Raw genomic sequence first — 106,600 nt, forward strand, 5'->3', positions numbered from 1 at the left:
GCTTTTCATCTACTGGCGGCGCGTGAGCACACGCCATCTGCCGACGAGCGGCGCGCGCTGAATCGCTTGCGTCCGATGCGATGAATTGTCGAAAAAAGTCATCGGAACGCGCATCGCCGGAAAGAATGACGTAGGGCTCCAGTAAAATTTCGCGTCGAGTCGATCTCGGAGCGCCTGGATGAGCCGCGTTATCACGTCACAAAAAAAATGGACCCTGGCCACCGCTACGCTGATCGCCGCGCTCGGGTTGAGCGCAGCGATTCATCGGGCCGATGCCGCGCGCATCGCAAGCGTGTCGCCGCAAGGCAAGGTCGCGCAGGTGCGCCAGGTCGTCGCCAAGTTCGACGAGCCGATGATCCCCTTCGGCAACGCGGCCGCCGCCGCGCCCGGCAAGATCGCCTGCAGCGGCGCGAGCGCCCCGGCCACGGCCGGCTCGGGCCGCTGGATCGACGCCAAAACCTGGGCCTTCGATTTCGAGCACGATCTGCCGCCCGGCGTGCGCTGCGCGCTCGATCTCGCGGACGGCCTCAAGTCCGTCGCGGGCAATGCGCTCACCGGCCCGCGTCACTTCGCGTTCCAGACGGGCGGACCGTTCGTCACGCGCATCATGCCGAGGTATGGCGACATCGAAGAGAATCAGGCCTTCGTGCTGCGCCTGAACGGTCCGGCGACGCAGGCGTCCGTGCTGCAAAACGTCTGGTGTGAATCGAACGCGCTCGGCAACCGCATCCCGGTGCGCGCGGTCGATGACGCGACGCGCGCCGCCCTGCTCAAACACTTCCGGCTGGAGAAGGAAAGCGACCGCGTGCTCACGCTCGCGTGCCAGCAAACGTTGCCGTCGGCAACGAAGATGCAGCTCGTCTACGGCGCGGGCGTGACGGGGCCGGGCGGCATCGCCAACGATGTCGAGAAACGCTTCGACTTCACGGTGCGCGAGCCCTTCACGGCGAGCTTCTCGTGCGAGCGCGAGAACGCGAAAGCGCCGTGCACGCCGTTGCGCCCGCTGCGTTTGAACTTCAGCGCGCCGATCAGCCGCGCCGATGCGCAGAAGTTCGTGCTGCGCGGACCGAAAGGCACCGTATCGCCCCATTTCGACGCGAACGACAAGAACGCGGAAGTCAGCAACATCGAGTTCGCCGCGCCGCTGCCGGAACGCGCCGACCTCGCCATCGACGCACCCGCGAACCTGAAGGACGTGAGCGGCCGCGGCCTCGCCAACGCCGATCTCTTTCCGCTCAAGACCGCGACCGCGCCGATGCCGCCGCTCGCGAAGTTCTCGTCGGGCACGTTCGGCATCATCGAGCGATTCGCGGAACCCGGCATGCCCGCGATGCTGCCGGTCACGCTGCGCCACGTCGAAGCGGATCTGCATGTGCAAGGGCTGAATTCGGGCACGTCGCAGATCACGCAGCTCAAGCTCGATGCCGATACGGACATCCGCCGGTGGATGCGCAACGTCGACCAGTTCGACGGCATCGCGATGGCGCGCTCGACGATTCAGGAACGCATGCCCGAGATGCTGAGCAACGGCATCGCGCCGGTCGTCATCCCCAATAGCGACGGCTCGGTTTCGAAAGATCCGCAGATCGACATTCGCTCGCTGTCGATGCTCGCGAAACGACGCGGCGTCGAAACGCTCACCCTCCCCGCCGCCGATCCGAAAGCATTGCGCCCGTTCGAAGTCGTCGGCATTCCGCTGACGAAGCCGGGCTTCTATGTCGTCGAGCTGAGCTCGCCCGCGCTCGGCGCGTCGCTGCTCGGCAAAAATCAGGCAATGTACGTGCGCACGTCGGTGCTCGTCACCAATCTCGGCGTGCATCTGAAGCAGGGGCGCGAGAACAGCCTCGTGTGGGTCACGACGCTCGACAAGGGCAAGCCCGTCGCGAACGCGCAAGTGCGCGTGACCGACTGCAACGGCGACGAAATCGCCACCGCGAAGACGGATGCGCAAGGTCTCGCAAAGATCGGCAAGCCGCTCGCGGCGGCACGCGAATGCAACGAGCATAGCCTCGCGTGGGGCGGCTTTTTCGTGTCGGCGCGCGTGAACGATCCCGGCACCGGCCCGGACATGGCGTTCGTGATGTCGGACTGGAATCGCGGCATCGAATCGTGGCGCTTCAACGTGCCGACCGACATGAGCGCGACGCGCACGACGCGCGCCCATACCGTGTTCGACCGCACGCTGCTGCGCGCCGGCGAAACCGTGTCGATGAAGCATCTGCTGCGCGTCGAGACGTTGAACGGCTTCGCGTTCCCGTCGAGTTATCCGAGCCGCGTGACGATCCGCCATGTCGGCAGCGGACAGAGCTGGCATCTGCCGCTCAAATGGGCTGCCGATCACAGCGCCGATTCGACGTTCACCGTGCCCGTCGCGGCGAAGCTCGGCGAATACAGCGTGACGCTCGACAACGGCGCGGCTGCGCCGAACGATCAGGAAGGCAACGATGGCGACAACGACAACGCCGTCACGCAGTCGTACGAATCGGGGAGCTTTCGCGTCGAGGAATTCCGCCTGCCGGTGTTCAAAGGCTCGATCACGGCGGGCGACGGCAAATCGCCTGCGAATTCGGCCGGACTCGTCGCCGCGCAGGAAGCAGCCGTGTCGGTGCGACTGGAATACGTGCAGGGCGGACCGGCATCGAATCTTCCGGTTCAGGTGTCGGCGCTCGTACGCGATGTATCGCCGCCCTTCGCTTCGCAGTACGAGGGGTTCAGCTTCGCGCCGTATCGCAAGCCCGCGAACGACGGCGCGAGCGCGCCCGCCGAGGACGAAGACCGCGAGGAACAGGACAATGCCACGACGAAGCTCATCGCCGACAAGCTGCGCGTGACGCTCGATCGCGACGGCGCTGGCAAGGTCGCGGTGAAGCCGCTGCCGGCGGTCGAATCGCCGAAGCGTCTCGCGCTCGAAGCCAGCTTCGCCGATCCGAACGGCGAGATTCAGACCATCAGCGGCGGCACGACGCTCTGGCCCGCCGCGGTGGCCGTGGGCGTGAAGGCGGGACATTGGGTATCGGTCGGCGGCGCGCTGCCGGTGCGGGCGCTTGCGCTCGATTTGCAGGGCAAGCCGCGCGCGGGCGTGTCGGTGGAGATCAAGGCGGTCGCGCGCGTGATGTCGAGCTCGCGCAAGCGCATGGTCGGCGGGTTCTACGCCTACGACAACCACACCGAAATCAAGGATCTCGGCACGCTTTGCAGCGGCAAGAGCGACGATCACGGCATCGTCTCGTGCGATGCCAATCTCAAAGAGCCGGGCAATGTCGATCTGATCGCGGTCGCGAAAGACGGCGACGGTCACGCGGCCAACGCGAGCACGTCCGTCTGGGTCACGCGCGAGGACGAACTGTGGTTCGGCGGCGAGAACACCGACCGCATCGACATCCTGCCCGAGAAAACCAGCTACGAGCCGGGCGAGACCGCGCGCTTTCAGGTGCGCATGCCCTTCCGCTCGGCGACGGCGCTCGTCGCGGTCGAGCGGGAAGGCATCGTCGAGACGCGGGTCGTCGAACTGAACGGCAAGGATCCGACCGTCGAGCTGAAGGTCGAGGACGCGTGGGGGCCGAACGTCTATGTGTCGGTGCTCGCGTTGCGCGGGCGCATCCGCGACGTGCCGTGGTACTCGTTCTTCACGTGGGGCTGGAAGGCGCCCGTCGAATGGGCGCGTGCGTTCTGGTACGAAGGCCGTCAGTATCAGGCGCCGACGCCGCTCGTCGATCTGTCGAAGCCCGCGTTCCGTTACGGGCTCGCGTCGATCAAGGTCGGCACGACGTCGCACAGGCTCGCGGTGAGCGTGAGCCCGGATGCGAAGTCGTACACGGTGCGCGGCAAGGCGCACGTGAAGGTGAAAGTCGCGCTGCCCGACGGCAAGCCCGCACCCGCGGGCACGCAGATCGCGGTCGCGGCGGTCGATGAAGCGCTGCTCGAACTCATGCCCAACCGGAGCTGGGACGTGCTCGACGCGATGCTGCAGCAGCGCGCGTACGGCGTCGACACGGCGACCGCGCAGATGGAGATCGTCGGGCGGCGTCACTTCGGGCGCAAGGCGGTGCCGGCGGGCGGCGGCGGCGGACACAGCGCGACGCGCGAACTCTTCGACACGCTCCTGTTGTGGAACCCGCGCGTCACGCTCGATGCAAAGGGCGAAGCCAGCATCGACGTTCCGCTCAACGACGCGCTCACGCGCTTTCGCATCGTCGCGGTCGCGGCGGTCGGCGCGAGTCAGTTCGGCACCGGCAGCGCGTCGATCCAGAGCACGCAGGACTTGCAGCTGATTTCGGGATTGCCGCCGCTCGTGCGCGTCGGCGATGCGTTCCGCGCGCAGTTCACGCTGCGCAACACCACGGCGCGGACGATGCGCGTCGTCGTCACGCCGCGCGCCGGCACGCTCGCGCTCGATGCGCGCACGGTGGAACTCGCGCCGGAATCGTCGCAGGAAGTGGCGTGGGACGTGACGACGCCCGATGTGCTCGGCGCAGGATCGACGGCAAGTCTCGACTGGAACGTGAGCGCGTCCGAACAAGGCGGACCCAAGGCCAGCGATGCCGTGAAGCTCACGCAGAAAGTCGTCGCGGCGATTCCGGTGAACGTGCAGCAGGCGACGATCACGCAAGTCGACGGCACGCTCACGCTGCCCGTCGCGCCGCCCGCCGATGCGAGCACATCGAGCGACGGCGCCGTGCGCGGCGGCATCGCGGTGTCCTTGCAGCCGAAGCTCGCGGACGGCCTGCCCGGCGTGCGACGCTGGTTCGAGCGCTATCCGTACAGTTGCCTGGAGCAGCAAACCTCGCGCGCGCTAGGCCTGATGGACGCGGCGCAATGGCAAGCCGTGCTCGCGAAGCTGCCGTCCTATCTCGACCGCGACGGCCTCGCGAACTACTTCCCGCCCGCCGACGACGCGCGTCCGACCGGCAGCCCCGCCCTCACCGCGTACCTGCTCGCCGTCACCGACGAAGCCGCAAAGCAGGACCGCCGCTTCGCCCTGCCCGACGATCTGCGCAATCAGATGGCGGCTGGCCTCGCGAATTTCATCGACGGGAAGATCGAGCGCAAGTTCTGGACGCCGCGCAACGATCGCGACATCGAGAAGCTCGCGGCGATCGAAGCGTTGTCGCGCTTCGGTCTCGCACAGCCGCGCATGCTCGGCTCGATAACGGTCGCGCCGGATCAGTGGCCGACATCGGCGGTGCTCGACTATTACGCGATCCTCTCGCGCGTCGACGGCATTCCGAATCGCGACGAGAACCGCGCGCAGGCCGAGCAGATCATCCGCGCGCGCCTGACGTATCAGGGCACGCGGCTCACCTTCTCGACCGAACGCGACGACGACCTCTGGTGGCTCATGACCGGCACCGAGACGAACGCCGCGCGCACCGCGCTCCTGTTTGCCGATGCGCCCGGCTGGAAGGACGAGATGCCGCGTCTCGTCGCGGGCCTGCTTGCGTTGCAGAAGAACGGCGCGTGGCAGACGACGACGGCGAACCTGTGGGGCACGCTCGCGGTCGGCCGCTTCTCGCGGTTGTTCGAGAGCACGCCTGTCACGGGTCATACGACGATTCAGCTGGGAACGGCCGCGCAATCCGTGAACTGGGGCGCAGCGCCTTCGAGCGCGCCCGCCTCCGCCACGCCCGCGACGAAGACCGCGAACGCGCGCAGCGTGATGCTGCCGTGGACGAGCGGCTCGCTCACGCTGACGCAGGACGGCACCGGCAAGCCGTGGGCGACGATCGAAAGTCTCGCGGCCGTCGCGCTGAAGGCGCCGTTCGCGGCGGGCTATCGCATCGCGAAGACGGTCACGCCCGTCGATCCGGCCGTGAAAGGCGTGCTCTCGCGCGGCGATATCGTGCGCGTGCATCTCGATATCGACGCGCAAAGCGACATGACCTGGGTCGTCGTGAACGATCCGATTCCCGCGGGCGCGACGATTCTCGGCTCCGGCCTCGGCCGCGATTCCGAAGCGGCGGCTCTGGGCGAGAAGCGGGATCGCGATGCGTGGCCGGCGTTCGTCGAGCGCGGCTTCGAGGGTTATCGCGCGTATTACGACTATCTGCCGAAGGGCAAGCTGCAAGTCGAATACACGATGCGCCTGAACAACCCGGGCACTTTCGGCCTGCCGCCGACGCGCGTCGAAGCGTTGTACGCGCCTTCGTCGTTCGGCGCGCTGCCGAATGCGCCGGTGGTCGTGAAACCGCTCGCCGCGAAGTGATGCCATGAAGCGCCGCGCCGCCTGCTTCGTCATCGCGTGCATGTTGTCGGCGGCAGCGTATGCGTCGCCGAGCTTCGACGACGTGCGCGCGAAGTGGCGCAGCTCCGACTGGGTGCTGCTTTCACGCGACGATGAACCGCTTGCGCGCACGCGCATCGACAAGCACGCGCGGCGCGGCGACTGGATCGCGCTCGCGGACGTGTCGCCGGCGTTGCGCGAGGCGATCGTCGTATCGGAAGACAAGCGCTTTTATGAGCACGCGGGCGTCGACTGGCGCGGCGCGGCCGCCGCCGCGTGGGGCAATCTGTGGAACACGCGCACGCGCGGCGCGTCCACGGTGACGATGCAGCTCACCAGTCTCATCGATCAGGATGACAAACCAAATGGACGCCGCTCGATCGGCGAAAAGGCGCAGCAGACGGTCGGCGCGCTGTGGCTCGAACGCAGCTGGCGCAAGGACCAGATTCTCGAGGCGTATCTGAATCTCGTGCCGTTTCGCGGCGAGATCGTCGGGTTGTCGGCGCTCTCGCAGACGCTCTTCGGCAAGGCGCCTTCCGGGCTCGACGAACGGGAAGCCGCGCTCGCCGCGGCGCTCGTGCGCGCGCCCAACGCGGCCTATCCGAAGGTGGCCGCGCGCGCCTGCGTCATCCTGCGCGACATGCAGACCTTGCATGGCATCGCGCGCGGCGTCGATCCCTGCATCAATCTCGATAGCTACGTCCAGCTCACGCTCACCCGCACCGCATCCGCGCCCGCCCTCGCGCAGGTCGACGACGCGCTCGCGCCGCATCTCGCGCGGCGCGTCGCGAGCGAAGTGCATCCGCAAGCGGGCGCGCGCGTGCGCTCGACGCTCGATGCACGCCTGCAGCGCTTCGCCCGCGACACCCTCGCGCGCACGCTCGCCGAACTGAACGCGCGCGCGCATCCGCGCAACGTGCACGACGCGGCGGCGATTGTGATCGACAACCGTTCCGGCGACGTGCTCGCGTGGGTCGGATCGGCGGGCGGGCTGTCGAACGCGCCCGAGGTCGATGCCGTGCTCGCCGCGCGTCAGGCCGGCTCGACGCTCAAGCCCTTCCTCTACGCGCAGGCGATCGACGAAAAGCGCGTGACCGCCGCGACCCTGCTCGACGACGCGCCACTCGATCTCGCGACCGGCGGCGGTCTCTATATCCCGCAGAACTACGATCACGACTTCAAGGGCTGGGTGAGCGTGCGCACGGCGCTCGGCTCGTCGCTGAACGTGCCGGCGGTGCGCACGCTCGTGATGGTCACGCCGCATCGGTTCGCGAAGACGCTCGTCGCGCTCGGCCTGCCGTTGTCGCAGGCGGGCGATTACTACGGCTTCAGCCTCGCGCTCGGCAGCGCCGACGTCACGCTGGCGACGCTCGCGAATGCGTATCGCGCGCTCGCGAACGGCGGTGTCGCGCGGCCCATTTTCGATCTCGCCGAACATCGCGCGGCGCCGGCCGGCACGCGCGTGTTCAGCCCGGAGGCGAGCTTCATCGTGACCGACATCCTCGCGGACAACAACGCGCGCACGCGCACCTTCGGCTTCGACAGCGTGCTCGCGACGCGCGCCTTCAGCGCCGTGAAGACGGGCACCAGCAAGGACATGCGCGACAACTGGGCGGTCGGTTTCACGTCGCGCTACACCGTGGGCGTGTGGGTCGGCAATGCCGACGGCGCGCCGATGTGGGACGTTTCCGGCGTGTCGGGCGCGGCGCCGGCATGGAATGCGATCGTCAGCTATCTGAACCGGCGCGCGGATAGCCGCCCTCCCCGAGCGCCCGCCGACGCGGTGACGACGCGGATCACCTATCAGAACGATATCGAGCCGGCGCGCAGCGAATGGTTCGTGCGCGGCACGCAGATGAGCACCATTGGCCTCACGGCCTACGCGGCGCAGGCGGCACGCGGCGCGCAAACCGACGCGCAATCGGCACGCATCGCCACGCCGACCGACGGCACGATCTTCGCGCTCGATCCGGATATCCCGCCCGCGCGGCAGCGCGTGTGGTTCGAGCGCGCAACGAGCGATGCGCGCCTCGCATGGCGGCTCGACGACAAGCCCTACGGGCACGACGCCCGCGCGGCGTGGCTGCCCTGGCCGGGCCGTCACGTGCTCGAACTCGTGGATGCGCGCGGCGAAGTCGTCGATAAAGTCGGCTTCGAGGTGCGCGGCGCGTTCGCGAAAACCGCCGCACCGCCATCGAAATGATCTGTCTGAATTACGTGGAAGTTTGCAGCGCGAAGCATTCCGCGGCATTTGTATGCGTGAACGCAGATAAAAAACTGCAACGTCATCCAATCGGCGTTTCGCAACGTTAAAGATTGTGCGGAAAGCGCAGTGCGCGCGGTGGGGTCGTGCACAATGCGAGCCGTTATCGTTCGGGACGATCCATGCCTTGCGGTTTTTTGCCCTATGCTTAACGGCATCTTCCCGATTGGCCTGAACTTATCGATCCGTCATTTCTTTCTCAAAGCCTGGAGTGCCGTCATGCTGAAAAAGCTGCTGATGCTGTGCTTAGCGTTCATGATGTCGATCGGTGCGGCATTCGCCGCGGTCGACGTCAATACCGCCGATCAAGCCGCGCTGGAATCCGTCAAGGGTCTGGGGCCGGTGAAGTCGAAGGCGATCATCGACGAGCGCACGAAGAACGGTCCGTACAAGGATGCCGACGATCTCGCGACCCGCGTCAAGGGTCTGGGCACGAAGTCGGTGGCGACCCTGGAGCAGAACGGCCTGACGATCGGCGGTTCTTCGCTGCCGCCGACGGGCAAGCCTGCGAAGCCCACGACGACGCAAGGCGGCAGCGCCGCGCCGAACTCGACCGTCAAGTCCTCGACGGCGGCCACCGCCGCGACGTCGCCCGCGGCCACGACGGCGCAGACGCCGGCCGCGACACCTGCCTCGGGCGCGAAGGCTTCGAAGAAGTCGAAGAAGGAAAGCGCGGCGGCAACGACAGAAAGCGCATCGGGCCCGTCTGCGGCGAGCGATGCGAAAGCCGCCAAATCGAAGAGCAGCAAGAAAGATAAGGCCGCCAGCGCCCCGGCCGCCAGCCAGTGATTCATCGGGGAACCTTGACGCAGGAAAATTGCCTTCGCGTATGACCATCGCTGAACGGCCGCTCGCGGCCGATGCCCGCGCCGCCACGTTCCGGTTTCGTCCGGATGCGGCGGCGCGAGCGAACCCACCCCGCAACCTCTCGTAGTGAGACCGCCATGAGCCTACTCGATATCCTCGCCTCCACCCTCGGCAACTCGTCGCAACAAAACGGCCAGCCGGCCCAGTCGGGACAGGCCGCGCTGATCGCGGCTGCGCTCCAGTTCATCAACAGCCAGCCCGGCGGCATCATGGGCCTGATCCAGCGCTTCCAGCAGCACGGCGCGGGCGATGTCGTCCAGTCGTGGATCGGCACCGGCGAGAACAAGCCCATCAGCCCCGATACGCTTACGAACGTGCTCGGCCACGACAATGTCGGCGCGCTCGCCCAGAAGGCAGGCGTTTCGGGCGATCAGCTCTCGGGCATGCTGGCGGCCGTGCTGCCGCATATCGTCGATCGCGCGACGCCGAACGGCGAAGTGCCGGCCGAAGGCCAGCTCGATCTGACCGGCGTGCTCGGCTCGCTCGGCGGACTGGCCGGTCTGTTCGGCAAGAGCGAAGAGCCGAAGCAGGGTTGAGCGCGGTTCGCGCAGCGTTCGTCTGATCGAAGAAAGCCCCGCAGGGAATGCACCCTGCGGGGCTTTTGCATTGCCGGGACGCATACGGATACAAGAAAAAAGGGGCAGCGGAAAAACCGCTGCCCCTTCGTCATTCGAGTCTCGTCAGCGGACGCCGACGAGATTCGCTTCCCGCCTCAATGCACCACACGATCGAACATGAACTTCCCTTCCCGCACATCGACCGGAATGACGTCCTTCGGTCCGAAGCGCCCGGCGAGAATCAGCTTGGCGACCGGATTCTCGATCTCCTGCTGAATCGCGCGCTTCAGCGGCCGCGCGCCGAACAGCGGATCGTAGCCGACCTTGCCGATTTGCTCGAGCGCCGCTTCCGACACGTCGAGTTGCATGTCGAGCTTCGCGAGACGCTCCTGCAGACGCTGCAGCTGAATCTTCGCGATCGACTCGATATTCGTGCGATCGAGCGCATGGAACACGACGACATCGTCGATCCGGTTCAGGAATTCCGGCCGGAAGTGCAGTTTCACTTCCTCCCAGACGGCGTCCTTCACCCTTTCCTGCGGCTCGCCGACCATGCCCTGGATGACTTGCGAACCGAGGTTCGACGTCATCACGATCACCGTGTTCTTGAAGTCGACGGTGCGGCCCTGGCCATCGGTCATGCGGCCGTCGTCGAGCACTTGCAGCAGCACATTGAAGACGTCCGGATGCGCCTTCTCGATTTCATCGAGCAGGATCACGCTGTACGGCTTGCGACGCACGGCTTCGGTCAGATAACCGCCTTCCTCGTAGCCGACGTATCCCGGCGGCGCGCCGATCAGACGCGCGACGCTGTGCTTCTCCATGAACTCGCTCATGTCGATGCGGATGAGATGATCTTCCGCATCGAACAGGAACGCGGCGAGCGCCTTGCACAGCTCCGTCTTGCCGACGCCCGTCGGCCCGAGGAACAGGAACGAGCCATACGGACGATTCGGATCCGACAGACCCGCGCGCGAGCGGCGAATGGCGTCCGCCACCGCGCCGATCGCCTCGTCCTGGCCGACCACGCGCTCATGCAGCTTGCTCTCGATCTGCAGCAGCTTCTCGCGCTCGCCCTGCATCATCCGCGACACGGGAATGCCGGTGGAACGCGACACCACTTCCGCGATTTCCTCCGCGCCGACCTGCGTGCGCAGAAGACGCGGACGCGTCGGGTTGTTCTGCTCCTGCGATTCGGCCTGCGTCACCTGCTTCAGACGCGCTTCGAGTTCGGGCAGCTTGCCGTACTGCAATTCGGCGACCTTTTCGAGCTTGCCTTCGCGCTGCAGACGCGTGATGTCCGCGCGCACCTTCTCGATCTCTTCCTTCAACTGCGCGCTGCCCTGCACCGCGGCCTTCTCGGCGGTCCAGATTTCTTCGAGGTCCGAGTACTCGCGGTTCAGGCGCTCGATTTCCTCTTCGATCAGCTGCAGACGCTTTTGCGATGCCTCGTCCTTCTCCTTCTTCACGGCTTCGCGCTCGATCTTCAGCTGAATGAGACGGCGGTCCAGCTTGTCCATCTCTTCAGGCTTCGAATCGATTTCCATCTTGATGCGCGACGCGGCTTCGTCGATCAGATCGATGGCCTTGTCCGGCAGGAAACGGTCCGTGATATAGCGATGCGACAGTTCCGCCGCCGCGACGATCGCCGGATCGGTGATTTCGACGCCGTGATGCAGCTCGTACTTCTCCTGCAGGCCGCGCAGGATCGCGATCGTCGCTTCCACCGACGGTTCATCGACGAGCACTTTCTGGAAGCGCCGCTCGAGCGCCGCGTCCTTCTCGATGTACTTGCGGTATTCATCCAGCGTGGTCGCGCCGATGCAATGCAGCTCGCCGCGCGAGAGCGCCGGCTTCAGCATGTTGCCCGCGTCCATCGCGCCTTCGGCCTTGCCCGCGCCGACCATCGTGTGAATTTCATCGATGAAGACGATGGTTTGCCCTTCGTCCTTCGCGATGTCGTGAAGCACGGCCTTCAGGCGCTCCTCGAACTCGCCGCGATACTTCGCGCCCGCGAGCAGCGCCGCCATGTCGAGGGACAGCACGCGCTTGCCCTTGAGCGTTTCCGGCACTTCGCCGTTGACGATGCGCTGCGCCAGCCCTTCGACGATCGCCGTCTTGCCGACGCCCGGCTCGCCGATCAGCACCGGATTGTTCTTCGTGCGGCGCTGGAGGATCTGAATGGAACGGCGGATTTCGTCGTCGCGGCCGATCACCGGATCGAGCTTGCCCGCGCGGGCGCGCTCGGTCAGATCGACGGTGTATTTCTTGAGCGCTTCGCGCTGGCTTTCCGCGTCCTGGCTGTTCACCTGCGCGCCGCCGCGCACGGCGTTGATCGCCGCTTCGAGCGCCTTTCGCGTCAAGCCGTGCTGCTTCGCGATGCGGCCCGCTTCGCCGCGGTCGTCGGCGACGGCGATCAGGAACATCTCGCTCGCGATGTAGGTGTCGTTGAGCTTTTGCGCTTCTTTGTCGGCGGCATTGAGCAGGCCCGCGAGCTCGCGGCTCACTTGAACATTGCCGTCCGTGCCCTGAACTTGCGGCAGGCGGTTGATCGCGTCGTTCAGCGATGTCTGCAGCGCCTGAACCTGCACGCCGGCGTGCGACAGCAGCGAGCGCGCGGAGCCGTCCTGCTGCGCGACGAGCGCCGCGAGCAGGTGAACCGGCTCGATGTACTGGTTGTCGCGTCCAACTGCCAGGCTTTGCGCGTCGGAGAGCGCTTCCTGGAATTTGGTGGTGAGTTTGTCGATTCTCATTTTTTGAAGCTCCAATTCTGAATACGATCAAAATGAGGCGCTTTCTGTCACTTTCAAGCGTTGTTTCGCTCGATAAGTGCACAAATTTGCTCTTCGACAATGACGGGCGCGAGCGCCCCGACTCAGGATGGACTTCCGGCCTTCACCTTTCGTTCGATGGGTTCGTCAAGAAATCGGCCCGATGCGCTCAGGAAGGCGCGCGGCTCGGTTCGAAAGTGCCCGCCGGAACCGGCGGCGCGATGGTGACGACGCCCAGCAGCCGCGCGAGCTCGTTCGCCGGCTGCGCGAGCTCGCCGACCGTGTGTTTGTCGAGTTCGGCGAGAAAGGCATCGCGCGCGGCCGCGAGCACGCCGCGCAGGCGGCAATGCGGCTGGATCACGCAGCGCTGCTGCGAGGCGGCGTTGTCACCGGCGGGTTGATCCGCGAAGCAGCCGACGATCGCAAAATCGTTCTCGGTCTTGCGCACGATGTCGCCGATCGTGAGCTCGCTCGAGCGCGCCGAAAGCCGCAGCCCGCCGTTGCGGCCGCGCACGGTTTCGACCCAGCCGAGTTCGCCGAGCTGCTGCACGATCTTCATCAGATGGTTCTTCGAGATGCCGTAGGCGTCCGAGATTTCCTGGATCGTCGAGAGCCCGGAAGGTCGAACGGAGAGGTAAAGCAGAACGCGCAGCGCGTAATCGGTATAGTCGGTCAGTCGCATGATGTCGCGCGAATGGGTTTAAGCGCCTCGGCGCATCCTCGGCGCTTTCGCAGGCAGAGGAGAACACGAGCAAGGCCCTGAAGGGACGCGGCGTCGGGTCGCACCGATGGGCAAAATCCGCGCGACGGCAAGGGAGATGACTTTCGCCCCGCCCCGCGAGGGCTAATATCCGCACGCGGGCAGCCGGAAGTGAAACCGGCACGGCGCGTCGGGCGGCCGTCGCCACGGCAACGCCCACCCGAGTATCCGATATTTTGCTTCATATTGTTGCGTTTCGTCATCAAAATCGGCCAGCGGTCAGACCGCCGGCTTCTTGCACCCCAGCATTGCCATGAATTCAGACCATCAGCCCGCGACGACCGGGCGCGACAGCGAACCCAACGAGACCAACGTGCGTGCGCTGGTCGAAGCCTTTTATCGCCGCGTCGATGACGATCCGCTCCTCGGTCCGATCTTTTCCCGCGCGCTCACGGGCCGCTGGGACGAGCATCTCGCCAAGATGACGACCTTCTGGTCGAGCCTCGTGCTCGGCTCGAAGCAATATCGCGGCAATGTGCAGGAGGCGCATCGGCCGTTCGACGATATCGAGCCGCGCCACTTCGCGCGCTGGCTGTCGCTGTTTCTGAACACCGTCGAGTCGCGCTACGAACCGGCCGCCGCCGTGCAGTTCATGGAACCCGCGCTGCGCATCGCGCAAAGCCTGCAACTCAGCAAATTCGGCTGGGATTATCAGATTCCCGTCGAGCAGCAGGAATTGCTCGCGGCGCTCAAGCGCCAGCGCACGGGCGGCGCGCCCGAGCCGCGCTTTCCCGAGCGGCCCGACGCGGAGCCGTTTCCGGCGAAGTTCGTCGGCAAATCCGTCGACGGGAAATAACGGCGCTCAGGTTCTCGTGCCTTGCCAGCGCGCAAGCGCCGCATCGTCGGATTCGCGCGCATCGACCCAGCGCTCGCCCGCCTCGGTCTTTTCCTTCTTCCAGAACGGCGCCTGCGTCTTCAGGTAATCCATCACGAAGGCGCACGATTCGAACGCCTCCCCGCGATGCATCGCCGTCGTCGCGACGAGCACGATCTGATCGAGCGGCTTGAGTTTGCCCACGCGATGCACGATCAGCACGTCCGAGCCGCGCCAGCGCTCGCGCGCCTGATCGGCGATCGCTTCCAGCGACTTTTCCGTCATACCGGGATAGTGCTCGAGCTCCATCGTCTCGACGGCGCTGCCTTCGTTCAGATCGCGCACCGTGCCGACGAAGCACGCGACCGCGCCGACTTTCGGATTGTCGGCGCGCAACGCGGCCACTTCGGCGCTGATGTCGAAATCGGCTTCCTGAACGCGGATTTTCGAACGCGTGGCCATGTCAGCCGCCCGTGACCGGCGGAAAAAACGCGACCTCGCAGCCCTCGGTGATGCGCTGCGATGGATTCGTCATCACGTGATTGCAGGCCATGCGCAGTGCGCGGCCCTCGGCGAGCGTCTCCGCCCACGCGCCGCCGCGCATGCGCAGCCACGCGCGCACGTCGCCGACGTTGACCACGGTGTCCGGCACGCTGACCGTTTCGTTCGCGACGCCCAGCGCCTCGCGCACACTCGCAAAAAATCTCAGTTCGACTTTCATGTCCAGCTCGTCCTTACCGCATCAGTTCTGAAAATGGGATGAAGCGCACGATCTCGCCCTCGCTGATCGCATGATTCGGCGGATTGTCGATGAGACCATCGCCCCAGACCGTCGATGTCAGCACGGCCGAGCTCTGGTTCCCGAAGAGATCGAGCCCGCCCGCCTCGTTCACGCGCGCGCGCAGGAATTCGTTGCGGCGGTCGCCTTTCTTCTGGCTGAAGTCGGCGCGCATCGAATAGACGCGCGGCGTGACGTTCTTCACGCCCGCGAGCCGCAGCAGGAACGGCCGCACGAACAGCAGGAACGTGCAGAAGCTCGACACAGGGTTGCCCGGCAGACCGATGAAAAACGCCTCCTCGCCCGCCGATTCGCCGCGCCGCACCGCGCCGAACGCGAGCGGCTTGCCCGGTTTCATCGCGATCTGCCACATCGAAATGCGCCCTTCGGCCTCGACCGCCGGCTTCACGTGATCCTCCTCGCCGACCGACACGCCGCCGCACGTCAGGATGAGATCGTGGTCGGCCGCCGCGCGCCGCAGCGTCTCGCGCGTCGCGTCCAGCCGGTCCGGCACGATGCCGAGATCCGTGACCTCGCAGCCGAGCTTCGCGAGCAGCGCGCGCAGCGTGAAGCGGTTGGAGTTATAGATCGCGCCGGGTTCGAGCGGCTCGCCGGGCATGCGCAATTCGTCTCCGGTGAAGAAGATCGCGACGCGCACCGGGCGCACGACGTCGAGCTCTGCGCAGCCGACCGATGCCGCGAGCCCGAGCGCCTGCGGCGTGAGGCGCGTACCCGCCGGCAGGATGACCGAATCGCGCGTGATATCCGCGCCCTGCCGCGTGATCCATTCGCCCGGCGCGGGCGCCTGCGCGAACGCGACGCGTCCGTCGTCGGACACTTGCGCCATTTCCTGCATCACGACCGCGTCCGCGCCTGGCGGCACCGTCGCGCCGGTGAAGATGCGCGCCGCCGTGCCTGCCGCGAGCGGCTCGGCCGCGTGGCCCGCCGGAATGCGCTGCGACACCGGCAAGGCAACGCTCGCGCCTTCGCCCGCGCCGGCGAGATCGGCGGCGCGGACCGCGTAGCCGTCCATCGAGCTGGTGTGCATCGGCGGGACGTCGAGCGGCGAGGTCACGTCGGCGGCGAGCACGCGATGCAGCGCATCGAGCGTGTCGACGCGCGCGCGGCCGTCCACCTGACGCGCGGCATCGAGCAGACGGCTGAGCGCCTCGGCGGTGGCGAGCATCGGGGGACGGCTGGAAGCGGCGGGCGTGGATGACATGGAGTTCGCTTCGGGCGCGCGATGCGCCCTGATTTTGAAAATGGAGACGGTAATCCGGTCAACTATTGTAACGAGAAGGCAGGCGTCGCACGCTTTGTCCCGAGGAAGCCGTCCATGCGAGAAAACCGATGCCCGCGTCGCGCCGAAGCGCCTCAAAGCCGCCGCGGGGCGGTGATACACTCGCACCACACTTCCCACGTCCATCTCCATGAAATTCTGTTCCGTCTGCGGCCACGAGGTCGGCCTGGCCATTCCGCCCGGCGACAATCGCGAGCGCTTCGTCTGCAACAACTGCGGCACCGTTCACTATCAGAATCCGCGCAACGTCGTGGGCACCGTGCCGGTGTGGGACGACAAGGTGCTGCTGTGCCGCCGCGCGATCGAACCGCGCTACGGTTACTGGACGCTGCCCGCGGGCTTCATGGAAATGCAGGAGACGACGAGCGAAGGCGCCGCGCGCGAAACGCTCGAGGAAGCGGGCGCTCGCGTGGAGATCCAGAGCCTCTTCACGCTGCTCAACGTGCCGCACGTGCATCAGGTGCATCTCTTCTATCTCGCGCGGCTGCTCGACATCGAAGTCGATCCCGGCGAGGAGAGCCTGGAAGTGAAGCTCTTCGACGAGAGCGAGATTCCGTGGGACGAGATCGCCTTCCCGACCGTCGGCCAGACCTTGCGCTTTTTCTTCGCCGACCGCGCCGCGGGCAACTTCACGCTGCATACGGGCGACATCTTCCGCACGCTGCGCGACGGCTGATCGCACGATCCCACGCGGTCTCAAGTTTCAAGCACGAAACCTGCTTTCCCGAGAACATGGTTCCCTGGCTCGCCGACGAAGATCCCTTTCCGCCCATCGAGCGCGCGCTCGGCGCATCGAGCGGCGCGCCGGGTTTGCTCGCCGCGAGCGCGGATCTTTTGCCGTCACGTCTCATCGACGCTTACGGACGCGGCATCTTCCCGTGGTACTCGGACGGCCAGCCCGTGCTCTGGTGGAGTCCCGATCCGCGCATGGTGCTCTATCCGGCCGAGTTCAAGGTGTCCGATTCGCTGCGCAAGACGCTGAAGCGCGTGGTGCGCGATTCCGTCTGGGAGATCCGCGTCGACCACGACTTTCCGGGCGTGATGCGCGCCTGCGCCGACACGCCCCGCGAGGGCCAGCGCGGCACGTGGATCACCTCGGACATCGTGGATGCCTACACGACGCTGCATCGCGCGGGCAACGCGCACAGCGTCGAAACGTGGCACGACGGCGTACGCGTGGGCGGGCTGTACGGCGTGTCGTTCGGGCGCATGTTCTTCGGCGAATCGATGTTCGCGCACCGGACCGATGCATCGAAAATCGCGCTCGCGGCGCTCGTCGGACACTTGCGCCGCAACAAAATAGAGATGATAGACTGCCAGCAGAACACGTCGCATCTGGCGTCGCTGGGAGGCCGCGAGATTCCCCGCCGCGCGTTCGTCACGCATCTCAGACGGGCCACGGCGCAACCCGCGATCGGCTGGCGCTTCAATAAATCCGTCCTTCTCGACGTGCTGGCACGCTGATCGCTCATAGCGTCACGCCTTTTTAGCGACACACGAATGCAGCCGCCAGGCGCGCCCGAACGCGCGCGCCGGCCGCCAACGACGAGACGACGCCTGCGAGAGCCGCCAACGTGACACACCCGAACGAGCTGCCGCTGTCACCGCTTTCCGCGCTGCAATTCTATGCAACAGCGCCCTATCCTTGCAGCTATCTGGAAGGGCGCGTCGCACGCTCGCAGGTCGCCACGCCGAGCCATCTGATCAACTCCGACGTCTACACCGAACTCGTGAAAGCCGGCTTCCGGCGCTCGGGCGTGTTCACGTATCGCCCGTATTGCGATGGCTGCCGCGCCTGCGTGCCGGTGCGCGTGCCGGTCGCGCGCTTCGTGCCGAACCGCGCGCAGCGCCGCGTGTGGAAGCAGCACGGCGATCTGGTGGCGAGCGTCGCGCCGCTGCATTACGACGAAGAACATTACGCGCTGTATATGCGCTATCAGTCGGCGCGGCACGCGGGCGGCGGCATGGACCGCGACAGCCGCGATCAGTACGAGCAGTTTCTGCTGCAAAGCCGGATCAACTCGCGCCTCGTCGAGTTCCGCGAGCCGGGCGATCCGGCGCATCCCGACGAGCCGGGCGAGCTGCGCATGATCAGCATGATCGACATCCTCGGCGACGGGCTTTCGTCGGTGTACACGTTCTTCGAGCCGGACATGCCGAAGACGAGCTACGGCACGTTCAACATCCTCTGGCAGATCGAGCAGGCGAAGAGCCTCGATCTGCCGCACGTCTACCTCGGCTACTGGATCCGCGAAAGCGAGAAGATGGCGTACAAGGCCAATTTCCGGCCGCTGGAAGGGCTGATCGACGGCCGCTGGACGCTGCTCGATCCGGTGAACACGCAATCCGCCGGCACGCTGCCGATGCCCGGGCGCATCCACTCGCCCGACCAGCCGAAATAACCCGTCGCGCGGCCCGGACCGGCGCCGCGGACAAAGCCGCTAAAATAGCGGTCTTAAAAAAATTCGCCCTCGCCGGCTTTCATTTCGTGTTCAGTTCCCTCTATCCGCTCGCGCGTTCGCATCTCTTCAAGATGGACGCGGAAGACGCGCATCACCTGACGCTGCGCATGCTGGGCGCGGCCGGCCGCACCGGTCTCGCCGGCATGCTCGCCACGCACGGCCCCGATTCGCCGCGCACCGTCATGGGCCTCACGTTCCGCAATCCGGTCGGGCTCGCGGCCGGTCTCGACAAGGACGGCGCGTGCATCGACGGGCTCGCCGCGCTCGGCTTCGGCTTCATCGAAGTGGGCACCGTCACGCCGCGCGCGCAGCCAGGCAATCCGCGCCCGCGCATCTTCCGGCTGCCGGAGGCGAACGCGCTCATCAACCGGATGGGCTTCAACAATCGCGGCGTCGATCAGTTCGTCGCGAACGTGAAGGCCGCGCGCTATCGCGGCGTGCTGGGGCTGAACATCGGCAAGAATGCCGATACGCCGATCGAGCGCGCCGCCGACGACTATCTCTACTGCCTCGAGCGCGTCTATCCGTTCGCGAGCTATGTGACGATCAACATTTCGTCGCCGAACACGAAGAATCTGCGGCAATTGCAGGGCGCGGGCGAGCTGGATTCATTGCTCGGCGCGCTCAAGGAGAAGCAGCAGCGCCTGTCCGACCTGCACGGCAAGCTCGTGCCGCTCGCGCTCAAGATCGCGCCCGATCTCGACGACGAGCAGATCAAGTCCATCGCGGGCACGCTGCTGGCTCATAGAATCGACGGCGTGATCGCGACGAACACCACGCTTTCGCGCACCGCCGTGACCGGCATGAAGCACGGCGACGAAGCCGGCGGGCTGTCCGGCCGCCCGGTCTTCGATGCGTCGAACGAAGTGATCCGCAAGCTGCGCGCGGAAGTCGGCGCGGACGTGCCGATCATCGGCGTGGGCGGCATCTTCTCGGGCGAGGACGCGCGCGCGAAGCTGGCGGCGGGCGCATCGCTCGTGCAGATTTACACGGGGCTGATCTATCGCGGTCCCGCGCTCGTGAAGGAGTGCGTCGAAGCGCTCGCGTGATACCGCCGAACGCGCATATAGACATAAGCAAACGGTATGACGCGGCGATTGTGCTTTCACTATGATCGCCGCATATAACAAGGACGCTGTGCCCATCAAGAGGAAAACAACACAATGAAACTGTCCACGCTCAAGAAGCTCGTCGCCGCCAGCCTGATCGGCGCATCATTCACCGCCGTCACCACCGCCGCCCACGCGGAAGACCTGCTCGATCAGGTCAAGCAGCGCGGCACGCTGCGCGTCGGTCTCGAAGGCACCTTCCCGCCGTTCAACTCGAAATCGCCGAGCGGTGAGCTGGTCGGCTTCGATGTCGATATCGCCAAGGCCGTCGCCGCCAAGCTCGGCGTGAAGCCCGAGTTCATCACGACCGAATGGAGCGGCATCATCGCCGGTCTGCAGGCGGGCAAGTTCGATGTGATCGTGAACCAGGTGGGCATCACCGATGCGCGCAAGCAGACGCTCGATTTCTCTCCCGCGTACACGTACTCGAACGCGCAGCTGATCCAGCGCAAGGACGACACGCGCGAGTTCAAGTCGCTCGAAGAGCTGAAGGGCAAGAAGCTGGGCGTTGCGCTGGGCACGAACTACATGGACATGGCGAAGGCGGTTCCCGGCATCGACGTGAAGACGTACCCGGGTGCGCCGGAATATCTGCGCGATCTCGCCGCGGGCCGCCTGGATGCCGCGCTCAACGACCGTCTGATGCTCGCGTATCTGACGAAGAATTCGAACCTGCCGCTGCGTCCGGGCTCGAACGTCGGCGCGGGCAATCCGTCGGGCATTCCGTTCAAGAAGGATAATCCGAAGTTCGCGAAGGCGATCGCCGACGCGATGACCCAGCTCGAAGCCGACGGCACCTTCACGAAGATCTCGGACAAGTGGTTCGGCATCGACGTGACGAAGCCGGCGAAGTAATTCGCGGCCTCTGAAGGCCGACGGGGCGGCATCGTCTGTCGATGCCGCCCTTCGTTTTTTCTTCACCGGTTTATGATGTGCCGGATTTTCCCATTCGGCCCGTTCCGTTCTTTCATCGCTTTCGGTTCATGTCCACGACATCCCTGCTCGTTCAATCGGCGCCCGTGCTGGCGCAAGGCGCGCTACTGACGATCAAGTTCGCGCTCTATTCGATGTTCTTCGGCCTCATCGCGGCCGTCGTGCTGGCGTTGATGGGCATCAGCCAGAATCGCGCGCTCGTCGCGATCGGGCGTGCCTATGTGAGCGTGATGCGCGGCACGCCGCTGCTCGTGCAGATCTTCGTGATCTATTACGGCCTGCCGAGCGTCGGCATCTCGCTCGAGCCGACGCCGGCCGGTGTGATCGCGCTGTCGGCGAATGTCGCCGCGTATCTGTCGGAGAGCATGCGCGGCGCGATTCTCGGCATCCACACCGGGCAATGGCTCGCCGCGTACAGCCTCGGGCTGTCGCGCGCGCAGACGCTGCGTTATGTGATCGGGCCGCAGGCGCTGCGCATCGCGGTGCCGAGCCTGTCGAACAGTCTTATCAGTCTGATCAAGGACACGTCGCTCGTGTCGGTGATCACCGTGACCGAGCTTTTGCGCAGCGCGCAGGAAGTGATCGCGGCGACCTATCAGCCGTTGCCGCTCTATCTCGCGGCAGCGTTCGTCTACTGGATCCTGTGCAGCGTGCTCGAATTCGTGCAACGGAAATTCGAGCGGCGTCTCGCGCTGCCCGGACGTCACTGAGAAACGAAAAAGCCGCTGTAAAAAGCGGCTTTTTCGTATCAGTCGGTCTCGAAGGGAAAGCGCAGCTTCAAATCGCGCCGCGCCGCATCGATGATCGCGATCATGCGCATCGACATCGCGTGCGGCATGATCGGGCTCTCCGTTTCTCCGGCGCGCAGCAGCTCGCAGAAATGCGCGGTTTCGTAGTTCAGGCCGCCGCCCGTGAAAGGCTCGTCGAGCTCGATCTTGCGGCCGTCCGTGTACGCGATCGTCGCGCGCACCGGATTCCACCAGTTCTCGTGGATCGCCACCGTGCCGAGCGTGCCGCCGATCAGCGCGTCGCCGCGGCCTTGCAGGTCGAGCCCGCAGAACAATTGCGCGATGCCGCGTTCGTGGCGCACGTTAAGGCTCGCAAATACGTCGACGCCGGTTGCGCCCAGGCGCCCGATGGTCTGCACGTCCAGCGCCTCGCCCAGCCAGTCGACCGCGAGAAACGCCTCGTAGATGCCGATGTCGAGCAGCGCGCCGCCGCCCGCTTCCAGCGAGAACGACGGATGATCGAGCGGCACATTCGCGATCGAGCAGCCCGCGCGCACGAGCCCGATCTCGCCGATCGGATCGTTCTTCAGATGTTCGCGCAGCCGCCGGTAGAGCGGATAGAACGGCGGCTTCATCGCCTCCATGAAGAGCAGTTTCGCCGCACGCGCCGCATCGATCATGCGTTGCAGGTCGCGCGCATTGACGGCGGCGGGCTTCTCGCACAGCACGGGCTTGCCCGCCGCGAAGGCGCGCAACGCGTACTCCGCGTGACTGTCCTGCAAGGTGGCGATGTAAAGCGCGTCGATGTGCCCGAGCATCGCATCGAAGGCGTCGAAAGCGCGCGCATCGAATGCGCCGGCCAGCGCGTGCGCGGGCTCCGCGCGCCGCGACCAGACGCCCGCGAGCCGCGCGCCTTCGACATGGGCGAGGCCGTCGGCGAAGCGCCGCGCGATGCGTCCCGCGCCGACGATGCCCCAGCGTATCGTCGCTCCGTTGATGTTCGTATCGGTCAAATCCTGCCTCCGTGCGCAATGTTCGTCGTGCGACGCATTGTGCCTCATTGCATCGTATGACGAAGCCGCGCGGCGCCATGAACGGCAAAAAGCCGGGACAGGTCCCGGCTTTCTGCTCGCGGCGTTCCAGTCGACCGACGCTTAAGACCGCCTCATGCGCCCGCGGATGCGTTCACGTTCGGCGAGGCGGGCTGGCTGCTCACGCGCTCCAGCGAGAACGCGCGGCCCACTTCCTCCGCGGCCAGATCGACGAGCGCGCGCGTCGCGGCTTCGGCAGCCGCGGGGTCCTTCGACTCGATCGCCTCGACGACGCTCTTCTGCGCCGCGAGCGTCGCCTCGCGCACGGACTCGATGCCGTCGACGATCGGATTCACCGTCACGAGCGCACCGCGCACGATCGCCGTCATCTGACGAAAGAACTGGTTGCCGCTCGCCGCGACGATGCGCGTGTGCAGCACCTCGTCGGCGGCCTGATACTCCGGCTCGCCTACCTGCAGGCGCGAGAGCGTGTCGAACGCGTCGCGGATGCCGGCGATCTCGTCGGGCGTCGCGCGCGCGGCGGCGAGGGCTGCCGCGCGCGGCTCGATCAGCATGCGGAATTCGATTACATCGCGCAAAAATGTCTGATCCGGCTTCGCGCGAAATCGCCAGCTCACCACATCTTCGTCGATGAGACGCCAGTCGCTCATCGGACGAATACGCGTGCCGGTTTTCGGCCGCACGTCCAGCATGTGCCGCGCGAGCAGCATCGAGAGCGCCTCTCGCATGACGGTGCGGCTCACGTCGAACTCCTTCGAGAGGATGTCCTGCGGTGGCAGTATCGCGCCATATTTCTGCTCGACGATCCCCGAGACGAGTCCATCCATGACCTTCGCCACCAGCGATCGCTCTTTGTTGTCATCCATCTCGCTTCTCCCCTCTTCGCCTGTTCCGTAGCCGTGTGTATGAGCGCATCGCTTTCGCTTCCCCGGACTGCGAAAGGCACGACGGGTTCCCGACAGGTCATTCGTCGTGCTCGATACGTTGCGTCTTCGCTGCGCCGAATGCCAGTTAGGAATTTCCTTAAAGGGTAATCCCTCTGACCTCTGCGTCGATGTTTCGTTTTCTTCTTCTTACCGCTGCACGTGCATCCGCTGCGCTCGCGCCGCGCGCGCGCCGGCATTCATCAGGGAAACTGAAGAATGGCGGCAGCGCTGCGCGGCGCAAGCGTTTTTTGTGGCCCCTTTCGATGTCGTCGGACCGATCATGTACTCATTTGAGCAAGCATCTCGTATGCGTTCTGTGCGAACGCGAACGGAAGCTTGATGCGATATGGCTTTTGTATGATCCGACGGTTGGAACGAAAGTACCGTGGAGCGGCGCGGCGCGGGGATTCGTCAGGCCTATGCTTAAACCGCGCCATCTGGTGCGCGCGTGCGTCGCGCGTCGATTGTCATTTGCTCGCGGCGCACCGATTCCCGCTCCGCCAGCGTGTGTTGATAGACCGCCATGTACTCGCTGCACACTCTCTCGACGGAAAGTTGCTGCAGATTCTGCCGCGCGCGCGACGCGAACTGTCCGCGCGCCTGTCCGTCGAGCAGCAGCCAGTGCAGTTTCGCCGCCGCCTGAGCGACATCGCCCTCGGGCACGAGCACGCCCGCTGCGCCGTCGTCGAGCATTTCGGGAATACCGCCCACGCGTGTCGCGACGATCGCACAACCCGCCTCGCGCGCCTCGGCGATCACGAGCGGGCCGGGATCCTGTCGCGACAGCAGCGCGAAGACATCGGCGCTCGCGAAATACGGCCGCGCATCGGCGATGAATCCGGTGAAGTGCGTCGCCGCCGCGATGCCGAGCTCGTCCGCGAGCGCTTCGAGCGAGCCGCGATCGGGGCCGTCGCCGACGAGATAGAGATGCGGCTCGGCCAGGAAGTCGCGCTCCTGCGCGGACTGCTCGCGCACGAGCGCGAACGCATGCAGCAGATCCGCGATGCCTTTCCGGCGATACATGCCCGCCACGCAGACGATGTTCGGATGCCTGAGGCGCACCGGCTTCGCGGCGGGCCGGCACACGAGCCGCGGCGCGCCCACCGCGCCGTTGAGCACGACCGACATGCGCTCGGGCCCGATGCCGCGCGCCTCGAGATCCATCGCGACCGCGCGGCTCACGGCCACCATGCGATCGCCCGTGCGCACCAGCGACGCGCTTTTCTGCAGTTCGTGATGAACGGTCGTGACGAGCGCGAAGCGGCGCCGCATGCTGCCGAAGCGCGAAATGAGCGCGCCGGTCATCATGTGCGCGTGCACGATGTCGGGATCGAAACGATCGATGAGACGATTGAAGCCCGCGATCATCGACGGCACGCGCCACGGCTGCCGCGACTGCTGCAGCGGAATATGCGTGATGCCGTGACGTCGCAACAGCGGCTCGAAGCCGCCGCCGGACGACGCGACGATCACGTCCTGGCCCATGCGCGCCTGCACGCAGGCGAGATCCACCATCAGGTTGACGGTGCCGTTGCCGATCGTCTGCGCGTGATTGGCGAGATGGACTATTCGCATGAGAAGAGCTTTTTTCGTGCGCGCGCCGGCGCATGCCGGCGGCGTTGATTCTTATTGTGTCGAGGCCGCGTTCCGAGGCGGCGTGCGCCGCGCTCTTTCGTCGTTATTGCCTCGATGCCCGATGGTCCACGCCTGAAACTGCTGCTGACCGCTGTCCTGCGCTTTTTTCCGATGCGCGCGCCGCCATGTGACGCCCGCAGCGGATCTCCCGTGGCGCTTAAAGCAACTCGTACGTGGTCGCGTTTTCGCGCGAAGCGAACTGCACGGCGCCCGCGCCGAGCGCTTCACGCGGCTGCCTGCTCTTTCTCGTCAGACCGATGTACGGCATGCCGTGCTCGAGAAACGGACCTTCGGTCTTGCGGAACCCGAATGCTTCATAAAAACCGCGCAGGCTCACCGGCGCGGTCAGGCGCACGCCACGGCCAGGCCAGCGTTCGGCGGCCACCGCGAGCACGCGCTCGATCAGCGCGTGCGCCGTGCCGTCGCCGCGGCGCAGCGGGCTCGTCAAGATCTTGTCGACCACCACTTCGGGATCTTCTGCATCGCCGCCGTGAATGCGCGCATAGGCGAGCACGGGCATCGAACGGCTCATATCTTCTGCTGCGAATACATGCGTGCCTGTTTCATCGCGGCCATCCGGATCGAGATGGACATGCGACTGTTCGACGACGAACACCGCACTGCGCGCGCGCAATATCAAATAAAGCTCCCGCGCAGTGAGCTGTTCGAAATCCAGGGTTTTCCAGTTCATCGATTATCTCCATGCTTTGCCGGTAATTGCCGGCGTTACGACGATTGAACGTTACTTTCCGACCGGCTGAAAATCAGTGCGCCATCGCACCGACCCACGCCGCACCGGCCTTTCAAATAAGTGGGACCACACGCAAAAAGGCGTCCCGGGGAAAAAGACGCCTGCCCGACGATCAGAAACGAACCACGCGACAGCCCTTGCTACGGGCCGCCGCGTGCGCTCGCACGCGTCGATAGCGCTCGCGTAATACGGCACCTTCATGGGAAAATCACAATGCATACCGCCATCGAACGCGACAGAGACGCACAACAAGCACATTCGCTCCGACGCGCATGCGGTATCGGATGCCGGCGTTCCCGGCCCGAGGTCACGGCATGAGCGCGTTCCACACGAGCGGTGTGACGAATTCCGGCGCGAGTCGTTCCCGCGTCGTGTCACTCGATCCTCTGCGCATGCGTGCGCGGCGGCATCATGCGCACGCGCTGCATCGCGGCGAGCGCATCTGGCGCGAAGGCGTCGCGCCCATCGATCTGTGGATAGAACTCCTGCACGGCAACGGCCTCGAACCGCGCGCGGCGCTCGCATGCACCGTTGCGCAGGACTTCGAAGACGATCAGTTCACGCTCGGCAAGCTGCCGCCGGAAGACATCGAAAAGCTTTACGGCCTGCAGGTGCAGGAGCTTTCGGTATTCGATTCGCTCGAGGAGCGCGCGCTCGTGCAGACGCGCCGCTCGAACACCGTGCTCATCGAAGTCGATGCGTTCTTTCTGCCCGACATGCGCGCGGGTTCATATCATCGCGAACATGCGAAGACGACCATCGGCATCGATGTGATCGATCCCGACGCGCGGCGTCTCGGCTACTTTCATCACACGGGTTACCACCTGCTCGATGGCGACGATTACGACGGTGTACTGCGCGTCGATGCGGCGCATGACGCCGATGCGACGGCGCAGCAGGCGCTCTTTCCGCACGTCGAATTCGTCAAGCGCGTAAGAGATGCGCTTTCGGGCACGCCGCTCGCCGAAGTTTCGGCGGATCTTTTGTGCGCCCATTTGCTGCGGCGCCCGCTGCAGAGTCCCATCGCCCGCTGGCGCGCGGCCTTTCCCGAGCATGTCGATACGATGCTTTCGCGCGGCGAATCTTATGCGCGTCTCTATGCGTTCAACATGATGCAGCAGCTCGGCGCGAACTTCGAACTGCTCGCGCATTATCTCCAATGGATGCGTGAACAAGGGTTCGACATTCCCGTTCAGACGCATGCGGGCGCGCGCAAGATCGCGAGCGAAACGATGGTCATGCAATGCCGTCTTGCGCGTGCGCTTTCGCATGGACGTCGTGAGATGTGCGATGCATCCTTCGACGTGATCGCAGAAGCATACGATCGCGTCATTCCTCCTCTCGCCGATATCATCTGCTGACCGATTCGGACGCGTGTCCGAATGGCGCGCCTTTGCGCTTTCCAGCAAACGCTTGCAGATAAAAAACATATTCGATGCCCTATTTCAAGGGCTTTTTCATTCGCTTACGTTGCCGAGGCATATTCGGTGGTTATGTCCTCGCGATGTCTTCACCGCGATTCGCTCATCATCATTTCGCGCTCCTTAATCGGTTCCGCATGAAATTGTCCCCGATGAAACATTTCGCGGCGCTTTTCCGGAAGCCGAATAGCGGTGCTGCATTCATCGGTCCGACAATACGCGCGCAAACGTTTTACGGCCGGACGCCTTCCGGCGGCGGCTCGTCCGATTCGCTGCAAGCCCCGTGTAGAGGACCTCACGGGCGCTCACGTGCTTCCTACGCGCGAACGGACGTGGTTTCGCCTGCGGATTTTTCAGAACGTGCAATGGGCGCTCCGTATTCAGCTCATGCAACGCCTCGCGGCCGATTTTTTGCGTTCCTCGCAAAGCCCCGTCCAGCAAGGCTTCGCGCGAAATCAAGTGCGGTCGAATATCACGCGCGTTCGTTAGCCCACCGAGCGCATGGAACACAGATGAATCATTTTTCATTGTCCCTACGAAAGGAGGTCGACTGTCGAAGGGATGTCGACCTGTGAGGCTTGTCGCACGGTGGTCAGAAAAGCCCGAACCTCCAATCGGGGGGATTGCGCTGATGAAACTCATCGGGGCATGCGCGCATTCCTAAGACCACCACCGTTCAAGACTGAAACAAAAACGCTGCGCTGCGCTGCATCACGAAAAGTACATCGGCAATGAGGCCTTGCCAGCATTGAGATTGCACGCACTGGCATAGTCCTCGCTATTAGAGACGCGCAACCCGAAGCGACGCTGACTACTAAATCAAATTCAGGCGCGGGACGGGCTGCTACGGGGCTGGCGTGAAAGCTTGTTCATGCCAGTAAATAAAAATTGAAGCGCCACGCGCGAAGTTACGAGAGAGAACGAATCATGCTGACCCTCCAGTCCGACCTGCACGGCAATCACCTGCTCGGCGCACTGCCGGCGAACGAATGGCAAGCACTCACGCCGCATCTCGAACTCGTACAACTGCGCACTGAACAATTGCTCTGCGATTCCGGTCAACGCATTCACCACGTCTATTTCCCGACGACGGCCATCATCTCCCTGCTGCACACGATGGAAGACGGCGGCTCGGTCGAAATTGCCGCGGTGGGCCGCGAAGGCATGACGGGCGTGCCCGTCCTGACCGGCGGCGAAACGATGCCGACGCGCGTGCAGGTGCAGTGCCCGGGCTTCGCGTATCGCATGAGCGCGCAAGCCCTGCGCGAGCAGTTCGGCCGCTCGGACTTCCTGCGCCGCCTGATGCTGCTCTACATGCAGGCGCTTCTGACGCAGGTCGCGCAGACGGCGGCGTGCAACCGGCATCACTCGCTAAACAAGCAACTTTGCCGCTGGCTGCTGATCGAAATCGATCGTACCGCGTCGAACGAGCTGCAGGTCACGCAGCAACTCATCGCCGACATGCTGGGCGTGCGGCGCGAAGGCGTCACCGAAGCGGCGGGCAAGCTTCACGACGCCGGTCTCATTCATCACAGCCGCGGCTGCATCAAGGTCGTGGATCGCGAGGGCCTCGAAGCACGCGCATGCGAGTGCTACGGGCTCGTCAAGCGGGAGTTCGACCGACTACTCCCGCGTCTTCGTGCAACCGAGGCGGCATCGGCCTCGAGCGTTTAATGGTCTGGATTAATGCAAGAAAAAAATCACGATTTGTTTGCTTGGCTGGCACGTTGTCTGGATGTAAGTCTCATCATTGCGGGCGGATTGATCGCGCATGACGTACGCTTCTCGTCGCTGGATGTCAGCGATATCGAAAGGCTGCTGATCGCGTTCAACTCCGCGCTCGCCCTCCTCCTCTTCCCCGCATTCGGCGTGTATGAAACCTGGCGCGGCAAGCCGTTCGCCATGATGCTCGCGCGCGTCACGCTCGCGTGGATGGCGGTGGTCGCGGCAGGCCTTCTGCTCGCGTTCACGCTGCATCGGATGGATGCGGTGTCGCGCCTCTGGTTCGCGTATTCGACGATCATCTCCGGCGCGCTCGTCATCGCGGCGAAACTCGTGGTGTATTCGGCATTGCGCCTGATGCGCGGGCGCGGCCTGAACCAGCGCACCGTGGCGATCGTCGGCGCGCAAGGCTTTTCGCGCACCCTGCTCGCGCATCTGAGCAGCACGCCGGAGCAAGGTTTCACGCCCGTGTGCGTTCTCGATACGACCGGCGACGAAGAACTGCACGCGGCCGGCGTCGACGCCGGCGACGTCCCGACGACCGCAATCGGCGTGCGAGGCAATCGTTTGCCTGTGCTGAACGACTTCGACGAGCTCGTCGACAAGGTGCGCGACGAGGAGATCAACGAAGTGTGGCTCGCGCTGCCGCTGTCGCAGGAGCACACGATTTACCGCTTCGTGCATGCGCTGCGCCACGATTTCGTGAATCTGCGGCTGATTCCGGATACGCGCAGCATCTCGCTCTTCAATCATTCGATGACCGATGTCGCCGGCCTCGCCACCATCAACCTGACGACATCGCCCGTCAGCACCTTGCAGATGTGGCCGAAGATGATCTTCGACCGTCTGTTCGCGGCGACGGCGCTGCTCGCGCTCTCCCCGCTCCTGATTGCGATCGCGATCGCGGTGAAGGGGACGTCGAAGGGCCCGGTGTTCTTTACGCAGCACCGCAAGGGCGCGGACGGGCGGCCGTTCCGCATCTACAAGTTCCGCTCGATGGCGGTGCACCAGGAAAACACGGGCAGCGTCACGCAGGCGACGCGCAACGATCCGCGCGTGACGAAGGTCGGCGCGTTTCTGCGGCGCACGAGCCTCGACGAGCTGCCGCAGTTTCTGAATGTGCTGTTCGGGCACATGTCGGTGGTGGGTCCCCGTCCGCATGCACTGGAGCACGACGATCTCTACAAGGATCTCGTCTACGGCTACATGTTCCGCTACCGCATCAAGCCGGGCATCACGGGTTGGGCGCAGGTGAACGGCTATCGCGGTGCGACGGAGAAAGTCGAGAAGATGCAGAGCCGCGTGAAGTTCGACCTTTTCTACATCGACAACTGGTCGTTCTGGTTCGACATCAAGATCGTCGCGATGACGATGTTCAAGGGATTCATCGGACGCAACGCGTATTGATCCTGTCCTGGACGTAAAAAAGCCCGGCGATGCGAGTCGCCGGGCTTATTGCTTTGCCTTGCCGCGTGTCCGACTTACTTGTAGTCGATCCGCTCGACGCCCGTTTCGGTGCCGAGCAGACAGATATTCGCGCCGCGCGCCGCGAACAGCCCGACGGTCACGACGCCCGGCCACGCGTTGATCTGCGCTTCGAGCGCGCGCGGATCGGTGATCGACAGCGCCTTCACGTCGATGATTTCGTTGCCGTTATCGGTGATGTAGGGCGAGCCGTCCTTCGTCACGCGCAGCACAGGCACGCCGCCGAGCGCGGCGAGCTTGCGGCCGATCGCGGTGCGCGCCATCGGCACGACTTCGACGGGCAGCGGGAACGCGCCCATCACCGGCACGCGCTTGCTCGCATCGGCGATGCACACGAACACGTCCGCCACCGACGCGACGATTTTCTCGCGCGTGAGCGCGCCGCCGCCGCCCTTGATCATCGCGCCGCTGGCGTCGATTTCGTCGGCGCCGTCGACATAGATGGAGAGCGACTCGATGTCGTTCAGGTCGAACACCTTGAAGCCGTGCGATTCGAGGCGCGCGGTGGTCGCGACCGAGCTGGACACCGCGCCGCGATAACGCGCCTTCGATTTCGCGATGGCGTCGATGAAGCAATTGGCCGTCGATCCGGTGCCGACGCCGATGATCGCGCCCTCCGGCACGTTCGCGTTCACGTAGTCGGCGGCGGCCTGGCCGACCAGTTGCTTGAGTTCGTCTTGAGTCATGGGAGCGGTGCTGCTTATCGGAGAAAACTGAGATTTTATCGGAGCGCGGGAGACGTCCGTGCGGATCATGCAATCGCGCGCAGGAAACCGAGCGGATCGTGCGTGCGCGCGACCGACGCGATGAACGCGAACACGAGGATCGCCAGCACGCCATAGACGGCGCGCGCGCCCTTCGTGCGGCCGCGCTTCAACGCGAGCGTGCCGAGCACGATATAGACGACGAGGCACGCGATTTTCGCGCCGAGCCACGCGGCGTTCGCGGAAAAGCCGATGATCGCGACCAGCGCGATGGCGCTCGCGAGCAGCAGCGTGTCGATGATGTGAGGCAGGATTTTCGTCGCGCGCGCGGCGAGCAGGCGCGAATCCGTCAGCATCCAGATCCAGCGCAGCACGAATCCGGCGATGGAAAGGCCGGCGCACGTCATGTGGATCGCGCGCAGCGGCAGGAAGTAGTCGCCCATCGTGGGTTCCCTTTTAGTTGGCGAAGTACTTGTCGAGCAAGGCCTGGGCGATGGCGTCGCTTTCCGCGTCGGCGTTGCCGGCGTAGTCCGACGGGCGGAAGTGCATCTGGAATGCGCTGAAGACGCGGCGCGTTTTGTCGTCGAGCACGCCGTCGGTGGCGACGTCGTAGCCGTAGCGCTTCAGCTTGTCCTGCAACGCGCGCACGTCGGACGGCGCTTTCGGATCGCGGCCCGCGAGATGCGCGGCGACGGTGGCGTCGTCGGGCCACGCGCCCACGCCGGCATCGTACAGCGCGCGCCACGGAAACAGCGGGCCCGGGTCGATCTTGCGCTGCGGCGCGATGTCGCTATGGCCGACGACGCGCGTCGGCGGAATGCGCTGGCGCGCGACGATATCGCGCGAAAGTTTGATGAGGGCGTCGATCTGAGCGGGCGGATAGGGTTGCCATTCGCGAACGCCGCCATTTTCGCCGACGGGACCGAGGTTCACGTTCTCGATGCCGATCGAGGACGCGTTGAGCTCCGTCGCGCCTTGCCAGGAACTGATGCCCGCGTGCCAGGCGCGCTTGTCTTCGGGCACGAGCTGGTAGACGACCGGTTCGCCACGCTCGATGCGCGGGGCGTCGGGGACGACGTAGTGCACGCTGACCTCGTCGCCGGTCAGGACTTCGATCGAACGGGCTTCGTCGATTTCGGTGTAGTGCATCACGAGGAAGCGGATGCGGGAGTCGGCGTTTTTGGCGTGGTGCTGCGTGTCGGCGATGTAGGTGCCGCGGTTGAGTTGGGTGGTGGTGCAGGCGGTGAGCGTGAGCAGCAGCGAGGCTAAGAGGAGCGTTTTCTCCATAGCGGTCAGCAATATTCGCGTGTGTTGCATTCGACTCTTGCTCTCATTGACCGCTTTCTGCATCCCAACGGGACAACACCCATCTTTTATGCTCAAGCAGCACGTCATGGCCCGGGCGCTCATTGATCTTGCTCGGCAGGCGAATCTTTTGCCCCTTCAAGTCCCCATACGCTGTGCCATAGAGCTTCGGCGATACAAGCAGTTCGAAGTTACTCGGTTCGATAGCGATCAGTGCGCGATCGTAGAGCGTATGCAGGTCTGCACGAAGTAACAAGCCGTTTGAGACCAGATTGGTCTTCACTCCGAAATAGCGGTGAATGTGCGCCGCCTCTAGAACCGGCACGACGTTACAGTCAGAAATCGCGCAACGGTGATCGTAAGCTGCCAGAATTGAATCTCGAAAGGCGCCCTGTCCTTCGCGTAACACGATCGACGCTTCAATCCATCGACGTTCATCTTCGAAAGTCGCACGCGTGAACTGCGCTGCGGACTCGACGGCGGTTTCCAGTTGCTCAAGTGGAGAAACTGCGGTTGCTGCCAAGTCATCCCGAACTTCGTTCAGAACGAAATACCCTTCGCGCCATTCAGTCACAAACGCCAAACCGAGAACCTTATAACGAGGATTCGGCTTGCCTTTAGTTTGGCGCAAGACGCCGACTGGAACACCGTCTTCCATGCAGGCCACCAGAGCGCGATTTGTGAACTGACTATCGCGCTTGCTTGGATCGAGTTGCTCTTGGAAATACCGATAGACCCAAGCCCCGTCAGCGTTCACTTCTGGTTCGTGATCCGCGTATGTTCCGTTGAGCGACTGGCGCACACTGACCGCATAAGCAATGCCAGCGGGCTTATGAATTCCTTTGGCTTTATTGACGATGAACGTTCCATCATCCAATGGTTTCGGCCACGAAACTTCCCTGTCCTTATTTTCATGAAACCACTGGAGTGCCGCGCGATGGGCTGGCGCCAATCTTTCGTATATCTCTTGTAGCGATGTCATGAACGAAATGCGCGAAGTGTGTTCCGTAGCCTGAACCTCTTACTTCTTCACCGCCCTCTGCCGCACCGCCTCAAACAAACATACCCCCGACGCCACCGACACATTCAAACTCTCGACAGCCCCCGCCATCGGAATATTCATGATCTCGTCGCACGTCTCGCGCGTCAGCCGGCGCATTCCCTCGCCTTCCGCCCCCACGACGATCGCCACCGGGCCATCGAGCTTGGTCTCGTAAAGCGAAGCCGTCGCCTCGCCCGCCGTCCCGATCACCCAGACCCCCGCGTCCTTCAACTCGCGCAGCGCGCGCGCCAGATTCGTCACGGTGATGTACGGCACGCTCTCCGCCGCGCCGCTCGCCACCTTCGCCGCGGTCGCATTCAGCCCCGCCGACCGGTCGCGCGGCGCGATCACCGCATGCGCGCCCGCCGCATCCGCGACACGCAGACACGCGCCCAGGTTATGCGGATCGGTGACGCCATCGAGCACCAGCAAGAGAGGCGTGCCCGAAATGCCGTCGAGCAGCTCGGCCAGATTCTGCGCAAGCGGCAGATCATGCGCGCGTGCGACCACGCCCTGATGCTGGATATTGCCCGCAAGGCCCCACAGGCGCGACTCGTCCGCCGCGATCAGCCGCACGCCCGCTTCCTTCGCGGTACGCAGAAAGTCCTGCATGCGCCGATCCTTGCGCGTGGGGTCGTACAGCACCTCCTCGATCGACGATGCATCCGCGCGCAAACGCGCGGTCACTGCGTGAAATCCGTATAGAACCTTGAGACGTGACATGACTGATCCGAACCTTCGGTGAAAACATGAAAAGCATGACGCGGTCCGTGCCACCCGGCATCGGACCGCGCACATTCGATGGCAGCAGCGTAGACGCGCCGCCCTAACGTTTCTTGCGCGCCGGCCGCCCCTGCGAGGCCGGCTTCGACGACTTCGACGCCGCCCCGCGTTTCTTCGCCGCGCCGCCGCGCGCGCCCGCCGTGAGCGCCGCGCCCTTCTTCGTGCCGCCGCGGGCGCGCGTGCTCGGCATATCGTCGTCGCTCATCGATCCCATCAGCGGACGGATGCGCGGACCGGCCGCGCCGTTGCCGACGCTCGCAACATCGCCCACACTCGACGATGAACGCGGCACCGGCGGCTTCACCGGCGTATCGCGCACGAGACGAAAATCGATCTTGCGCGCATCGAGATCGACGCGGCTCACCTGCACCCGCACACGATCCGACATGCGATAGCGGATGCCCGTGCGCTCGCCGCGCAGCTCGTTCTTGATCTCGTCGTACTGGAAGTAATCGGAGCCGAGCTCGGTCACATGCACGAGACCTTCGATGAACAACGAATCCAGCTGCACGAAGATGCCGAACGTCGTCACGCCGTTCACCATGCCGCCGTATTCCTCGCCGAGCTTGTCGCGCATGAAGTAGCACTTGAGCCAGGCTTCGACGTCGCGCGAGGCTTCGTCGGCGCGGCGCTCGTTCGATGAGCAATGCAGCCCGAGCTCTTCCCAGATCGCGACGCTGTTGCGCGCGCGGCCACGCGCGGTGTCGTCGGCTTTCTGCATCTCGCGCGCGGCTTTTGTGAGGCCCGTGCTGAGCGAGACATCGTGACCGATGTCCGGCAGATACTTCTTGCCCTGCAGGATCGCGTAGATCGCGCGATGCGTGAGCAGGTCGGGATAGCGGCGGATCGGGCTCGTGAAGTGCGCGTACGCCTCATACGCGAGACCGAAGTGACCGATGTTGTCCGGGCTGTAGACGGCCTGCTGCATCGAGCGCAGGACCATCGACTGCAGCATCTGCGCGTCGGGCCGGTCGCGGATCTGCGCGATCAGCGCGGCGTAATCGCTCGCATGCGGCTTGTCGCCGCCGGTCAGCGTCAGCCCGACCCCGCGCAGAAACGCGCGCAGGTTCTCGAGCTTCTCTTCCGTCGGCCCCGCGTGCACGCGATACAAACCCGGATGCTTGTTGCGCTTCAAAAAGTCCGCCGCGCAGACGTTCGCGGCGAGCATGCATTCCTCGATCAGCCGATGCGCGTCGTTGCGATGACGCGGCACGATCTGCTCGATCTTGCCCTGCGAGTTCACGACGATATACGTCTCGGTCGTGTCGAAATCGATCGCGCCGCGTTTCTGGCGCGCGGCATGCAGCGCCTTGTAGACGCCATAAAGATTCTGCAGATGCGGCAGGATATCGGCGCGCTTCGTCGCTTCCGGGCCCTTCGTGTTCGTGAGCACGGCCGCGACTTCGGTGTACGTCAGGCGCGCCGCCGAATGCATCACGCCCGGATAGAACTGGTACGCCTTGATCTCGCCGCGCGCCGTGATGACCATGTCGCACACGAGCACGCAGCGGTCGACATCGGGATTCAGCGAGCAGAGCCCGTTCGACAGCTTCTCCGGCAGCATCGGAATCACGCGGCGCGGGAAGTACACCGACGTGCTGCGATCGAGCGCATCGATATCGAGCGCTTCGTTCGGGCGCACGTAATGCGACACGTCCGCGATCGCGACCAGCAGACGAAAGCCCTGCCCGCGCCCGACGGAAACCGGCTCGCAGTACACGGCATCATCGAAATCGCGCGCGTCCTCGCCGTCGATGGTGACGAGCGGCACATCCCGCAGATCCACGCGATGGCGGATATCCACCGGGCGCACTTCGTCGGGCAGCTTCGCGGCGGATGCGAGCGCGGCGTCGCTGAACTCATGCGGCACGCCGTATTTGCGCACGGCGATCTCGATCTCCATGCCGGGATCGTCGATGTCACCGATCACTTCCACCACGCGCCCGAGCGGCTGCGAATGACGGCTCGGGAAATCCGTCAGATCGACGGACACCACCTGGCCGACCTTCGCCTTCTTCGGATTCTGCGTGATGAGGATGTCGTGACCGATGCGCTTGTCTTCCGGCACGAGAATCAGCGCGCCGTTCTCGTTGACGAGCCGTCCGATCACGCGCTTGTTCGCGCGATCCGTCACCTCGACGATATGCCCTTCCGGACGTCCGCGCCGGTCATAGCCGACGATGCGCGCGAGCACGCGATCGTTGTGCATGACCTTCTGCATTTCGCCATTGGGGAGGAAGAGATCGTCCTGGCCGTCGTCGCGGATCAGGAAGCCGAAGCCGTCGCGATGTCCCTGCACGCGGCCCGCCACGAAGTTCGACGGATGCGTGAGCTGATAGTGGCCGCGCTTGTCGAGGCGGATTTGCCCGTCGCGTTCCATCGCCGCCAGTCGCTTGAAAAACCCTTCGCGCTCCTGGCGCTTGATCGACAGCGCCTCGGCAATGTCGTTCGCGGCATGCGGTGTCTCGCTCGTGCGCAGCACGCCGAGAATCTCTTCGCGGCTTGGAATCGGATACGGATATTTGCTCAAGGGCGTAGTCGTGTTTTTTCTCGTTGGACGGGACTTTTGCGGTGCTTTGCAACCAATAATGCGGTCATCGTTGCGGGCCATTCTAACACCCGTCTTTTAAGCGCCACGGGGCCCGGAGGCCGATCCGGCGCGGCTCGCGCCTCGTCACGCGTATTGCATCGAAACGCTTGACAGGCGCGTTGCGCTCGCTATAATGGCGTTCTTTGCTGCTGACGCGAAAGCGAAGCAAACCCGCAGCAAATCGCACCCTTGCCCAGGTGGCGGAATTGGTAGACGCACTAGGTTCAGGTCCTAGCGGTGGCAACACCGTGGAGGTTCGAGTCCTCTCTTGGGCACCAAGATGTTCGGAAAAGCCACCTTCGGGTGGCTTTTCCTTTTTGTGCGGAGACCGTGTTTTCGATTCAACGAGTCGTATGACTTTTCGATTGACACGGCGCCCGTTCCCGCTAAAATAGCGGGCTCGCTGTACCCCTTGGCCCAGGTGGCGGAATTGGTAGACGCACTAGGTTCAGGTCCTAGCGGTGGCAACACCGTGGAGGTTCGAGTCCTCTCTTGGGCACCAAGATGTTCGGAAAAGCCACCTTCGGGTGGCTTTTCCTTTTTGTGCGGAGACCGTGTTTTCGATTCAACGAGTCGTATGACTTTTCGATTGACACGGCGCCCGTTCCCGCTAAAATAGCGGGCTCGCTGTACCCCTTGGCCCAGGTGGCGGAATTGGTAGACGCACTAGGTTCAGGTCCTAGCGGTGGCAACACCGTGGAGGTTCGAGTCCTCTCCTGGGCACCAAGGTCCCTCTTTCGCGAAACGCTGCTTTCAGCGCATCGCATGCAAAAACCCCACGCATCGTCGTGGGGTTTTTTGTTTTCCGCCTTCATTTTTTATTCGCCTGTCTTTCGTTTTCGGTTCGGTTATTCAATCGATGAATCGAGAATGAATTGAAACCGTATCCTCCAATTCATTTACAGCCCGCACACTGGCCGGATTAACCAGCTGGTTTAAGCAGTCGATTAATCGACGGCGTACACTCGCCCGTGTGAAGCCAGCACGCCCGGCCCGAGCGCCTGCGGCCGGTTTGCGAATTGCTGACCTGCATTGCAATACGTCAAACGCTTGATCGAACGGAGACACCGGCAATGAGCTGGACGCGCGAACAAAGAAACGTGACGATTGCCGCCTATTTAGGCTGGACACTCGACGCATTCGATTTCTTTCTGATGGTCTTCGTATTGAAGGATATCGCCGCCGAATTCAATACGAAAATCCCGGACGTGGCATTTGCAATCACGCTCACACTGGCCATGCGTCCATTGGGCGCCTTGATCTTCGGCCGGCTCGCGGACAAGTTCGGCCGCCGTCCCACGCTGATGATCAACATCGCGTTCTATTCGCTGCTCGAACTGCTCTCCGGCCTGTCGCCGAACCTCGCGACGCTGCTGATTCTGCGCGCCCTTTTCGGCATCGCGATGGGCGGGGAATGGGGCGTCGGCTCCGCGCTCACGATGGAAACCGTGCCGCCCTCGTCGCGCGGCTTCGTCTCGGGGCTGCTGCAGGCGGGATATCCGAGCGGCTATCTGCTCGCATCGATCGTCTTCGGCGTGCTGTACCAGCATATCGGCTGGCGCGGGATGTTTTTCGTCGGCGTCGCGCCCGCCTTGCTCGTGATGTACGTGCGCGCGCACGTGCCCGAATCGCCCGCCTGGCGCGCAATGGAAAAGCGCGAGCGCCCCGGCCTCATCGCGACGCTCAGGCAGAACTGGACGCTCTCGCTCTACGCGATCGTCCTCATGACCGCGTTCAACTTTTTCTCGCACGGCACGCAGGATCTCTATCCGACCTTCCTGCGCGAGCAGCATCACTTCGATCCGCATACCGTGTCGCTGATCACGATCGTGTTGAATATCGGCGCGATCGTCGGGGGGCTGTTCTTCGGGGCGTTGTCGGAGAGGATCGGGCGGCGCGTGGCGATTTTCATCGCCGCATTGATCGCGCTGCCGGTGCTGTATCTGTGGGCGTTCTCGAGCGGTCCCGTCGCGCTCGCGACAGGCGCGTTCCTCATGCAGATCTCCGTGCAGGGCGCGTGGGGCGTGATTCCCGTTCACCTGAACGAGATCTCGCCCGACGACATTCGCGCGACGTTCCCGGGCCTCGTGTACCAGCTCGGCAATCTGCTCGCGGCGGTCAACGCGACGATGCAGGCATCGCTCGCGACGTCGCACGGCAATAACTACGGCATGGCAATGGCGATCGTCGCGGGTGTCGTCGCTGTCGCGATCGCGGCGCTGATCTTCTTCAGCCGCGAGCGGCGGGGTATCGATATGACGCGCGCGGCGCGGGAAATGGGCTCGGCCACGTAGTGCGAATGGCCGACGAAGGTCGATGAAGTTCGATGAAAAGCCCCGCGGACTTCGCGGGGCCGCTTTCTCGTCAGATTCCGCCTGGAACGCGACGCGACCCGCCGCCTCCTTCGAAGGCGAGCCTTTCGAGCAGTTCCAGCAACGCGTCCCGGTGCGCAATATCGCCTGCCTGCTTTCGCTTGCGGCGCAATCGATGCACCGTACTGTGGGACACGCCGATGTACCGGCTAAGCGCTCCGACAGGAACGCCCTGTTCCAGGCAGAACAACATCACAAATCGTGCGACCGGCGTAATACGTTCCGCTGCATCCCAATACAGCGATAACGCGCGGTGTGTGTAGTTTTCGCGAATGCTCGCGATCAATCTCAGGTTCAACGGTACGCGTATGATTTTCATGCCTCCTTTGGCTAGATTCAGCGATAACAACAGGTCTCCTGAAATGCATGCCCAGTCCGGAAATGATGCTTCTTCGGGCACTTCACCTATATTTAGCCTGCCTAATTGATCTAGTCGCTTCAAAGTCCACTAAGCTCCGGTGACCATGTGCACGTGGCAGGTGGTCACTTCAAGAAGCTGGCCCGTAGTGACTTGCTGTGTTGAACTTCTCACTGGACGACACAGCGCCCTTTTGGTCCCCGCCTCGCGCGGGGATCGATAAATGCTCAGACATTGCACCTAATGTCTCAGCACGCACCCGATCTAGATCAAGTTATTTTTATCCCGCACTAGGCAAAACGGGAAGTAGACTATTCTGAGTTTAAGAGTCTCCTTAGTCATTGGAAGGAGTCTGTCTTATATTTTCACGACTGAAATTGTCTCGCAACTGTAAAAAGCGCGCGTAGAGAAATCAGTCGAGACGTTTGGCACGTCGCGTGCTTTTGCGTTTTCGTCGTCAAGCTCGTCGTCTGCCGTCGGAGACCCGTGATGCTCGCCGTCTACGTCGTCGCATTTCTTCTGCTCGCCGTTGCCCTCACGTTCTTCCAGTCCGCCGCTCCCGCCTGGTTTGCCGGGCTCGCGGCCTGGGTCGCTATCGGGGCCGCCATCGGTTTCGTCAGCGTCGGCGTCGCGGTCGTTCTCGCGATCATCTTCGTGTTGCCGGCGCTCATGCTCGCCGTGAAACCGCTGCGACGTGCGCTGATCAGTCGCAGGGTGTTGGACAGGTTCCGCAAGATCCTGCCGGAGATGTCGTCGACGGAACGCGATGCGATCGAAGCCGGCACGGTCTGGTGGGACGCCGAACTCTTTTCCGGACGCCCGGCGTGGGACAGTCTGCTCGCCCACGGTGCGCCGAACCTGACGCAGGAAGAGCAAAGCTTCATCGACAACGAATGCACGCATCTGTGCGAGCTGTCGAACGACTGGGACACGACCGCCATCTGGCAGGATTTGTCGCCGCAAGCGTGGGCGTACATCAAGGAACAAGGCTTTCTCGGCATGATCATCCCGAAGCGATACGGCGGACGCGCCTTCTCCGCGTACGCGCACTCGCAGGTCATCATGAAGCTCTCGACGCATTCGTCGGCGGCGGCCGTGTCGGTGATGGTGCCGAACTCGCTCGGGCCCGCCGAACTGCTGCTGCACTATGGCACCGAAGAACAGAAGAACCACTATCTGCCGCGGCTCGCGCGCGGCGACGACATCCCCTGCTTCGCGCTGACGAGCCCTTACGCCGGTTCCGACGCCGCCGCGATTCCCGATATCGGCATCGTCTGCCGCGGCATGCACGAAGGCCGCGAGACAGTCGGCTTTCGCGTCACGTGGGAGAAGCGCTACATCACGCTCGGTCCGATCGCGACCGTGCTCGGCCTCGCCTTTCGCGCGCTCGACCCCGAGCATCTGCTCGGCGGCGACGAAGCGCCCGGCATCACCTGCGCGCTCATTCCGACGACGCACCCCGGCGTCAATATCGGGCGGCGGCACTGGCCGCTCAACGCGGTGTTCCAGAACGGCCCGAACTGGGGCAAGGATGTGTTCATCCCGATAGATTGGGTCATCGGCGGACGCGCGCAGGTCGGCAACGGCTGGCGCATGCTGATGGAATGCCTCGCCGCCGGGCGCGCGATCTCGCTGCCATCGTCGAATGTCGGCATGGCGAAGCTGGCCGTGCGCGGCACGAGCGCGTATGCCGCTGCGCGCCGCCAGTTCCGCACGTCGATCGGGCGCTTCGAAGGCATTCAGGAAGCGCTCGGGCGCATGGGCGGCAATCTGTACGTGATGGACGCGGCGCGGCGTCTGTCGGCGCAGGCCGTCGATCTGGGCGAGAAGCCTTCCGTCATCTCGGCGATCGCGAAGTATCACATCACGGAACGCGCGCGGAAGGTGATCAACGACGGCATGGATGTCGTCGCGGGCAAGGGCATCTGCATGGGGCCGTCGAATTTTCTGGCGCGCGCGTATCAGCAGATGCCGATCTCGATCACGGTCGAAGGCGCGAACATCCTGACGCGCTGCCTCATCATCTTCGGACAGGGCGCGATCCGTTGTCATCCGTATGTGCTGAAGGAGATGACGGCGACGCGCGAGGACGATGCGCACCGCGCGCTGCGCGATTTCGACGACGCCTTCTTCGGCCACGCGAGCTTTCTCGCGGCCAACGCGCTGCGCAGTCTCGTGTACGCGTTCGGCGGCACCGCGCTCATGCGCAAGCCCGCGCGCGCCGATGCGCGTCTCGTGCCGTATTACCGCGCCGCCACGCGCCTGTCGAGCGCGTTCGCGCTGTTCGCCGATGTCTCGATGCTCACGCTCGGCGGCGAGCTGAAGCGCCGCGAGCGGCTTTCGGCGCGGCTCGGCGACATTCTCTCGCAGCTCTATCTAATGTCCGCGACCTTGAAGCGTTTCGAGGACGACGGCCGTCCCGACACCGATTTGCCGCTCGTGCGCTGGGGCGCCGAAGATGCGCTCTTTCAGGCGCGCGCCGCGTTCGAAGGCTTGCTCGCGAACTATCCGAACCGCGCGGCGGCGGCGTTCCTGCGCGCGGTGGCGTTCCCCTTCGGCGTGCCGCACGCAGCGAGCGCCGACGCGCTCGGCAACGAAGTCGCGATGCTGATGCAGACACCCGGCGATGCGCGCGAGCGGCTCGTCGCGAACTCGCATGTTTCGGCATTCGAAAACGATCCGGTTACGCGCGGCGAAAAGCTGCTCGCGCTCACACCGGCGGTCGCGGCGCTGGAAGCGCGTCTGCGCGAAGCCGTCAAGGCGGGCCGGACCGCCCCGCTGCCGCAGAGCCCGCACGATATCGAAGCGTGGGCGCAGGCGGCCGCCGAACGCGGTTTCATCGACGAAAACGAGCAGGCGCTGCTCGCGCAATGGGCAGCTCACGCGCGCGAAGCGGTGAAAGTCGATGATTTTTCCTCAGACTTCGGTATCCTCGAAGCATTGCAAAAGCGCAGCGCGGCGCTCGAGCGGCAATTGCCCGAAGCCATCGCCTGAAGCACGCGAGCCTGAGGCACACAGACCCACGGCAGCGCCGCGCGCCCGACGACCGATCGCCAATCGATGAAAGACCGCTATCTCGACTTCGTCAATTCGCCCTTCGGCATGAGCATCGCACGCTCGCTCGGCCTTCCGCGTCCCGAGGTACTGCGCCGCTATCGCGCGGATCATGCCGAATTCGGCGGCATGGCCGCCATCGGCGCAGGGCCGTCGCCCGCGCTCTTCGATGACCTGATGGCCGTGCTTTCCACCATCGGCATGACGAGCGTCGCGCACGAGAGCGCGGCCGGCTGGCTGCCGGTTGCCGCCCGTCATGGCGCGATGAGCGGCCGCTTCGAGCCGCGCGCCCGCGATGCGCTGGCGAGCGACCGCGCGGATCGTGTCGAAGCGCTGATCTTCGATGCAACGGGCATCGTCGAAAGCGGCCAGCTGCATGCGCTCTACGCGTTCTTTCACGACGCGCTGCGCTCGCTCGCGAAGAACGGGCGCATCGTCGTGCTCGGCCGCCCGCCCGCCACGCGCGCGAGCGTGCCGGCCGCCACCGCGCAGCACGCGCTCGAAGGCATGGTGCGCTCGCTCGGCAAGGAAGCGCGCAACGGCATCACGTCGAACCTGCTGCGCGTCGCCGATGACGCGAGTTTCGAGTCCGCGCTGCGCTTCTTTCTCTCGCCGCGCTCCGCCTATGTGTCGGGCCAGGTCGTGACCATCGACGCATCGTCGGCCGCGCCGCATAGCTGGACCACACCGCTCGCGGGCAAGCGCGCGCTCGTGACGGGCGCGGCGCGCGGCATCGGCGCATCGATCGCAGCGGTGCTGGCGGAGCACGGCGCGATCGTCACCGGGCTCGATGTCGAAACCGCCCGCGATGCGCTCGATCAGACCATGCTCTCGATCGAAGACGCATCGCCCTCGAACGGCGCGCATGCCGCGCTCGTCGCGGACATCGCCGAGCCCGAAGCGCCCGGCGAGATCGCCGCGGCGCTCATCGCATCGGGCGGCATCGATATCGTCGTGCACAACGCGGGCATCACGCGCGACAAGACCATCGCGCGCATGACCGACGAGATGTGGGACAGCGTGATCGACATCAATCTGCTGGCGCAGGCGCGCATCGACGACGCGCTGCTCGCACGAGGCGTGCTGCGCGACGGCGGGCGCATCGTCGCGGTGTCGTCGATCAGCGGCATCGCGGGCAATCGCGGACAGACCAACTACGCGACCTCGAAGGCCGGCGTGATCGGCCGCGTGCACGCGATGGCGCCCTCGCTGCGCCCACGCGGCATCACGATCAACGCGGTCGCGCCCGGCTTCATCGAAACCCACATGACCGCGCGCATGCCCTTCGGCGTGCGCGAGGCCGGCAGACGGCTCAACTCGATGGGACAAGGCGGCCTGCCCGTCGATGTCGCCGAGACCGTCGCGTGGCTCGCGAGTCCGGGCAGCGCGGGCATCACGGGCAACGTCGTGCGCGTGTGCGGCCAAAGCCTGATCGGCGCGTGAGGGGAAAAGACGCATGCACGCACCGACCATGCCGCGCGCCCGCACCGTCGTCATCGATACCTTGCCGCCGCCCGCGAAGCTCTACGGGCGCGCCCTGCCCGCGCTCTTCAGGCGCTCGCGCGCGCCCGAACTGCCCGCGATCCGGCTCGTGCGTCCCAATGTGAAGCTCGACGCCGAGCAGGTCGGCCGCTATGCGCGCGTGTGCGGGTTCATCCCGGAGCACGGCGTGCCGCTCACGTTCCCGCACGTGCTCGCGTTTCCCTTGCATCTGATGATGCTCACCGATCCGTCGTTTCCGTGGTCCGCGCTCGGCGTCGTGCATCTATCGAACAGCGTGCGCTTGCGGCGGCCGCTCGCGGCGGGTCAGAACTTGCGCATCGAGGTGGAGTGCGGGCCGCTCGTGCCGCATCAAAAAGGCCAGGCGTTCACGCTGCATACGCGCATCTACCGGCGCGGCGAAGCCGTGTGGGACGGCGACAGCGTCTATCTGAAGCGCGGCGTGAGAAGCGAGAGCGCCGCGCCGCCGACCGACGTGATCGAGGCCGCCGATGCACGCGTGCCGCTCCTCGCCCGCGAAGCGCGCTGGCAGCTTCCGCCGCAACTCGGACGCGATTACGCGAAGGCATCGGGCGACTTCAATCCGATCCATCTGCACATGCTGAGCGCGAAGGCGTTCGGCTTTCCGCGCGCGATCGCGCACGGCATGTGGACGCTCGCGCGCACGCTCGCGGCGCTGCATCCGGTCAAGGCGCTCGCGTCCGGATATGCGCACGGCGATTTCAAGTCGCCGCTTTATATCCCCGGCGACGCGACGCTGTGGACCGCCGCGCCCTCGTCCGCCGCGCGCGATTTCGAAGTGCGCGATCTCGCGGGCGACCGGCCGCATCTGCGCGGCCATTTCGAATGGGAGCTGCCATGAGCGACGCGCGGCATGAGGTTCGCAGGGTGGCGATCATCGGCAGCAACCGCATTCCGTTCGCGCGCTCGAACACGGCTTACGCGAGCGCATCGAATCAGGACATGCTGAGCTTCACGCTGCAAGGGCTCGTCGATCGCTACGGCCTGCACGGCATGCGGCTCGGCGAAGTGGCGGCGGGCGCGGTCGTCAAGCATTCGCGCGACTTCAACCTGACGCGCGAAGCCGCGCTCTCAACGACGCTCGCGAAGGAAACGCCCGCCTACGACGTGCAGCAGGCCTGCGGCACCGGCCTCGAAACGGTGATCCTGGTCGCGAACAAGATCGCGCTCGGACAGATCGACGTGGGCATCGCGGGCGGCGTCGATACGGCGTCGGATGCGCCCATCGCCGTGAACGAGCGCATGCGCAAGATTTTGCTCGAAGCGAATCGCGGACGTTCGGCGGGGCAACGCCTCGGCGCGTTCGCGAAGCTGCGGCCCGGCATGTTCTTCAGACCGCTTCTGCCGCGCAACGCGGAGCCGCGCACGAACCTCTCGATGGGCGAGCATTGCGAACTGATGGCCAAGCGCTGGAAGATTTCGCGCGACGCGCAGGACGCGCTCGCGGAAGAAAGTCATCGCAAGCTCGCGGCGGCCTATGGGCGCGGCTTCTTCAACGATCTGATGACGCCGTACAAGGGCCTCGCGCGCGACAACACCCTGCGCGCCGATGTGTCGCTGGATCAGCTTTCGCAACTGAAACCCGTATTCGATCGCGACGCGGGCACGCTGACCGCGGGCAACTCGACGCCGCTCACGGATGGCGCATCGGCGGTGCTGCTCGCCTCCGAGCAATGGGCCGCCGAGCGCGGACTGCCCGTGCAGGCGTTCCTGACGCACTCCGCGACCGCAGCCGTCGATTACTTCGACAAGCGCGAAGGCCTGTTGATGGCGCCCGCCTACGCGGTGCCGTCGATGCTCGCGCGCGCCCGTCTCGCGCTGCAGGATTTCGATTTCTACGAGATCCACGAAGCATTCGCGGCGCAAGTGCTGTGCACGCTCGCCGCGTGGGAAGACGACGAATACTGCCGCACGGCGCTCGGCCTCGACGCGCCGCCCGGCTCCATCGACCGCGCGCGACTCAACGTGAACGGCGGCTCGCTCGCGACGGGCCATCCGTTCGCCGCGACGGGCGGGCGCATCGTCGGCACGCTCGCGAAGATGCTCGCGAAGGCGCCCGCGCGCGGCGACGGCCAGCCGCTGCGCGGTCTGATCTCGATCTGCGCGGCGGGCGGTCAGGGTGTCGTCGCGATACTTGAGCGGTAAGCAGCAGACGTAGAAACACGAGGCGTGCTATCGACGTGTAGCAACGAGATGCGTTGCGCCAACGGAGACACCACATGAGCCCGGGACAGGCAGCGCCGCGCGGAGCCCTCGTGCCGCACGCGACGGACGGCATCTGGTATGCGTCGTATCCGCCGGATGTCGCGCGCGAGATCGATCCTTCGCGCTATCGCTCGCTCGCGCATTTCTTCGACGAATGCGTCGGGCGGTTTCGGGATCGCGTCGCGTTCGTGAGCCTCGGCTCGGCACTCAAGTTCGCCACGCTCGGCCAGAAGGCGCATGCGTTCGCATCGTATCTGCAGGACATCGGCGTGAAGCCCGGCGACCGCGTCGCGCTCATGATGCCCAACACGCTCGCCTATCCCGTCACGATGTTCGGCACGCTGATCGCGGGCGCGATCGTCGTCAACGTGAATCCGCTCTATACGGCGCGCGAGCTCGGTCAGCAGTTGAAGGACAGCGGCGCGCAGACCATCGTCGTATTCGAGAACTTCGCGAAGACCGTGCAGGACGCGCAGCCGGGCACGCGCGTGAGGAACATCGTCGTGACCGGCATCGGCGATCTCCTCGGCAAGGGGCTCAACGTCAAGGGCCGCGCGATCGATCTGCTCGTGCGTCACGTGAAGAAGCAGGTGCCCGCCTACAGCCTGCCCGATGCGGTCCGCCTGCCGCAAGCGCTCGCACGCGGCGCAAGGCGCGAGTTCGATCCGGTGCGGGTCGGTCATGGCGATATCGCGTTCATTCAATACACCGGCGGCACGACGGGCGTCGCGAAAGGCGCGATGCTCACGCATCGCAATGTGATCGCCAATCTGCTGCAGGCGCTCGAATGGGCTGGCGGACGGCTCGTCGACGGCCACGAGATCATCGTCACGCCGCTGCCGCTCTATCACATCTATTCGCTGACGGTGAACGCGCTCGCCTTTCTCGCGATCGGCGCGCGCAATGTGCTGATCGTCAATCCGCGCGACATCCGTGCGCTCGTGCGGGCGCTGCGTCACGAAAACTTCACGGCGATCACCGCGCTCAACACGCTCTACAGCGCGCTCATGGACAACGAAGACTTCCGCAAGCGCGACTTCTCCGCGCTCAAGCTCGCGATGGCGGGCGGCATGGCGACCCAGCGCGTGATCGCCGAACGCTTCAGGGCGATGACCGGCCAGTCGCTCGTCGAAGGCTACGGCCTCACCGAATGCTCGCCGCTCGTCTGCGCGACGCCGCTCGATGCGCATGGCGACAGCGCCTTCGCCGGAACGATCGGCGTGCCGGTGCCGTCCACGATGGTGCGCCTGCGCCGCGAGGACGGCGCCTGGGCGAACGTCGACGAACCCGGCGAGCTCTGCGTGCAGGGCCCGCAAGTGATGAAAGGCTACTGGAACCGTCCCGAAGACACGGCGCAGGCGATCGACGCGGACGGCTGGCTCGCGACCGGCGACATCGGTGTGATGGATGCGCGCGGCATCATCCGGCTCATCGACCGCAAGAAGGACATGATGATCGTATCGGGCTTCAACGTGTATCCGAACGAGATCGAGGATGTGCTCGCGGCGCATCCGAAGGTGCGCGCGGTGGCGGCCGTGGGCGTGCCCGATCCGGTGACGGGCGAGCGCGTGAAGGCGTTCGTCGTGCGCCGCGACGACTCGCTCACGGTGGAAGAACTGCTGAAGTTCGCCCGTTTACACCTGACCGGCTATAAGGTGCCTACGTACGTCGAGTTCCGCGACGCGCTGCCGCTCACGACGATCGGCAAGGTGTTAAGGCGCGAATTGCGCGAAGCCGGATTGCAATCACCGAAACCGCAGGATCAGCTTTAGGAGATGCTCATGCTGCGTGCGCGATGCCGCCGGACGCTGGACTTGCGGCTCGCCCGCGCGTGCCTCTTCTGCTTCTGCGCGATGTTCGCGAGCCTCTTCGCACACGCGCAAACCAAGGACGACATCGCACAGATCGCCGATCTCGGCGTCGAGCAGCAGGTGCAATGGCTCTCGCAGGCGGCCGCGAGCGGCGCGCTCGCGAAGCTCGACGATGCCCGGCTCGTCGCCGTCTTCCGCTCGCTCGATGCGCGCACCGTGCCGCGCTATTTGCAGGAAGGCCTGCGCGACTTCGCGTCGTGCGAGTTCACGATGCGCCGGCGCGAGCGCATCAACGGAAAATGGCCGAAGCGCGCGGATCACATGCTCGTGCGCGTCACGCGCGAGCCGCTGCGCATCTACGCCAAATGGCTGCCCGATGGCGCGCACGCGGGCCAGGAAGTCATCTACGACGATTCTAGGCGCCCCGATCAGCTCTACGGTCATCTCGGCGGTTTCCTGAGCGTCGTGCCGATGTGGACCTCGGTGAACGGCGTGCTCGCCCGCGCGCAGTCGAATCACTCGATCCGCGAACTCGGCATCGACGCGATCACGCAGCGCTTCATCGACGAGGGACGCAAGTTCGCGGAAGCGGGCATCACGAAGCCGTCGAGCATCGACGTGAAGACCGTCGACGGAATGCGCGTGGTCGCCTTCACGTATGAAACGCCCGATGGACAACCCGAGTTCTACGCGAAGAAGGAAGTGCTCGGGCTCGACCTCGAGCGGCCGGTCTTTCGCACGCTGGAGTCGTACGACAACGACGGCGCAATTTTTGAAAGCGTCGTGTTCGAGCGCATCGAAACCAAACCCTTCGACGATCTGACGTTCGACCCGAAAAATCCCGACTATCGCTTCTGATCGAAGCCTTAATGAAACGCCCCCTGACTTCGTGACACGTGGTGTAACAACGGGTTTCACTGCGCGCCGTGCGTCTTAAGTTTCGCCTAAGAGTCGGCCGATAATCTGCCCGCATCCCATCGACATCAAGGTCTGCGCACAGGCGTCATGCCGAAAGCGCCGCGTATCGTCATGCAAACTTGAGGACATCTTTCATGAACCTCCGCCGTCCGGCTTCCGCACCCGTGCGAGCCATCAAAAAGCTTCTGAGCCACCACGAAATCGCCACGCTGCTTCTCCTGATGCACGCGCCCATCGACGTCATGGCGGCCACGCCCGATGTCGCCTCGCTGCAGGAATACGGGTATGTCGAGATCGTATCGGCGGACGCGGGCAAGCCGGAGGTGCGGCTCACGGAAGACGGCGACGCGGTGCTGCGCGGCCTCGGCGTCAAGTAAAGGCACTCTCCGAACCGGGCCTGCGGACGCCCGCTAGCGCGAACTCTGTAATAATCGGTCGATCCCTTTCACCATCGACCAAGGAGTGATTCGCGATGTCCGCCCTCTCGCCCATCCTGCAGCGTGTGCTCATCACCAACGACGACGGCATCGACGCCCCCGGCCTCGCCGTGCTCGAAGCGGTCGCCGCCGAACTCGCGCACGAAGTCTGGGTGATCGCCCCCGAGCACGATCAGAGCGGCACGTCGCACTCCATCAGCCTGCACTCGCCGCTGCGCATATCGCGTCAGGGCGAGCGGCGCTACGGCGTGCAAGGCACGCCCGGCGATTGCGTCGTGATGGCCGCGCGTCACATCATGAAGGACGCGCCGCCCACGCTCGTGCTTTCCGGCATCAACCGCGGCGCGAATCTGGGTGTCGAAACGATGTTCTCCGGCACCGTCGGCGCCGCGATGACGGGCCTGCTGCTCGGCCTGCCGTCGATCGCACTGAGCCAGGCATTCACCGATCGCGAGAACGTGCGCTGGGATACGGCGCGCGCGCTGGCGCCGGGCGTGATCAGCCAGCTGCTTTCGATTTCCCACGACGCGCCCACGTGCCTGAACGTCAATTTCCCCGATTGCGACGCGTCCGCCGCCGGTCCGCTCACCGTGACGCGGCAAGGCGTCGGGCTCGTGGAAGGCATCGATGTGCTGCCGCTCGTCGATCCGCGCGGCATCGACTATCACTGGCTGCGCTTTCAGCGCGGCCCGCGCCCGAATTCGCCCGATAGCGAAACGGCGGTGGTGGCGTCCGGCCGCGTGTCGGTCACGCCGCTGCATTTCGATCGCACCGACGAGCGCACCTTCGCCACGCTCGAAGCGGGTCTGAAGCGCGGCGTCTGAGTGCCCGACGCGCGCCGCTAGAACGTTTCCTCCCAGACGAAGCCGATCGCTTTCTCGTATGCTCCAGCGATCACGACAAGGAGACGATATGACCCGTTCCATCGGCCGGCGCGGCGTGCGCCCGATGCTCGGCGCGCTCTGCGCCACCCTCGCTGCGAGCGCGTTCGCGCAGGCGGCGACGCCCGTCGGCACCTGGCAGACCATCGACGATCAGACCGGCAAGCCGAAAGCGATCATCCAGATCGTCGATGACGGCAGCGGCCAGTTGTCCGGCAAGGTCGTGCGCGGCATCGGCGAGTTCGATCATCCCGACAGACGCTGCACGGCCTGCACCGACGAGCGCAAGGATCAGCTGATCAAGGGCATGACGATCATCACCGGGATGAGACAGGACGGCGAGACATGGGACGGCGGCCGGATTCTCGATCCCGAAAGCGGCAAGCTCTACAAGTGCAGGATGAAGCTCGAGGACAGCGGGCAGAAGCTCGTCGTGCGCGGGTATGTCGGCATGTCGCTGCTGGGACGATCCCAGACGTGGGTGCGCCAGCAATAAGCGATGCGCGGCGAGCGCCGGAAAAGATAAAGCCGGTCGAAGATGATTCTCTTCGACCGGCTTCTTCATTGCGCCGCGGACTTCTATGGTCCGCAGGCTCAGGCGGCGTGACGCTCGTGCGCTGGCGGCACTGCCGGCACTTCAGCGCTTTCGGGCTTGAACTCCGCCGGCACGCGCATGCGGGACGTCATCAACGAGTAGAGCGACTCGCCTGCCGGCCCGAACAACTGAGTCATCACGCGCAACAGCACGCCCGACTCGTGCCATGCCTTGAAACGCCGATGGCAGGTCTGATACGACGGATATTTGCGCGGCAGCGTGGACCACGACGCGCCGCTGTACATGACCCAGAGCACACCGTTGAGCACGGCGCGGGTATTAGCGAGCGGCCGGCCCCGCAACTCCGAACGCGGACGCAGTTCGGGAAGCAGCGGTGCCACCATTTGCCATTCTTCGTCGGACAAGTCGCGATAGGGCTTCACGGTATTCTCTCCAATTTGCTGTCTGATTACCGGCATCGACGATACCGAGTACCCGAGAGCAGGCAAATAAGAGTGATCCGAATCCTGAAAAAGCCCGAAAAGCCTTATGCCGATTGGCTAGCGGCAGTTTTTTGATTCTCGTATTAGGTCAGCGAAATATCCGCGACACGCCGTGGCGCCTCCAGATATTCCTTCGACTGCATCTCGACGATACGCGACACGGTACGCGCGAACTCGTTGGCCATCGGCCCTTCGACGTACAACTCCTCCGCCGGCACCGCCGCCGACATCAGCAGCTTCACCTTGTGGTCGTAGAACACGTCGATGAGCCACGTGAAGCGGCGCGCCTCGGACGCCATGCGCGGCGTCATCTGCGGCACGTCGGACAGAATCACCGCGTGAAACCGGTTCGCCAGTTCGAGATAGTCGTTCTGCGAGCGCGGACCGCCGCACAACGTGGCGAAGTCGAACCACACGACGCCGTCGGCCTTGCGCAGCGCCTTGATTTCACGCTTCTCGATATGCAGGATCGGGCTTTCGTCGGGCACGGCCGCGAGCTTGGCGAAGTCCGCGCGCAACGCCTTGTCGGCGGCGGCGCCGAGCGGCGTGTGATAAGCCTGCACCTGTGACAACGTGCGCTTGCGATAGTCGGTGCCGGCATCGACATTGAGCACGTCGAGATGCTGCTTGATGAGCTCGATCGCCGGCAGCAGACGATCGCGATGCAGCCCTTCCGGATACAGCGTGTCCGGCTCGTAATTGGACGTCATCACGAACTGCACGCCGTTCTTGAACAGCCGGTCGAGCAGGCGATACAGAATCATCGCGTCGGCGATATCGGACACGTGGAACTCGTCGAAGCAGATCAGCCTGTATCGTTTGACGATGCGCTTCGCGAGTTCGTCGAGCGGATCGGCCTGCCCTTTCAGTTCTTCCAGCTCGCGATGCACTTCGCGCATGAACTCGTGGAAATGCAGGCGCGTCTTGCGCTGCACGGGCACGACCGCATAGAAGCTGTCCATCAGGAAGCTCTTGCCGCGACCGACGCCGCCCCACATGTAGACACCGCGCGGCAAGTCCGGATGCACGAGAAACTTCTTGAGCGCGTTGGAGCGGCGCGACTTGTACGCGACCCACTCTTCGTAGCAGCGCTGCAGGCGCGCGACCGCCGCGAGCTGCGCCTCGTCCGATTGATAACCCCGCGTGCGCAGTTCGTTTTCGTAGTATTCGGTGACGTTCATCTTCTGCCGTTCGAAGTGACGAAGGCGAGCGGTTTGATCCGCTCGCCTTCGTTGCGATGCCTTGCGTGTTGCCCGAAGTCGAGCCGAATTACATGTTCAACGCGCGCTTGTCGACGGCGAGCGCCGCTTCACGCATCACTTCCGACAGCGACGGATGCGGATGGCAAATGCGGCCGATGTCTTCCGACGCCGCCTTGAACTCCATCGCAACAACCGCTTCCGCGATCAGATCCGACGCATCCGCCGCAATGACGTGCACGCCGAGGATTTCATCGGTCTTCGCGTCGGCGATCATCTTGACGAAGCCTTCCGCCTTGCCGATGCCGAGCGCGCGGCCATTGGCCATCATCGGGAACTGGCCGGTCTTGATCTCACGGCCTTCGGCCTTGAGCTGCTGCTCGGTCTTGCCGACCCACGCGATTTCCGGTTCCGTGTAGATGACCCACGGCACGCAGTTGTAGTCGATGTGCGGCTTCTGACCGTCGATGATCTCCGCCACCGCCACGCCTTCGTCTTCCGCCTTGTGCGCGAGCATCGGGCCGCGAACCACGTCGCCGATCGCGTAGACATTCGGCACGCTCGTCGCGCAGTGATCGTCCACGTCGATGAAGCCGCGCTCGTTGGCCTTCAGTCCGATCGACTCGAGACCGAGGTTATCGGTGTTCGGCACGCGGCCGATCGACACGATCAGACGATCCGCTTCCAGCGTCTGCGCGTTGCCCGCGTTGTCCGTGTAGGCGATCGACACGCCGTTGGCCGACGTCTTCACTTCGCCGATCTTCACGCCGAGGTGGATGTCGAGACCTTGCTTCTTGAACTGCTTCGCGGCTTCCTTCGCGAGCGATTCGTCCGCTGCGCCCAGGAATTGCGGCAGCGCTTCGAGCACGGTCACGTCCGCGCCCAGACGACGCCACACCGAGCCGAGCTCCAGACCGATCACGCCCGCGCCGATCACGGCGAGCTTCTTCGGCACGGAGTCGAACGACAGCGCGCCTTCGTTGTCGGCGATGAGCGTGTTATCGACCGGGATGCCCGGCAGATGACGCGCCTTCGAGCCCGTCGCGATGATCACGTTCTTCGCCGTGACGACTTCGGTCTCGCCTTCGCCCGACACTTCGATCTGCACGCCGGCCGCGTTCTTGCCCGTGAATTTGCCATGACCCTTGAGCCACGTGATCTTGTTCTTGCGGAACAGGAACTCGATGCCCTTCGTCATCTTCTCGACGATGCCGTCTTTACGCGCGAGCATCTTCGACACATCGAGCTTCACGTCCGACACGCTGATGCCGTGATCGGCCAGATGCTTCGACGCATTCTCGAATTCTTCCGACGACGCGAGCAGCGCCTTCGACGGAATGCAGCCCACGTTCAGGCACGTGCCGCCGAGCTTCAACGCGCCCGCCGGGTTCTTCCACTTCTCGATACACGCAACCGTCTTGCCGAGCTGCGCTGCGCGAATCGCCGCGATATAGCCGCCAGGGCCCGCGCCGATCACGACGACATCAAATTCCTTGGACATGACTTTCCTTTTTTGAACTCCGCTCCTGCGGAGACGCCTCGAACAGCGCGCGCGAGCCTATCGCGCGCGCCGAGGCACGATGCTTTTTACAGGTCCAGCAGCAGACGGGCCGGATCTTCCAGCGCGTCCTTCATCGCGACCAGCGACAGCACGGCTTCGCGGCCGTCGATGATGCGGTGGTCGTAGGACAGCGCGAGGTAGTTCATCGGACGGATCACGATCTGGCCGTTCTCGACGACCGGACGTTCCTTCGTCGCGTGCACGCCGAGGATCGCGGACTGCGGCGGGTTGATGATCGGCGTCGACAACATGGAGCCGAACACGCCACCGTTCGAGATGGAGAACGTGCCGCCGGTCATTTCCTCGATCGACAGCTTGCCGTCCTTCGCCTTCTGGCCGAATTCGGCGATCTTCTTCTCGATGTCGGCGAGGCTCATTTGATCTGCATTACGCAGGATCGGCACGACCAGGCCGCGCGGCGAACCGACCGCGATACCGATGTCGAAGTAGCCGTGATAGACGATGTCGTTACCGTCGATCGATGCGTTCACGAGCGGGAACTTCTTCAGCGCGTGCACGGCGGCCTTCACGAAGAACGACATGAAGCCGAGCTTCACGCCATGTTCCTTCTCGAAGCGATCCTTGTACTTGTTGCGCAGATCCATGACCGGCGCCATGTTGACTTCGTTGAACGTCGTCAGGATGGCGTTGGTCTGCTGCGACTCGAGCAGACGCTCGGCGATACGCGCACGCAGACGCGACATCGGCACGCGCTGTTCCGGGCGGTCCTTGAGCCACTGATCGGCCGATGCGGGAGCCGAAACCTGCGGCAGCGACGGCTTCGCGGCACGCGCGGGCGCTGCGGCCGGAGCCGGCGCGGCAGCCTTGGCGGCGGCGGGTGCGCCAGCCTGAGCGGCGAGCGCGTCGCCCTTCGTGATGCGGCCGTCGCGGCCCGAACCCGACACCTGATCTGCCGACACGCCCTTCTCGGCGAGGATCTTCGTCGCGGCCGGCGATGCAGCACCGCCCGTCGATGCCTGTGCGGCAGCCGGAGCGGCAGCAGCCGTTTCCGCGACCGGCGCGGGCTTCACTTCGGCGTCGCCCGCAGCGGCGACGGCGGCAGGCGCTTCGCCCGCTTTCGCTTCGGTGTCGATCTTCGCGATGAGTTCGTCGGCGGTGACGATATCGCCGTCGTGCTTGATCACTTGCGCCAGCACGCCGGCGGACGGCGCGGGCACTTCGAGCACGACCTTGTCGGTCTCGATCTCGATGAGGATTTCGTCCTGCGCGACAGCCTCACCCGGCTTCTTCTTCCATTGCAACATGGTCGCTTCCGAGACCGACTCGGAAAGCTGGGGAACCTTGACTTCTACGATAGCCATTTCTGTATCTTCCTGATGCGTGTCTGTGTGTGTACGAGCAGCGAGACCGGGGAACATCCGTTCGCCCGGCCTCGATCAAGCAATGCTTACTTCGCGATGGTCTGCGCGCCCTTCAGGCGGCCGAACGCGCCTTCCACGAGCGCCTTCTGCTGCTCGTAGTGCTTCGCGTAGTAGCCGACCGCCGGCGACGCCGAAGCCGGACGGCCGCTGTAGGCCAGCTTCATGCCTTCGCGCATGCCTTCGCGCAGATGGTGCTCGATATAGAACCAGGCGCCCTGGTTCTGCGGCTCGTCCTGCACCCAGACCACTTCGGTCGCGTTTTCGTACTTCTTGAGTTCCGCGTCGAACTGCTTGTGCGCAAACGGATACAGCTGCTCGATACGCACGATGGCGACATCGTTGCTCTTCGCTTCGCGGCGATGCGCGACGAGGTCGTAATACACGCGGCCCGAGCACACGACCACGCGCTTGACCTTCTTCGCCTCGATCGCTTCGTCGACTTCACCGATGACCGGCTGGAACGAGCCCTTCGACAGTTCCGACAGATCCGACACGGCTTCCTTGTGACGCAGCAGCGACTTCGGCGTCGCGATGATCAGCGGCTTGCGGAACAGTCGGATCATCTGACGGCGCAGCAGGTGGAAGATCTGCGCCGGCGTCGTCGGCTGGACCACTTGCATGTTGTGATCCGCGCACAGTTGCAGGAAGCGCTCGATACGCGCCGACGAGTGCTCCGGACCCTGGCCTTCGTAGCCGTGCGGCAGCATCATCGTGAGACCGGAGACGCGGCCCCACTTCACTTCGCCCGACGAGATGAACTGGTCGATCACGACCTGCGCGCCGTTCACGAAGTCGCCGAACTGCGCTTCCCACGCGACGAACGTGTTCGGCTCAGCCGTCGAATAGCCGTACTCGAAGCCGAGCACCGCTTCTTCGGACAGCACGGAGTCGATCACCGTGAACTTCGCCTGGCCTTCCGCGATGTTCTGCAGCGGAATGTAGGTGCCGTCGTTCCAGCGCTCGCGGTTCTGATCGTGCAGCACCGCGTGACGGTGCGTGAACGTGCCGCGGCCCGAGTCCTGGCCCGTCAGACGCACGGCGTAGCCCGATGCGACCAGCGATGCGAACGCGAGATGCTCGCCCATGCCCCAGTCGAGCTTGGATTCGCCCAGGCCCATCGCACGGCGGTCATTGATGACGCGCTCGACGAGCGGGTGAACCTTGAAGTTTTCCGGGATCGTCGTGATGCGCTCGGCCAGACGCTTCAGTTCGGCAAGCGGCACGGCGGTGTCGGCCGCGTCGGTCCACTTGCGGTTCAGGAACGGAACCCAGTCCACCGCGTACTTGCTCTTGTAGTTCGAGAGCACCGGATCGACGGTGTGATGGCCTTCGTCCATCGCCTGACGGTATTCCTTGACGAAGTTGTCCGCGTCTTCGGCCGTGATCACGCCCTGCTGCACGAGCCTTTCCGCGTAGACGGCGCGCGTGCCCGGATGCTTCGCGATGGTCTTGTACATCAGCGGCTGCGTGACCGCCGGCGTGTCCTGCTCGTTGTGGCCGAGCTTGCGGAAGCAGATGATGTCGACGACCACGTCCTTGTGGAACTTCATGCGGAAGTCGATCGCGAGCTGCGTCGCGAGCACCACGGCTTCGGGATCGTCGCCGTTCACGTGCAGCACCGGCGCCTCGATCATCTTGACGACGTCCGAGCAGTACAGCGTCGAGCGCGCATCGCGCGGGTCCGACGTCGTGAAGCCGATCTGGTTGTTGATGACGATATGCAGCGTGCCGTACGTGCCGTAACCGCGCGTCTGCGCGAGGTTCAGCGTTTCCATCACGACGCCCTGGCCCGCGAAGGCCGCGTCGCCGTGAACCTGAACCGGCAGCACTTGCAGGCCTTCTTCGTCGCCGCGGCGATCCATACGCGCCTTGGCCGAGCCTTCGACCACCGGATTCACGATTTCCAGGTGCGACGGGTTGAACGCGAGCGACAGGTGCACCGGGCCGCCTTCCGTCGCGACATCCGACGAGAAGCCCTTGTGGTACTTCACGTCGCCGGCCGGCAGGTCATCGACGTGCTTGCCTTCGAATTCGGCGAAGAGGTCCGCCGGCATCTTGCCGAGCGTATTGACCAGCACGTTCAGACGGCCGCGGTGCGCCATGCCGATGACGATTTCCTGCACGCCGCTCTTGCCCGCGTGACGCACGACTTCGTCCATCGACGCGATGAAGCTCTCGCCTCCTTCCAGCGAGAAGCGCTTCTGGCCAACGTATTTGGTGTGCAGGAAACGCTCGAGGCCTTCGGCGGCCGTCAGGCGGTTCAGGATGTGCTTCTTCTTGTCGTTCGAGAAGTTCGGCGTCGAGCGGATCGACTCGAGCTTCTCCTTCCACCAGCGCTTCTGCTCGGGATCGCTGATGTACATGAACTCGGCGCCGATCGTGCCGCAGTACGTATCGCGCAGCGCCTTGACGATGTCGCGCAGCGATGCCTGCTCGAAACCGAAGTACAGGTTGTTCGCGTTGAACACCTGGTCCATGTCGGCTTCGGTGAAGTCGTAGAAGCCGGGTTCGAGTTCGGGAATGGGAGGACGCTCGCGGCGCTTGAGCGGATCGAGATTCGCCCATTGCGTGCCGAGGAAGCGATACGCGCCGATGAGGGATTGAACGAAGACTTGCTTTCGCGCGGTGGTCAGATCACCGGTGCTTTCACGCGGCAGGAAGGCGTTCGCCTTCGCGCGCTGGGCGAAGGATTCGACGATGGGGCCGTGGGCCACGTCGTTGTGAGCCGTGCCGTCGGATGCGGGCACGTTCTGCAACGCGTCGAAGTAAGCTCGCCAGGTCTCGGGCACTGACGCGGGATTATCGAGATATTGCTCGTACAACTCTTCGACGTACGGAGCATTACCGCCGAACAGATAAGAGTTCGACTGGAATTGCTTCATCATTTTACGCTCACCTTTCTTCGAGTTTCTCGAGGAAGTGCGGGTTACGAAACCTTCCGCGCCACGGCCTGACCGTTTAGCGGATTGCGCGAATCAAGTCTGCTTGGAAGGACCTAAAAAGCGACAGCTAATCCGAGAAGCATAGCACAGAACCAATCGTCATATGACCGATCGCCGCATGTGCGCCAGCTTCGTCATCCTTTATGCAACAAGGATGTGCGGGCTTTTGTGAGATACGCAAGGGTCTCTTGCACGGCATCGGAAAACGAAAAAGCCGCCCGAAGGCGGCTTTTTTTTTGCACGAAGCGAACCGATGCTTAGTCGGCCGATGCCTCGCGGCTCGCGCGGCGACGCTCGTGCTCCTTCAGGTGACGCTTGCGCAGGCGAATGGACTGCGGCGTCACTTCGACGAGCTCGTCGTCGTCGATGAATTCGACCGCATATTCCAGCGACAGCGAGATCGGCGGAACGAGACGCACGGCTTCGTCGGTGCCCGACGCGCGCACGTTGGTGAGCTGCTTGCCCTTGATCGGGTTCACGACGAGGTCGTTGTCGCGGCTGTGAATGCCGATGATCATGCCTTCGTACAGCGCATCGCCCGGCGACACGAACATGCGGCCGCGATCCTGCAGCTTCCACAGCGCGTACGCGACGGCGGCGCCATCATCCTGCGAAATCAGCACGCCATTGCGACGCTCGCCGACCGAGCCTTCCTTCACCGGCGCGTACGAATCGAACGTGTGGCTCATCAGGCCCGTGCCGCGCGTGAGCGTGAGGAACTCGCTCTGGAAGCCGATCAGACCGCGCGCCGAAATCTTGTACTCGAGACGCGTGCGGCCACGGCCGTCGGACGTCATGTCGAGCATTTCGCCCTTGCGACGGCCGAGCTCTTCCATCACGCCGCCCTGATGGCCATCTTCGATATCGACGGTCAGGTTTTCGTACGGCTCGCACTTCACGCCGTCGATTTCCTGGAGCACCACGCGCGGACGCGACACGGCCAGCTCGTAGCCTTCACGGCGCATGTTCTCGACCAGAATCGTGAGGTGCAGCTCGCCACGTCCCGACACTTCGAACGTGGTTTCGTCGCCCGTGTCTTTCACGCGCAGCGCGACGTTGTGATTCAGTTCCTTCGTCAGACGATCGCGAATCTGGCGGCTCGTGACGAACTTGCCTTCCTTGCCCGCGAGCGGCGACGAGTTCACGAGGAAGTTCATCGTGAGCGTCGGTTCGTCGACGGTGATCATCGGCAGCGCTTCGGGCTGTTCCGGCGAGCAGATCGTCACGCCGATGCCGATTTCCTCGATGCCGTTGATCAGCACGATATCGCCTGCTTGCGCTTCTTCGACCTGCACGCGCTCGAGGCCGTGGAACGACAGCACCTGATTGATCTTGCGATTCAGAATGGCGCCGTCCGGGCCCGAACGCACGGCCACTTGCATGCCCGGGCGGATACGGCCGCGCGCGACACGGCCCACACCGATACGGCCGACATACGAGTTGTAGTCGAGCGACGTGATCTGCAGTTGCAGCGGAGCGTCCGGATCGGCGGGGCGCACGGGAACGTGCTGAAGGATCGCTTCGAACAGCGGGCGCATCGTGCCTTCGCGCGTTTCCGGCTCGAGGCTCGCGTAGCCGTTCAGGCCCGACGCGTACACCACCGGGAAATCGAGCTGCTCTTCGGTCGCGCCGAGCTTGTCGAAGAGATCGAAGGTCTGGTTGATCACCCAGTCGATGCGCGCGCCCGGACGGTCCACCTTGTTGATCACGACGATTGGCTTGAGGCCGAGCGCGAGCGCCTTCTTCGTGACGAAGCGCGTTTGCGGCATCGGGCCTTCGACGGCGTCGACGAGCAGCAGCACGGAATCGACCATCGAGAGCACGCGCTCGACTTCACCGCCGAAGTCCGCGTGTCCCGGCGTATCGACGATATTGATGTGCGTGCCTTCGTATTCGACGGCGCAGTTCTTGGCCAGGATCGTGATGCCACGTTCCTTTTCGATGTCGTTCGAGTCCATGACCCGTTCGGCGACCTGCTGGTTTTCCCGGAACGTGCCCGACTGACGGAGCAACTGGTCGACGAGCGTGGTCTTGCCGTGGTCGACGTGGGCAATGATGGCGATATTGCGGAGGGCGCGAGTCATATAGAGATGTCTTGGTTGTGCGCCGTCGGAGGAAGCCTCAACTACGAGACTCCATGGCTCGTCAGCCCCTCTTGAACCATCATGCGAAGCATGAGTACGCGGGCCCGGCGCGGTGAGAACCGAAAATTATAGCACGCACGAATGACCTTATCCGGCAATAGGACTCAACCCGTAACTGTCGGCGCAAGCGCCCGCCCGGAATCCGCCACCGCAACGAAGCCGCCGATTGTTAAGCATTTCCAGAAAAGATTCTTGCAGCGCCTGAAACGCACGCCTATAATGCTGCCTAGTCAACTATTGCATTCGCACCGTTATTTACAAATGAGCGACGCCCCGAAATCCACGGCGATCGGCGATTACGTGCTGGCCGAGAGCGTCGGCTACCTGATCGGCCGAGTGCGCTCGACCATGTGGAACATGGTCACGCAGCATACGAGCTCCGAGCTGAACATCACGGGGACGCAGGCGAGCATCGTCTTCATGCTGGCCGTCGGCAAGTGCGCGACGGCGGCCGACATCGCCCGCGAATACGGCATCGACGCGAGCGCGGTCACGCGTCTCATCGACCGTCTGGAAAAGCGCAGCCTGCTCTCGCGCGTGCGCAGCGAGGAAGACCGGCGCGTCGTGCGCCTCGCGCTCACCGACGAAGGTCAGGCAACCGCCGAGAAGATTCCCGCCATCTTCGCGCGCGTGCTCGATCATCTGTTGACGGGCTTCACGCCGGAGGAAGTGGGCTTCCTGAAGAGCATGCTAAGACGAATTCTCGCGAATTCGTGCGACCCCTCCGTGGCATCGCTGCTCAACTGCAATGATAAGCCTGGTACGTGATTGCAGCGTCAAGCAAATCGGCGCCGCATCGCCTTACAAGATCATTGCAATGTCCATCTTTAATTCTCATCTCAAGAGACGAGATATGAAACACCTTTCCCTGTCCGCGCAGCCCTTCCCGAGCCGTGTCAAAGGCGCCGCGGCCTCGGTCGTCGCCGCGTTGGCGTTCGCGGGCTGCGCGAACTACTCGGGCATTTCGAGCGACAAGCAGATTGCGTCGCCGGACAATTTCGAGGCGACGCAAAGCGTGCCCGGGCAAGGCGGCCAATGGCCGACGCTCGACTGGGCGAAGCAGTTCGGCGATCCGCAACTGCCGCAGTTGATCGACGAGGCGCTCGCCGACAACCCGAGCATCGCGCAGGCGCAGGCGCGCATCGCGAAGGCGTCGTCGTATACCGAGACATCGCGCTCGGCGCTCTATCCGAAGGTCAACGGCTCGTATTCGTGGACCCGCGAACTGTATTCGGCCAACGCCCTCTTCCCGCCGCCCTATGGCGGCACCTGGTACAGCGAGAACAACGTGCTCGCGAGCGCATCGTGGGAACTGGATCTGTGGGGCAAGAACCGTTCGCGGCTGAACATGGCGGTGTCGCAGCAGAAGGCCGCCGAGGCGGACATGCAGCAGGCGCGCGTGACGCTCGCGGCGTCGGTTGCGCGCACCTACAACCAGTTCGCGCTGCTCTACGCGCTGCGTGATGTCGCCCAGCGCGAAATCGCGAACCGGCAGGACGTCGGCCGCATCACGAACGGGCGCGTCGCGGCCGGGCTCGACACCAACGTCGAGCGCCGCACCGCGGAAGGCAATGTCGCGACGAGCCAGACGAACTCGACCGAGCTCGACGGCCAGATCGAAACCGTGCGCTATCAGCTCGCGGCGCTGCTCGGCAAGGGCCCGGACCGCGGTCTCAAGATCACCAAGCCCGTGATCGATCCGAACGTCAACGTGACGCTGCCCGACAACGTGCCCGCCGATCTCGTCGCGCGCCGCCCGGATATCGTCGCCGCGCGCTGGCAGGTCGAAGCCGCGACGCACAACATCAAGGAAGCGAAGGCCGAGTTCTTCCCGGACATCAATCTCGCGGCGGCGTTCGGTTTCGACGCGTTCGGCTGGAGCCGCTTCCTGCAGGCGAGCAGCCGCCAGATCCAGATCGGGCCGGCGGTGCATCTGCCGATCTTCGATGCAGGCGCCCTGCGTGCCCAGCTGAAAGGCCGCTATGCCGATTTCGAAGGCGATGTCGCGAACTACAATCAGACGCTCATCAACGCGATGAACGACGTTGCGACGAATATCTCGGCGATCCGCTCGCTCGACAAACAGATGGCCGACGCGAACCGCGCGCTCACGGCGGCGTCGAGCGCCTACCAGCTCGCGGTGATCCGCTACAAGGCGGGCCTCTCGCCGCAACTGCAGGTGCTCAACGCCGACGAGAACCGTCTCGCCAACGAGCAGACCGTGACGAATCTGCGCCTGAAGCGCACCGATCTGCAGATCGCGCTGATCAAATCGCTCGGCGGCGGCTTCGACGCGACGAGCACCAATCTGGCGATCGACGGCAGCGGGCAGCAACAGGCGAGCGCGCAAGCGGCGGATCAGGCCGCGCCGTCGAAATAAGCCGCGCGCAAGAACACGCATCAGACCAAATACGAAATATTCGGAGTCTTTCATGAGCGACCCTCAACAAACCGCCGCCGCGCCCGCGCCGAAACAGAGCAACGGCAAGCGCCGCCGGCTGATGACGCTGATCGTGCTCGTCATCATCATCGCCGCCGTCGCGTACGGGCTGTACTACTTCCTCATCGCGCGCTTTCACGAAAGCACCGACGACGCCTATGTGAACGGCAACGTCGTGCAGATCACGCCGCAGGTCGTCGGCACGGTGATCTCGGTGAACGCGGACGATACGCAGACCGTGAAGGTCGGCGATCCGCTCGTCACCCTCGATCCCGCCGACTCGAAAATCGCGCTGGATCAGGCCGAGGCGAATCTCGCGCAGACCGTGCGCCAAGTGCGCACGTTCTTCGTGAACAACAACCAGTACGAAGCGCAGATCGCATTGCGCCGCTCGGACCTTTCGCGCGCGCAGGACGATCTGAAGCGCCGCATGCAGGTCGCGCAGACGGGCGCGGTGTCGCAGGAAGAAATCTCGCACGCCCGCGACGCGGTGCGCGGCGCGCAGGCCGCGCTCGACGCCGCCGAGCAGGAACTCGCGTCGAACCGCTCGCTCACGGCCAACACGACGATCGCCGATCACCCGAACGTGCTCGCCGCCGCCGCGAAAGTGCGCGACTCGTACATCAACTACGCGCGCAACACGCTGCCGGCGCCGGTGACGGGCTATGTCGCGAAGCGCTCGGTGCAGGTCGGCCAGCGCGTGTCGCCGGGCAATCCGCTGATGGCGATCGTGCCGCTGAACGCCGTGTGGGTCGACGCGAACTTCAAGGAAGTGCAGTTGAAGCACATGCGCATCGGTCAGCCGGTCGAACTGACGGCCGATCTCTACGGTTCGAGCGTGGTGTATCACGGCAAGGTGATCGGCTTCTCGGCGGGCACGGGCTCGGCGTTCTCCCTCCTGCCCGCGCAGAACGCGACGGGCAACTGGATCAAGGTCGTGCAGCGCCTGCCGGTGCGTATCGAGCTCGATCCGAAAGAATTGCAGGATCATCCGCTGCGCATCGGTCTGTCGATGAACGTCGACGTGACGATCAAGAACGAGGAAGGCGGCCAGCTCGGCAACGCTCAGAACACGGTGTATCAGACCAACGTGTTCGACAACTACGGCGCGCAGGCCGATCAGGAAATCGCGCGCATCATCCAGCAGAACGCGGGCACGGGCGCCGGAGCGCCCGCGCAGAGCTCGTCGTCGGCCCCGCGCGGCAAGGCGACGAAGTCGGCATCGGCTGCGAAGCTGATGTAAGCGGATTCGGCTCATGTCTTCGCAAAACGTCGTTCATCCGCCGCTGTCGGGCGGAAAACTCGTCATCGGGACGATCGCCGTGTCGCTCGCGGTGTTCATGAACGTGCTCGACACGTCGATCGCGAACGTCTCGATTCCGTCGATCTCCGGCGATCTCGGCGTGTCGTCGGATCAGGGCACGTGGGTCATCACGTCGTTCGCGGTCGCCAACGCGATCTCGGTGCCGCTCACCGGCTGGCTCACGCAGCGAGTCGGCCAGGTGCGGCTCTTCCTCGGCTCGATCATCCTGTTCGTGATCGCGTCGTGGCTGTGCGGCCTCGCGCCGACGCTGCCCTTCCTGCTCGCCGCGCGCGTGTTTCAGGGCGCGGTCGCCGGCCCGATGATCCCGCTCTCGCAAACGCTCCTGCTCGCGAGCTATCCGCGCGAAAAGGCGCCGATGGCGCTCTCGATGTGGTCGATGACCACGCTCATCGCGCCGGTCGCGGGCCCCGTGCTCGGCGGCTGGATTTCCGACAACATCTCGTGGCCGTGGATCTTCTACGTGAACATCCCGGTGGGCATCGCGGCGGCGATCGCCACGTTCGCGATCTTCCGCGACCGCGATTCCGCCATCCGCAAGGCGCCGATCGATACGGTCGGGCTTACGCTGCTCGTCGTCTGGGTCGGCTCGCTGCAGATCATGCTCGACAAGGGCAAGGATCTCGACTGGTTCAACTCCACGACGATCGTCGTGCTCGCGCTGATCGCGGTGATCTCGTTCGCGTTCTTCATCGTGTGGGAGCTGACGGCGGAGCATCCGGTCGTGGATCTTTCGCTGTTCGAGCTGCGCAATTTCACGGGCGGGACGATCGCGCTGTCGATCGGCTATGGGCTCTACTTCGGCAATCTCGTGCTGCTGCCGCTGTGGCTGCAGACCGATATCGGCTATACCGCGACGAACGCCGGTCTCGTGATGGCGCCCGTCGGCCTCTTCGCGATCCTGCTCTCGCCGCTCACCGGCAAGTTCCTGCCACGCACCGATCCGCGCTACATCGCGACGGCCGCGTTCCTCGTGTTCGCGCTATGTTTCTGGATGCGCTCGCGCTACACGACCGGCGTCGATACGTGGGCGCTCACGGTGCCGACGTTGATTCAGGGCATCGGCATGGCGGGCTTCTTCATTCCGCTCGTGTCGATCACGCTGTCAGGCTTGCCGGGGCATCGGATTCCGGCGGCATCCGGCTTGTCGAACTTCGTGCGGATCATGTGCGGCGGCATCGGCACGTCGATTTTCTCGACGGCGTGGGAGCATCGCTCGATCGTGCATCACGCGCAGCTCGTCGAAGGCGCGAACGCGTATAACCCGGTGTTCGCGAACTCGATGCAGCAAATGAACGCGCTCGGCTTCTCGCAAGAGCAGGCGCGAGGCCTGTTCAACAGCATGGCCACGCAGCAGGCTGCGCAGCTCGGCGTGAACGACATGTTCTATATCTCGGCGGGGATTTTCGTCGCGCTGATCGCGCTGATCTGGATCACGCGGCCCGAGCGTTCGGGCGGCGGGGATTCGGCGGCGGCGGCATCGGCGGCGCATTGATCGCCTTGCCCGCTTGAAAAAAAGAGCCCGGTTCAAAACTTGACCGGGCTCTTTTCATTGTGCCGTGACGATCAATCGTTCAGGCGCAAGCACACCCTCTCCCGCGCGCGCTACGCCGAGCAATCGACCACCTTCTTGCGCATAGACGCGCACGCGGCCTTCTTCGAGGCGCGTTTTCACGACATCGGCGAGCTTCAGCCGCTGGCCATGCAGAAAGCGCTTGGTCGCTTCCTCGTTCAATTGAACCGCGGGGAACGTGGACAAGAGCGCATCGACAGGCTGAAGCCGTTCGTCGCGCTCCGGTTCGCTCAGGCTGGCGAGCTGATCCAGCGTGACCGCGTGTTCGAGCGTCAGCGCGCCGACGCCCGTACGCCGCAGCGCCGTCAGATGCGCGCCGCAACCGAGCGTCTCGCCGATGTCCTCCGCCAGCGTGCGCACATACGTGCCCTTGCTGCACGTCACGCGAAACGTCACGAGCGGCAGCGCGCACGCGATCAACTGCAGCGCGTGAATCGTCACCCGGCGGCCTTCGCGCTCGACCGTCTGTCCGGCGCGCGCGTACTCGTAGAGCGGCTTGCCGTCGCGTTTGAGCGCCGAGTACATCGGCGGGACTTGCACGATCTCGCCGATGAATCGCTTCATCGCCTCGGCAACCGCCGCTTCATCGCACATGACTTCACGCGTATCGATGGCTTCGCCTTCGGCATCGCCCGTCGTGGTGCGAATGCCGAGGCGCATCGTCGCTTCATACGTCTTGTCAGCATCGAGCAGGTCTTGCGAGAACTTCGTCGCCTCCCCGAAGCACAGCGGCAGCAAGCCTGTCGCGAGCGGATCGAGCGTGCCCGTGTGGCCCGCCTTCTTCGCCAGATAAATCCGCTTCGCCTTGATGAGCGCATCGTTGCTCGACAGCCCGAGCGGCTTGTCGAGCAGCAGCACGCCGTCGAGCGCGCGGCGCGGAATCTTCGGCCGCGCCTGTTTCTCCGAACCGCTCATCGCTTACGCGCCTTCCTGATCGTCGTCGGCGTCCTTCGCGCGCGTCGCATTCGCTTCGTCGATCAGACGCGACATCTCGACGGCCTTCTCGATCGTCTGGTCATAGTGGAAATGCAGCGTCGGCACCGTGTGGATGTGCAGGCGCTTGAAGAGCATATTGTGCAGATGTCCCGCTGCGTGATTCAGACCCTGCTCGGTCTGCTTGGGGTCGCCCGTGAGCGTCGTGAAGTAGACCTTCGCGTGCGCGTAGTCGGGCGTGAGCTCGACGCTCTGGATCGTCACGAGCCCCACGCGCGGGTCTTTCACCTCGCGCATCAGCTCCGAAAGATCGCGCTGGATCTGGTCCGCAATCTGCACGTTGCGGTTCGCGGATGTCCGTTTTTTAGCCATGATGTCGTTTCCGTATTTCTTTTCTTACCGCCTGAAGCAAAAAGGGCGGAGGGAGCCACCAGGCCCACCCCGCCCTTTTATCAGCGGCTAACGCATTACAGCGTGCGAGCCACTTCCGTCACTTCGAAGACTTCGAACTGGTCGCCTTCGACGATGTCGCTGAAGTTCTTGATCGACATACCGCACTCGAAGCCCTGACGCACTTCCTTGACGTCGTCCTTGAAGCGCTTGAGCGAATCGAGCTCGCCGGTGTGGATCACGACATTGTTGCGAATCACGCGCACCGACGAGGAACGCTTGACCACACCGTCCGTGACCATACAACCCGCGATGAGACCGACCTTCGGCACGCGGATGACCTGACGCACCTCGACCATGCCCGTCACCGTCTCGCGCTTCTCCGGCGCGAGCATGCCGGACATCGCCGCCTTCACCTCATCCACTGCGTCGTAGATGATGTTGTAGTAACGGATGTCGATGCCGTTCGCCTCGGCCACCTTGCGCGCTTGTGCATCCGCACGCGTGTTGAAGCCGATGATGACCGCCTTCGAAGCCGTAGCCAGGTTGACGTCCGATTCGCTGATCGCGCCGACCGCGCTGTGCACGATCTGCACGCGCACTTCGCTGGTCGACAGCTTTTGCAGCGATTGCACCAGCGCTTCCTGCGAGCCCTGCACGTCCGCCTTGACGATGAGCGGCAGGTTCTGCACTTCGCCTTCGCCCATCTGCTCCAGCATGTTCTCGAGCTTCGCGGCCTGTTGCTTGGCCAGCTTGACGTCGCGGAACTTGCCCTGACGGAACAGCGCGATTTCGCGTGCCTTGCGCTCGTCCGGCAGCACGATGACTTCCTCGCCCGCCGCCGGCACTTCCGACAGACCCTGGATTTCCACCGGGATCGACGGGCCGGCTTCCTTGGTCGGCTTGCCGGTTTCGTCGAGCATGGCTCGGACGCGGCCGTAGGCACTGCCCGCGAGAACCACGTCGCCGCGGTTCAGCGTGCCCGACTGCACGAGGATGGTCGCAACCGGGCCCTTGCCCTTGTCCAGCTTGGCTTCGATCACGAGGCCCTTCGCGGCGGCTTCCACCGGCGCGGTCAGCTCCAGCACTTCGGCTTGCAGCGACACGTTTTCCAGCAGATCGTCGATGCCGCGGCCGGTCTTCGCCGACACTTCGATGAACGGCGAATCGCCGCCGTACTCTTCCGGCACCACGCCTTCCGCGACGAGCTCCTGCTTCACGCGCTCGGGGTTCGCTTCCGGCTTGTCGATCTTGTTGATCGCCACGACGATCGGCACGCCGCCCGCCTTCGCGTGGGCAATCGCTTCCTTCGTCTGCGGCATCACGCCGTCATCGGCCGCAACGACCAGAATGACGATGTCGGTTGCCTTCGCGCCGCGCGCACGCATGGCCGTGAAGGCCTCGTGACCCGGCGTGTCGAGGAAGGTGATGACGCCACGCGGCGTATCGACGTGATATGCGCCGATATGCTGCGTGATGCCGCCGGCTTCGCCCGCCGCCACTTTCGCGCGACGGATGTAGTCCAGCAACGAGGTCTTGCCGTGGTCGACGTGACCCATCACGGTGACGACCGGCGGACGCGGCAGCTTCTCTGCGGTGTCTTCGGTGGCTTCGCCTTCGATGAGCAGCGCTTCCGGATCGTCCAGCTTCGCCGCGACCGCGCGATGGCCCAGTTCCTCCACGACGATCATCGCGGTTTCCTGGTCCAGCACCTGGTTGATCGTGACCATCTGGCCGAGCTTCATCATCACCTTGATGACTTCCGAAGCCTTCACCGACATCTTGTGCGCGAGGTCCGCGACCGAAATGGTTTCCGGCACGTGCACTTCACGGATGATCGGCTCGGTCGGCGCCTGGAAGGACGTCGCCTGCTCCTGATGCTTGCCGCGTCCTTTCGGACCGCCGCGCCAGCCGCGATCGACGCCGCCGCTCGAATCGCCGCGCGTCTTGATACCGCGGCGCTTGGATGCGTCGTCCTGCTGCCAGCCGCCCTTGCCGCCGGCCTTCTTCTTGTCGCCTGCGCCTGCCGGAGCCGTCGATGCGGGCGCCGGAGCGCCGCCTGCAGCGGGCTTCTTCGCCGCGGGACGTGCCGCCTGCGCGCCTTCCGGCTTCGCGGGCTTGTGCAGCGTGCCCTTCGCTTCGGCGGCCTTCGCCGCTTCCGCCGGCTTCGGTGCGGGCGCGGGTTCCGGCGCCTTCACCTGCGCCTTGCGCGGCGTGTTCATCATTTCGCGGATGGCGCGCGCTTCGGCTTCGGCCGCCGCACGGCGCTTGGCGATGGCCTCCTGTTCGAGACGCGCCTTTTCGGCGGCTGCCTTCGCTTCTTCTTCCGCCTTCTTGGCGGCTTCACGCTGCGCGGCACGCTCGCTCGCGGCCTTCTCTTCAGCAGCCTTTTCGGCGGCCTTCGCGGCGGCTTCGCGTTGCGCGTCGTCGTTCTGCTTCGCTTCCTGCTTGGCTTCCGCCGTCGGCTGGGCGCGCGCTTCCTGACGCGCAGCCTGAGCCGCACGCGAGATTTCCGCCGCCTGAGCCGCGGCCGCCGCGCGGCGCGCCGCTTCCTCTTCCTGCTTGCGGCGCTCGGCTTCCGCCGCTTCCTCGCGGGCGCGGCGTTCGGCTTCTTCGCGCTCCAGTTGCGCCTGGCGCTCCTTCAGCTCGCGCTCTTCGCGCTCGAGCTGCTCGGCGGCATGGCGCGCTTCTTCCTCGCGACGCTGGAGTTCGGCCTCGTCGACTTCCGGCTCTTCGACATGATTCGTCGCCGGCTCGGGTTGCTCCGCGCCGGTTTCATCGCGCTTCACGAAAACACGCTTCTTGCGCACCTCGACCTGAATGGTGCGAGCTTTACCCGTTGCGTCGGATTGCTTGATTTCCGACGTATGCCGGCGGGTCAAAGTGATCTTGCGCTTGTCGGCGTCGGCGGAACCGTGCGACTTGCGCAAATGATCGAGCAGACGCGCCTTGTCCGTCTCGGACAGGTCGTCGTTCGCGCTCGCTTTCTGGACGCCAGCCGCCTGCAACTGCTCGAGCAGGACGCCCGCAGGCATTTTGAGTTCCGCGGCAAATTGGGCTACGTTGTTACTCGCCATTCATTCCTCTTGATGCAAGGATCAATCCTTGCGGTTAGATCGGGGTCACGCGGCCAGACAGGCCGCCAAATATCAGTGCGCCATGGTCATTTCTCACTGGAACCAGTGTTCACGTGCTTTCATGATCAACGCCTTAGCGGCATCCTCTTCCATACCGGTCATTTCGACCACTTCATCGACTGCCAGCTCCGCGAGGTCGTCGCGGGTCTGAATCTGGTGCTCCGCGAGCTTCGCCAGAAGCTCGTTGTCCATGCCGTCGAGGCTCTTCAGATCGAGCGCGACGCCTTCCACTTTCTCTTCGTTGGCGATCGCCATCGTGAGCAACGCGTCGCGCGAGCGGTTGCGCAGCTCGTGCACGGTGTCTTCGTCGAAGGCTTCGATTTCGAGCATTTCGTTGAGCGGCACGTAGGCGATTTCTTCGAGGCTCGTGAAGCCTTCGTCGATCAGGATGTCGGCGACTTCCTCGTCCACATCCAGACGCGCCATGAACAGGTCGCGCAACTTGCCACGCTCTTCGTTCTGCTTCAACGCGGACTCGTCCGGCGTCATGATATTGATCTGCCAGCCGGTGAGCTCGCTCGCGAGCCTCACGTTCTGGCCGGCGCGGCCGATGGCGACGGCGAGCTCGTTTTCGTCCACGACGACGTCCATCGAATGCTTTTCTTCATCGACGACGATCGACTGCACGGCTGCCGGCGCGAGGGCGCCGATCACGAACTGCGCGGGGTCTTCCGACCATAGCACGATGTCGACGTTCTCGCCACCGAGCTCGTTGCGCACGGCCTGCACGCGCGAGCCGCGGATGCCGACGCAGGTGCCGATCGGGTCGATACGCTTGTCGTAGGCGATCACACCGATTTTCGCACGCACGCCGGGATCGCGCGCGGCCGCCTTGATTTCCAGCAGGCCTTGTTCGATTTCCGGCACTTCGAGCTCGAACAGTTTCATCAGGAATTCGGGCGCGGTGCGCGAAAGCTCGATTTGCGGGCCGCGCGCGGTGCGGTCGACCTTCGCGATGTACGCGCGCACGCGGTCGCCCACGCGCAGGTTTTCCTTCGGAATGAGCTGGTCGCGGCGCAGCAGCGCTTCGACGCGACCCGATTCGACGATGAAGTTGCCCTTGTCCAGGCGCTTCACCGAGCCGGTCATGATCTTTTCGCCGCGCTCGAGGAAGTCGTTCAGGATCTGCTCGCGCTCGGCGTCGCGCACCTTCTGCAGAATGACCTGCTTGGCGGCCTGCGCGCCGATGCGGCCGAATTCGATCGACGGAATCGGCTCCTCGATGAAGTCGTCCACCTGTGCGTCGGCCTTTTGCTCCTTCGCTTCGAACAGCAGGATTTCCTGATCCGGTTCTTGCAGGCCGGCCTCGTCCGGCACGACGCGCCAGCGGCGGAAGGTTTCATGCTCGCCGCTCTCACGGTCGATCGCGACGCGGATATCCACGTCTTCCTCGAAGAGCTTCTTCGTTGCGGAAGCAAGCGCAGCTTCCAGCGCTGCGTACACGACGTCCTTGTTGACGTTCTTTTCGCGTGCCAGCGCATCCGCCAGCATCAATACTTCGCGACTCATTGTTTACGGCTCCTAAAGTCAACCTTGGGGACGAGACGCGCCTTGTCGAGGTCCGCGAGCGTGAAATCCAGCACTGCGGCGCCGTCCTTCCCTTCAAATTCCAATCCGATCTTTTCGCCTTCGGGGGCGTGCACGATGCCACGGAACGACTTGCGCCCGTCCAACGGCTTTTTCAATGTGATGACGGCTTCGCTTCCCGCGAAACGCTCGAAATCGGCCAGCTTCTTGAGCGGGCGATCGAGCCCCGGCGACGATACTTCGAGCCGGTCGTAGTCGATATTCTCGACTTCGAGCAAGTATTGGAGCTGGCGCGTGACCTTCTCGCAGTCTTCGATGGCGATACCGGCCGGCTGGTCGATATATACACGCAGCATGCCGCCTCCCGAACGCTCGAGATCGACAAGCTCGTAGCCTAGGCCCGAGACCGTGGTTTCTATCAATTCCGTCAGTTGCACAGTAACTCCAAGGTGTTCGCGCGCTCCACGCCGAAACACCTGCGGGCGAGCGCCTTCATGCGGGCGCGCACCCCTGCTCCCGAGATGCCGAACCGAAAAGCCAAAAAAAAATGGGCGCAACGCCCATCTTTTTCGACCGAGGTCGCACCCGGGCAGCGAAGAAAAACTACGTGCCCAGCGACTCCATGATTTTAGCCATTTTTCAGGATAAACGCAAACGTAACGCGCCCTTTCGGGCCCGTTGCGGCTACTTTCACGTCGATTCGTATCGGTCGTGCTGAAAATTGCAGCGCACGCTTTTTCGTCGCCGGAAGCGGCCGGGGCATCGATGCCTTGCCCGATCGCGCTTCGCGGCGGCGATTGCGCACTTTTTTACGCTTCGCGCATCAGCGGCCGCGCGAGCGATTGCGCGGGCCCCGGCCGGCGCCTGCTTTACCCTGCCCCGCGCCCTGCTGCGCGCCACCCTGGCGATTGCCGCCGCGCTGCGGGTTGCCGCCGGCGGCGCGCTTGCCCGCGCCGCCCGCGCCCTGCGGTCCGCCTTGCGGGCGAGCACCGCGCGGAGCCGGCCGGCCGCCGGTCCCGCGATTGCCGTTCGGTTCGTTGCCGATACGGTTGCCGTTCGGCTCGCGGCCGCCGCGACGGCCCATGCCGCCCGCGTTGCCCGCACCGGTATTGCCGCCGAGGCCGCCCATACCGCCGAACCCGAACGCGCCGGGCATACCGCCCGCCTGGCCGCGTCGTCCGCCTCGTCCAGGCGTCTGCTGGGTCATGCGCGAATGCGAGCTCAGTACCGGCTCGCGCGTGATGAAGCCCATCGATGTCTGCATCGGATCGGGCTGCACGCGCGGCGCGGAACTGCGGCCGCCCTTCTCGGCCGTCGGCAGCTTCAGGCCGACCGACGCCATCAGACTGCGCACCTGATTGTCTTCGAGCTCTTCCCAGCGACCGCGCTTGAGGCCGCGCGGCAGCGCGATCGGACCGTGACGCGTGCGGATCAGGCGGCTGACCATGAGGCCCGCCGCCTCGAACATCCGGCGCACTTCGCGATTGCGGCCTTCGGCCAGCGCGACGTGATACCAGTGGTTCGTGCCTTCGCCGCCGCCGTCCTGGATGCGCAGGAAGTTCGCGGGACCGTCATCGAGTTCGACGCCCTTCAGAAGCTTCTGCTTCATCGCTTCCGACAACTGCCCGACGACACGCACCGCGTATTCACGCTCGACGCTGTAGCGCGGATGCATGAAGCGGTTCGCCAGATCGCCCGAGGTCGTGAGCAGCAGCAGCCCTTCGGTGTTGAAGTCGAGACGACCGACCGCGAGCCACTTGGCCGTTTTCATCGACGGCAGCTTGTCGAACACGGACGGACGGCCTTCCGGGTCCGCGTGGCTGACGATCTCGCCCGTCGGTTTGTGATAGAGCAGGATGCGCGGCGGCTTGCTCGCGAGCTTGCGCTTGACCGGCTTGCCGTTGATGCGCACCTGATCGGTCGGCATGATGCGCTGCCCGATGTGCGCGGGCTCGCCGTTCACCGACACGCGGCCGGCAATGATCAGCTCTTCCATGTCGCGGCGCGAGCCCATGCCCGCGTCGGCGAGCACTTTGTGCAGCTTCGGCGCGTCCTCGTCCGGCTCCAGCACGCGCTTTTGCTGCGGGGCGTTGCGGCCCCGGCGCAGCATCGGTGCGCGCACGCCGGCGGCGCCGTTGTCGGCGTCGAACGCGGGTGACGTGACGTAGGCGAAGACATCGTCGACGGCGGCAGCGGCCGCGCTCTCGACCGTCGCGGGACCCGCGTCGTTGCGTTTGCCGCGCTTTTGCTGCGGCGGATTCTTGCGCCGGCCGCCTTCGCGCGGCGCGGGCGCGGCGGCCTGAGCGGCCGCTTCATCCGTCGGTGCCTCGACGACGGCTTCGCCGGCTTCGGCGCGCGCGTTCTTGCGGCCTCGCGGACTCGCCCCTTCGCTCTTGCGCGGCTTGGCGCCCGGATCCTTGCGCGGCGTGCGCACCTGCGCGACGACCACGCCGTCCGGCGGCGTTTCGTTCACGGCGCCCGGCGCGCCCGGAGCGCCTTCGGCGCCCTTGGTCTTCGCGACAGCGCGTCGCCGTGCGATCAGGCTGCGCGGCCCGCGGCGCAGTCCGCGGCGCGGACGGTCGTCGCCCTCGCCGCCCTCATCGGCGCGGTCGGTGCGCGTGCTTTCGCCGGCGTCGGCCGACTCAGGTGCGTCCGCGGCGTGCACGGGGCGCGCGGATTCAGGCGAATCGCTGTCGTGGGAGTGTGTCAAAACAACCTCAAATGTCGAATCGCGCGCCCGTCGCAGGCGCGTCTAAAAATCCGCTGATCAGTCCGGCTCGTCGTCTCGAAGTGATCTTTATGGAGAGCCGGTTGCCCGATCAGGGGCCATGCAATTTGCGTCAGGCGCGTCGCGCCTTCGGTTCTTCGGAGTCGTCGTCCAGTTCGTCGTCGTTCGATGGACTCGCGTTTTCTTCCTCTTCACGCGGCATCGGCGCCGGCGCGGTGCTCAACGGCTGCGCGTGAATCCCGGCGGGCGATGCGACGCGCTCAGCCTGCGCATCCGCATGTTCCGTTCCGAGCTTTTCCTGCTGTTCTTCTGCCTGCTCTTGCTCCGCCGAAACGCCGGCCGCGCTCTCATCGCTGCCTGATGCTTCGGTTTGCGCCGATTCCGCCGCCTCAGTGGCGTTGACCGGTGCGGTGACATCGTGTTCCCCGTCGCCCGGCGCCTCCGATGTTTCCAGTGCCTGCGCGCCGGACGGCTGAGCGTTACCAGCCACGCTGTCGGGGAATTCGATCGAATGCTGCGCGAGCAGCGACGCCTCGAGTTGCGCCGACGGATTGTCAAGCGCAGGCAGCTCGTCGAGCGCGGTCAGGCCGAGGTCGTCGAGGAACTGCTTTGTCGTCGCATACAGCGCGGGGCGGCCCGGCACGTCGCGATGACCGATCACCTCGATCCAGCCACGGTCCTCCAGTTGCTTCACGACCTGCGTGTTCACCGTCACACCGCGAATCTCTTCGATGTCGCCCCGCGTAACCGGCTGCCGATAGGCAATGATCGCCAGCGTTTCGAGCACGGCCCGCGAATATCTGGGCGGTTTCTCCGGGTGCAGCCGATCGAGATAGGTCCGCATCGCCGGCTTGCTCTGGAAGCGCCAACCCGAGGCGAGCGCCACCAGTTCCACGCCGCGCCCCGACCAGTCGGCCTTGAGCGCTTCGAGCAATGTGCGAACGGTGTCCGCCGAGATGTCGTCGGCGAACAGCTTGCGCAATTCATTCAGCCTCAGCGGTTCCTGCGCGCAAATCAAAGCAGTCTCGAGGACGATCTTCGCCTCTTGGGTATTCATGCAGCTTCGGTCAACCCTGTATGGTCAATGATTCAATTCAAATCAGGCTTGCGCAGGACCGAACGCGACCAAAATGGTGCGAACGATAAAGCTGGACGCGGAGTTTCAAGACGCGCTCGCCCGATTGTAATCGGTCATATTGATTGGGAGCACGCACCGGGGAGAGGCGATATCGGGCGATCGGTGAGCGAATCGCCGGGCCATCCCAGCCGGACGAGGTGGCGCTTTCCTAGGCGAAAGCGCGTGACTGAGCGCCATATTACGCAAAAAGAACCGGGGCGTAAAGGTGATCGCTTCATCCTCGCCTGGACTCACTCGACGCCGGCCCTGCGCGGCCGGCGTCCGTCGGCACGGCTCAGGCGACGCCGCGCGCCGCCAGGAAACGCTGCAAACGCTCGACGCCCGCATCGAGGCGCGCCGGATCGCACGCGTAGCACCAGCGCACGAAACCCTCGCCTTCCGCGCCGAACGCGCTACCCGGCGCGAGACCGAGGCCGGCATCGCGCACGAGCGACTTGCACAGCTCCAGGCTGTTGTCCGCGCCCGGCAGCGAGAAGAACAGATACATCGCGCCATCGGGTGCGCGCACGTCGACGCCGTCGATCGTCTGCAAGGCCTTCACCAGATGATCGCGGCTCGCGCGCAGATCGGCGACGAGCGTCTGCGCGAAGCGCTCGCCCTCGTCCACCGCGACGACGCCCGCCTGCTGCACGAACGACGGCGCGCACGACGTGTTGTACTCGACGAGCTTGCCGAGATCGTCCATCAATTGCGCGGGCGCGACGAGCCAGCCGAGCCGCCAGCCGGTCATGAGCCACGCCTTCGAGAACGAATTCACCGCGATTACGCGCTCGTCGCGCGCGGCGAGATCGAGGAACGACGGCGCGACATGCGCGCCATCGCCGTAATAGAGGCGCTCGTAGACTTCGTCCGCGACGATCCAGATGCCGTGACGGCGGCAATGCTCGAGCACGGTGCGCTGCTGGTCGCGCGTCATCGTCCAGCCGGTCGGATTGTTCGGCGAGTTGATCATCAGCATGCGCGTGCCGGGCGTGAGCGCGGCGAGCAGGCGCTCGAGATCGAGCGTCCAGCCGCGCGGGCCGTAGCTCAGCGAAACCGTCTCGACGCTCGCGCCGAGAATCTTCGGAATCTCGACGAGGTTCGGCCAGAGCGGCGTCACGGCGACGACGCGATCGCCCGCGCCGACGACGAGCTGCGCCGCGAGCATCAGCGCGTTCACGCCGGCGCTCGTCACCGCGATGTGGCCGGGCGTCGTCGCGCCGTGCAACGCGCTCACGTAGCGGCCGAGCGACTCGCGCAGCGGCGCGATGCCGAGATTGTGCGTGTAGAACGTGGCGCCGTCGGCGAGCGCGCGGCTAGCGGCATCGCGAATGAACTGCGGCGTCACGCGGTCGGACTCGCCGAACCAGAACGGCAGCACGTCGGCGACGCCGAAGCCCGCGTTCGCCACCTCGCGGATCTGCGAGGGCCTCAACGCGCGTACGGCATCGCGCGCATTCGGAGCGCCGAATGCGTGCGCGCCCGCCAGTTGACTCAGTTCGCTGACCACCGCCCCTTCGGATTCACTCATCCCGCGCCCCGTCGTCTTGTCTTAAAAAAGGAAGTCTAACGCGTGCGCCGCCTGTCCGAGACGGCAAGCGAGGTCAGGCGAGGTCTTCCGCACGCTGCGGCAGCGACGCGATCAGCGACCAGACCGATTCCGCCGCCGGCGAGAGCGAGCGATCGCGCCGCCGCACGATTTCGACGGTGCGCTCGGCGCGCGGCTCGAGCGGCAGCGCGACGAGCGACGAATCCGCCGGCAACGGCAGCGCGAGCCACGGCAGCACGCTCACGCCCACGCCGGCCTCGACCAGTCCGAACACGGTCGCCGAGTGTCCGAGCTCCTGCACCACCTGCGCCTCGACGCCATGCTCCTGCATCACGGCATCGATGATCGGCCGGCTGCCGGACGCATGATCGAGCATCACGAGCCGCTCGCCCGCGAGCGCTTCCCAAGGCACGGCGGATTCACGCCCGAGCGCATGATCGCGTCGCGCGACGAGACAGAACGAGTCGGTCATCACGGACTCGCCATGCAGTTCATCCGACGAAAACGGGCCGATCACCACGCCGAAGTCGACTTCTCCTGACTTCACCTTGCGAACGACATCGGACTGCACGTCGTCGCGCAGGCTCAGGGTGATCAGCGGAAACTGCCGCATGCACGACGCGATCACACGCGGCATCAGCCTGCACGCGACGGTCGGGCTCGCCGCGACGGTCACGCGCCCTCTGCGCTGCTGCCCGAGATCGCGCACTTCGCGCAGCGCTTCGTCCAGATCCGCCAGGAGGCGGGACACGGTGCCGACGAGATTCACGCCTACATCGGTCAACTGGACTTCGCGCGTCGTCCGGTCGATCAGCTTGAGGCCGATTTCGCCTTCGAGCTCGCGCACGCAGCGGCTCACAGCCGATTGCGTGAGGCCGATTTCATCGCCCGCGCGGCTGAAGCTGCGTAACCTCGATACTTCGATGAAGACGCGCAGTTGCCGCAACGTCACGTTCAATGGCGCAGTCATTCAAAATGCTCATCAATATGCATGTTTCATGCGAAATTATAGCTGACCTCGTGAGCGAACGTACGTTTCGCTGCGGTGCAGCAATTTACTGAAACGCACGCCAGATGGGCCTATTGCACAGGATTGGTGATTGTCCCGATTTCTTAATCAGTCCGATTCGGGTCTCATACGGGCCATGCTGGCATCGCGTCAGCCTACTGCCATGCGGCTCTCCCGGATTTGATGACATGCATGGCACGGTTCTCGCATTTCATTGCGCACAGAGGTCGGAGCCATACGCGGTTACATCGAACATCGTCCGCCGCATCTGCTCCGGCCTGTCCCTGGTATTCGTTCTTCGGATTCCGACCAGAGTGCGCGGCGCGGGGCAGCGCACCGGGGTTAGCTTCGCTGAGGTGAGATATGGTGCTGTTCGACGACTTAAGAGATAACGAGTGGGCCTTGGTTGAGGCGTTGTTTTGTTCCGAGCCGGCGCGTAGCGAGCGGCGCGGTCGTCCGCGCGTCGAAGCGCGGGCCGTGGTCAACGCGGTTTTATGGGTGCTGTCGACGGGCGAAGGCTGGTCGAAGCTGCCGGGACGCTATCCGTCGCCGCCGACCTGCCGTCGCCGTTTCGACGAATGGCAGGCGGATGGCACGCTGGCCGAGATCGTGAAGCGCCTGTCCGGCAACGGACGCGAAGTGTCGTTGCGCGGACGCATCGGTTCCAGCGCCGCGAAGCCGCCTGCGCCGCCGAGCCGCGATCGTCTGCGCGGCGCCTTCTGGACAAACCCGGAATCGTGGCGCGCGCCGGCCAAAATGGCCTGAGCCGGTTCGCATCGACGGGAAGCCGGCTCGACGGCTTCCCGTAAGACATTTCACCTCTCGCGCAGGCTGCGGCTTGCGCGGACCTCCATCCCTTCCAGACTCGCCGTGCCTGCTGACCTATAGCCGATCATCGGCTGCGTTCGTTGCGCCTGCGAAACAACTCTTTACCATTCCTTACAGCGCTTTGACGGATCGAAGCTTAGCGTGGTGAATGATCGAACAAGCCTCTTGGAGGCTTCGAGGATTTCATCATGAAGGCATCGACTCTGCTCGTCCATGGCGCCTTCGTCGCGCTGACGAGCACCGCGGCGATGAGCCCGGCCCAGCCTCCGCCTCCGTCATCCGATTTCCATGTGAGTACGAAGGCGTCGATGGCTGCATCGCAGAATGCCGGGAGCAATCACGAGGCGACGCCGCCGGCGCCGCGCGGCGACTTGCGCGGCGATATCGCAAGCAACGTGCGCGGTGTACGTCCGGATTCGGAGCGGGAGGCGCGCCCGCAGCATCATTGATGTTCTCTCGCGCCATATCGTATTAGCGCGGAACCACTCCGGCGCGCGTCAGTCACAGACTATGCCATGAGCACAGCGTGGCAACAGTGAGATCCGGTCTGCCCGTATCCTTCGTGATACGGGCATTTTTTTGACTGCGGGAAATCTGTCGGACGCTTTCATCGACGACAGCGCCCCCTCGACCCGTTCGTCGACCGTCGACCGCGTCTGGGCGTGCCCGGCGGTCCTAGACTCGCGCCTCCAGAACCGCTTCCTGACCACCGAACGTATAACGCTCAGCGCGGCGCAAATCCCAGTCGCTGGAGCGCTCGTCGCGCGAAAGCCGCGTGAATTCATCCTTGCCCCGGTCGGTCACCACGGCGATATCGACCGGTGCGTGGAAACCGGGCGCGGGCGCCACGGTGCGCTGTCGGGCGAGTTCGAGCAATCCGAGCGCGCGCAGGAGATCGAAAACGTTGGGGCGTTTGGCCCAGGGAACCTGACGGTACTGCGCTCGGCGAAGTGCTTCGAGTACAACTTCGTTGGAATACGTGGTCATCTCGTTCTTTCTTCCTGTGCAGCCATGACGACGCTCGTGACAGTCGCAAGACGGTCCGCGACGTCGACTAAACGCGACGCGCCGAATTTCGTCTGCGAAGCGAATCGCGTGAATCGCAGTCGAATGTTTGGCCGCCGCTTGCGTTAGGTGCTGCTTTCTATTACAAGCCCCCGTTGAGAGCGCGCTGATCACGCGCTTTACTGCAACTCCGCCGATGCGTTCCCATGCACGCGATGGCAGAACGAATTGTCCTAAAACCAATACGTTACCCCAATCAAATTGGTTCTAATCACTTTATTGCTGCTTTTTTTTGCATTATTCGCGCTATGGCGACGCCGCCGCACGCAGATTGCGATTGTCATGGCGGCGCTCGCATGGGCCGTCGGCGCGGGCTGGTTTGCGAATCCACTGCTCGATCTTGCCCAGCGCGGCTATGGCCATACCGAGACACCAGCGTTCACGCCCAGGACGACGATCGTGCTGATGGGCGGCGGTACCGCCCGCACCGGCTCGGGACTCGTGCCGAAATCCGATGCGGCGCCGCGCATCCCCGCCGCGGCGGCGCTCTATAGGCAGTGCCGCGCAACCGGCGCATCGTGCACGGTGATTCTGAGCGGCGGCGATCCGCAGCACCACGGGCAGGCCGAAGCCGACAACTACGCGCCATACGTGCTCGCGCAAGGCGTCGCGCCGGGCGATCTCGTGCGCGAGAACAAGAGCCTCAACACGTATCAGAACGCGCGCAACGTAGCCGGCATTCTGGGCCCCGCACATGACAATCGTTTGATCATTGTCACATCGGCGTATCACATGCGGCGTTCGCTGCGCGCCTTCGAAGCCTTCGGCTATGCGCCGGTGCCTTACGTATCGGACGTGCGCCACATTCGCCCGACGATCTTTCCGCGCATCCGGGGCTTCGTGAACAGCGAACTCGCGCTGCACGAACTCGTGGGACTCGCGCGCTTCGACGTTTATCGCTGGCTGGGTCTTTACTGATCCGAGAGTCGCGCGGCCATGAGACGATGCTAAGCACTCTGAAATAATTAGCCAGTGACATTTGGTCATACGGTCGCACGTCCGACACACCACCGTCCGATTCCGGGCTTATGATTCAAACTGGCTGGCCGTCAAACGCACGAGGTTTGCGCCTGACGGCCCGCGAAGCGGCGGGAGCGATTTTTGCTAACGCTCACGGGTAGTTTCACCGGATCGGACAGGCGATTCCCGGGTCCAAATACTACTAGGAGGTAACAATGAAGAAAGTGTCCCTGGCTGTTCTGTTGTCCCTCAGCGCGATCGCATCGGGCGCCTACGCGCAGAGCGACCAAGGCGTGACGATGAGCACCGATCCCGCGAAGATCGCTGACATCGAATCGCGCGCGCAGAACCTGCAGACGCAGCAGGCCAATATGCAGAGCGCGCCCGCACAGCCTTCGCACAAATCGTCGCATCACAAGAAATCGCACAGCAAGCCGATGTCCGGCTCGAGCCAGTAAGGCCGGCCTTCTAAGACAAGTGCTGTAAGGCACGGGGCCATCACGCCGCCTTTGGTCGACGTATCGACCAAAGGCGGTGCGGACGCTTTTGATCGTTGAATCGCCCGCCGAGCTACACGCGTCTCGCGCGATGCGAGACCCAGTCGCCGCTCTCGATGCGCGGCAAACCGTCGACGGCCGCCGCCGCGACAGGATAAATCAGACAATCGATCCGATCCCTCCTTCCCTCGACATCCACCTCGACGTGCAGGCGATGCGAGCGGAATAACCCTTCCACACCCGGATAAACCTCCTCGATTTCATCGAGAACCGGCACGAGCGCGTCGTCGATCTGATAGACGTCGCCGCGGATCGGCGCGCCCTCGTCGTCGATCACGAGGCCCGGATACTTGCCGAAATCGAACAGACGCCCCTGGACATGCGCCGCGCCGACCCATACCGGCGTCGCCATGGCATGATGCGCAGCCGCGCGGTTGATATCGTTGACCTCGCCCGCGCGCAGCGTGCCGTAGACAAAAACGTATTGCATCGAAGAAAGCGCTCCTGTTGTCATCAAGGTGATGGACGGCATTATGCGCTGCGCAAAAATCGCGGTGTGCCGGCACACGGTTTCCGCTACCATCGGCGCGTGGCTGCCGGTGCGGACCGCACACCGAGGCACATCAACCCGAGCGAGCATGGCTACGTTTGTCGAATCGAGATCGCCGAATGAGGAAGTCGAGCATCTCGACATTCCCGTCGAGCATTCGCCGACGCTCGATCATCCGATTCGCGTGCGCTCGCGCCCGGTTCCCTACGGCGTGCGCATCGCGTTGCACACTCATCCGTGGGCGCAGGTCGCCTACACGTCGCGCGGCGTGCTGCGCGTCGCCACCGCCGATTCGACCTGGATGGTGCCGCCCTCGCGGGCGATCTGGGTGCCGCCCAATGTCACGCATGAAGTCGTGATTGTCGAGGACGCCTACCTGCGCACGCTGTATGTGGATGCGAGCGTCGTGCCGGCCGGTCTGGACGCGTGCCGGGTCGTCGAGGTGTCGCCGCTGCTGCGGGAAGTCATCGCCGCGCTCGACGAAGAATCGATCTCCCGCCAACGCGAACGGCTGCTCGGCACGCTCGCGCTCGATGAAATCATCCGCTCGCAACCTCTGCCGCTCTCCGTGCCGATGCCCAACGAGAAGCGCCTGCGTGCCCTGTGCAACGCCGTGCTCGCCGATCCATCGCATTCGGATCTGGAACGCTGGTCGTCGGAAGCAGGCGCGAGCACGCGCACCATCGCGCGGCTCTTCAGACGCGAGCTCGGCGTGAGCTTCTCGCAATGGCGTCAGCAGGCCGTGCTCGCGCGGGCGATTCCCCTGCTGAGCCAGGGCCGGCCGCTCGCGCAAGTCGCGCGCGAACTCGGATATCAAAGCCAGAGCGCCTTTTCCGCGATGTTCCGCCGCGCGTTCGGCGAAAGTCCGCGCGCCTTCTTCGCGCGCGATGGCGGCGACAACCGCGATTCGCGCGATGCCGACAGCGTATAGGGCGTATTGCCGCTAGACCCGCCGAACCATGTGGCGGATGGCGCCGAGCTGCGCGAGCCGCGGGCCGGCCGGCCGGTAGCCGAGGCGCACGTAGAGGCGTGCCGCGGGATTATCGACGAACACGCGCAACTGGCATTCGGCAAGCCCGCGCGCCCTCGCCCATCGATGCGCGGTGTTGAGCAGGAACGTGCCCGCGCCGCGCCCGCGATAACCCTGCGCGATCTGAACATCGCGGATATGCAGCGAGTTGTCTTCCTCGGTGACGCGCATCACGCCGATCGGCATGCCGTCCGCCTGAAGGATGAAGTTTTCGGACTCGCGCCAACTGGAGAGAAAAAGATCGCCGCGCCAGACGAGGTTGTGACGCCGGTAATAGCCGACCATGTTGTCGTGCGTGAGCGCTTCGGCGAAGGCGAAGTCCGCCATGGTCGCCTGGCGCAGTTGGTAGAGCGAGAGATCTTCGGTCGGGTCGAGCATCGCACGGGTGCTGGGCACGAGAACAAGTGCCTAAACACTATGACAGTGCGCGCGGGCTGGCAATGGCCAATACTACGAGCGGCGAGAAATAGAACGTGTACGAAAGGGAATCGCACGGGATCGGCGGGAAAGATACAGGCAAAAAAAATCCAGCCCGGAGGCTGGATTTTTTCACACAACGATTTGGCGGAGCGGACGGGACTCGAACCCGCGACCCCCGGCGTGACAGGCCGGTATTCTAACCAACTGAACTACCGCTCCACTTCTTTTCATCGATTCGCGGTGTCACCCGCAAACCTTGCAGCGCTTTCTACTAGCAGCCGCCGATGTTCTGGCGTCCCCTAGGGGATTCGAACCCCTGTACTCACCGTGAAAGGGTGATGTCCTAGGCCTCTAGACGAAGGGGACTTCAACTTCTACACGACCTGCGGCGAAAAAAAACCGGCTCTCATTAGCCGGAGTGTTCGTACTCGCAAGCGTTGGCGGAGCGGACGGGGCTCGAACCCGCGACCCCCGGCGTGACAGGCCGGTATTCTAACCAACTGAACTACCGCTCCACTTCTTTTCATCGATTCGCGGTGTCACCCACAAACCTTGCAGCGCTTTTTACTAGCAGCCGCCGATGTTCTGGCGTCCCCTAGGGGATTCGAACCCCTGTACTCACCGTGAAAGGGTGATGTCCTAGGCCTCTAGACGAAGGGGACAGAAACTTGTGATTCTGTCTTTACTACCGCCTCGCTCATCAGCTCATTTACTTGACGCCGATCAGCGAAGACCAAAATTCTATACAACTTTGTGCAACTTGTGAAGTATTTTTTGCGACTTCCGATAGTTCGGAGAACAAGCTTCGCACTACTCCAACTGTTCTTTGGTGGAGGTAAGCGGGATCGAACCGCTGACCTCTTGCATGCCATGCAAGCGCTCTCCCAGCTGAGCTATACCCCCTTGCAGAACAGAAACGAGATTGTATAGGGCGTTTTTGAAGTTGTAAATACCATCTGACGACTGAAGCGAAATTTTTTTGCCTCGCTTCGCACGATCACGCGCAAAGGATGACGCGCCGCCGTGCTGCCCGTCACCCTTCCCTATGCGCTCAGCCCGCCGCCTTCTCCAGGCGACGCAGCACCGCATCGCGGCCGAAGAGCTTCAGCACCGCGTCGATCGACGGCGTATGCGTCGTGCCCGCGACCAGCAGGCGCACCGGCATCGCGAGCTGCGGCATCTTGAGCTTGTGCGCCGCGAGCGTGGCCTTGAGGGTCGCCGCGATCGCTTCCTTGGTCCAGTCGACATTCGCGAGCGCCGCCCGCAAGTCCGCGATGGCCGGACGCACGGCATCGGTGACGTGCTGCGCGAACGCTTCCGGGTCGATCACGGGCTCGCGATAGAACATCGCGGCGTTATCGGCGATTTCCTTCATCGTCGATGCGCGATCCTTCAGAAGCCCGATGACCTGATCGAGCGGCGCGCCGCCGTCGACGGCCGCGGCATCGACGCCCGCCTGCAGCAGGAACGGCTTCGTCAGTTCCGCGAGCCGGCCGTTGTCCGCTTCCTTGATGTAATGCGCGTTCAGCCAGTTGAGCTTGTCGTGGTCGTACTGCGCGGGCGACTTGCCGAGATGCTCGAGATCGAACCATTCGACGAACTGCTCGCGCGAGAAGATCTCCGCATCGCCGTGCGACCAGCCGAGACGCGCGAGATAGTTGACGACGGCTTCGGGCAGGTAGCCGTTGTCGCGATAGCCCGTCACGCTCATCGCGCCGTGACGCTTGCTCATCTTCTCGCCCTGCTCGTTCAGCACGGTCGGCAGATGCGCGTACACCGGCACTTCGCCGCCCAGCGCGCGCAGGATGTTGATCTGACGCGGCGTGTTGTTCACGTGGTCGTCGCCGCGAATGACGTGCGTGATCTTCATGTCGAGATCGTCGACGACCACGCAGAAGTTATAGGTCGGCGTGCCGTCCGGACGCGCGATCACGAGATCGTCGAGTTCCTCGTTCGAGATTTCGATGTGGCCTTTCACGGCATCGTCCCACGCGACCGCGCCCGAGAGCGGATTGCGAAAGCGCACGACCGGCTTCACGCCTTCGGGAATCGGCGGCAGCACCTTGCCGGGCTCGGGGCGCCATGTGCCGTCGTAGCGCGGCTTTTCGCCGGCGGCGCGCTGACGCTCGCGGAGCGCGTCGAGCTCTTCCGTGGACATGTAGCAGTTGTACGCGAGGTCCTTCTCCATCATCTGCGCGACGACCTCGCGATAGCGTTCCATCCGCTGCATCTGATAGAACGGGCCTTCGTCGAAGTCGAGGCCGAGCCACGCCATGCCTTCGAGAATCGCGTCGACCGATGCATCGGTGGAGCGCTCGAGATCGGTGTCCTCGATGCGCAACACGAAGGTGCCCTTCATCTTGCGCGCGAACGCCCACGGATAGAGCGCGGAGCGGATGTTGCCGAGATGGATGAAGCCGGTCGGGCTCGGTGCGAAGCGTGTACGGACTTGGGTGGTCATTGCATTTACTCGATGAATGGCGGCGCGCGATTTCGCGCTCGAAGACCGCTCAAAATGAGACGAAATTATACTCGCCGGCCGCTTTGTGCCGTTCCGCGAACCTTTTGTTTTATGATGTGCGCGCTTTTTACGTCTCTCCCGACATGCCCGCACGGACGGGCCGCGCGGGGCCCGCAGCATCGCCGGAGCACACCTTGAATTCATCGTCACCTCGTCTTTCGCGCCGCGCGTTTTCGCTCGCGGCCGCATCGTCCATTCTTGCCGCCTGCACCAGCACGAGCGGCGGCGTGTCGGGCGAGACCGCCTCCACGTCCGCCGGCTCGCCGCTGAAGACGGAATCGCAACGCCCGATTCGCATCGGCCTCGCGCTCGGCGGCGGCGCGGCGCGCGGCTTCGCGCACATCGGCGTGATCAAGGCGCTGGAGGCGCGCAACGTGCGCGTCGATCTCGTCGCGGGCACGAGCGCGGGCTCGGTGATCGCGGCGCTGTACGCGTCGGGCATGAACGGCATCGCGATCAACAAGCTCGCGCTGACGATGGACGAAGCATCCATCAGCGACTGGGCGATGCCCTTTCGCACGCGCGGCATCCTGCAAGGCGTCGCGCTGCAGAACTACCTGAACAAGACGCTCGACAATCGTCCGATCGAGAAAATGGCGAAGCCGCTCGGCATCGTCGCCACGGATCTCAGGAGCGGCCAGCCGATCCTCTTCCAGCGCGGCAACACCGGCGTGGCGGTGCGCGCGTCGTGCAGCGTGCCGTCGATCTTCGAGCCCGTGAAAATCGGCGATCGCGAGTATGTCGACGGCGGGCTCGTGAGTCCGGTGCCCGCGGCATTCGCGCACAAGATGGGCGCCGACTTCGTGATCGCGGTCGATATCTCGGCGCGGCCGGAAAGCGGCCTCACGTCGAGTTCGTTCGATGTGCTGATGCAGACCTTCACGATCATGGGCCAGACGATCAAGGCCTACGAGCTCGACAAATACGCGAACGCGGTGATCCGCCCGAATCTCGCCGCGATGAGCAGCAGCGATTTCAGCCAGCGCAACGCGTCGATCCTCGCCGGCGAGGAAGCGGTCGCGAAGATGTGGCCCACGCTGCAGCGTCAACTGGCGGAACGCGGCGTGCGGGTCTGAGTTTTTTGTGCTTTGAATGCGACGAGGCCACGCAGTATTGCGTGGCCTCGTTCTTTTGCGCGATCGGGTTATCCAACGCAAAAATTTTGTTGGCAATCCGAAGCATGATCACGCGCGCGGCGTCAACCTGTCTGAAATAAGACGCTGCGGACGGCTCGAAACCGGCGGACGAAAGCAAAAACGGCGGCTCGCGATGAGCCGCCGTCTACGAAAAATGCAGGCAGGACCGGATCAGTAATCCGCGTCCTCGATCCACGCCGCCTGGATCGCCTCGAGAATCTTCTCGTTGGATTTTTGCGGATCGTCGTCGAAGCCGTCGAGTTCCGTCACCCAGCGATGCAGGTCAGTGAAACGCACATATTGGGGATCGATATCCTGATGCGCGTCGGTGAGTGCCATCGCGATGTCCTGAGTATCCGTCCACTTCATGGGCGAGCCTCCTGTCAGTGATTTTCTTTGGCGTGATTGATGGAGTACCGGGGGATCTCGACCACCAGATCCTCGTCGGCAGGCACCATTGCCTGACATGATAACCGCGATGTCGGTTCGAGACCCCACGCTTTATCGAGCAGATCGTCCTCGTCCTCCTCGGACGGTTCGAGCGAGTTGAAGCCCTCCCGGATGATGACGTGGCAGGTCGTGCACGCACACGATTTCTCGCAGGCGTGCTCGATCTCGATGCCGTGGTCCAGCAGATTGTCGCAGATGCTCTTGCCGGTGTCGGCGTCGATCACCGCGCCGTCCGGGCAGAGTTCCACGTGAGGCAGCACAACGATTTGAGGCATGAGACTGGTCTTCCGTAAATGCTTGATTGTTCGATGAATCAGACGTCGTCGAGCTTGCGGCCCGCGAGCGCGCGGCGAATGCTCTTGTTCATGCGGCGCGCGGCGAATTCGTCGGTGCCCACGGCGAGCGCCTTGGTGGCGTCTTCGATCTTCTCGACCGAATCGCCGTTCGCGAGCGCCGCCACTTCCGCCACGAGCGCCTGGATCTGCGCGCGCTCTTCGTCGTCGAGCAGTTCGCCGTCGGCTTCGAGCGCGGCATGCGTCGCTTCAATGAGGCGTTCGGCCTCGACCTGCGCCTCGCGCAATGCACGCGCCCGCATGTCGACGTCCGCGGTCTTGAAGCTCTCTTCGAGCATGCGCGCGACTTCGTCGTCGGCGAGACCGTACGACGGCTTCACCACCACCGACGCCTCCACGCCCGACGTCTGCTCGCGTGCGAACACGGAAAGCAGCCCGTCTGCATCGACCTGATAGGTCACACGAATGCGCGCCGCGCCCGCGGCCATCGGCGGAATGCCGCGCAACTCGAAGCGCGCGAGCGAACGGCAGTCCGACACGAGTTCGCGCTCGCCCTGGACGACGTGGATCGCCATCGCGGTCTGGCCGTCCTTGAAGGTCGTGAAATCCTGCGCGCGCGCGGTGGGGATCGTCGAGTTGCGCGGGATGATCTTTTCCGTGAGGCCGCCCATCGTCTCGACGCCGAGCGACAGCGGAATCACATCGAGCAGCAGCCAGTCGTCGCCTTCGCCGCGACGGTTGCCGGCGAGCAGATCGGCCTGGATCGCGGCGCCGAGCGCGACGACCTGATCCGGATCGAGATTGACGAGCGGCGGCTGGCCGAAGAACGCCTCCACCGCGCGGCGGATCACCGGCATGCGCGTCGCGCCGCCGACCAGCACGACGCCCTTGATGTCCTTCGGCGCCACTTTCGCATCGCGCAGCGCCTTTTTCGTCGGCGTGAGCGTGCGCGCGACGAGCGCTTGCGTCAGCTCGGCGAACTGCGCTTCGGTCACGGCGACATCGATTTCGACGCCCGTCGACAACGTCGCCTGAACGCGCGTCTCAGGCGCGGACGACAGCGCTTCCTTCGCCGTGCGCACGCGGTCGAGCATCAGGCGCACGTCTTCCGGCGTATCGAGCGCGACGCCCGCCTGCGCCAGCACGTGGCGATACAGCGCGTGATCGAAATCGTCGCCGCCGAGCGCGGAATCGCCGCCCGCCGCGAGCACTTCGAAGACGCCTTTCGTGAGCTTGAGAATGGACAGGTCGAAGGTGCCGCCGCCCAGGTCATAAACGGCGAACAAGCCTTCGGCGCCGTTATCGAGTCCGTAGGCGATCGCGGCCGCGGTCGGCTCGTTCAGAAGCCGCAGCACGTTCAGGCCGGCGAGCTTCGCCGCGTCCTTGGTCGCCTGACGCTGGGCTTCGTCGAAATACGCGGGCACCGTGATCACCGCGCCGACGAGGTCCTCGCCGAGCGTGTCTTCCGCGCGATAGCGCAGCGTCGCGAGAATTTCAGCCGACACTTCGACCGGGCTCTTCACGCCGTCGATGGTGCGGATCTGCACCATGCCCGGCGCGTCGATGAAGTCGTATGGCGCGTTCTCCGCACCCTCCACTTCACTCTTGCCGCGGCCCATGAAGCGCTTGACCGAGACGATCGTGTTGCGCGGATCGGTGACGGCCTCTTCCTTCGCGGTGCGGCCGATGCGCCGTCCACCCTTCTCGAGATAGCGAACAACGGACGGCAGCAGCACGTGGCCGTCCTCGTCGGGCAGCGCTTCGGGCACGCTGCTGCGCACGGCCGCGACGAGCGAGTTCGTCGTGCCGAGATCGATGCCGACCGCCACGCGTCTTTGATGCGGCGCCGGCGCCATGCCGGGTTCTGAGATTTGCAGTAAAGCCATCGTTGATCTTGTGGGGTTGTGTGCGGCGAGCTCGTCTTTATGCGTGCTCTAGCCGTTCGATTTGCGCGCCGATCTCATGCGCCACGCGCTCGATGAACATCAACTGGCGCACCGCCTCGCTCGCGGCCTGATCCGAGCGGCTGTCGAGCAGCGCCTCCAGCTTCGTGAAGCGCACGCGCTCTTCGTCGCGCAGATCGTCGAGCAAGGCTTCCAGCGCGCCGATATTCTTCGCGTCCGCGGCATCCTCGATATTTTCGCGCCATTCCATCTGCTGCATCAGAAAAGCCGGTTCCATCGCGGTGTTGTTTTCCGCGCCGACGTCGATGCCGCGCTGCGACAGCATGTAGCGCGCACGCTTCAGCGGATCGCGCAGCGTCTGATACGCCTCGTTGGCGTGCGTCGCCCATTGCATCGCGAGACGGCGCTGCGCGTCGCCGGCGGCGGCGAAGCGGTCGGGATGCACTTGCGCCTGCACGGTGCGATAGGCGTCGTCGAGCTTCTGCTGATCGACGGCGAAGGTCTGCGGCAGATCGAAGAGAGCGAAGTGACTGTCGGTAAGCGAGGCCATGACGATGATGTGGTTTCAGGTTGCGCGAATGAAAAAGGCGGCACGCGCCGCCTCTTTTGCCGATGCTGCCGGCGTCACGCGTCTCAGACGCGGAACGATTCGCCGCAGCCGCACTCGTCCTTCGCGTTCGGGTTATTGAACTTGAAGCCTTCGTTCAGGCCCTCGCGCGCGAAGTCCAGTTCGGTGCCGTCGAGATACGGAAGACTTTTCGGATCGATCACGATCTTCACGCCCGCCGACTCGAACACGGTGTCTTCCGGCGCGAGCTCGTCGACATATTCGAGCTTGTACGCGAGGCCCGAACAGCCCGTCGTGCGCACACCCAGACGCAGGCCGACGCCCTTGCCGCGCCGCGTCAGATACTTCTGCACATGCTGTGCCGCCTTATCCGTCAACGTGATTGCCATAGTCTTCGCTTCTCGTTTCAAGGCGCCACGCACACGCATGGCGCCCGCTTTCGTCACTTACGCCGCGTGCTGCTTCGCGTCCGCTGCCTGCGCTTCCGGCGCCGCGACGCCGTGGCGCTGCTTGTAATCCGCGACCGCCGCCTTGATGGCGTCTTCCGCGAGAATCGAGCAGTGGATCTTCACCGGCGGCAGCGCCAGTTCCTCGGCGATCTGCGTGTTCTTGATCGTGAGCGCCTGATCCAGCGTCTTGCCCTTCACCCATTCGGTGACGAGCGAGCTCGAGGCGATCGCCGAGCCGCAGCCATAGGTCTTGAACTTCGCGTCCTCGATCACGCCATCCGCGCCGACGCGGATCTGCAGCTTCATCACGTCGCCGCAAGCCGGCGCGCCGACCATGCCGGTGCCGACGGTGTCGTCGTCCTTCGAGAAGGAGCCGACGTTGCGCGGGTTTTCGTAGTGGTCCAGAACCTTGTCGCTATAAGCCATGATTCAAACTCTCCTAATATTCGGTGTCGCGTGTCGCTCAGTGGTCGCTTAGTGCGCGGCCCACTGGATGGTCGAGATGTCGATGCCGTCCTTGTGCATTTCCCAGAGCGGCGACAGATCGCGCAGCTTCGCGATCTTGTTCTTCAGCAGGTTGATCACGTAGTCGACATCCTGCTCGGTGGTGAAGCGGCCGACCGTGAAGCGGATCGAGCTGTGCGCGAGTTCATCGTTGCGGCCGAGCGCGCGCAGCACGTAAGAAGGTTCCAGCGACGCCGACGTGCACGCCGATCCCGACGACACCGCGACATCCTTCACCGCCATGATCAGCGACTCGCCTTCGACGAAGTTGAAGCTGATATTGAGGTTGTGCGGCACGCGGCGTTCCATGTCGCCGTTGACGTACACCTCTTCGATGTCCTGCAAGCCCTTCAGCAGACGGTCGCGCAGCATGCGGATGCGCTCGTTCTCGGTCGCCATTTCCTCACGCGCGATACGGAACGCCTCGCCCATGCCGACGATCTGATGCGTCGCGAGCGTGCCCGAGCGCATGCCGCGTTCGTGACCGCCGCCGTGCATCTGCGCTTCGATGCGCACGCGCGGCTTGCGTCGCACATACAGCGCGCCGATGCCCTTCGGGCCATACGTCTTGTGCGCCGAGAACGACATCAGGTCGACCTTCAGCTTTTGCAGGTCGATTTCGACCTTGCCGGTGGCCTGCGCCGCGTCGACGTGGAAAATGATGCCCTTCTCGCGCGTGATCTCGCCGATCGCCTCGATGTCCTGGATCACGCCGATTTCATTGTTCACGCTCATCACGGAGACGAGGATCGTGTCCGGGCGGATCGCCGCCTTGAACTTCTCGAGATCGATGAGGCCGTCGTCCTTCACGTCGAGATACGTGACTTCGTAGCCTTCGCGCTCCAGCTCACGCGTGGTGTCGAGCACGGCCTTGTGCTCGGTCTTCACGGTGATGATGTGCTTGCCCTTGCTCTTGTAGAAGTGCGCCGCGCCCTTGATGGCGAGGTTGTCCGATTCCGTCGCACCCGAGGTCCAGATGATCTCGCGCGGATCGCAATTCACCAGCGCCGCGACGTTCTCGCGCGCTTCCTCGACCGCACGCTCCGCATCCCAGCCGTACTGATGGCTGCGCGAGGCCGGATTGCCGAACTGCTCGCGAAGATACGGAATCATCTTGTCCACCACGCGCGGATCGACCGGCGTCGTCGCGCTGTAGTCCATGTAAATGGGCAGGTGGGGAATATCGTTGTTCATCAGTCGCTCCGGGAAAATCGGTCAAAGCTCTTGGCTGGGACGCTTCTTGTCTCGCTCGCGCGGCCCTTGCCGGCGCGGCGTTCAGTCATCCGGCCAGGTTGAAAATGGAATTCGGACCCTTGGGCACGACGCGCGCGGCCTCGACGCCGGCCGATTCGGCACGCCGGTCCCGCAGCACCGCCGACGAGCCTTCGCGTGCGCGCTGCTGGTCGACCAGATCCTTCAACGAGACGGAATCGAGATACTCGACCATCTTCTGGTTGAGCGTCGCCCAGAGCTCGTGGGTCATGCAATGGCCGTCGTGCTGCTTGGTGCCTTCGCACGTGCCCTTGCCGCCGCACTGCGTGGCGTCGATCGGCTCGTCGACCGCGATGATGATGTCCGCCACCGTGACGTTCTCGGCCCGGCGCGCGAGGTTGTAGCCGCCGCCCGGACCACGGACCGATTCGACGATCTCGTGCCGCCGCAGCTTGCCGAAGAGCTGTTCGAGGTAGGAAAGCGAGATGCGCTGGCGCTGACTGATGCCTGCCAGCGTCACCGGGCCCTGCTCCTGGCGCAACGCCAGGTCGATCATCGCCGTGACGGCGAAACGGCCTTTCGTGGTGAGTCTCATAATTGGGGGCTAACGCTAATACTCGAGGATTTCCGTCAAGTATAAATAGCCCACAGTTTTAGTCAAGTATCCGAGGCGCGATAAGTAGCTTTTTAATTGATTTTCCTTGCGTGGGGGCAATCAACAGGTGATAGCGGCCTTCAGGCCGTCAGTTGGGCGCGCAGGGCTTTCAGCAAGCCTTCGCAGGCGTCCTCGCACTGATCGAGCACTCTCTCGAAGCCTTCTTCGCCGCCGAAATAGGGGTCGACCACGACGCGGCTATCGTCGCGAGTGGCGAATTCCATTAGCAAACGAATCTTGTCGCGGTGCTCGGGCGGGCAGACTGCGTTCAACGCGGTGGCGTTGGCGTCGTCCATCACGATGAACAGGTCGAAGCGCGCGAAATCGTCAGCGGCAACTTGGCGGCCGCGCAGGCTCGACAGATCGTAGCCGCGCTTTTTCGCGGCTTTCTGGGCGCGCTCGTCGGGCGCTTCGCCGATATGCCAGTCGCCCGTGCCGGCCGAATCGATGACGATCCGCTCGCCGAGTTTCGCGCGCTCGACGAGGTCGCGCATCACCGCTTCCGCGCTGGGCGAGCGGCAGATATTGCCGAGACAGACGAAGCAGACCGCGATCGAGTTCATCGAGCAAAGGAAAATTCGTTATGCGCGGCGGCTCGACCAAGCCGCCGGAATGCGTCCCGAATTATACAAAGAGGCACAAATTCTCGCCTGAACGGCCGGTCACTCGCCGCGGTGGATGTCGTGCGTCACGAAGCGGGATTCGCCGTTGGGCATATCGAGCCAGTCGCGGTGCGCAAGGGTGCGGCGCATATCGGCGAGGCCGCTTTCCCAGTGTTCCCGCATGGTCGAAAAGCCGAACTGATAGTCTTTGTAGTGGCCCTCGTATTCCTTGTGGCGATAAATCAGGTGAATGATGTTGTAGCGCTTGGAGCACGCGAGATCGGCGGCAAGCCGGCACCATTCGTCGCTCTTGCGGACGTCCTCGGGCACGAGATCGAGCACATGCTGCAAGACGTTCCGGTAGCGCTGCGAGCGCTGCATCTGATCGGTGACGAGACGCGTGCGGCTCGAAAACTGCACGTCCTTCACGCGTCCCATCACGTCGACGATGCTGTCCGGCACCGGCCCTTTCGCGCTCCACAGATCGACCTGGAAGGCGAGCGTGTCGCGGCGCGGCGTCGCCTGCGCGATCTCGTAGAGCGGCGTGTTCGACATGAGACCGCCGTCCCAGTAGAACTGCCCGTCGATCTCGACCGCCGCGAAGCCCGGCGGCAGCGCGCCCGACGCGATGAAATGCTCGGCACGCAGTTCGGTCTTCATGTTGTCGAAGTAGGCGAAATTGCCGGTCGCGACGTTCACCGCGCCGACCGACACGCGCGTCTCGCCCGAATTGATGCGGTCGAAGTCGCACAGGCGCTCCAGCGTGGCCTTGAGCGGCGTCGTGTCGTAATAGCTCGCGGTTTGCGGTGAGCTCGACGCAATCGGCGACGGCGGCGGAAAGCGCGGCACGAAAAAGCCCTTCTGCCCTTCGAGGAGCGCGCCGAACGCCTGCATCGCGGTGAACGCCTTGCGGATCTCGTCGGCGGAATCGAACAGCGCACGCTCGACGAACGCCGGCAGCGGGAACCCGAACGCGGGCTGGCAGATCGTTTCCCAGAATTCCAGCAGGCGCGTCACGCGGTGCTCGGGCGCATTGCCCGCGATGATCGCGGTGTTGAGCGCGCCGATCGAAATGCCGGCGATCCAGTTCGGATGAATTCCCGCTTCGTGCAGCCCCTGATAGACGCCCGCCTGATACGCGCCGAGCGCGCCGCCGCCCTGGAGCATCAGCGCGATCGTTTCGTAGGGCGGCAAGTCGATGAGCGCTTCCTTTTCAGCGGATTCGTCACGCGCGGCCGACTTCCGATCGACCGCGCGCCCCCGTCGTACCACTTCTTCGTTTTCGATTTCCGACATCCCGCGTCTCTCCTCTATTGCATGAACCAGCCGTGACTCACGACGAACGATTGCCCCGTCAGGGCCGCCGTCTCGAACGCGGACAGGAAAAGTACGGTCTGCGCGACATCCTCGACGGTCGTGAACACGCCGTCCACCGTGCCGCCCAGCATCACGCGCCTCACCACTTCCTCCTCGCTGATCTTCAGTTCCTTCGCCTGCTCGGGAATCTGCTTGTCGACGAGCGGCGTGCGCACGAAGCCCGGACAGACGACATGCGAGCGCACGTTGTGTTTCGCGCCCTCTTTCGCGAGCACGCGCGCGAGGCCGAGCAGGCCATGTTTCGCGGTCACGTACGCGGACTTGAGCGGTGATGCCTCGTGCGAATGCACCGAACCCATGTAGATCACGACACCGCCGCGATCGTCCTTGTACATGTGCTTCAGCGCGGCTTTGGTGGTGAGAAACGCGCCGTCGACGTGGATGGCCATCATCTTTTTCCAGTCGGCGTACGCGTAGTTTTCGATCGGATTGACGATCTGGATGCCGGCGTTCGACACGAGGATGTCCACCGAGCCGAGCTCCGACGCGACGCGGTCGATGCCTTGGTTCACCGCGTGTTCGTCCGTCACGTCCATCGCGATACCGATGGCCTTGCCGCCCTTGCCGCGAATTTCCTCGGCGACGGCGTCCGCGCCCGCCTGGTTCAGGTCGGCAATGGCGACTGCCGCGCCCGCGCCGGCGAGCGTGAACGCGATCGCGCGGCCGATGCCGCTCGCCGCGCCCGTCACGACCGCGGTCTTGCCGTCGAGCTTACCGTTTGATGACATGCGAACCTCCTATCCAGTGGAAGACATCGTGAATGACAACATCCATCGGCACGGCCATCAAGCTGGCCGTTCGGCATAGGAAACTTCTCGCTGAACATCGGAACGCCCAGGCCATTCGGCCGACTGTTCACGCATGCCAGGGAGCGGTTATTGTGCATGAAGGACGCGGTGCGCGGCAGCAAGGGAGCGGCACCGCGAAAATTGCATCGGATGGCGTCGGCTAGAATAAGCACCCTTCTTGCGCACGTTTTCATTACAGCTTTTCACGCCCCGCGCGGGCCTTCCGTCATGCTCAGTTATCGTCACGCTTTTCATGCGGGCAATCACGCCGATGTGCTGAAACACGCAATCGTCGTCCAGATGCTTCGCTATCTCGGCCAGAAGGACAAATCGTATTGGTATATCGACACGCACGCCGGCGCCGGGGTCTACTCGCTCGTCGAAGGCTTCGCGACGAAGAACGCCGAGTTCGAGACGGGCATCGGCAAGCTTTGGGATCGCGACGACTTGCCCCCGCTGCTCACGGAATATGTCGATGAAGTGAGGGCGCTGAATGCCGACGGCCATCTGCGCTTCTACCCCGGCTCCCCCTATCTCGCGTGGCGCACGATGCGCGAGCAGGACCGCATGCGGCTCTTCGAGCTGCACAGCACGGAGATCGACGTGCTGCGCCACAATTTCCGCGATGCCGGCCGCCGCGCGATGGTGTACGAAGGCGACGGCTTCGAAGGCATCAAGGCGATTCTGCCGCCGCCGCCACGCCGGGCGCTCGTGCTGATCGATCCGTCGTATGAAGACAAGCGTGACTACGCACGCACGCTCGCCTGTCTCGAGGAATGTCTCAAGCGTTTCGCGACGGGAACGTACGCGGTCTGGTATCCGATCGTCACGCGCACGGAATCGCAGCGCTTCGCGGATCAGCTGAAAGCGATTCAGCCAAAGGGCTGGCTGCACGCGGCCTTGACCGTCCGGAAAGCTCCGACCGACGGCTTCGGCCTGTATGGCAGCGGCATGTTCGTGCTCAATCCGCCGTACACGCTGGCAAAGGAGCTGAAGGAGTCACTGCCCTATCTCGTCGATGCACTCGGCGAGGACGACGACGCGTCGTTCAAGCTGGAGCATCGCGCGGACTGAACTCGGCCGGCGATCAGGGATGAGGCGCGCGCGGCAGTCTCGGCCGCGGTACGCCGTCGGGCTGTGCGGGCACACTGCTCTGCGCGCCCCCGAATTGGACATAGGGCGAAACGACGATGGGCGGCTGCTCCTGCTGCGAGAGTTCCGGCAACGTCGCCATCGGCACCATGCCGGGACCGCCGAGCGTCCCGCTCTGAAGCACGGTCCCGCTCACGCCACTGTGTATGCCGGTCTGCGTATCGAGGACGAGAGGCTCGCCGCCCGGCTTCGCGAGTGCCGCTTGCGAGCCGCACCATGCCACGGCAAGCGCGACGCAATATCGCGCCGCTCGCTTGATGCGATTGCGCTCCGGCGAGCGAATCTTCGTCCTGTCCTTGATGTAGCGTGGCATCGCGCGCTCTTTTATGTAGACGAAACTGCTTTACCTTACCCCGGTGGCAAGCTTTAGGCTAGGCGTTCCGACTCAGAACGAGCAATGCAAACGCCTATTTCACAGGAGATACGATGAAATCAACGACAATCGCGCTTGCCATCTTCGCCACCCTCTGTAGCGCGAGCGCAATCGCGCAGAACGCCGTGCCCGCAAGCGACGCGATGCCCGGCATGAACATGGAACAGCACGCGCCGAAGCCCACCGACGTCTCGTCCACCGCGGCGTTTCAGGCCGCCGATCAGAAGATGATGTCGGGCATGTCGAGCATCGAATACACGGGCGACGCCGACCGGGACTTCGTTGCGCACATGATTCCGCATCATCAGGGCGCGGTGGAAATGGCGAAGGTCGAACTGAAGTACGGCAAGGACGCCAAGCTGCGCAAGCTGGCCAAGGACATCATCGCTGCGCAGAACAAGGAGATCGCATTCATGAAGCAATGGCTGGAGCAGCATCCGCACAAGCAATGAAGCGCGAATCGGCGCAGCGCAGGCGCACGCGCATCGAGCAGAAAAACAAAAGCCCCGCGATGCGGGGCTTTTCAACTTTCACGTCCGGCGGTCTTACGCCAGCGACGAAACGCTTAGGCGTTGTAGCCGTTCGTTTCGAGCGAGCGGATGCGCTGTTCGAGCTGGACGATGTCCGTCGATTGCGCGAGGTAGGCTTCGCGACGGCGCTGCTCGGCGATTTCAAACCAGATGCTCAGTTTTTCGATCAGAAATGCAAACATGATGTTCTCCAAGGTCTTCAGAAGATCCCTGGCGTTTCGGGTCAGGGATTACCCGCGTTAGGGAATACCCGGATTATAAGGGAGAACATCCACGGTGTGGTAGTGAAATGCTTGAATAGTGTGCATTCGGTTTCGGAATGGTGCGGGCAGAGAAATTGCTTTAAACCGATGATTTTTCGGATGATTATCCGTATCTCTAGCGCTATCTGCTCTTTTTTAGCACCATATTGGTGCGTTCACTGCGCCAACTTATCCAGAATCGGGCAATCCGGCCGGCCATCGCCGTGACAATGCTTCGCGAGATGCGACAGCGTGTCGCGCATCTCGGTCAGTTCGGCGATTCGCCTGTCCAGTTCCGCGACGTGCTCCAGCGCGATCGACTTCACCTCGGCGCTCGCACGCGACCGGTCCTGCCAGAGAGCAAGCAGCTTGCGGATATCTTCGACGAGAAATCCGAGGCGGCGCGCCTGCCGCACGAAGCGCAGTGCATGGACCTCCTGATCACGGTACACGCGATACCCTGACGACGTCCGTCCCACCGGGTTGAGCAATCCGACGCTCTCGTAATAGCGGATCATCTTCGCCGTCACGCCCGACGCGCGGGCCGCTTCGCCGATGTTCATCTTTCGCTCCTGAAAAAGTCATCCCGACTTTACACCTTCCCATGATGGCAAGGTATACGATGTCGTCGATCAAAGCTCTTTCAAGTCTTTCAAGAGGAAACCGCAATGACCGAATTCGAAGTCCAGGGCATGAGTTGCCAGCACTGCGTCGCGGCCGTGACGCGTTCGATCCAGGAAATCGATCCGCAGGCGCAGGTTCGCGTCGATCTGGAGCGAGGCAGGGTCGCCGTCGAATCGGCGCAATCGAACGATGCGCTGAAGGAAGCCATCGACGAGGCCGGTTATACCGTCGTCGGCGTCGTTTCGGCATGACGTCGGGCGCACGCTTCACCGTCGCGCTCATCGGCGCGTCGGGGCTGCTGGGCCGCGCCGTCGCCGATGAACTGGCGAGCGCGGCCAGTGCGAGACAATGGCGCATCGTGCGCACGGCCCGCAGCCGCGTCGACGCGCAGAGCATCAAACTCGATCTGCTCGATCATGACGCGGTGCGCGCATTTCTTCGCGATTGCGCGCCCGACGCGATCGTCGTCGCGGCGGCCGAGCGGCGGCCGGACATCTGCGAAAACGATCCACCGCGCGCGCGGGCGTTGAACGTCGATGCGTTGAGCGTGATCTCGACCGAAGCGCGCTCGATCGGCGCGTGGGTGCTGTCGATTTCGACAGACTACGTGTTCGACGGCACCGCCCCACCCTATTTCCCCGACGACGCGCCCGCGCCGCTCAACGCCTACGGTCAAAGCAAGCTGGATGGCGAACGCGCGTTGCTCGCGGGTGACCCGGCGTCCTGCGTATTGCGCCTGCCGCTGCTTTACGGGCCGTTCAGCGACTGGAACGAGTCGGCGGTGACGAGCCTCACGCCCGCGATCGTGAAATCGGCCGATCCGTCGAACCCGCCGGCCCCGATGGACGCCTGGGCCACGCGCTATCCGACTTTCACGCCTGATGTAGCCGTCGTGATTCGCGGCATGCTCGAACATCATGCGAGCGGCGCAACGATTTCCGGCATCACACAATGGTCCGGCGACGAACCGATGACGAAGTTCGATATCGCGCAACGCATCGCACGCGTGCTGAACGTGAACGCGAAGCTCGCCGCGCAGCGCACGCCGACGGACGCGACGCCGCGCCCGCGCGACTGTCATCTCGATTCGGGACGGCTGGAAGCGCTCGGCATCGGCCGGCGCACGCCATTCGACACCGCGATCGCCGGGTTGCTTGCAAGGTATCCGGACGTTCCGTGTCAGTGAAAATCGCGGCTCGGCGCGGCGAGACGGCCAAGCAGCGCGCTATGGTCTTCGAGCCGCTGCGCCACCAGATGCCGCACGTCGCCTTCCATTTGCCAGACGCCGTGCACGCCGAGCAGCGACGCCCCCAGCAGCACTTTGCGCTGCTTCTCGACGAGTCCCGGCCAGACGATCACGTTGATCGCGCCGGTTTCGCCTTCGATCGAGACGAAGATCGTGCCGTTCGCCGTGCCCGGCCGCTGGCGCACCGTCACGATGCCGCATGCCCGCACGAAGCGCCCGTTTTTGATGCCTTCCAGCTCGGCCGCGCTCTTGAAGCGCAGGCGCGAAAGCTTTGCGCGCAAAAGCGCGAGCGGATGACGATTGAGCGTGAGCCCGAGACTCGCGTAGTCATCGACGATTTCGCGGCCTTCCGATGCTTCCGGCAGCACGAGCGGCGCCTCGCTCATCGGCGCGTCGCGTAGCAATTCAGGCGCGCGCTGCTGCGCGGTGACCGCCCACCACGCCTGACGCCGATGCCCCGCGATGCTCGCGAGCGCATTCCCCGCCGCGAGCGCTTCGTGCTCGCGGCGCGACAAGGCGGCGCGGCGCGTGAGATCGTCGACATCGGTGAACGGTGCTTGTGCGCGCGCAGCCATGATCCGTTCGGCCGCCGCCTGCGGAAAGCCCTTGATCAGCTGCAGGCCGATCCGCACGCCCGGCCCTTTCGCTCCGTATCCCCGCGCCGGCAGCTCGACGCGCGCGGCAAGCTTGCGCGCGCCGCGCCGCGTGGTTCTGCGAAAGATTTGATCCGATACGGCCGCGCCGTAAAACTGCTGACGCCGACGCTCCTTGCCGGCATCGAACACGATGCGCTCGCCGTTGCCGGATCGCGCTTCCAGCACCGATTCCCAGTCGCTCAGCGACACATCGGGCGCAAACACCGGCACGCCGTGACGCCGCGCATCCTGCACGAGCTGCGAAGGCGAATAAAAGCCGAGCGGCTGGCTGTTCAGCAGGCCGGCCAGAAACGCCGCGGGCTCGTAACGCTTGATCCACGCGCTGAAGTAGACGAGCAGCGCGAAGCTCGCTGAGTGACTCTCCGGAAAGCCGTACTCGCCGAAGCCCTCGATCTGCTTGCACACGCGCGCAGCGAAATCGTGCTCGTAGCCGCGCGCGAGCATCTTTTTCATGAGATCGGCCTGATACTGCTCCAGATGGCTGCCCCGACGCCAGGCGGCCATCGCGCGGCGCAACTGATCGGCCTGCTCCGCCGTGTAACCGGCCGCGACCATCGCGAGCTTCATCACCTGTTCCTGGAAAATCGGCACGCCGAGCGTGCGGCCGAGCACCGGCCGCAACTCCTCTTTCGGATAGTCCTCCTCTTCCAGCCCCTGCTTGCGACGCAGATACGGATGCACCATGCCACCTTGAATCGGGCCGGGCCGTACGATCGCCACTTCGATCACGAGGTCGTAGTACTTCTGCGGCCGCAGGCGCGGCAGCATGCTCTGCTGCGCGCGCGATTCGATCTGGAACACGCCGATGGTGTCCGCGCGGCAGCACATCTCGTAGACGGCCTTGTCCTCGCGACGAATATGCGAAATGCTGAAATTCGGCACGCCGCGCCGCAGCGCGACGAATTCGAGCGCGCGACGGATCGCCGAGAGCATGCCGAGCGCGAGCACGTCGACTTTCAGCAGCTTCAGCTGATCGATGTCGTCCTTGTCCCACTGGATCACGCAGCGGTCTTTCATTGCAGCGTTTTCGATCGGCACGAGCCGCGACAAGCGTTCCCGCGCGATCACGAAGCCACCGACGTGCTGCGACAGATGCCGAGGAAAACCGCGCAGCTCGCGCGTCAGGCGGATGAGATGCTTCGTGACGTGCGAATCGTCGCTGAAGCCGGCTTCCCTGAGATAGCCCGCCACCGCCGACGGCCCATCCCACCACTGCTGCGACTTGCCGATGCGCTCGATCAGCGACGCATCCAGTCCCAGCGCTTTGCCGACGTCCTTCAGCGCGCTGCGCGTGTGATACGTGATGACCGATGCCGCCAGCGACGCGCGATGCCGTCCATATTTCTGATAGATGTACTGGATGACTTCTTCGCGCCGCTGATGCTCGAAATCGACGTCGATATCGGGCGGCTCGTTGCGTGCTTGCGAAATGAAGCGCTCGATCAGCAAGCCCATTCGGACCGGATCGAGCTCGGTAATGAAAAGGCAATAACAGATGATCGAATTCGCCGCCGATCCGCGGCCCTGACACAAAATCTTCTGGCTGCGCGCGAACGAGACGATGTCATAGACGGTCAGGAAGTACTTTTCGTATCCCAGCGTCGCGACGAGCGCCAGCTCCTTTTCGATGAGACCGATGGTCTCGGCATCCATACCGTTCGGCCAGCGCTTGAGCGCGCCCGCGATCACCTGCTTGCGCAAGTAGCTTGCGGGCGTTTCACCGGGCGGCACCAGCTCTTCGGGATATTCGTACCTGAGTTCGTCGAGCGTGAACGTGCAGCGGGCCGCCACTTTCAGCGTTTCCCTGATCGCCTCTTTCGGATAGAGCGCGCCGATGCGCAGTCGCGTACGCAGATGCCGTTCAGCGTTCGCTTCCAGCGCATAGCCGCATTCGGCGAGCGGCCGGTTCAGGCGGATCGCGGTCAGCGTGTCCTGCAACGGCTTGCGCGAGCGCGCGTGCATCAGCGCGCCGCTTGCCGCGACGAGCGGCAATCCGCTCGCCTCGGCGATCACGCGACACGAAGCGAGACGTTCATCGTCGCTGCCGTCCTGCCATAGCTCCAGCGCGAGCCATGCGCGGCCGGCGGCGAAACCGGCCAGCCAGTGCGCGCGATCGAGCGTGTCGGCGAGCGTCGCGGAGCGCTGCGGCACGAGAATCAGCAAGCAATCGGGCAAGTGCCTCAAATGCGCGATATCGCCACGCAGATCGCTTGCATCGGATGAGCTGGCGGGATCGGTGAAATCTTCGGGACCGATCTTGTAACTGCCCTTCGCCGAACGCGAGCGCGCAAGCGAAATCAGCTCCGACAAGTTGCCGTAGCCCGCGCGATCCGTCGCGAGCGCAATGAGCGTGCAGAACGGATCGCCGTCGGCATCGGTGAGATGCAGCTCGCTGCCGATGATCAGCTTCAACGCTTGCCGCTTCGGCGGCGGCTCGCCGGCCTCCCGCGCCGCTTCGGCCGCGGCTTCGGCCTTCGCTTCGATGTCCTTGATCGCGGCATGCGCGCGCACGACGCCCGCGAGCGAGCATTCGTCCGTGATCGCGAGCGCGGTATAGCCGTGCTCCAGCGCGGCCTCAGCCAGTTCCTGCGGATGCGACGCGCCGCGCAAGAACGAGAAATTGCTCAGGCAGTGCAACTCAGCGTAACCGGGCAACAGCGCCGACGCCGACATCGAGCCGAGAAATGCGGCTTTTTCGTCGCCTGCGCCCAAACCGATGATGTCACTCAAATCATCCATGGCGCATCATCCGAAAAAACCGTGCAGGAACCAGTAACCGGTGAGACGTTCGCGATAGAGCCAGAACATGCGGCCGCGATCGTCGGCGGCGACGTAGTAATCGCGCTGAACGCCGTTGCCGTCCCACCATCCCGCCTCGATGCGCTCGGTCCGGCTGATCAGCTTCAGCGGACGTCGATAGAACGGCCGCTCGTTGCGCAGCATCAGCTTTTGCGGCGTTTCGAGTATCCACGCCGGACGCGGCTGCGAAGGGACGGCCAGATCCGGAAGTTCGAGCGGCCCGCCGGATTCGGTTTGCGCTTCTTCGGCTTCTGCTTCGATGGGCGCATCGGCTTGTGCTGCCTGCATCTTCGGCGCCTTCTTGCCGCGCGTCGGCTTCGCTTCCCGCTCGGGCTTATAGGCTTCGACCGTCATCGCCGCCTCGGGACGATGATCCTCCCGCGCGATCAGTTGCACGACATTCTCGGCGCCGAGCCGCGCGCTCAGGCGTTCGAGCAATTGCGCCATCGAGTCGCTGTCGGAACCCGGCATCGGAAACAGCGTGTCGGCTGGCGGCGCATGCTCGCTGACCTTGTCGGCCATAAGCTTCATCTCGATCACGGGCGCGGCGAGCGTCGTCTGGTTCAGCTTCTCGCGCAGCAGCCAGAGAATGTGATCGGCATCGCGCGTCGGCACGGCCCACGCCACCTTGAACGTCGACGTTTTCGGCGCGTGACGGGCGGCCAGTTCATGCTCGAGCAAGAGCGAAAATTCGCTGACCGCCGCATGATGCGCGCTCAGCCAGCCTGCGAGTTGCAGCACGAGCCGGCGGGCGGCGAACAACAACGCGTCGGCGCTTTCCACGCGCGCCTGCAATTCGAGCCGCGCTTCGAACGATGCCGGCGCGCTGAATGCCTCGCGCGGATCGGGCGCCTGTCCATACGCCTGCGCGAGCCATTGCAGGACACCTTGCCCGAACCGGCGCGCGACGCCCTTGCGCGGCAGACGGCGCAAATCGGCCAGCGTCGCGCAACCGATCTGCTCGAACGCGTTGCCGTGCGAATGCGCCGACGGAACGAGCGATACGGGCAGTTCATCGAGCACGTGTACGAGCGTCGTCTCTTTCACGATGCGCACGCGCCGCGCAACCCGACGCGTGCGCGCGTGGGCGAGCAACCACGCGCCCCACGCAGTCGGCGCGCAGCCCATGCGTGAGGTGAAGCCGCATCCCTTCACCGTCGATGTCACCTTGGACAGCAACGCGCGCAATCCGCCGAAGAGCCGCATGCTCGCACCGACTTCGAGCAACACCGTATTCGCATGAGCAAGCACGACCTTGGGCGTGAACGCGAGCAACGCCAGCGCAACCGCTTCAATCGCGCTCTGCTCTTCGCGAATATCGACGGCGAGCAACGTCAGTTGCGGCGCCAGCGCGAACGCATGCGAGCGCGTGCTGCCGGGGCGCACGCCGAGCCGAAACGCGACGAGATCGGGCATCAGGATGCGCGCGTGATCGGCGAGCGCAAAGCATGGCTCGTCGATATCGTCGGCGCGGGCTTCATTGGCCGTCGACGTCGCTCCATGCAAGGTCGAAGTCACCGATGCTGAGGGCATCGATGGCGGCCTGACTGCTTCGAGCGATAAAAGCGGCAATGTCACCGCTATCCACAACATGTTTGACCTCTCGTGCTTTCCTTGCCTGATGCGCACGACGAATATGCTCGGGCAGAGCAGGCATTTGCAGCGGCAAGCTCAACTGCAACGGCTTTTCCAGCAAAGGGCCGCGCCGCTTGATGATGTCGATTTCAAGCATGACGGCCTGCATCCACTCGCGGCGGTTCATCGTCTGCGCGTCGGCGGGAAGTATCGGCTTACAGACCATGCGCAACGGCGCAGCGGATGACTGTTTCGCCGCCTTGAGCGGGCGAAACAGGAATGCCAGCGACTGCGCTTCTTGAGCTGCCACCTGGAGCCTTCGCAGCGCTTCGGGACGCACTTGCGGCAGCCAGATCAGCACCGCGCCGATGCCGTCCTGCTTCAGTGCCTGTTCCGCGGCCCAAAGCACCTGATCTTCGGGAGCCTTGACCCAGACCAGTTTGTTCACCACGATGTTCATCGCCCGGAGCGCAGCCAGATTGGGCTTCCACGGTGGCGCGATGAAGACGACGGAGCGGCCCTTGATCGTCGTCAGTTCCCGAAGCGTGCGCGCGAGCAGCCTGACTTCGCCCACGCCGCTTTCTTCGATCAGCAATTCGGTGACTGTGCCGGGCATCCAGCCTGCGCCGGGCAAGACCAGATCGAGCGCCCGAAAGCCGCTCGAGATGATGTTCGAGTCAGGATCGTTGATCGGACTGCCTTGCCAGACCTGACGCTGCAGATGCGATGTCAGCCCGATATCGAACAATGAAAGTGCGGCACCCATGAGTTTCCCCGTCCAGCGCGAATGCAAGGGCCTGCTCATGGTTCGAGCACTCAGCGGCCTCTGGTTTTACTGTATATTTATACAGTATTTCGATGCAGGAAGGTAAACAACTGGCCGGCGGAAAGTGCGCGCTGCACGAAGCGTAGAGATATGGAGAAAGGCCGACGAAGAGTTTGTCAGCGCTCGTGCGAAAACGTCGCCCCAAACGCAAAAACCCCACCTTTGTGGGGTGGGGTTTTTGTTTTCAGCATGAGGAGCCTGACGATTACCTACTTTCACACGGGTGATCCGCACTATCATCGG

Annotated in this window: 91 protein-coding genes and 8 tRNA genes (1 of these 99 running past the window's edge); 42 read left to right on the top strand and 57 right to left on the bottom strand. The window is 64.2% G+C overall.

Features of this window, described 5'->3' with window-relative positions; translation table 11 throughout:
- From AWB78_RS15205 to AWB78_RS15225, 5 genes are all read left to right on the top strand, one after another.
- Window positions 1-61: the final stretch of an MATE family efflux transporter gene (locus AWB78_RS15205; protein WP_062605737.1), read on the top strand. Its footprint begins 1,301 nt before the window's first position; only the last 61 of its 1,362 coding nucleotides appear in the window; its start codon lies off the left edge, out of view; it ends in the stop codon at window positions 59-61.
- A 117-nt stretch (window positions 62-178) separates the two neighbouring features.
- Window positions 179-6,202 (top strand): alpha-2-macroglobulin family protein, encoded by a 6,024-nt coding sequence (locus AWB78_RS15210; protein ID WP_062605566.1) that lies wholly within the window; start codon window positions 179-181, stop codon window positions 6,200-6,202.
- A gap of 4 nt (window positions 6,203-6,206) precedes the next feature.
- On the top strand, window positions 6,207-8,423 hold the full coding sequence (pbpC, locus tag AWB78_RS15215) for a penicillin-binding protein 1C (protein ID WP_062605568.1): 2,217 nt from the start codon (window positions 6,207-6,209) through the stop codon (window positions 8,421-8,423).
- Between the two features lie 279 nt (window positions 8,424-8,702).
- Window positions 8,703-9,272, top strand: a complete 570-nt coding sequence (locus AWB78_RS15220; protein WP_062605739.1) for a ComEA family DNA-binding protein — start codon at window positions 8,703-8,705, stop codon at window positions 9,270-9,272.
- Between the two features lie 155 nt (window positions 9,273-9,427).
- Complete coding sequence (locus tag AWB78_RS15225; RefSeq protein ID WP_062605570.1) at window positions 9,428-9,886, top strand: YidB family protein; 459 nt, start codon at window positions 9,428-9,430, stop codon at window positions 9,884-9,886.
- A 176-nt stretch (window positions 9,887-10,062) separates the two neighbouring features.
- Here the strand turns inward: AWB78_RS15225 and clpB are convergent, their stop codons facing one another.
- Together clpB and AWB78_RS15235 are read right to left on the bottom strand one after the other, a co-directional pair.
- Window positions 10,063-12,660, bottom strand: coding sequence for an ATP-dependent chaperone ClpB (clpB, locus tag AWB78_RS15230; protein WP_062605572.1), 2,598 nt, complete (start codon window positions 12,658-12,660; stop codon window positions 10,063-10,065).
- A 187-nt stretch (window positions 12,661-12,847) separates the two neighbouring features.
- Complete coding sequence (locus tag AWB78_RS15235) at window positions 12,848-13,360, bottom strand: Rrf2 family transcriptional regulator (protein WP_062605575.1); 513 nt, start codon at window positions 13,358-13,360, stop codon at window positions 12,848-12,850.
- Between the two features lie 331 nt (window positions 13,361-13,691).
- Between AWB78_RS15235 and AWB78_RS15240 the strand changes: the two genes are divergently transcribed.
- Entirely contained in the window at window positions 13,692-14,234 is a 543-nt protein-coding gene (locus AWB78_RS15240) for a group III truncated hemoglobin (protein WP_062605577.1), read from the top strand.
- Between the two features lie 6 nt (window positions 14,235-14,240).
- On the opposite strand, the gene moaE is transcribed toward AWB78_RS15240, so the two are convergent.
- From moaE to AWB78_RS15255, 3 genes are read right to left on the bottom strand one after another with little or no spacing between them, the layout of a single operon-like run.
- Entirely contained in the window at window positions 14,241-14,714 is a 474-nt protein-coding gene (gene moaE, locus AWB78_RS15245; protein WP_062605578.1) for a molybdopterin synthase catalytic subunit MoaE, read from the bottom strand.
- A 1-nt stretch (window position 14,715) separates the two neighbouring features.
- On the bottom strand, window positions 14,716-14,973 hold the full coding sequence (gene moaD / locus AWB78_RS15250) for a molybdopterin converting factor subunit 1 (RefSeq protein WP_062605582.1): 258 nt from the start codon (window positions 14,971-14,973) through the stop codon (window positions 14,716-14,718).
- Between the two features lie 13 nt (window positions 14,974-14,986).
- Window positions 14,987-16,216, bottom strand: a complete 1,230-nt coding sequence (locus AWB78_RS15255; RefSeq protein WP_374729470.1) for a molybdopterin molybdotransferase MoeA — start codon at window positions 16,214-16,216, stop codon at window positions 14,987-14,989.
- 244 nt (window positions 16,217-16,460) lie between these two features.
- On the opposite strand from AWB78_RS15255, the gene AWB78_RS15260 reads away from it, so the two are divergent.
- The 6 genes from AWB78_RS15260 (at window position 16,461) to AWB78_RS15285 (ending at window position 21,544) form a co-directional block, all read left to right on the top strand.
- Window positions 16,461-17,006, top strand: coding sequence for an NUDIX hydrolase (locus tag AWB78_RS15260; protein WP_062605586.1), 546 nt, complete (start codon window positions 16,461-16,463; stop codon window positions 17,004-17,006).
- A gap of 56 nt (window positions 17,007-17,062) precedes the next feature.
- Window positions 17,063-17,794, top strand: coding sequence for a leucyl/phenylalanyl-tRNA--protein transferase (gene aat / locus AWB78_RS15265; RefSeq protein ID WP_062605588.1), 732 nt, complete (start codon window positions 17,063-17,065; stop codon window positions 17,792-17,794).
- A gap of 110 nt (window positions 17,795-17,904) precedes the next feature.
- Complete coding sequence (locus AWB78_RS15270) at window positions 17,905-18,732, top strand: arginyltransferase (RefSeq protein ID WP_062605590.1); 828 nt, start codon at window positions 17,905-17,907, stop codon at window positions 18,730-18,732.
- 86 nt (window positions 18,733-18,818) lie between these two features.
- Window positions 18,819-19,841, top strand: a complete 1,023-nt coding sequence (locus tag AWB78_RS15275) for a quinone-dependent dihydroorotate dehydrogenase (protein WP_062605593.1) — start codon at window positions 18,819-18,821, stop codon at window positions 19,839-19,841.
- A gap of 114 nt (window positions 19,842-19,955) precedes the next feature.
- Window positions 19,956-20,756 (top strand): cystine ABC transporter substrate-binding protein, encoded by an 801-nt coding sequence (locus AWB78_RS15280; RefSeq protein WP_062605594.1) that lies wholly within the window; start codon window positions 19,956-19,958, stop codon window positions 20,754-20,756.
- A gap of 128 nt (window positions 20,757-20,884) precedes the next feature.
- Window positions 20,885-21,544, top strand: coding sequence for an amino acid ABC transporter permease (locus AWB78_RS15285; protein ID WP_062605743.1), 660 nt, complete (start codon window positions 20,885-20,887; stop codon window positions 21,542-21,544).
- Between the two features lie 38 nt (window positions 21,545-21,582).
- Here the strand turns inward: AWB78_RS15285 and AWB78_RS15290 are convergent, their stop codons facing one another.
- The 4 genes from AWB78_RS15290 to AWB78_RS15305 form a co-directional block, all read right to left on the bottom strand.
- Complete coding sequence (locus AWB78_RS15290) at window positions 21,583-22,623, bottom strand: Gfo/Idh/MocA family protein (protein ID WP_374729469.1); 1,041 nt, start codon at window positions 22,621-22,623, stop codon at window positions 21,583-21,585.
- Window positions 22,624-22,727: 104 nt separating this feature from the next.
- Complete coding sequence (locus AWB78_RS15295) at window positions 22,728-23,480, bottom strand: FadR/GntR family transcriptional regulator (RefSeq protein ID WP_062605598.1); 753 nt, start codon at window positions 23,478-23,480, stop codon at window positions 22,728-22,730.
- 483 nt (window positions 23,481-23,963) lie between these two features.
- Window positions 23,964-25,115: a glycosyltransferase family 4 protein gene (locus tag AWB78_RS15300; RefSeq protein WP_062605600.1), complete on the bottom strand. Its 1,152-nt coding sequence runs from the start codon at window positions 25,113-25,115 to the stop codon at window positions 23,964-23,966.
- Window positions 25,116-25,332: 217 nt separating this feature from the next.
- Window positions 25,333-25,866: a GNAT family N-acetyltransferase gene (locus AWB78_RS15305; protein ID WP_062605602.1), complete on the bottom strand. Its 534-nt coding sequence runs from the start codon at window positions 25,864-25,866 to the stop codon at window positions 25,333-25,335.
- A gap of 374 nt (window positions 25,867-26,240) precedes the next feature.
- Between AWB78_RS15305 and AWB78_RS15310 the strand changes: the two genes are divergently transcribed.
- The 3 genes from AWB78_RS15310 (at window position 26,241) to AWB78_RS15325 (ending at window position 30,476) form a co-directional block, all read left to right on the top strand.
- Window positions 26,241-27,287 (top strand): DUF1839 family protein, encoded by a 1,047-nt coding sequence (locus AWB78_RS15310; RefSeq protein WP_062605603.1) that lies wholly within the window; start codon window positions 26,241-26,243, stop codon window positions 27,285-27,287.
- A gap of 987 nt (window positions 27,288-28,274) precedes the next feature.
- Window positions 28,275-29,021 carry a Crp/Fnr family transcriptional regulator gene (locus AWB78_RS15320; protein WP_062605606.1) on the top strand — a complete coding sequence of 249 codons (747 nt, stop codon included), beginning with the start codon at window positions 28,275-28,277 and terminating at the stop codon, window positions 29,019-29,021.
- Between the two features lie 33 nt (window positions 29,022-29,054).
- On the top strand, window positions 29,055-30,476 hold the full coding sequence (locus tag AWB78_RS15325) for an undecaprenyl-phosphate glucose phosphotransferase (protein ID WP_062605746.1): 1,422 nt from the start codon (window positions 29,055-29,057) through the stop codon (window positions 30,474-30,476).
- Window positions 30,477-30,550: 74 nt separating this feature from the next.
- Here the strand turns inward: AWB78_RS15325 and rpiA are convergent, their stop codons facing one another.
- The 6 genes from rpiA to rnr form a co-directional block, all read right to left on the bottom strand.
- Entirely contained in the window at window positions 30,551-31,240 is a 690-nt protein-coding gene (gene rpiA / locus AWB78_RS15330; protein WP_062605608.1) for a ribose-5-phosphate isomerase RpiA, read from the bottom strand.
- A gap of 65 nt (window positions 31,241-31,305) precedes the next feature.
- The gene (locus AWB78_RS15335) at window positions 31,306-31,701 is read right to left on the bottom strand and encodes a SirB2 family protein (protein ID WP_062605610.1); all 396 of its coding nucleotides are present in this window, start codon (window positions 31,699-31,701) and stop codon (window positions 31,306-31,308) included.
- Window positions 31,702-31,714: 13 nt separating this feature from the next.
- Window positions 31,715-32,545, bottom strand: a complete 831-nt coding sequence (locus AWB78_RS15340; RefSeq protein WP_062605612.1) for an N-acetylmuramoyl-L-alanine amidase — start codon at window positions 32,543-32,545, stop codon at window positions 31,715-31,717.
- A gap of 43 nt (window positions 32,546-32,588) precedes the next feature.
- Window positions 32,589-33,545, bottom strand: a complete 957-nt coding sequence (locus AWB78_RS15345) for an HNH endonuclease (RefSeq protein ID WP_062605614.1) — start codon at window positions 33,543-33,545, stop codon at window positions 32,589-32,591.
- Between the two features lie 39 nt (window positions 33,546-33,584).
- Window positions 33,585-34,328, bottom strand: coding sequence for a 23S rRNA (guanosine(2251)-2'-O)-methyltransferase RlmB (rlmB, locus tag AWB78_RS15350; protein WP_062605616.1), 744 nt, complete (start codon window positions 34,326-34,328; stop codon window positions 33,585-33,587).
- Window positions 34,329-34,431: 103 nt separating this feature from the next.
- A complete protein-coding gene (rnr, locus tag AWB78_RS15355; RefSeq protein ID WP_062605618.1) occupies window positions 34,432-36,918 on the bottom strand; it encodes a ribonuclease R in 2,487 nt (828 codons plus the stop codon).
- Window positions 36,919-37,169: 251 nt separating this feature from the next.
- Between rnr and AWB78_RS15360 the strand changes: the two genes are divergently transcribed.
- The 4 genes from AWB78_RS15360 to AWB78_RS15375 all read left to right on the top strand — a co-directional run bounded on the left by AWB78_RS15360 (window position 37,170) and on the right by AWB78_RS15375 (window position 39,272).
- A tRNA-Leu gene (locus AWB78_RS15360) sits at window positions 37,170-37,256 on the top strand.
- A gap of 137 nt (window positions 37,257-37,393) precedes the next feature.
- Window positions 37,394-37,480 (top strand) — tRNA-Leu (locus AWB78_RS15365).
- Window positions 37,481-37,617: 137 nt separating this feature from the next.
- Window positions 37,618-37,704, top strand: a tRNA-Leu gene (locus AWB78_RS15370).
- Window positions 37,705-38,051: 347 nt separating this feature from the next.
- Entirely contained in the window at window positions 38,052-39,272 is a 1,221-nt protein-coding gene (locus AWB78_RS15375) for an MFS transporter (RefSeq protein WP_062605620.1), read from the top strand.
- Between the two features lie 70 nt (window positions 39,273-39,342).
- Here AWB78_RS15375 and AWB78_RS15380 read toward each other — a convergent pair whose 3' ends face one another.
- Window positions 39,343-39,669: a hypothetical protein gene (locus AWB78_RS15380; protein ID WP_062605622.1), complete on the bottom strand. Its 327-nt coding sequence runs from the start codon at window positions 39,667-39,669 to the stop codon at window positions 39,343-39,345.
- Between the two features lie 528 nt (window positions 39,670-40,197).
- Between AWB78_RS15380 and AWB78_RS15385 the strand changes: the two genes are divergently transcribed.
- The 9 genes from AWB78_RS15385 (at window position 40,198) to AWB78_RS15425 (ending at window position 51,031) form a co-directional block, all read left to right on the top strand.
- On the top strand, window positions 40,198-42,702 hold the full coding sequence (locus AWB78_RS15385) for an acyl-CoA dehydrogenase (RefSeq protein WP_062605624.1): 2,505 nt from the start codon (window positions 40,198-40,200) through the stop codon (window positions 42,700-42,702).
- Between the two features lie 66 nt (window positions 42,703-42,768).
- Window positions 42,769-44,205: a 3-oxoacyl-ACP reductase gene (locus AWB78_RS15390; protein WP_062605626.1), complete on the top strand. Its 1,437-nt coding sequence runs from the start codon at window positions 42,769-42,771 to the stop codon at window positions 44,203-44,205.
- A 13-nt stretch (window positions 44,206-44,218) separates the two neighbouring features.
- A complete protein-coding gene (locus AWB78_RS15395) occupies window positions 44,219-45,124 on the top strand; it encodes a MaoC/PaaZ C-terminal domain-containing protein (RefSeq protein WP_062605628.1) in 906 nt (301 codons plus the stop codon).
- A complete protein-coding gene (locus AWB78_RS15400) occupies window positions 45,121-46,428 on the top strand; it encodes an acetyl-CoA C-acetyltransferase (protein WP_062605630.1) in 1,308 nt (435 codons plus the stop codon). Before AWB78_RS15395 ends, AWB78_RS15400 begins: the two co-directional genes overlap by 4 nt.
- Window positions 46,429-46,502: 74 nt before the next feature.
- Window positions 46,503-48,260: an AMP-binding protein gene (locus tag AWB78_RS15405; RefSeq protein ID WP_062605632.1), complete on the top strand. Its 1,758-nt coding sequence runs from the start codon at window positions 46,503-46,505 to the stop codon at window positions 48,258-48,260.
- 9 nt (window positions 48,261-48,269) lie between these two features.
- Entirely contained in the window at window positions 48,270-49,157 is an 888-nt protein-coding gene (locus AWB78_RS15410) for a DUF1571 domain-containing protein (protein ID WP_062605748.1), read from the top strand.
- A 194-nt stretch (window positions 49,158-49,351) separates the two neighbouring features.
- Entirely contained in the window at window positions 49,352-49,594 is a 243-nt protein-coding gene (locus AWB78_RS15415; RefSeq protein WP_062605634.1) for a hypothetical protein, read from the top strand.
- Window positions 49,595-49,689: 95 nt separating this feature from the next.
- A complete protein-coding gene (surE, locus tag AWB78_RS15420) occupies window positions 49,690-50,478 on the top strand; it encodes a 5'/3'-nucleotidase SurE (protein ID WP_062605637.1) in 789 nt (262 codons plus the stop codon).
- An 88-nt stretch (window positions 50,479-50,566) separates the two neighbouring features.
- The gene (locus AWB78_RS15425) at window positions 50,567-51,031 is read left to right on the top strand and encodes a DUF2147 domain-containing protein (protein ID WP_062605639.1); all 465 of its coding nucleotides are present in this window, start codon (window positions 50,567-50,569) and stop codon (window positions 51,029-51,031) included.
- A gap of 98 nt (window positions 51,032-51,129) precedes the next feature.
- Here AWB78_RS15425 and AWB78_RS15430 read toward each other — a convergent pair whose 3' ends face one another.
- The 6 genes from AWB78_RS15430 to typA all read right to left on the bottom strand — a co-directional run bounded on the left by AWB78_RS15430 (window position 51,130) and on the right by typA (window position 60,741).
- Window positions 51,130-51,513, bottom strand: a complete 384-nt coding sequence (locus AWB78_RS15430; RefSeq protein ID WP_062605640.1) for a transposase — start codon at window positions 51,511-51,513, stop codon at window positions 51,130-51,132.
- Between the two features lie 143 nt (window positions 51,514-51,656).
- Window positions 51,657-52,754 carry a cell division protein ZapE gene (gene zapE, locus AWB78_RS15435; RefSeq protein ID WP_062605642.1) on the bottom strand — a complete coding sequence of 366 codons (1,098 nt, stop codon included), beginning with the start codon at window positions 52,752-52,754 and terminating at the stop codon, window positions 51,657-51,659.
- Between the two features lie 88 nt (window positions 52,755-52,842).
- Window positions 52,843-54,273: a dihydrolipoyl dehydrogenase gene (gene lpdA, locus AWB78_RS15440; RefSeq protein ID WP_062605644.1), complete on the bottom strand. Its 1,431-nt coding sequence runs from the start codon at window positions 54,271-54,273 to the stop codon at window positions 52,843-52,845.
- A gap of 86 nt (window positions 54,274-54,359) precedes the next feature.
- A complete protein-coding gene (gene odhB / locus AWB78_RS15445; protein ID WP_062605646.1) occupies window positions 54,360-55,655 on the bottom strand; it encodes a 2-oxoglutarate dehydrogenase complex dihydrolipoyllysine-residue succinyltransferase in 1,296 nt (431 codons plus the stop codon).
- 86 nt (window positions 55,656-55,741) lie between these two features.
- The gene (locus tag AWB78_RS15450) at window positions 55,742-58,600 is read right to left on the bottom strand and encodes a 2-oxoglutarate dehydrogenase E1 component (RefSeq protein ID WP_062605648.1); all 2,859 of its coding nucleotides are present in this window, start codon (window positions 58,598-58,600) and stop codon (window positions 55,742-55,744) included.
- A gap of 314 nt (window positions 58,601-58,914) precedes the next feature.
- Window positions 58,915-60,741: a translational GTPase TypA gene (gene typA, locus AWB78_RS15455; protein WP_062605650.1), complete on the bottom strand. Its 1,827-nt coding sequence runs from the start codon at window positions 60,739-60,741 to the stop codon at window positions 58,915-58,917.
- Window positions 60,742-61,062: 321 nt separating this feature from the next.
- On the opposite strand from typA, the gene AWB78_RS15460 reads away from it, so the two are divergent.
- The 4 genes from AWB78_RS15460 (at window position 61,063) to AWB78_RS15475 (ending at window position 66,057) form a co-directional block, all read left to right on the top strand.
- On the top strand, window positions 61,063-61,569 hold the full coding sequence (locus AWB78_RS15460; protein ID WP_062605652.1) for a MarR family winged helix-turn-helix transcriptional regulator: 507 nt from the start codon (window positions 61,063-61,065) through the stop codon (window positions 61,567-61,569).
- Between the two features lie 85 nt (window positions 61,570-61,654).
- Complete coding sequence (locus AWB78_RS15465) at window positions 61,655-63,181, top strand: efflux transporter outer membrane subunit (protein WP_062605654.1); 1,527 nt, start codon at window positions 61,655-61,657, stop codon at window positions 63,179-63,181.
- A 52-nt stretch (window positions 63,182-63,233) separates the two neighbouring features.
- Window positions 63,234-64,484 carry an HlyD family secretion protein gene (locus AWB78_RS15470; protein WP_062605656.1) on the top strand — a complete coding sequence of 417 codons (1,251 nt, stop codon included), beginning with the start codon at window positions 63,234-63,236 and terminating at the stop codon, window positions 64,482-64,484.
- A gap of 13 nt (window positions 64,485-64,497) precedes the next feature.
- Entirely contained in the window at window positions 64,498-66,057 is a 1,560-nt protein-coding gene (locus AWB78_RS15475; RefSeq protein ID WP_062605659.1) for a DHA2 family efflux MFS transporter permease subunit, read from the top strand.
- Between the two features lie 54 nt (window positions 66,058-66,111).
- On the opposite strand, the gene truB is transcribed toward AWB78_RS15475, so the two are convergent.
- The 9 genes from truB to AWB78_RS15520 form a co-directional block, all read right to left on the bottom strand.
- The gene (truB, locus tag AWB78_RS15480) at window positions 66,112-67,050 is read right to left on the bottom strand and encodes a tRNA pseudouridine(55) synthase TruB (protein WP_062605661.1); all 939 of its coding nucleotides are present in this window, start codon (window positions 67,048-67,050) and stop codon (window positions 66,112-66,114) included.
- A gap of 3 nt (window positions 67,051-67,053) precedes the next feature.
- Window positions 67,054-67,440 carry a 30S ribosome-binding factor RbfA gene (gene rbfA / locus AWB78_RS15485; RefSeq protein WP_062605663.1) on the bottom strand — a complete coding sequence of 129 codons (387 nt, stop codon included), beginning with the start codon at window positions 67,438-67,440 and terminating at the stop codon, window positions 67,054-67,056.
- A gap of 95 nt (window positions 67,441-67,535) precedes the next feature.
- Window positions 67,536-70,535 carry a translation initiation factor IF-2 gene (gene infB / locus AWB78_RS15490; protein ID WP_062605665.1) on the bottom strand — a complete coding sequence of 1,000 codons (3,000 nt, stop codon included), beginning with the start codon at window positions 70,533-70,535 and terminating at the stop codon, window positions 67,536-67,538.
- A 93-nt stretch (window positions 70,536-70,628) separates the two neighbouring features.
- The gene (gene nusA / locus AWB78_RS15495) at window positions 70,629-72,104 is read right to left on the bottom strand and encodes a transcription termination factor NusA (protein ID WP_062605668.1); all 1,476 of its coding nucleotides are present in this window, start codon (window positions 72,102-72,104) and stop codon (window positions 70,629-70,631) included.
- Entirely contained in the window at window positions 72,101-72,559 is a 459-nt protein-coding gene (gene rimP, locus AWB78_RS15500) for a ribosome maturation factor RimP (RefSeq protein WP_062605670.1), read from the bottom strand. The genes nusA and rimP overlap by 4 nt, the downstream gene beginning before the upstream one ends.
- 386 nt (window positions 72,560-72,945) lie before the next feature.
- Window positions 72,946-74,832, bottom strand: a complete 1,887-nt coding sequence (gene rluB, locus AWB78_RS15505; RefSeq protein ID WP_062605672.1) for a 23S rRNA pseudouridine(2605) synthase RluB — start codon at window positions 74,830-74,832, stop codon at window positions 72,946-72,948.
- A gap of 130 nt (window positions 74,833-74,962) precedes the next feature.
- Window positions 74,963-75,907, bottom strand: a complete 945-nt coding sequence (scpB, locus tag AWB78_RS15510; protein WP_062605675.1) for an SMC-Scp complex subunit ScpB — start codon at window positions 75,905-75,907, stop codon at window positions 74,963-74,965.
- Between the two features lie 355 nt (window positions 75,908-76,262).
- The gene (locus AWB78_RS15515) at window positions 76,263-77,498 is read right to left on the bottom strand and encodes a pyridoxal phosphate-dependent aminotransferase (RefSeq protein WP_062605677.1); all 1,236 of its coding nucleotides are present in this window, start codon (window positions 77,496-77,498) and stop codon (window positions 76,263-76,265) included.
- Between the two features lie 73 nt (window positions 77,499-77,571).
- The gene (locus AWB78_RS15520) at window positions 77,572-78,474 is read right to left on the bottom strand and encodes a LysR family transcriptional regulator (protein ID WP_062605750.1); all 903 of its coding nucleotides are present in this window, start codon (window positions 78,472-78,474) and stop codon (window positions 77,572-77,574) included.
- Between the two features lie 414 nt (window positions 78,475-78,888).
- Between AWB78_RS15520 and AWB78_RS15525 the strand changes: the two genes are divergently transcribed.
- Together AWB78_RS15525 and AWB78_RS15530 are read left to right on the top strand one after the other, a co-directional pair.
- Window positions 78,889-79,290 (top strand): transposase, encoded by a 402-nt coding sequence (locus AWB78_RS15525; protein ID WP_061138582.1) that lies wholly within the window; start codon window positions 78,889-78,891, stop codon window positions 79,288-79,290.
- 251 nt (window positions 79,291-79,541) lie between these two features.
- Complete coding sequence (locus AWB78_RS15530; protein WP_062605680.1) at window positions 79,542-79,802, top strand: hypothetical protein; 261 nt, start codon at window positions 79,542-79,544, stop codon at window positions 79,800-79,802.
- Between the two features lie 226 nt (window positions 79,803-80,028).
- On the opposite strand, the gene AWB78_RS15535 is transcribed toward AWB78_RS15530, so the two are convergent.
- Entirely contained in the window at window positions 80,029-80,340 is a 312-nt protein-coding gene (locus tag AWB78_RS15535) for a hypothetical protein (protein ID WP_062605682.1), read from the bottom strand.
- Window positions 80,341-80,700: 360 nt separating this feature from the next.
- Here AWB78_RS15535 and AWB78_RS15540 point away from each other — a divergent pair, with 360 nt between their 5' ends.
- Together AWB78_RS15540 and AWB78_RS15545 are read left to right on the top strand one after the other, a co-directional pair.
- Window positions 80,701-81,336 carry a YdcF family protein gene (locus AWB78_RS15540; protein ID WP_062605684.1) on the top strand — a complete coding sequence of 212 codons (636 nt, stop codon included), beginning with the start codon at window positions 80,701-80,703 and terminating at the stop codon, window positions 81,334-81,336.
- A gap of 257 nt (window positions 81,337-81,593) precedes the next feature.
- Window positions 81,594-81,836 (top strand): hypothetical protein, encoded by a 243-nt coding sequence (locus tag AWB78_RS15545; protein WP_062605687.1) that lies wholly within the window; start codon window positions 81,594-81,596, stop codon window positions 81,834-81,836.
- Window positions 81,837-81,948: 112 nt separating this feature from the next.
- Here AWB78_RS15545 and AWB78_RS15550 read toward each other — a convergent pair whose 3' ends face one another.
- Window positions 81,949-82,365, bottom strand: a complete 417-nt coding sequence (locus tag AWB78_RS15550) for a gamma-glutamylcyclotransferase family protein (protein WP_062605689.1) — start codon at window positions 82,363-82,365, stop codon at window positions 81,949-81,951.
- 148 nt (window positions 82,366-82,513) lie between these two features.
- On the opposite strand from AWB78_RS15550, the gene AWB78_RS15555 reads away from it, so the two are divergent.
- Window positions 82,514-83,356, top strand: a complete 843-nt coding sequence (locus AWB78_RS15555) for an AraC family transcriptional regulator (RefSeq protein WP_062605691.1) — start codon at window positions 82,514-82,516, stop codon at window positions 83,354-83,356.
- Window positions 83,357-83,368: 12 nt separating this feature from the next.
- Here the strand turns inward: AWB78_RS15555 and AWB78_RS15560 are convergent, their stop codons facing one another.
- The 7 genes from AWB78_RS15560 to gltX form a co-directional block, all read right to left on the bottom strand.
- Window positions 83,369-83,851 carry a GNAT family N-acetyltransferase gene (locus AWB78_RS15560; protein WP_232477710.1) on the bottom strand — a complete coding sequence of 161 codons (483 nt, stop codon included), beginning with the start codon at window positions 83,849-83,851 and terminating at the stop codon, window positions 83,369-83,371.
- 166 nt (window positions 83,852-84,017) lie between these two features.
- Window positions 84,018-84,094, bottom strand: a tRNA-Asp gene (locus tag AWB78_RS15565).
- Between the two features lie 71 nt (window positions 84,095-84,165).
- Window positions 84,166-84,241 (bottom strand) — tRNA-Glu (locus AWB78_RS15570).
- Between the two features lie 72 nt (window positions 84,242-84,313).
- A tRNA-Asp gene (locus AWB78_RS15575) sits at window positions 84,314-84,390 on the bottom strand.
- A gap of 71 nt (window positions 84,391-84,461) precedes the next feature.
- Window positions 84,462-84,537, bottom strand: a tRNA-Glu gene (locus tag AWB78_RS15580).
- 165 nt (window positions 84,538-84,702) lie between these two features.
- A tRNA-Ala gene (locus AWB78_RS15585) sits at window positions 84,703-84,778 on the bottom strand.
- A 148-nt stretch (window positions 84,779-84,926) separates the two neighbouring features.
- Window positions 84,927-86,336 (bottom strand): glutamate--tRNA ligase, encoded by a 1,410-nt coding sequence (gene gltX / locus AWB78_RS15590; protein WP_062605695.1) that lies wholly within the window; start codon window positions 86,334-86,336, stop codon window positions 84,927-84,929.
- A gap of 194 nt (window positions 86,337-86,530) precedes the next feature.
- Here gltX and AWB78_RS15595 point away from each other — a divergent pair, with 194 nt between their 5' ends.
- Entirely contained in the window at window positions 86,531-87,472 is a 942-nt protein-coding gene (locus AWB78_RS15595; protein ID WP_096031792.1) for a patatin-like phospholipase family protein, read from the top strand.
- A 231-nt stretch (window positions 87,473-87,703) separates the two neighbouring features.
- Here the strand turns inward: AWB78_RS15595 and iscX are convergent, their stop codons facing one another.
- From iscX to AWB78_RS15650, 11 genes are all read right to left on the bottom strand, one after another.
- Complete coding sequence (iscX, locus tag AWB78_RS15600; protein ID WP_061169811.1) at window positions 87,704-87,901, bottom strand: Fe-S cluster assembly protein IscX; 198 nt, start codon at window positions 87,899-87,901, stop codon at window positions 87,704-87,706.
- A gap of 14 nt (window positions 87,902-87,915) precedes the next feature.
- A complete protein-coding gene (fdx, locus tag AWB78_RS15605; RefSeq protein WP_062605696.1) occupies window positions 87,916-88,257 on the bottom strand; it encodes an ISC system 2Fe-2S type ferredoxin in 342 nt (113 codons plus the stop codon).
- Window positions 88,258-88,295: 38 nt separating this feature from the next.
- Window positions 88,296-90,161: a Fe-S protein assembly chaperone HscA gene (gene hscA, locus AWB78_RS15610; protein WP_062605698.1), complete on the bottom strand. Its 1,866-nt coding sequence runs from the start codon at window positions 90,159-90,161 to the stop codon at window positions 88,296-88,298.
- A 37-nt stretch (window positions 90,162-90,198) separates the two neighbouring features.
- A complete protein-coding gene (hscB, locus tag AWB78_RS15615; protein ID WP_062605700.1) occupies window positions 90,199-90,729 on the bottom strand; it encodes a Fe-S protein assembly co-chaperone HscB in 531 nt (176 codons plus the stop codon).
- Between the two features lie 83 nt (window positions 90,730-90,812).
- On the bottom strand, window positions 90,813-91,136 hold the full coding sequence (gene iscA / locus AWB78_RS15620) for an iron-sulfur cluster assembly protein IscA (RefSeq protein ID WP_049653932.1): 324 nt from the start codon (window positions 91,134-91,136) through the stop codon (window positions 90,813-90,815).
- 57 nt (window positions 91,137-91,193) lie between these two features.
- The gene (gene iscU / locus AWB78_RS15625) at window positions 91,194-91,622 is read right to left on the bottom strand and encodes a Fe-S cluster assembly scaffold IscU (protein ID WP_062605702.1); all 429 of its coding nucleotides are present in this window, start codon (window positions 91,620-91,622) and stop codon (window positions 91,194-91,196) included.
- Between the two features lie 48 nt (window positions 91,623-91,670).
- Window positions 91,671-92,894 (bottom strand): IscS subfamily cysteine desulfurase, encoded by a 1,224-nt coding sequence (locus tag AWB78_RS15630; protein ID WP_062605704.1) that lies wholly within the window; start codon window positions 92,892-92,894, stop codon window positions 91,671-91,673.
- 85 nt (window positions 92,895-92,979) lie between these two features.
- Entirely contained in the window at window positions 92,980-93,507 is a 528-nt protein-coding gene (gene iscR, locus AWB78_RS15635) for a Fe-S cluster assembly transcriptional regulator IscR (RefSeq protein ID WP_008349204.1), read from the bottom strand.
- A 140-nt stretch (window positions 93,508-93,647) separates the two neighbouring features.
- Window positions 93,648-94,130 (bottom strand): low molecular weight protein-tyrosine-phosphatase, encoded by a 483-nt coding sequence (locus AWB78_RS15640; RefSeq protein ID WP_062605706.1) that lies wholly within the window; start codon window positions 94,128-94,130, stop codon window positions 93,648-93,650.
- Between the two features lie 99 nt (window positions 94,131-94,229).
- Complete coding sequence (locus AWB78_RS15645; protein ID WP_062605707.1) at window positions 94,230-95,465, bottom strand: patatin-like phospholipase family protein; 1,236 nt, start codon at window positions 95,463-95,465, stop codon at window positions 94,230-94,232.
- Window positions 95,466-95,479: 14 nt separating this feature from the next.
- Window positions 95,480-96,274, bottom strand: coding sequence for a 3-hydroxybutyrate dehydrogenase (locus tag AWB78_RS15650; protein ID WP_062605709.1), 795 nt, complete (start codon window positions 96,272-96,274; stop codon window positions 95,480-95,482).
- A 288-nt stretch (window positions 96,275-96,562) separates the two neighbouring features.
- On the opposite strand from AWB78_RS15650, the gene AWB78_RS15655 reads away from it, so the two are divergent.
- Window positions 96,563-97,408 carry a 23S rRNA (adenine(2030)-N(6))-methyltransferase RlmJ gene (locus AWB78_RS15655; RefSeq protein WP_062605711.1) on the top strand — a complete coding sequence of 282 codons (846 nt, stop codon included), beginning with the start codon at window positions 96,563-96,565 and terminating at the stop codon, window positions 97,406-97,408.
- A 13-nt stretch (window positions 97,409-97,421) separates the two neighbouring features.
- On the opposite strand, the gene AWB78_RS15660 is transcribed toward AWB78_RS15655, so the two are convergent.
- Window positions 97,422-97,799, bottom strand: a complete 378-nt coding sequence (locus tag AWB78_RS15660; protein ID WP_232477711.1) for a hypothetical protein — start codon at window positions 97,797-97,799, stop codon at window positions 97,422-97,424.
- Window positions 97,800-97,912: 113 nt separating this feature from the next.
- On the opposite strand from AWB78_RS15660, the gene copM reads away from it, so the two are divergent.
- Window positions 97,913-98,311, top strand: a complete 399-nt coding sequence (gene copM / locus AWB78_RS15665; protein ID WP_062605713.1) for a CopM family metallochaperone — start codon at window positions 97,913-97,915, stop codon at window positions 98,309-98,311.
- A 113-nt stretch (window positions 98,312-98,424) separates the two neighbouring features.
- On the opposite strand, the gene AWB78_RS43485 is transcribed toward copM, so the two are convergent.
- Both AWB78_RS43485 and cueR read right to left on the bottom strand, forming a co-directional pair.
- Window positions 98,425-98,571, bottom strand: a complete 147-nt coding sequence (locus AWB78_RS43485) for a DUF3563 family protein (RefSeq protein WP_074173448.1) — start codon at window positions 98,569-98,571, stop codon at window positions 98,425-98,427.
- A gap of 236 nt (window positions 98,572-98,807) precedes the next feature.
- Window positions 98,808-99,194: a Cu(I)-responsive transcriptional regulator gene (cueR, locus tag AWB78_RS15670; RefSeq protein ID WP_062605715.1), complete on the bottom strand. Its 387-nt coding sequence runs from the start codon at window positions 99,192-99,194 to the stop codon at window positions 98,808-98,810.
- Window positions 99,195-99,299: 105 nt separating this feature from the next.
- Here cueR and AWB78_RS15675 point away from each other — a divergent pair, with 105 nt between their 5' ends.
- On the top strand, window positions 99,300-99,506 hold the full coding sequence (locus AWB78_RS15675; protein WP_062605717.1) for a heavy-metal-associated domain-containing protein: 207 nt from the start codon (window positions 99,300-99,302) through the stop codon (window positions 99,504-99,506).
- Window positions 99,503-100,441, top strand: a complete 939-nt coding sequence (locus AWB78_RS15680) for a dTDP-4-dehydrorhamnose reductase family protein (RefSeq protein ID WP_062605719.1) — start codon at window positions 99,503-99,505, stop codon at window positions 100,439-100,441. The genes AWB78_RS15675 and AWB78_RS15680 overlap by 4 nt, the downstream gene beginning before the upstream one ends.
- Here the strand turns inward: AWB78_RS15680 and AWB78_RS15685 are convergent.
- The 3 genes from AWB78_RS15685 to imuA are packed head-to-tail and all read right to left on the bottom strand — an operon-like array spanning window position 100,435 to window position 106,297.
- Window positions 100,435-103,896, bottom strand: a complete 3,462-nt coding sequence (locus tag AWB78_RS15685) for an error-prone DNA polymerase (RefSeq protein ID WP_062605721.1) — start codon at window positions 103,894-103,896, stop codon at window positions 100,435-100,437. The genes AWB78_RS15680 and AWB78_RS15685 overlap by 7 nt on opposite strands.
- A 6-nt stretch (window positions 103,897-103,902) precedes the next feature.
- On the bottom strand, window positions 103,903-105,489 hold the full coding sequence (locus tag AWB78_RS15690) for a Y-family DNA polymerase (RefSeq protein ID WP_062605724.1): 1,587 nt from the start codon (window positions 105,487-105,489) through the stop codon (window positions 103,903-103,905).
- Entirely contained in the window at window positions 105,434-106,297 is an 864-nt protein-coding gene (gene imuA / locus AWB78_RS15695; protein WP_062605725.1) for a translesion DNA synthesis-associated protein ImuA, read from the bottom strand. The genes AWB78_RS15690 and imuA overlap by 56 nt, the downstream gene beginning before the upstream one ends.
- Window positions 106,298-106,600 lie beyond the last annotated feature (303 nt).

It is taken from the genome of Caballeronia calidae (assembly GCF_900044055.2).
Lineage (GTDB): Bacteria > Pseudomonadota > Gammaproteobacteria > Burkholderiales > Burkholderiaceae > Caballeronia > Caballeronia calidae.

Excerpts from the sequence above, each read along its gene's own strand:
- AWB78_RS15255 (WP_374729470.1), bottom strand. The coding sequence starts at position 16,216 with ATGCTCGCCACCGCCGAGGCGCTCAGCCGTCTGCTCGATGCCGCGCGT.
- AWB78_RS15280 (WP_062605594.1), top strand. The coding sequence starts at position 19,956 with ATGAAACTGTCCACGCTCAAGAAGCTCGTCGCCGCCAGCCTGATCGGC.
- AWB78_RS15685 (WP_062605721.1), bottom strand. The coding sequence starts at position 103,896 with ATGGATGATTTGAGTGACATCATCGGTTTGGGCGCAGGCGACGAAAAA.
- infB (WP_062605665.1), bottom strand. The coding sequence starts at position 70,535 with ATGGCGAGTAACAACGTAGCCCAATTTGCCGCGGAACTCAAAATGCCT.
- gltX (WP_062605695.1), bottom strand. The coding sequence starts at position 86,336 with ATGACCACCCAAGTCCGTACACGCTTCGCACCGAGCCCGACCGGCTTC.
- iscU (WP_062605702.1), bottom strand. The coding sequence starts at position 91,622 with ATGGCTTATAGCGACAAGGTTCTGGACCACTACGAAAACCCGCGCAAC.
- AWB78_RS15425 (WP_062605639.1), top strand. The coding sequence starts at position 50,567 with ATGACCCGTTCCATCGGCCGGCGCGGCGTGCGCCCGATGCTCGGCGCG.
- fdx (WP_062605696.1), bottom strand. The coding sequence starts at position 88,257 with ATGCCTCAAATCGTTGTGCTGCCTCACGTGGAACTCTGCCCGGACGGC.
- clpB (WP_062605572.1), bottom strand. The coding sequence starts at position 12,660 with ATGAGAATCGACAAACTCACCACCAAATTCCAGGAAGCGCTCTCCGAC.
- hscB (WP_062605700.1), bottom strand. The coding sequence starts at position 90,729 with ATGGCCTCGCTTACCGACAGTCACTTCGCTCTCTTCGATCTGCCGCAG.
- AWB78_RS15660 (WP_232477711.1), bottom strand. The coding sequence starts at position 97,799 with ATGCCACGCTACATCAAGGACAGGACGAAGATTCGCTCGCCGGAGCGC.
- AWB78_RS15390 (WP_062605626.1), top strand. The coding sequence starts at position 42,769 with ATGAAAGACCGCTATCTCGACTTCGTCAATTCGCCCTTCGGCATGAGC.
- rpiA (WP_062605608.1), bottom strand. The coding sequence starts at position 31,240 with ATGACTCAAGACGAACTCAAGCAACTGGTCGGCCAGGCCGCCGCCGAC.
- AWB78_RS15210 (WP_062605566.1), top strand. The coding sequence starts at position 179 with ATGAGCCGCGTTATCACGTCACAAAAAAAATGGACCCTGGCCACCGCT.
- typA (WP_062605650.1), bottom strand. The coding sequence starts at position 60,741 with ATGACTCGCGCCCTCCGCAATATCGCCATCATTGCCCACGTCGACCAC.
- AWB78_RS15475 (WP_062605659.1), top strand. The coding sequence starts at position 64,498 with ATGTCTTCGCAAAACGTCGTTCATCCGCCGCTGTCGGGCGGAAAACTC.
- copM (WP_062605713.1), top strand. The coding sequence starts at position 97,913 with ATGAAATCAACGACAATCGCGCTTGCCATCTTCGCCACCCTCTGTAGC.
- moaD (WP_062605582.1), bottom strand. The coding sequence starts at position 14,973 with ATGAAAGTCGAACTGAGATTTTTTGCGAGTGTGCGCGAGGCGCTGGGC.
- AWB78_RS15345 (WP_062605614.1), bottom strand. The coding sequence starts at position 33,545 with ATGACATCGCTACAAGAGATATACGAAAGATTGGCGCCAGCCCATCGC.
- AWB78_RS15690 (WP_062605724.1), bottom strand. The coding sequence starts at position 105,489 with ATGCCCTCAGCATCGGTGACTTCGACCTTGCATGGAGCGACGTCGACG.
- imuA (WP_062605725.1), bottom strand. The coding sequence starts at position 106,297 with ATGGGTGCCGCACTTTCATTGTTCGATATCGGGCTGACATCGCATCTG.
- AWB78_RS15380 (WP_062605622.1), bottom strand. The coding sequence starts at position 39,669 with ATGAAAATCATACGCGTACCGTTGAACCTGAGATTGATCGCGAGCATT.
- AWB78_RS15405 (WP_062605632.1), top strand. The coding sequence starts at position 46,503 with ATGAGCCCGGGACAGGCAGCGCCGCGCGGAGCCCTCGTGCCGCACGCG.
- iscA (WP_049653932.1), bottom strand. The coding sequence starts at position 91,136 with ATGGCAATCACGTTGACGGATAAGGCGGCACAGCATGTGCAGAAGTAT.
- AWB78_RS15630 (WP_062605704.1), bottom strand. The coding sequence starts at position 92,894 with ATGAACAACGATATTCCCCACCTGCCCATTTACATGGACTACAGCGCG.
- AWB78_RS15550 (WP_062605689.1), bottom strand. The coding sequence starts at position 82,365 with ATGCAATACGTTTTTGTCTACGGCACGCTGCGCGCGGGCGAGGTCAAC.
- AWB78_RS15515 (WP_062605677.1), bottom strand. The coding sequence starts at position 77,498 with ATGAGTGAATCCGAAGGGGCGGTGGTCAGCGAACTGAGTCAACTGGCG.
- AWB78_RS15285 (WP_062605743.1), top strand. The coding sequence starts at position 20,885 with ATGTCCACGACATCCCTGCTCGTTCAATCGGCGCCCGTGCTGGCGCAA.
- iscR (WP_008349204.1), bottom strand. The coding sequence starts at position 93,507 with ATGAGACTCACCACGAAAGGCCGTTTCGCCGTCACGGCGATGATCGAC.
- AWB78_RS15450 (WP_062605648.1), bottom strand. The coding sequence starts at position 58,600 with ATGATGAAGCAATTCCAGTCGAACTCTTATCTGTTCGGCGGTAATGCT.
- AWB78_RS15530 (WP_062605680.1), top strand. The coding sequence starts at position 79,542 with ATGAAGGCATCGACTCTGCTCGTCCATGGCGCCTTCGTCGCGCTGACG.
- AWB78_RS15220 (WP_062605739.1), top strand. The coding sequence starts at position 8,703 with ATGCTGAAAAAGCTGCTGATGCTGTGCTTAGCGTTCATGATGTCGATC.
- AWB78_RS15470 (WP_062605656.1), top strand. The coding sequence starts at position 63,234 with ATGAGCGACCCTCAACAAACCGCCGCCGCGCCCGCGCCGAAACAGAGC.
- AWB78_RS15555 (WP_062605691.1), top strand. The coding sequence starts at position 82,514 with ATGGCTACGTTTGTCGAATCGAGATCGCCGAATGAGGAAGTCGAGCAT.
- AWB78_RS15655 (WP_062605711.1), top strand. The coding sequence starts at position 96,563 with ATGCTCAGTTATCGTCACGCTTTTCATGCGGGCAATCACGCCGATGTG.
- hscA (WP_062605698.1), bottom strand. The coding sequence starts at position 90,161 with ATGGCTTTACTGCAAATCTCAGAACCCGGCATGGCGCCGGCGCCGCAT.
- odhB (WP_062605646.1), bottom strand. The coding sequence starts at position 55,655 with ATGGCTATCGTAGAAGTCAAGGTTCCCCAGCTTTCCGAGTCGGTCTCG.
- AWB78_RS15340 (WP_062605612.1), bottom strand. The coding sequence starts at position 32,545 with ATGGAGAAAACGCTCCTCTTAGCCTCGCTGCTGCTCACGCTCACCGCC.
- AWB78_RS15240 (WP_062605577.1), top strand. The coding sequence starts at position 13,692 with ATGAATTCAGACCATCAGCCCGCGACGACCGGGCGCGACAGCGAACCC.
- AWB78_RS15645 (WP_062605707.1), bottom strand. The coding sequence starts at position 95,465 with ATGTCGGAAATCGAAAACGAAGAAGTGGTACGACGGGGGCGCGCGGTC.
- AWB78_RS15295 (WP_062605598.1), bottom strand. The coding sequence starts at position 23,480 with ATGGATGACAACAAAGAGCGATCGCTGGTGGCGAAGGTCATGGATGGA.
- rlmB (WP_062605616.1), bottom strand. The coding sequence starts at position 34,328 with ATGTCACGTCTCAAGGTTCTATACGGATTTCACGCAGTGACCGCGCGT.
- nusA (WP_062605668.1), bottom strand. The coding sequence starts at position 72,104 with ATGAGTCGCGAAGTATTGATGCTGGCGGATGCGCTGGCACGCGAAAAG.
- AWB78_RS15675 (WP_062605717.1), top strand. The coding sequence starts at position 99,300 with ATGACCGAATTCGAAGTCCAGGGCATGAGTTGCCAGCACTGCGTCGCG.
- AWB78_RS15410 (WP_062605748.1), top strand. The coding sequence starts at position 48,270 with ATGCTGCGTGCGCGATGCCGCCGGACGCTGGACTTGCGGCTCGCCCGC.
- AWB78_RS15300 (WP_062605600.1), bottom strand. The coding sequence starts at position 25,115 with ATGCGAATAGTCCATCTCGCCAATCACGCGCAGACGATCGGCAACGGC.
- AWB78_RS15400 (WP_062605630.1), top strand. The coding sequence starts at position 45,121 with ATGAGCGACGCGCGGCATGAGGTTCGCAGGGTGGCGATCATCGGCAGC.
- truB (WP_062605661.1), bottom strand. The coding sequence starts at position 67,050 with ATGAGCGGTTCGGAGAAACAGGCGCGGCCGAAGATTCCGCGCCGCGCG.
- AWB78_RS15290 (WP_374729469.1), bottom strand. The coding sequence starts at position 22,623 with ATGAGGCACAATGCGTCGCACGACGAACATTGCGCACGGAGGCAGGAT.
- aat (WP_062605588.1), top strand. The coding sequence starts at position 17,063 with ATGGTTCCCTGGCTCGCCGACGAAGATCCCTTTCCGCCCATCGAGCGC.
- AWB78_RS15680 (WP_062605719.1), top strand. The coding sequence starts at position 99,503 with ATGACGTCGGGCGCACGCTTCACCGTCGCGCTCATCGGCGCGTCGGGG.
- AWB78_RS15305 (WP_062605602.1), bottom strand. The coding sequence starts at position 25,866 with ATGAACTGGAAAACCCTGGATTTCGAACAGCTCACTGCGCGGGAGCTT.
- AWB78_RS15540 (WP_062605684.1), top strand. The coding sequence starts at position 80,701 with ATGGCGGCGCTCGCATGGGCCGTCGGCGCGGGCTGGTTTGCGAATCCA.
- AWB78_RS15225 (WP_062605570.1), top strand. The coding sequence starts at position 9,428 with ATGAGCCTACTCGATATCCTCGCCTCCACCCTCGGCAACTCGTCGCAA.
- AWB78_RS15535 (WP_062605682.1), bottom strand. The coding sequence starts at position 80,340 with ATGACCACGTATTCCAACGAAGTTGTACTCGAAGCACTTCGCCGAGCG.
- AWB78_RS15260 (WP_062605586.1), top strand. The coding sequence starts at position 16,461 with ATGAAATTCTGTTCCGTCTGCGGCCACGAGGTCGGCCTGGCCATTCCG.
- AWB78_RS15235 (WP_062605575.1), bottom strand. The coding sequence starts at position 13,360 with ATGCGACTGACCGACTATACCGATTACGCGCTGCGCGTTCTGCTTTAC.
- cueR (WP_062605715.1), bottom strand. The coding sequence starts at position 99,194 with ATGAACATCGGCGAAGCGGCCCGCGCGTCGGGCGTGACGGCGAAGATG.
- AWB78_RS15310 (WP_062605603.1), top strand. The coding sequence starts at position 26,241 with ATGAGCGCGTTCCACACGAGCGGTGTGACGAATTCCGGCGCGAGTCGT.
- rbfA (WP_062605663.1), bottom strand. The coding sequence starts at position 67,440 with ATGGCTAAAAAACGGACATCCGCGAACCGCAACGTGCAGATTGCGGAC.
- AWB78_RS15640 (WP_062605706.1), bottom strand. The coding sequence starts at position 94,130 with ATGAACTCGATCGCGGTCTGCTTCGTCTGTCTCGGCAATATCTGCCGC.
- moaE (WP_062605578.1), bottom strand. The coding sequence starts at position 14,714 with ATGGCCACGCGTTCGAAAATCCGCGTTCAGGAAGCCGATTTCGACATC.
- AWB78_RS15465 (WP_062605654.1), top strand. The coding sequence starts at position 61,655 with ATGAAACACCTTTCCCTGTCCGCGCAGCCCTTCCCGAGCCGTGTCAAA.
- lpdA (WP_062605644.1), bottom strand. The coding sequence starts at position 54,273 with ATGTCCAAGGAATTTGATGTCGTCGTGATCGGCGCGGGCCCTGGCGGC.
- surE (WP_062605637.1), top strand. The coding sequence starts at position 49,690 with ATGTCCGCCCTCTCGCCCATCCTGCAGCGTGTGCTCATCACCAACGAC.
- zapE (WP_062605642.1), bottom strand. The coding sequence starts at position 52,754 with ATGAACGTCACCGAATACTACGAAAACGAACTGCGCACGCGGGGTTAT.
- AWB78_RS15395 (WP_062605628.1), top strand. The coding sequence starts at position 44,219 with ATGCACGCACCGACCATGCCGCGCGCCCGCACCGTCGTCATCGATACC.
- AWB78_RS15460 (WP_062605652.1), top strand. The coding sequence starts at position 61,063 with ATGAGCGACGCCCCGAAATCCACGGCGATCGGCGATTACGTGCTGGCC.
- AWB78_RS15335 (WP_062605610.1), bottom strand. The coding sequence starts at position 31,701 with ATGGGCGACTACTTCCTGCCGCTGCGCGCGATCCACATGACGTGCGCC.
- AWB78_RS15545 (WP_062605687.1), top strand. The coding sequence starts at position 81,594 with ATGAAGAAAGTGTCCCTGGCTGTTCTGTTGTCCCTCAGCGCGATCGCA.
- AWB78_RS15650 (WP_062605709.1), bottom strand. The coding sequence starts at position 96,274 with ATGTCATCAAACGGTAAGCTCGACGGCAAGACCGCGGTCGTGACGGGC.
- AWB78_RS15415 (WP_062605634.1), top strand. The coding sequence starts at position 49,352 with ATGAACCTCCGCCGTCCGGCTTCCGCACCCGTGCGAGCCATCAAAAAG.
- AWB78_RS15525 (WP_061138582.1), top strand. The coding sequence starts at position 78,889 with ATGGTGCTGTTCGACGACTTAAGAGATAACGAGTGGGCCTTGGTTGAG.
- scpB (WP_062605675.1), bottom strand. The coding sequence starts at position 75,907 with ATGAATACCCAAGAGGCGAAGATCGTCCTCGAGACTGCTTTGATTTGC.
- AWB78_RS15375 (WP_062605620.1), top strand. The coding sequence starts at position 38,052 with ATGAGCTGGACGCGCGAACAAAGAAACGTGACGATTGCCGCCTATTTA.
- pbpC (WP_062605568.1), top strand. The coding sequence starts at position 6,207 with ATGAAGCGCCGCGCCGCCTGCTTCGTCATCGCGTGCATGTTGTCGGCG.
- iscX (WP_061169811.1), bottom strand. The coding sequence starts at position 87,901 with ATGAAGTGGACGGATACTCAGGACATCGCGATGGCACTCACCGACGCG.
- AWB78_RS15385 (WP_062605624.1), top strand. The coding sequence starts at position 40,198 with ATGCTCGCCGTCTACGTCGTCGCATTTCTTCTGCTCGCCGTTGCCCTC.
- AWB78_RS43485 (WP_074173448.1), bottom strand. The coding sequence starts at position 98,571 with ATGTTTGCATTTCTGATCGAAAAACTGAGCATCTGGTTTGAAATCGCC.
- AWB78_RS15320 (WP_062605606.1), top strand. The coding sequence starts at position 28,275 with ATGCTGACCCTCCAGTCCGACCTGCACGGCAATCACCTGCTCGGCGCA.